The organism is Streptomyces yaizuensis (genome assembly GCF_034961445.1).
Classification (GTDB): Bacteria; Actinomycetota; Actinomycetes; order Streptomycetales; family Streptomycetaceae; genus Streptomyces; species Streptomyces yaizuensis.
This window is the reverse complement of the sequence record NZ_BSBI01000001.1, coordinates 173,015-288,357: the sequence shown is the minus strand read 5'-3', so window position 1 is coordinate 288,357 and position 115,343 is coordinate 173,015. Positions and strand designations below refer to the sequence as shown.

General features: G+C 73.4%; 76 protein-coding genes (1 of these 76 cut by a window edge). 28 read left to right on the top strand and 48 right to left on the bottom strand.

Annotated elements, in window-relative coordinates; genetic code table 11:
* Window positions 1-566 precede the first annotated feature (566 nt).
* Window positions 567-1,076 carry a hypothetical protein gene (locus SYYSPA8_RS01005; protein ID WP_323444941.1) on the bottom strand — a complete coding sequence of 170 codons (510 nt, stop codon included), beginning with the start codon at window positions 1,074-1,076 and terminating at the stop codon, window positions 567-569.
* A gap of 625 nt (window positions 1,077-1,701) precedes the next feature.
* Here SYYSPA8_RS01005 and SYYSPA8_RS01000 point away from each other — a divergent pair.
* The 3 genes from SYYSPA8_RS01000 (at window position 1,702) to SYYSPA8_RS00990 (ending at window position 8,866) form a co-directional block, all read left to right on the top strand.
* Window positions 1,702-3,060 (top strand): hypothetical protein, encoded by a 1,359-nt coding sequence (locus SYYSPA8_RS01000; protein WP_323444940.1) that lies wholly within the window; start codon window positions 1,702-1,704, stop codon window positions 3,058-3,060.
* Window positions 3,061-3,308: 248 nt separating this feature from the next.
* Window positions 3,309-7,955 (top strand): AAA domain-containing protein, encoded by a 4,647-nt coding sequence (locus tag SYYSPA8_RS00995; protein ID WP_323444939.1) that lies wholly within the window; start codon window positions 3,309-3,311, stop codon window positions 7,953-7,955.
* Window positions 7,952-8,866 carry a hypothetical protein gene (locus SYYSPA8_RS00990; protein ID WP_323444938.1) on the top strand — a complete coding sequence of 305 codons (915 nt, stop codon included), beginning with the start codon at window positions 7,952-7,954 and terminating at the stop codon, window positions 8,864-8,866. The genes SYYSPA8_RS00995 and SYYSPA8_RS00990 overlap by 4 nt, the downstream gene beginning before the upstream one ends.
* Before the next feature lie 175 nt (window positions 8,867-9,041).
* Here the strand turns inward: SYYSPA8_RS00990 and SYYSPA8_RS00985 are convergent, their stop codons facing one another.
* Window positions 9,042-10,475: a dihydrolipoyl dehydrogenase family protein gene (locus SYYSPA8_RS00985; protein ID WP_323444937.1), complete on the bottom strand. Its 1,434-nt coding sequence runs from the start codon at window positions 10,473-10,475 to the stop codon at window positions 9,042-9,044.
* A gap of 118 nt (window positions 10,476-10,593) precedes the next feature.
* On the opposite strand from SYYSPA8_RS00985, the gene trxA reads away from it, so the two are divergent.
* A complete protein-coding gene (trxA, locus tag SYYSPA8_RS00980) occupies window positions 10,594-10,986 on the top strand; it encodes a thioredoxin (RefSeq protein WP_323444936.1) in 393 nt (130 codons plus the stop codon).
* A gap of 16 nt (window positions 10,987-11,002) precedes the next feature.
* Here trxA and SYYSPA8_RS00975 read toward each other — a convergent pair whose 3' ends face one another.
* Together SYYSPA8_RS00975 and SYYSPA8_RS00970 are read right to left on the bottom strand one after the other, a co-directional pair.
* Window positions 11,003-11,278 (bottom strand): hypothetical protein, encoded by a 276-nt coding sequence (locus SYYSPA8_RS00975; protein ID WP_323444935.1) that lies wholly within the window; start codon window positions 11,276-11,278, stop codon window positions 11,003-11,005.
* A 217-nt stretch (window positions 11,279-11,495) separates the two neighbouring features.
* Window positions 11,496-12,518 (bottom strand): LacI family DNA-binding transcriptional regulator, encoded by a 1,023-nt coding sequence (locus SYYSPA8_RS00970; RefSeq protein WP_323444934.1) that lies wholly within the window; start codon window positions 12,516-12,518, stop codon window positions 11,496-11,498.
* Between the two features lie 132 nt (window positions 12,519-12,650).
* Between SYYSPA8_RS00970 and SYYSPA8_RS00965 the strand changes: the two genes are divergently transcribed.
* Window positions 12,651-13,349, top strand: coding sequence for an alpha/beta fold hydrolase (locus SYYSPA8_RS00965; protein WP_323444933.1), 699 nt, complete (start codon window positions 12,651-12,653; stop codon window positions 13,347-13,349).
* Between the two features lie 65 nt (window positions 13,350-13,414).
* Window positions 13,415-13,873 carry a type II toxin-antitoxin system PemK/MazF family toxin gene (locus tag SYYSPA8_RS00960; RefSeq protein ID WP_323444932.1) on the top strand — a complete coding sequence of 153 codons (459 nt, stop codon included), beginning with the start codon at window positions 13,415-13,417 and terminating at the stop codon, window positions 13,871-13,873.
* Window positions 13,874-13,901: 28 nt separating this feature from the next.
* On the opposite strand, the gene SYYSPA8_RS00955 is transcribed toward SYYSPA8_RS00960, so the two are convergent.
* Window positions 13,902-14,789 carry a TIGR02452 family protein gene (locus SYYSPA8_RS00955; RefSeq protein WP_323444931.1) on the bottom strand — a complete coding sequence of 296 codons (888 nt, stop codon included), beginning with the start codon at window positions 14,787-14,789 and terminating at the stop codon, window positions 13,902-13,904.
* A 174-nt stretch (window positions 14,790-14,963) separates the two neighbouring features.
* On the opposite strand from SYYSPA8_RS00955, the gene egtA reads away from it, so the two are divergent.
* Genes egtA through egtD form a run of 4 tightly spaced genes read left to right on the top strand, consistent with a single transcriptional unit; the run spans window position 14,964 to window position 19,265 of the window.
* A complete protein-coding gene (gene egtA, locus SYYSPA8_RS00950; protein ID WP_323444930.1) occupies window positions 14,964-16,238 on the top strand; it encodes an ergothioneine biosynthesis glutamate--cysteine ligase EgtA in 1,275 nt (424 codons plus the stop codon).
* Window positions 16,235-17,548 (top strand): ergothioneine biosynthesis protein EgtB, encoded by a 1,314-nt coding sequence (egtB, locus tag SYYSPA8_RS00945; protein ID WP_323444929.1) that lies wholly within the window; start codon window positions 16,235-16,237, stop codon window positions 17,546-17,548. Before egtA ends, egtB begins: the two co-directional genes overlap by 4 nt.
* Window positions 17,548-18,303 carry an ergothioneine biosynthesis protein EgtC gene (gene egtC / locus SYYSPA8_RS00940; RefSeq protein WP_323444928.1) on the top strand — a complete coding sequence of 252 codons (756 nt, stop codon included), beginning with the start codon at window positions 17,548-17,550 and terminating at the stop codon, window positions 18,301-18,303. The genes egtB and egtC overlap by 1 nt, the downstream gene beginning before the upstream one ends.
* Complete coding sequence (gene egtD / locus SYYSPA8_RS00935; RefSeq protein ID WP_323444927.1) at window positions 18,300-19,265, top strand: L-histidine N(alpha)-methyltransferase; 966 nt, start codon at window positions 18,300-18,302, stop codon at window positions 19,263-19,265. The genes egtC and egtD overlap by 4 nt, the downstream gene beginning before the upstream one ends.
* 92 nt (window positions 19,266-19,357) lie before the next feature.
* Here the strand turns inward: egtD and SYYSPA8_RS00930 are convergent, their stop codons facing one another.
* On the bottom strand, window positions 19,358-20,620 hold the full coding sequence (locus SYYSPA8_RS00930) for an extracellular solute-binding protein (protein WP_323444926.1): 1,263 nt from the start codon (window positions 20,618-20,620) through the stop codon (window positions 19,358-19,360).
* A 192-nt stretch (window positions 20,621-20,812) separates the two neighbouring features.
* On the opposite strand from SYYSPA8_RS00930, the gene SYYSPA8_RS00925 reads away from it, so the two are divergent.
* Both SYYSPA8_RS00925 and SYYSPA8_RS00920 read left to right on the top strand, forming a co-directional pair.
* The gene (locus SYYSPA8_RS00925; RefSeq protein ID WP_323444925.1) at window positions 20,813-21,028 is read left to right on the top strand and encodes a dodecin; all 216 of its coding nucleotides are present in this window, start codon (window positions 20,813-20,815) and stop codon (window positions 21,026-21,028) included.
* A 441-nt stretch (window positions 21,029-21,469) separates the two neighbouring features.
* A complete protein-coding gene (locus SYYSPA8_RS00920) occupies window positions 21,470-23,872 on the top strand; it encodes an excinuclease ABC subunit UvrA (RefSeq protein ID WP_323444924.1) in 2,403 nt (800 codons plus the stop codon).
* Window positions 23,873-23,930: 58 nt separating this feature from the next.
* Here the strand turns inward: SYYSPA8_RS00920 and SYYSPA8_RS00915 are convergent, their stop codons facing one another.
* The 3 genes from SYYSPA8_RS00915 to SYYSPA8_RS00905 are packed head-to-tail and all read right to left on the bottom strand — an operon-like array spanning window position 23,931 to window position 27,345.
* Window positions 23,931-24,677, bottom strand: a complete 747-nt coding sequence (locus SYYSPA8_RS00915) for a succinate dehydrogenase/fumarate reductase iron-sulfur subunit (protein WP_323444923.1) — start codon at window positions 24,675-24,677, stop codon at window positions 23,931-23,933.
* Window positions 24,674-26,626 (bottom strand): fumarate reductase/succinate dehydrogenase flavoprotein subunit, encoded by a 1,953-nt coding sequence (locus tag SYYSPA8_RS00910; protein ID WP_323444922.1) that lies wholly within the window; start codon window positions 26,624-26,626, stop codon window positions 24,674-24,676. The genes SYYSPA8_RS00915 and SYYSPA8_RS00910 overlap by 4 nt, the downstream gene beginning before the upstream one ends.
* On the bottom strand, window positions 26,626-27,345 hold the full coding sequence (locus SYYSPA8_RS00905; protein WP_323444921.1) for a succinate dehydrogenase cytochrome b subunit: 720 nt from the start codon (window positions 27,343-27,345) through the stop codon (window positions 26,626-26,628). The genes SYYSPA8_RS00910 and SYYSPA8_RS00905 overlap by 1 nt, the downstream gene beginning before the upstream one ends.
* A gap of 300 nt (window positions 27,346-27,645) precedes the next feature.
* Here SYYSPA8_RS00905 and SYYSPA8_RS00900 point away from each other — a divergent pair, with 300 nt between their 5' ends.
* Window positions 27,646-28,581 (top strand): LysR family transcriptional regulator, encoded by a 936-nt coding sequence (locus SYYSPA8_RS00900; RefSeq protein ID WP_323444920.1) that lies wholly within the window; start codon window positions 27,646-27,648, stop codon window positions 28,579-28,581.
* Window positions 28,582-28,653: 72 nt separating this feature from the next.
* Here the strand turns inward: SYYSPA8_RS00900 and SYYSPA8_RS00895 are convergent, their stop codons facing one another.
* The 3 genes from SYYSPA8_RS00895 to SYYSPA8_RS00885 all read right to left on the bottom strand — a co-directional run bounded on the left by SYYSPA8_RS00895 (window position 28,654) and on the right by SYYSPA8_RS00885 (window position 32,910).
* Window positions 28,654-30,840, bottom strand: a complete 2,187-nt coding sequence (locus SYYSPA8_RS00895) for a putative bifunctional diguanylate cyclase/phosphodiesterase (RefSeq protein WP_407705879.1) — start codon at window positions 30,838-30,840, stop codon at window positions 28,654-28,656.
* On the bottom strand, window positions 30,840-31,652 hold the full coding sequence (locus tag SYYSPA8_RS00890) for an SAM-dependent methyltransferase (protein ID WP_323444918.1): 813 nt from the start codon (window positions 31,650-31,652) through the stop codon (window positions 30,840-30,842). The genes SYYSPA8_RS00895 and SYYSPA8_RS00890 overlap by 1 nt, the downstream gene beginning before the upstream one ends.
* A 214-nt stretch (window positions 31,653-31,866) precedes the next feature.
* Entirely contained in the window at window positions 31,867-32,910 is a 1,044-nt protein-coding gene (locus SYYSPA8_RS00885; RefSeq protein WP_323444917.1) for an SCO0930 family lipoprotein, read from the bottom strand.
* 309 nt (window positions 32,911-33,219) lie between these two features.
* Here SYYSPA8_RS00885 and SYYSPA8_RS00880 point away from each other — a divergent pair, with 309 nt between their 5' ends.
* The gene (locus SYYSPA8_RS00880) at window positions 33,220-33,771 is read left to right on the top strand and encodes a hypothetical protein (protein ID WP_323444916.1); all 552 of its coding nucleotides are present in this window, start codon (window positions 33,220-33,222) and stop codon (window positions 33,769-33,771) included.
* 141 nt (window positions 33,772-33,912) lie between these two features.
* On the opposite strand, the gene SYYSPA8_RS00875 is transcribed toward SYYSPA8_RS00880, so the two are convergent.
* Window positions 33,913-34,572, bottom strand: a complete 660-nt coding sequence (locus SYYSPA8_RS00875) for a hypothetical protein (protein WP_323444915.1) — start codon at window positions 34,570-34,572, stop codon at window positions 33,913-33,915.
* A 340-nt stretch (window positions 34,573-34,912) separates the two neighbouring features.
* Between SYYSPA8_RS00875 and SYYSPA8_RS00870 the strand changes: the two genes are divergently transcribed.
* The gene (locus SYYSPA8_RS00870) at window positions 34,913-35,569 is read left to right on the top strand and encodes a class F sortase (RefSeq protein WP_323445493.1); all 657 of its coding nucleotides are present in this window, start codon (window positions 34,913-34,915) and stop codon (window positions 35,567-35,569) included.
* 108 nt (window positions 35,570-35,677) lie between these two features.
* Here the strand turns inward: SYYSPA8_RS00870 and SYYSPA8_RS00865 are convergent, their stop codons facing one another.
* Both SYYSPA8_RS00865 and SYYSPA8_RS00860 read right to left on the bottom strand, forming a co-directional pair.
* Window positions 35,678-36,568 (bottom strand): polysaccharide deacetylase family protein, encoded by an 891-nt coding sequence (locus SYYSPA8_RS00865; RefSeq protein ID WP_323444914.1) that lies wholly within the window; start codon window positions 36,566-36,568, stop codon window positions 35,678-35,680.
* Between the two features lie 120 nt (window positions 36,569-36,688).
* On the bottom strand, window positions 36,689-37,858 hold the full coding sequence (locus SYYSPA8_RS00860; RefSeq protein ID WP_407705891.1) for a CapA family protein: 1,170 nt from the start codon (window positions 37,856-37,858) through the stop codon (window positions 36,689-36,691).
* A 401-nt stretch (window positions 37,859-38,259) separates the two neighbouring features.
* On the opposite strand from SYYSPA8_RS00860, the gene SYYSPA8_RS00855 reads away from it, so the two are divergent.
* Window positions 38,260-38,826 carry a sigma-70 family RNA polymerase sigma factor gene (locus SYYSPA8_RS00855; RefSeq protein ID WP_323444912.1) on the top strand — a complete coding sequence of 189 codons (567 nt, stop codon included), beginning with the start codon at window positions 38,260-38,262 and terminating at the stop codon, window positions 38,824-38,826.
* A gap of 261 nt (window positions 38,827-39,087) precedes the next feature.
* A complete protein-coding gene (locus tag SYYSPA8_RS00850) occupies window positions 39,088-39,609 on the top strand; it encodes a hypothetical protein (RefSeq protein WP_323444911.1) in 522 nt (173 codons plus the stop codon).
* Between the two features lie 72 nt (window positions 39,610-39,681).
* Here the strand turns inward: SYYSPA8_RS00850 and SYYSPA8_RS00845 are convergent, their stop codons facing one another.
* The 5 genes from SYYSPA8_RS00845 to SYYSPA8_RS00825 all read right to left on the bottom strand — a co-directional run bounded on the left by SYYSPA8_RS00845 (window position 39,682) and on the right by SYYSPA8_RS00825 (window position 44,529).
* Window positions 39,682-40,911, bottom strand: a complete 1,230-nt coding sequence (locus SYYSPA8_RS00845; protein ID WP_323444910.1) for a sensor histidine kinase — start codon at window positions 40,909-40,911, stop codon at window positions 39,682-39,684.
* Complete coding sequence (locus SYYSPA8_RS00840) at window positions 40,908-42,641, bottom strand: sodium/solute symporter (protein ID WP_323444909.1); 1,734 nt, start codon at window positions 42,639-42,641, stop codon at window positions 40,908-40,910. The genes SYYSPA8_RS00845 and SYYSPA8_RS00840 overlap by 4 nt, the downstream gene beginning before the upstream one ends.
* Window positions 42,642-42,673: 32 nt before the next feature.
* Window positions 42,674-43,054 carry a DUF485 domain-containing protein gene (locus SYYSPA8_RS00835; RefSeq protein ID WP_323444908.1) on the bottom strand — a complete coding sequence of 127 codons (381 nt, stop codon included), beginning with the start codon at window positions 43,052-43,054 and terminating at the stop codon, window positions 42,674-42,676.
* 206 nt (window positions 43,055-43,260) lie between these two features.
* Entirely contained in the window at window positions 43,261-43,533 is a 273-nt protein-coding gene (locus SYYSPA8_RS00830) for a hypothetical protein (RefSeq protein WP_323444907.1), read from the bottom strand.
* A 186-nt stretch (window positions 43,534-43,719) separates the two neighbouring features.
* On the bottom strand, window positions 43,720-44,529 hold the full coding sequence (locus SYYSPA8_RS00825) for a LytR/AlgR family response regulator transcription factor (protein WP_323444906.1): 810 nt from the start codon (window positions 44,527-44,529) through the stop codon (window positions 43,720-43,722).
* A gap of 259 nt (window positions 44,530-44,788) precedes the next feature.
* Here SYYSPA8_RS00825 and SYYSPA8_RS00820 point away from each other — a divergent pair, with 259 nt between their 5' ends.
* Together SYYSPA8_RS00820 and SYYSPA8_RS00815 are read left to right on the top strand one after the other, a co-directional pair.
* A complete protein-coding gene (locus SYYSPA8_RS00820) occupies window positions 44,789-44,971 on the top strand; it encodes a zf-HC2 domain-containing protein (protein ID WP_323444905.1) in 183 nt (60 codons plus the stop codon).
* A 218-nt stretch (window positions 44,972-45,189) separates the two neighbouring features.
* Complete coding sequence (locus SYYSPA8_RS00815; RefSeq protein ID WP_323444904.1) at window positions 45,190-45,876, top strand: HAD family hydrolase; 687 nt, start codon at window positions 45,190-45,192, stop codon at window positions 45,874-45,876.
* A gap of 27 nt (window positions 45,877-45,903) precedes the next feature.
* Here SYYSPA8_RS00815 and SYYSPA8_RS00810 read toward each other — a convergent pair whose 3' ends face one another.
* From SYYSPA8_RS00810 to SYYSPA8_RS00775, 8 genes are all read right to left on the bottom strand, one after another.
* Entirely contained in the window at window positions 45,904-46,776 is an 873-nt protein-coding gene (locus tag SYYSPA8_RS00810; protein WP_323444903.1) for an Fpg/Nei family DNA glycosylase, read from the bottom strand.
* Window positions 46,777-46,850: 74 nt separating this feature from the next.
* Complete coding sequence (locus SYYSPA8_RS00805; RefSeq protein WP_323444902.1) at window positions 46,851-47,705, bottom strand: amidohydrolase family protein; 855 nt, start codon at window positions 47,703-47,705, stop codon at window positions 46,851-46,853.
* Between the two features lie 7 nt (window positions 47,706-47,712).
* Window positions 47,713-48,024, bottom strand: coding sequence for an L-rhamnose mutarotase (locus SYYSPA8_RS00800; RefSeq protein ID WP_323444901.1), 312 nt, complete (start codon window positions 48,022-48,024; stop codon window positions 47,713-47,715).
* Window positions 48,021-49,046, bottom strand: a complete 1,026-nt coding sequence (locus SYYSPA8_RS00795; RefSeq protein ID WP_323444900.1) for an aldo/keto reductase — start codon at window positions 49,044-49,046, stop codon at window positions 48,021-48,023. The genes SYYSPA8_RS00800 and SYYSPA8_RS00795 overlap by 4 nt, the downstream gene beginning before the upstream one ends.
* 184 nt (window positions 49,047-49,230) lie before the next feature.
* Window positions 49,231-50,595, bottom strand: coding sequence for a wax ester/triacylglycerol synthase family O-acyltransferase (locus SYYSPA8_RS00790; RefSeq protein WP_323444899.1), 1,365 nt, complete (start codon window positions 50,593-50,595; stop codon window positions 49,231-49,233).
* A 350-nt stretch (window positions 50,596-50,945) separates the two neighbouring features.
* Window positions 50,946-51,335 (bottom strand): SH3 domain-containing protein, encoded by a 390-nt coding sequence (locus SYYSPA8_RS00785; protein ID WP_323444898.1) that lies wholly within the window; start codon window positions 51,333-51,335, stop codon window positions 50,946-50,948.
* Between the two features lie 553 nt (window positions 51,336-51,888).
* On the bottom strand, window positions 51,889-53,985 hold the full coding sequence (locus SYYSPA8_RS00780) for a SpoIIE family protein phosphatase (RefSeq protein WP_323444897.1): 2,097 nt from the start codon (window positions 53,983-53,985) through the stop codon (window positions 51,889-51,891).
* Window positions 53,986-54,072: 87 nt separating this feature from the next.
* Window positions 54,073-55,362, bottom strand: a complete 1,290-nt coding sequence (locus SYYSPA8_RS00775) for a DUF6777 domain-containing protein (RefSeq protein WP_323444896.1) — start codon at window positions 55,360-55,362, stop codon at window positions 54,073-54,075.
* A 230-nt stretch (window positions 55,363-55,592) separates the two neighbouring features.
* Here SYYSPA8_RS00775 and SYYSPA8_RS00770 point away from each other — a divergent pair, with 230 nt between their 5' ends.
* Both SYYSPA8_RS00770 and SYYSPA8_RS00765 read left to right on the top strand, forming a co-directional pair.
* A complete protein-coding gene (locus tag SYYSPA8_RS00770; protein WP_323444895.1) occupies window positions 55,593-57,005 on the top strand; it encodes a lipase maturation factor family protein in 1,413 nt (470 codons plus the stop codon).
* 91 nt (window positions 57,006-57,096) lie between these two features.
* The gene (locus SYYSPA8_RS00765) at window positions 57,097-57,354 is read left to right on the top strand and encodes a DUF6087 family protein (protein ID WP_323444894.1); all 258 of its coding nucleotides are present in this window, start codon (window positions 57,097-57,099) and stop codon (window positions 57,352-57,354) included.
* Between the two features lie 30 nt (window positions 57,355-57,384).
* Here SYYSPA8_RS00765 and SYYSPA8_RS00760 read toward each other — a convergent pair whose 3' ends face one another.
* The 4 genes from SYYSPA8_RS00760 to SYYSPA8_RS00745 all read right to left on the bottom strand — a co-directional run bounded on the left by SYYSPA8_RS00760 (window position 57,385) and on the right by SYYSPA8_RS00745 (window position 61,824).
* Entirely contained in the window at window positions 57,385-57,558 is a 174-nt protein-coding gene (locus tag SYYSPA8_RS00760) for a hypothetical protein (RefSeq protein WP_323444893.1), read from the bottom strand.
* A gap of 503 nt (window positions 57,559-58,061) precedes the next feature.
* The gene (locus SYYSPA8_RS00755; RefSeq protein WP_323444892.1) at window positions 58,062-59,522 is read right to left on the bottom strand and encodes an SDR family NAD(P)-dependent oxidoreductase; all 1,461 of its coding nucleotides are present in this window, start codon (window positions 59,520-59,522) and stop codon (window positions 58,062-58,064) included.
* A 193-nt stretch (window positions 59,523-59,715) separates the two neighbouring features.
* The gene (gene glgA, locus SYYSPA8_RS00750) at window positions 59,716-60,903 is read right to left on the bottom strand and encodes a glycogen synthase (RefSeq protein ID WP_323444891.1); all 1,188 of its coding nucleotides are present in this window, start codon (window positions 60,901-60,903) and stop codon (window positions 59,716-59,718) included.
* Window positions 60,904-61,011: 108 nt separating this feature from the next.
* The gene (locus SYYSPA8_RS00745; RefSeq protein ID WP_323444890.1) at window positions 61,012-61,824 is read right to left on the bottom strand and encodes an IucA/IucC family C-terminal-domain containing protein; all 813 of its coding nucleotides are present in this window, start codon (window positions 61,822-61,824) and stop codon (window positions 61,012-61,014) included.
* A 254-nt stretch (window positions 61,825-62,078) separates the two neighbouring features.
* Between SYYSPA8_RS00745 and SYYSPA8_RS00740 the strand changes: the two genes are divergently transcribed.
* Complete coding sequence (locus SYYSPA8_RS00740; RefSeq protein ID WP_323444889.1) at window positions 62,079-63,350, top strand: DMT family transporter; 1,272 nt, start codon at window positions 62,079-62,081, stop codon at window positions 63,348-63,350.
* Here SYYSPA8_RS00740 and SYYSPA8_RS00735 read toward each other — a convergent pair.
* Window positions 63,320-64,711, bottom strand: coding sequence for a transglycosylase family protein (locus SYYSPA8_RS00735; RefSeq protein WP_323444888.1), 1,392 nt, complete (start codon window positions 64,709-64,711; stop codon window positions 63,320-63,322). The two genes, SYYSPA8_RS00740 and SYYSPA8_RS00735, sit on opposite strands and share 31 nt — an antisense overlap.
* A 370-nt stretch (window positions 64,712-65,081) precedes the next feature.
* Here SYYSPA8_RS00735 and gndA point away from each other — a divergent pair, with 370 nt between their 5' ends.
* Window positions 65,082-66,524 (top strand): NADP-dependent phosphogluconate dehydrogenase, encoded by a 1,443-nt coding sequence (gndA, locus tag SYYSPA8_RS00730; RefSeq protein WP_323444887.1) that lies wholly within the window; start codon window positions 65,082-65,084, stop codon window positions 66,522-66,524.
* Between the two features lie 32 nt (window positions 66,525-66,556).
* Here gndA and SYYSPA8_RS00725 read toward each other — a convergent pair whose 3' ends face one another.
* The 6 genes from SYYSPA8_RS00725 to SYYSPA8_RS00700 all read right to left on the bottom strand — a co-directional run bounded on the left by SYYSPA8_RS00725 (window position 66,557) and on the right by SYYSPA8_RS00700 (window position 72,545).
* Window positions 66,557-66,751: a hypothetical protein gene (locus SYYSPA8_RS00725; protein ID WP_323444886.1), complete on the bottom strand. Its 195-nt coding sequence runs from the start codon at window positions 66,749-66,751 to the stop codon at window positions 66,557-66,559.
* Between the two features lie 157 nt (window positions 66,752-66,908).
* A complete protein-coding gene (locus tag SYYSPA8_RS00720) occupies window positions 66,909-67,580 on the bottom strand; it encodes an aspartate/glutamate racemase family protein (protein WP_323444885.1) in 672 nt (223 codons plus the stop codon).
* 67 nt (window positions 67,581-67,647) lie between these two features.
* Window positions 67,648-68,028 (bottom strand): GNAT family N-acetyltransferase, encoded by a 381-nt coding sequence (locus tag SYYSPA8_RS00715; protein ID WP_323444884.1) that lies wholly within the window; start codon window positions 68,026-68,028, stop codon window positions 67,648-67,650.
* Between the two features lie 37 nt (window positions 68,029-68,065).
* The gene (gene panD / locus SYYSPA8_RS00710) at window positions 68,066-68,482 is read right to left on the bottom strand and encodes an aspartate 1-decarboxylase (RefSeq protein WP_323444883.1); all 417 of its coding nucleotides are present in this window, start codon (window positions 68,480-68,482) and stop codon (window positions 68,066-68,068) included.
* Window positions 68,483-68,596: 114 nt separating this feature from the next.
* Window positions 68,597-70,624 (bottom strand): S8 family serine peptidase, encoded by a 2,028-nt coding sequence (locus SYYSPA8_RS00705; RefSeq protein WP_323444882.1) that lies wholly within the window; start codon window positions 70,622-70,624, stop codon window positions 68,597-68,599.
* A 283-nt stretch (window positions 70,625-70,907) separates the two neighbouring features.
* Entirely contained in the window at window positions 70,908-72,545 is a 1,638-nt protein-coding gene (locus SYYSPA8_RS00700; RefSeq protein WP_323444881.1) for a phospholipase A2, read from the bottom strand.
* Window positions 72,546-72,880: 335 nt separating this feature from the next.
* On the opposite strand from SYYSPA8_RS00700, the gene SYYSPA8_RS00695 reads away from it, so the two are divergent.
* The gene (locus SYYSPA8_RS00695) at window positions 72,881-73,621 is read left to right on the top strand and encodes an alpha/beta hydrolase (protein ID WP_323444880.1); all 741 of its coding nucleotides are present in this window, start codon (window positions 72,881-72,883) and stop codon (window positions 73,619-73,621) included.
* A gap of 72 nt (window positions 73,622-73,693) precedes the next feature.
* On the opposite strand, the gene SYYSPA8_RS00690 is transcribed toward SYYSPA8_RS00695, so the two are convergent.
* From SYYSPA8_RS00690 to SYYSPA8_RS00680, 3 genes are all read right to left on the bottom strand, one after another.
* Window positions 73,694-79,723, bottom strand: a complete 6,030-nt coding sequence (locus SYYSPA8_RS00690; RefSeq protein ID WP_323444879.1) for a non-ribosomal peptide synthetase/MFS transporter — start codon at window positions 79,721-79,723, stop codon at window positions 73,694-73,696.
* Window positions 79,723-82,818: a non-ribosomal peptide synthetase gene (locus SYYSPA8_RS00685; RefSeq protein WP_323444878.1), complete on the bottom strand. Its 3,096-nt coding sequence runs from the start codon at window positions 82,816-82,818 to the stop codon at window positions 79,723-79,725. Before SYYSPA8_RS00685 ends, SYYSPA8_RS00690 begins: the two co-directional genes overlap by 1 nt.
* A gap of 583 nt (window positions 82,819-83,401) precedes the next feature.
* Complete coding sequence (locus SYYSPA8_RS00680) at window positions 83,402-86,701, bottom strand: AMP-binding protein (protein WP_323444877.1); 3,300 nt, start codon at window positions 86,699-86,701, stop codon at window positions 83,402-83,404.
* Between the two features lie 487 nt (window positions 86,702-87,188).
* Here SYYSPA8_RS00680 and SYYSPA8_RS00675 point away from each other — a divergent pair, with 487 nt between their 5' ends.
* From SYYSPA8_RS00675 to SYYSPA8_RS00660, 4 genes are all read left to right on the top strand, one after another.
* On the top strand, window positions 87,189-88,232 hold the full coding sequence (locus SYYSPA8_RS00675) for a polysaccharide deacetylase family protein (protein WP_323444876.1): 1,044 nt from the start codon (window positions 87,189-87,191) through the stop codon (window positions 88,230-88,232).
* A gap of 204 nt (window positions 88,233-88,436) precedes the next feature.
* Window positions 88,437-89,876, top strand: coding sequence for a WGR domain-containing protein (locus tag SYYSPA8_RS00670; RefSeq protein ID WP_323444875.1), 1,440 nt, complete (start codon window positions 88,437-88,439; stop codon window positions 89,874-89,876).
* A gap of 635 nt (window positions 89,877-90,511) precedes the next feature.
* On the top strand, window positions 90,512-91,000 hold the full coding sequence (locus SYYSPA8_RS00665) for a YbaK/EbsC family protein (RefSeq protein WP_323444874.1): 489 nt from the start codon (window positions 90,512-90,514) through the stop codon (window positions 90,998-91,000).
* Window positions 90,997-91,848, top strand: coding sequence for a DMT family transporter (locus tag SYYSPA8_RS00660; RefSeq protein ID WP_323444873.1), 852 nt, complete (start codon window positions 90,997-90,999; stop codon window positions 91,846-91,848). Before SYYSPA8_RS00665 ends, SYYSPA8_RS00660 begins: the two co-directional genes overlap by 4 nt.
* Before the next feature lie 56 nt (window positions 91,849-91,904).
* Here the strand turns inward: SYYSPA8_RS00660 and SYYSPA8_RS00655 are convergent, their stop codons facing one another.
* From SYYSPA8_RS00655 to SYYSPA8_RS00630, 6 genes are all read right to left on the bottom strand, one after another.
* Window positions 91,905-92,471: a TetR/AcrR family transcriptional regulator gene (locus SYYSPA8_RS00655; RefSeq protein WP_323444872.1), complete on the bottom strand. Its 567-nt coding sequence runs from the start codon at window positions 92,469-92,471 to the stop codon at window positions 91,905-91,907.
* Window positions 92,468-92,830 carry a DUF1304 domain-containing protein gene (locus SYYSPA8_RS00650; RefSeq protein WP_323444871.1) on the bottom strand — a complete coding sequence of 121 codons (363 nt, stop codon included), beginning with the start codon at window positions 92,828-92,830 and terminating at the stop codon, window positions 92,468-92,470. Before SYYSPA8_RS00650 ends, SYYSPA8_RS00655 begins: the two co-directional genes overlap by 4 nt.
* 342 nt (window positions 92,831-93,172) lie before the next feature.
* Window positions 93,173-94,114 carry a TauD/TfdA family dioxygenase gene (locus SYYSPA8_RS00645; protein ID WP_323444870.1) on the bottom strand — a complete coding sequence of 314 codons (942 nt, stop codon included), beginning with the start codon at window positions 94,112-94,114 and terminating at the stop codon, window positions 93,173-93,175.
* 106 nt (window positions 94,115-94,220) lie between these two features.
* A complete protein-coding gene (locus tag SYYSPA8_RS00640; RefSeq protein WP_323444869.1) occupies window positions 94,221-102,218 on the bottom strand; it encodes a non-ribosomal peptide synthetase in 7,998 nt (2,665 codons plus the stop codon).
* Between the two features lie 460 nt (window positions 102,219-102,678).
* Entirely contained in the window at window positions 102,679-110,946 is an 8,268-nt protein-coding gene (locus SYYSPA8_RS00635; protein WP_323444868.1) for a non-ribosomal peptide synthetase, read from the bottom strand.
* Window positions 110,943-115,343 carry the final stretch of a non-ribosomal peptide synthetase gene (locus SYYSPA8_RS00630; protein ID WP_323444867.1) on the bottom strand. 8,088 nt of this gene lie beyond the right edge of the window, so 4,401 of the gene's 12,489 nt are visible here — the last part of the coding sequence; the start codon falls outside the window, past its right edge; the stop codon is at window positions 110,943-110,945. Before SYYSPA8_RS00630 ends, SYYSPA8_RS00635 begins: the two co-directional genes overlap by 4 nt.

Sequence of the window (115,343 nt, the reverse complement as noted above, 5' to 3'; positions counted from 1 at the left end):
CTGTGGACGGTCACTACCACACTGATCGAAAGCGGCCCCTACATCGTGACCGGCAGGGACTGGACCGTATGGGTCTGGGGCTTGGCCAGCGAGCGGCAGGCCGACAAGCTGAGCGGCCACCACGGTCCGGTGCGTGCGGTAGTGAGCACAGTGGTCAAGGGGCGCCCCGGGCCATCACCCCTGCCTGTACGTCTCCAGCAGCCGCCGTAAAGGACACACCGTAGCTGCCACGCCACAGACATCGGCAGGACCCCGGGTGGGCAACACGGTGCCCACGACCGGCCGACGCGGGAACCTCGACGGCCGACCGGCGCGACGGAGCTCCCGCATCGGCAGCAGCGGCTCGATCACCGCCCACTGGACATCCGTCAATGACGAGTCACAGGAACCCTGGCGGCCTTCGCCGGGGCCGGCCACCGGGAGCGGCCCCACGGCCGTGGACGACACCGGGTGTCGGTACCGGCTGCGGTCAGGGCGCCGGCCCGGTGGGCCGCGGCGATTCCGGCGACAACGACCGCCGCACTCCAGTGGCGGTCGAGATCCGGCGGAGTTCCTGAGCCGGTGGTTCAGGAAGCGTGTCGCCCCGAGCCGTCGGTGTCGACGGCAGCGGCGTCACTCACGTCTTCCACCCTCAGAGGCCGTTGTCCGCTGAATGCGATCACGAGACCGTAGGGGTCGCAGACGGGTAAACGCCCCTCGGCGAAACGCAGGTGCCACTCGTCGGCGTAGAAGTTGAGTTGTGGAGAATCCAGGGGAAAATCCGCGTCCGGCACGCTGCGGTAGGACTCCGATTCCGCTTCGGTGAGACCAAAGAATTCCGGGTCTGCCTCCAACGCCTCCCGCACAAAGCGGAGCCCCGTCTCCAGGTAGTGATCGAGTCTGCCGAGTACCTCTCCGACCAGGACAAGATCGGCCGCGTCGATATCATCGGTGCCTTCGAGCAGAAGGTTGACCTCGACAAGGCCACCGTACAGCGCGCTCTCCGGCACCTGTTCCACGCTCCAGACCCTCAGTTCATCGGGTCCCCGTTCGAAGCGCAGCCGTCCGATGCCGCTACGGAAGACGGTCGAGGACACGGTTACCCCATCTCACGGAACTCAGGGCGCGGGCCGCCATGCCCAGCCTTCCGCCATACGGAGAAGGCACTGACCAGTGCGTGCAGCGGCCCTCACCCCTCGTCAAGAACCCCAGCACGCCGCAGCGGATGAACGCTCCGGACGGCACGGCACCTTTGCATGTCCGCAGAGTGCCACAGCGAGAGCCGCCCCCGCACAATCCTTCGTTCCCCGGGCCGCCAAGGGATCACCGCATCGCCTCGGCGGCGGAAGACTGAGAGCGACTACCCCTGCCTGTACGCCTCCAGCAGCCGCCGTAAAGGACACACCATAGCCACCCTCATGGGAAGCGTCGACGAGTCGTCGTCGCCCCTGGAGTAAGCCCGCTGCCGAGGGAACATGAACAGGCAACCGTCGCCGTAGTCATGGTGCTGCCAACCCGCTCCCTCCTCGTCCCCAAGCAGCAGTCCGGGCACGACGGCGAGCCTCGGCAAGAGCGCCGGTCGGCCATGGCGTGTTCCCCGCGCCTTCCCACGTGACCGCGGGGCTGCATCACTCTGTGCCCGCATACGCCCTGTGTGCGCCCCTCGTACACAACGTAGCTTGCGATGTCGGTCTGACCCGTGGAAGCAGCAGGGGGAGCAGGTTGAAGCCAGCCGCTGACGTACTCAGGGATCTCGTCCAGCCGTCGAACATCTCGGTCCATTCCAGTTCGGGACTGGTCGGCAGCGTCGTCGCAGCCGCCGCGGAGGATGACCAGACGCGCGAGAAGAAGGAACTCGACCAGCTCCGGCGCAAGCCCGGGCTGCTGCCCATACCTGTGACGGAGCTGGACCGGGTCGTCCGGCTGACGCCCTGGGACGCGCTGCACACTCTCGGTCGGGCCATAGTCCTCTCCCGGCGGGGCGCCGGCCGTGGACTGGCGGAGCACTGGGGTTCCCTCAAGTACAGCCAGGCTCTGACCGGCGGCGTCAACTCCTTCATGGCCCTCTCTGCGGAGGGACGGGAAACCGCCGACTACTACAAGGCAATCCAGTCCGGGGAACTCGGTACCGGCTTCGCCCTCGCCCTCGCTCGGAACCTCTTGCGCCGCCGCTACCCGAACCATTCGGTCTCGATCGTCCCCGCGGACACCGCGCTGCGAGCCGGGTGGGCCCTGACCAGCCGGGACTCGGGCCATCGATCCGGATACCGCTATCGGCCGCAGTTCTTCGCCGAGGTATGGAAGCCCGGAGAGTCGCCGAGAGTCGTTCCGATAGCGTGCAAGGGCAACCACAGCAACGCCGCCGTCTCGCATGCCCAGCTCGCCTCCGCTTCCGCACACGTCGAGGCGGTCCACATCGGCGCGTGGGACGAGACACCGGCCTTGGTGTTCAGCACGGAATTCGCCATCGAAGGCGCACTCACCGTGCACGCCTTGCAGGCCGACGGAACTGGGGGCCGACTGACCGGCCCGCTCGACGCCCCTGGCACCGGCCTCGACCACCGTATCGAGGACGCGAACATCTTCCCGGGCATCCAACCGCCGACCGAGAGCGAGCGGGGACAAGAGCCGGCGCCAGGCTTCCACATACAGCCGAAGCACTATGCCTGGTTCCGGCAGGTCCTCGCCCGAAGCGCTGCGGCCGGACTGACGGCCTTCGCTGGCGACGGCGCCGCCACGGCCCAGTATCTCACCCAAAGGCAGGGCAGGCGCCGCTTCACCGACCCCGCCCACGCCGCCACCGACAGCGTCCAGGACGCGCACCAAAGGCTCCTCGACATCGACTTCGTCGGCACCGACCATGTGTTCCGCCTCAACAGGACGCGGGTAGAGGCGTTCTCCGGGGTCGCAGACCACCTCTTCCACCACCTCGCGGAAGGCCGTGTCGAGACGTACCGCGCAGAGATCCACGCGCAGCGGAGAAGCTGGCCGCTCCTCGCCTGGGATTCGGAGTGGGACGGCCCCGTGTCCGTTCACCAGGACGGCTCCGTGCTCGCCATGCGGGTACTGCCACAGGCCTGACGCCCGCACAGCCAACTTCGCCCCCTGGGTGCAGGAAGAGGAAACGAAGAGGTCAGAGATCGCCGACGACCCCGTGCCGGGGGCAGCACAACATAGGTAACTGGGCCGAGCGAACCCATCGGCATGCCCGTCAAGACCAAGTCGATCCGGCCGCATGAAGTTCGTATCGCGCCATTCCCCAGATACAGGTTGCTCCAACTGTCCCTCATCCCGATTCTGGAACGTTCGCCACCAGCCGGGAGGAACAAGTGAACACACCGCGCCGTCACGCGAAGGACCTCGACGTCATCGGTCAGACTGTCAGTCTGATCGGCTTCCTCAAGGAGGTCGTTCAGAGTAGCAATCAACGGCTTCGTGATGACCGTCGCGCAAGGGAACGGTTGTGGCTGGGCGCCATGCCTCCCTCCGTGCGACGCCCATCCGACCGCCCTGACGGACTGCTGTTCACTCTGGACCACGTGCCGCAGACATCGCCACCTTCGCTCCCGAATCTGCTGGATGGTTGGGTATCCACGGAGCGCTGCCAGGACGAGGATGGCGGTGACCCACCGCTTGAGGCTGAGGGCCCAGGGCAGGAGCTTGTACGAGCCGCCGATGGCAAACAGTCGTGGGAACAGGCGACGGAGCAGACCGTCCGCCGAGAAGATGCCGACGAGGTCCTCCGAGCCTACGGCCCCTGGCTGACGCGCTGGCGGAGGTGGGCGGAGAGGGAGCGCACGGATCGCCCCCTTCGTGAGCTGTACGACCAGGTCTACGGCTGGCATCAAAGGCTGGCCCAGCAAGATGACCAACTAGAACTCGTGCTCGGTGTAGGACTCTTAACTTGGCATGATTCACACGGCGACGCCGTCCACCGTCACCTGCTCACCCATCGCGTGGAGACCCTGGTAGACCGTAAGACTGCCAGGCTCACCGTGCGGCTCATGGCCGAGGGCGCCATGCGGCTGGAAGATCAGTCATTCCTCGACACTGATGACGGCTGGGCGCCCGAACGCTCGGCCGCGCTCACCGAGGAAATCACAGCCCGGTCACTGCACCTGCTGGGTGCGGAGGCATTGGAGCAGTTGGCCCAGTGGCAGGAGCGGGTGTTGCAACGTCCCGTGTCCTTCAGCGCAGAGTGGCAGCCGCTCCGCGAGTCAGAGACAGGCGCACGCCTCACGTACGCTCCCGCACTGGTACTGCGCCCGCGGGACCGTAACGCTCTGCTGGGCTTCTACGACCGGATCGCGGACAGCGTGTCCTCCGAGGCACACGCACCTCTGGGTCTCGCCCAGCTAGTGCTGCCGCTGAACTCCGAAGAGCGCGTGGACTGGGACAGTAGTGGGATTCCGCCCCTCTTCGGGGACGACCCGCTCTTCCCAGGAAAGACCAACGAACGTCAACGTAGCGTTCTGCAGCGACTGGAACACGACACAGGCGTGGTGGTGCAAGGCCCACCGGGCACCGGCAAGACCCACACCATCGCCAATCTGGTCTCCGCACTACTGGCCCAAGGGCAGAGGGTCTTGGTGACAAGCGCCCGCGACCAAGCCCTGACAGTCCTGCGGGACAAGCTTCCTCCCACTGTCCGAGACCTTTGTGTCCTGCTTCTGAGCTCGGCACGCCAGGACGGGGCAGACGAGCTGGAACGCACGGTCAACGCTCTCACCGATCAGGTCGCTGCGAGTGACCCTGACCAACTGCAGGACGAGATCCGTCTACTTTCCGCTCGCCGGGAGGAAGTACAGGGAAGGATCAGCTCCCTCACCGGGCAAGTGATCGCGCTGCGGGAGGCCGAGATCTATCGACACCCGGAGATCGCACCGGGCTACGCTGGCACCCTGGCCGAGATCGTGCAGCGCGTGCGCGGAAACGCCGGACATCATTCCTGGATCGGCGCTGTTCCGGCGGATGGCACGAGTTCCTCGGTACCTCCGGTATCCCCCGCGCAATCGATGGAGCTGCTGAGCCTGCTGCGCGATGGTGCGGCCGAACCACGCGCGGGTGGCATGCTGCCGGAACCCGACAGCCTCCCCTCCCGCGAAGCGTTGGCTCAGGCATGCGCAGCCAGTCTCGTCACCGACCAGGGCCTGTCCTCCCGAGCGATCGACATCAGTGGCGACCTTGCCAGACTCGACAGCTCTGTCACCGATGAGCTGACCTCTCTCATGGATTCCTGCCGAACGGCCCTGCACCACCTGGGGCTGTCTCCACACGCGACGAAGTGGGATGAAAGCACGTGGTCAACCAAGGCCCTCACCGACCGACTCTCTCGTGAGAACCACGCGCTGTGGCGTCGCGTGTCCGGACTCGCCGACCAACTCGTCACCATCTCCGAACGACTGAACCAGCAGGGGATGACGCGCGTCACCATGCCTGGGCAGCTCTCCTCGGAGCAAGCGGATGCGATGCTCACGGCAGGTTCCGCGCTGCGTGAGCACCTCGCTTCGGGGGGCAAGCTTCGAGCCCGTGGCAGCTTCCGTGCCTCGCGGGCGCAGCAGGCCGCGCAGAACCTTCTGGACACGTGCACCGTGAACGGTAGCTCACCCGAAACTCTGGGAGACCTCGACGCCGCGCTTGCTCACCTCCAAGCTCGCTCAGCCGTTGCCCTGCTGGCGGAGCGGTGGAAACAGGTACGGGTTCCCGTACCCGAAGGACCGTTGGAAGTTCGGCTGGCGTCGCTGACAGAGGCGTACGAGCGCCTGAAGCATGTCGACGCGTTCGGCATCAGCCGCGAGCGCATCGACGAGCTACTCGTCCATCACGGAATGCATATCGCCCTCACTTCTCGGTCAACGTGGCAGGACTTCGTCTGTGCCCTCTCTACGGTCTCGGGCCGACGGGCGGCGGACGAGGCCAGGGCCCAGTTGATTGGCTGGGAGGAGCAACTGCGCGCACGGGTGGACGGTACCCACCCCACCACCGAGGCCGTGGCCGCCGCCCAAGCCATCCGGGATCGGGATCTCGATCGATATGCCAAGGAGCTTGAGGCCCTGCGCGAAGCTCATCGCCGTGAGCACCGCCAGCGTCGGTGCGCCGTGCTACTCGAAAGCCTTCGCCGAGCCCACCCGCTGCTCGCCGACCAGCTTTCGCACGATCCGGGAGATCCGGCATGGGAGGCCCGCCTGGACTCTCTGGCGGAGGCGTGGGCCTGGGCGCTGGCCGCTGCGTTCACCCGACGCCAGCGCACTCCGGGCCGCGAACGCGAGATTGAAGGAGAACTGGCGCAGTGTGAACGCCATCTGGAGGACATCACCGGTGAGCTTGCTGCCACCTGGGGGCGTTGGCACTGTCTCCGTCGTATGACGCAAGAGCAGAGGTCGGCGCTCCAGGCGTACCGCAACCACATGTCCTCGTACGGCAAGGGCAAGGGACGCAGTGCAGGCCGCTACCGTGCCGCGGCGCACGACGCCATGAAGACAGCGCAGGAAGCGGTGCCTGCGTGGGTCATGCCCATCTCTCAAGTCGCCGAGACGGTACAGGCACGACGGGACGCGTTCGATGTCGTCATCATCGATGAAGCGAGTCAGGCAGGCATGGACGCCCTGTTCCTGCTGTGGCTGGCGCCCCGCGTCATTGTTGTGGGGGACGATAAACAGTGCGCGCCCTCGCTCAGCGGTATGGGTCGGCACCAGGCCATCCATGACCGGCTCGTCTCCCATTTGCCTGACATGCCTCCCATGCTCCGCACGCTTTACGGGCCCTCCACAAACCTCTACCAGTTACTGTCCACTTTCTTCCCGAAGGTGGTCCGTTTGGAGGAGCACTTCCGTTGCATGCCGGAGATCATCGGCTGGTCCTCGCAGACCTTCTACAACAACAGGCTGCAGCCCCTGCGCCAGTACGGCGGTGAGCGCCTCGACCCCCTCGTGACCCACTTCGTTGAAGGGGCTGTTACCCAGGGGCGCGACGGCAGGATCCGCAACCCGAAGGAAGCTGAGGCCATCGTCGACTGCTTGGCCAGGCTTGTGGCAGACGACAACTACCGGGACCGGACCATGGGCGTCATCACTCTTCAAGGGTCGATCGGTCAGGTCAAGCTCCTGGAGAAACTCATCCAGGAGCGGATCCCCGCGCCGATGCGCGAGCGCCATCAGATCCGTGTGGGCAGCCCCGCCTCGTTCCAGGGAGACGAACGGCACGTCATCCTGCTGTCAATGGTCGTCACCGATCCGCCGCGCATCACGGGAGGCGCCCGCAGCGAACGGCAAGCCTACAACGTCGCCGCATCACGGGCGCAGGATCAGATGTGGCTCTTCTACTCGGTACCGCCGGATCGGCTGAAGCGGGAGGACTTGCGCCTTAATCTCCTGTCTTACATGGAGGACCCGCCGTCCGCGCTGGCCAGCTACGAGGACATCGGAGAGGTATCGGACGATGTGCAACAGAAGCCTTTCGAATCACTCTTCGAGCAGCACGTCTACCTGCGCCTGAAGGCCCGGGGATATCACGTCGTCCCGCAGCTTCAGGCCGGGCACAAGCGTCTCGACCTCGTGATCGTAGGGACACGTGGGCGCCTGGCCGTGGAGTGCGACGGTGACCGATACCACTCGACGCCCGAACAGATCCGGAACGACCAACGCCGTGATCGTGAACTCCAGCGCGTCGGCTGGACGATCTGGCGCATTCGCGAGAGCGAGTTCCGATTCGACCCCGCAGAAGCACTCTCTGGCCTGTGGGACGAGCTCGAACGGCTTGGCATTCGTCCAGCCACGTTCGAGGAAAACAGCGTTCTCGCCCGGTCGTCCGCGTCATCCCCCAACAAGCACTGGACGCCGTTCGACCTCTCCTCCGACGAGGGCCTGGCCGATGACACCACGGAATCAGTCGATGAGCCGAGTGCGGATGATCTGGCCGAAACCCTCGACGAAACCGAAAGTAACGTAACCGAAGACGGCACGGAAGGCTCCGCATGACCGCGCAGTCCCCACTCGGCATCCTGGACACCAACACTCTGGAGGAGCTCGCACGCGTCATCTGCGGTGACGATCATCTCTACTACCGCAAGGGCTACGAGATCGCTCGTTTCCTGGAACACGCTGGCTGGCAGCGGGTACCAGAATACAACGGCGAGTACAGGATGGACTGGACACTCGCCCGGCTCACCGAGCGCCGGGAAGAGCCCACCGAGCTGGAACGGGTCCTGCTTCGGCTGGCCGACCCTCGCGAGTACCTTGACGAGCTGGAACAACTGCCTGCCGTCGTCACCGCTGTCAATGCCTTTCTCGTCTACGAGGGGGCACGCCTAGAAAGCCAGGGCGGCCGGCCGCGTCTGGTGGCCTGCGACCCCTCTCTTGCCCACCCAAGTAGCCAGGGACCTTCCGAACTCAGCGCAGCCATGACCGATCTCATCAGTGACCGGAAGATGGCGGCCCTCCTCCAACACCGCTTGGACGAGGCACGCACCTGCTATGCCAATGGTGCTCACGTGGCCGCCATCATCATGCTTGGCAGCCTACTTGAAGGCGTGATGGTCCATGTGGTCTGCGAACGCGATGCCTCACTACTCGGCAGTACATCAGCGGACAAAGTAACCCTGGATTCATTGATCAAAATTTGCCACAAAGCGCGGTGGATCGATGCCGATGTCGAGCGCTTCTGTCACGAGCTTCGCAAGTACCGCAACTTCGTGCACCCGCGAGCAGAGATCCGCGAGGCCCACACTCCAGACCGATACACCTTGGACATGTGCTGGCCCGTGGTCAACGCAGTTCTGAACGATCTCGCCACCTCCCAACCGAAGACAAACACACCAACTCCTGCTATCGCGTCTATCCGGCCGGTACCCCGACCACCATCAGCAGCACGTCCGGCACACAGGCAGTGACACCAGGAATCAAGCCCATATTTTGGCCGCCGCCCCGCGCTCTACAAGCGTCTCAGTGGCCGAACCTTAAGACCGTGTCCTGAAGGCAGGCGAGCAGCTTGTAGCAGCTCAGGGCGACGACGGTGACCTCCCTCGCAGCACCGCCCTACCCATCGCAGTATGGCTTTAGCGGCGGCTACCCCTGCCTGTACGCCTCCAACAGCCGCAGCCACACCTCGCTGATCGTCGGATACGCCGGGACCGCGTGCCAGAGGCGTTCGATGGGGACCTCGCCCACCACGGCCACCGTGGCCGAGTGGAGGAGTTCGCCGACGCCGGGGCCGACGAAGGTCACGCCGAGGAGGATGTCGCGGTCGAGGTCCACGATCATCCGGGCGCGGCCCCGGTAGCCGTCGACGTAGAGCGAGGCTCCTGCCACCGAGGCGAGGTCGTAGTCCACGGCGCGGACGCGGTGGCCCGCGGCTTCGGCCTCGGTGAGGGAGAGGCCCACCGCCGCCGCTTCCGGGTCGGTGAAGACGACCTGGGGGACGGCCGCGTGGTCGGCGGTGGCCGTGTGGGCGCCCCAGCGGTCCGTTTCAAGGAGGGGGACGCCCTGGGCGCGGGCGGCGATCGCGGCGGCGGCGATGCGGGCCTGGTATTTGCCCTGGTGGGTGAGGAGGGCGCGGTGGTTGACGTCGCCGACGCCGTAGAGCCAGTCGTGGCCCTGGACGCGGCAGCTGTCGTCGACGGCGAGCCAGGAGCCCGGTTCCAGGCCCACGCTCTCCAGGCCGATGCCGTCGGTGCGCGGGGCGCGGCCCGTGGCGAAGAGGACCTCGTCGGCCTCGATCCGGTCGCCGCCCGCCAGGACGAGGGTGACGGGGCCGGTGCCGCCGGGGCGTTCCACCGCGGTGACGGAGGTGTTCAGCCGGATGTCCGCGCCCGCCTCGGTGAGGGCGTCGGTGATGTGTTCGCCGACGAAGGGCTCCATCCGGGGCAGCAGGCGATCGCCCCGGACCAGGAGGGTGACCTCAGAGCCGAGGGCCTGCCAGGCGGTGGCCATCTCGACGCCGACCACTCCCCCGCCGACGACGGCGAGCCGCCCCGGCACGGCGTGGGCGCTGGTGGCCTCCCGGCTGGCCCAGGGCTTGGCGCCGGCCACTCCCGGCAGGTCGGGCAGGACCGCGCGGCTGCCGGTGCAGACGGCCACCGCGTGCCTGGCGGTCAGGACCTGGCGCTCGCCGTCGGGGCCGTCCACGACGACCCGTCGGCGGCCGTCGAGCCGGCCCCGGCCGCGGTAGAGCCGGGCGCCGGTGGAGTCCAGCCAGGTCACCTGGCCGTCGTCCTTCCAGTGGGAGGTGAACGCGTCCCGGTGGGCCAGGACCTCGTCCGCGTCCAGCGGGCCCGCGGCCGCCCCGCGCAGGCCGGGGGTGCGGCGCGCGTCCGCGCGGGCGAGCGCCGGGCGCAGGAGGGCCTTGCTGGGCATGCAGGCCCAGTACGAGCACTCCCCGCCGACCAGTTCGCTCTCCACCACCGCCGTGCTCAGGCCGGCGGCGCGGGCCCGGTCGGCCACGTTCTCCCCGGTGGGGCCCGCGCCCAGGACCACCACGTCGTACTCCACAGCATCCGTCATAGGGACAGTCTGGTACCCGGTGTGGCTCCCGGCCACATGGGCAGGAGGAATAGCGTCGTCCCGGCCGTGGTTGTGCCGGGCGAATGAGTACACCACCGTCACAGGAGAGGTATCGGGCATGGCCACCATAGAGCTGACCAAGGAGAACTTCGATCAGGTCGTCTCGGAGAACGATTTCATCCTGATCGATTTCTGGGCGTCGTGGTGCGGGCCCTGTCGCCAGTTCGCGCCCGTCTTCGAAGCCTCCTCCGAGCGCCACCCCGACCTCGTCTTCGCCAAGGTGGACACGGAGGCCCAGCAGGAGCTGGCGGCCGCGTTCGACATCCGTTCCATTCCGACGCTGATGATCGTGCGGGAGAACGTCGCGGTGTTCGCGCAGCCCGGCGCGCTGCCCGAGGCCGCGCTGGAGGACGTGATCGGCCAGGCGCGCGGGCTCGACATGGACGAGGTGCGCAAGTCGGTCGAGGAGGCGCAGGCGGCGGAGGCAGCGGAGGGGGCTCAGAAGGCCTGAGTCCCGCGCGCGGAGGTCAGCGGGTCGGGTCCACGACCCGCGCCGACAGGCCGTAGTCGATCTCGGCGCCGTCCACGAGCAGTGCCTCGACGGTACGGGTCGCCGGGTCGATGTCGGCCTCCATGCCTTCGCCGGTGTACCGGGGGTAGCCGGATGCCCCCGTCTCGCCGGTGGGGGTGACGACGGCCGAGCGGATCGCGGCGGCGATCAGGGAGGCGCCGTCGTGGTCGGGGTGGCCCTCGACGTGTTCGGGCACCAGGAGGATCTCCAGGCGCCGGGGGTCGTTACTCACGGTTACGTCCTTCCGCCGGGCGGCACCGGTGCGCGGGGCGCCGGGGCGGCCGGTGGATTCCTTCCCTCCCCGTGACGCTAGGCACCCCGGGGGCCATCCGCATCCCGGGACCGGGCACAGGACGGGGCACAGGGCAGGCGCGGGCCTGGCACAGGACAGGGCACAAGGCAGGCGCGGGCCTGGCACAGGACGGGCAGGGCGCGGGGCACAGGCGCCCTCAGGTGGACTCGCGGTGCACAGCCCTCGCCCCCATCAGCTCGTGGTCCCGCGGCCGGTCGTCCGGCGTGCGCACCGCCTGGTCCACCAGCTCCGCCAGAAGCCGCCCGGTCACCATGTCGATGTGGACCGTGGAGAGCCGGGGCCGCAACAGTCTTCCCAGGAGCAGGTCGTCGGCGCCGATCACCGCGGTCTGCCCGGGGATGTCGATCCGCTCGTCCTGGAGCGCCCGCATCAGCAGCATGGCGTAGTCGTCGTTGAACGCGTACACGGCGTCCAGCCCCAGCCCGTGCCAGCGGGCGGCGAGAGCGGCGGCGGACTCCTCGTCGTACGCCAGCGGCAGCGGCTCCACCCGGGCGCCCGTGTCGGCCGCCGCGCGGACCGCGCCCTCGTAGCGCGGCTGGGCGAAGTGCTCCAGGCCCGGTTCCCTGGGCATGACGACGCCGATGGCCCGCCGCCCGCGTTGCACCAGATGGGTGACGGCGCAGCCGCCGACCTCGCGCTGGTCCATCACCAGGCAGTGGGCGCCCTCCACCCGCCGGGGGGCGAGCGAGATCACGGCCTTCGCGCCGGAGCGCTTGAGGATGTCGACGCCGTGGGGGGTGAGTCCGACCTCGCCGAGGGAGACGACGGCGACGGGCCTCAGTTCGGCCCAGGCGCGGGCGGCGTCGTCGCCGTCGAGCCCGACACTGCCGTACTGCACCACGGTGTAGTCCAGCCGGCGCAGGGCCCACTGGAGTTCGTGGAAGAAGCGGTGGAACTGCGGGCCGTGGGGGACGGAGGTCGCGGGCAGCAGGACCATCCGGGTGTGTCCGGCGCGCAGGCTGCGGGCCGCGGCGTGGGGCACGTACCCCAGTTCCTCGGCGGCTTCCCGGACCCGGCGGCGCGTGGGCTCGCTGATGCGCACCGACGCCGTGTTGTTCAGGACGTACGAGACGGTGGCCCGGGAAACCCCGGCTAAGCGGGCGACATCGGCGCTGGTGGGAACGGAGCGTTCGGCAAACTGCTTGGGTGTCTGGCTCATCGCCCTGGGCATCTTTCCAGAACACGGCCCCGTCCCGCCGGGGGGTTGGCCGGAATCGGGCACTCTGTGCCGCGGCGCCCCGGTCCCGCATGATGATCGGGCCCGTCCACGACACCGAAAGGCCAGAGCGCCATGCGACTGCGTACGACCGGCTGGGGCGAGGGTGATCGGCTCGCGCTCCTGATCCACGGCATCATGGCCGACCATCGCACCTGGCGCCGGGTGGCGCCCGCGCTCGCCCGGCGCGGCTACCGGGTCCTCGCGGTGGATCTGCGCGGCCACGGCGCCAGCGGCCGTGCGGATTCCTACACCGTGGACGACCACGCGGCGGATCTGGTGGAGACGCTGCCGGCGGGGGCGGACCTGGCGATCGGGCATTCGCTGGGCGCTCTGGCGCTGTCGCTGGCCGTGGCGGAGCTGGCCCCCGCGCGGGCGGTGTACTCGGATCCGGCGTGGCGGCTCCCCAGCGGGCCGGAAGGGTTCCGTCCGGAACTGCTCACCGTCGCGAAGGGGTTGACGCGCGAGGAGATACGGGCCATGAATCCGCGCTGGGAGGAGGCCGACGTCGACATCGAGACACAGACCCTGGCCGTGTGGGACGAGGCGACCGCGCACGGTCTCGGGGGTGTCGTCGGACGGGATCGGATGCCCGCGCGGCCGGTGGTGCCCTCGCTGGTGACGCTCGCCGACCCCAGTGCGCTGGTGCCGCCGGAGCGGGCGGAGCTGCTGCGGCGGCGCGGTTTCGCGGTGCGGACGGTCGCGGACACCGGCCACACCATCCACCGGGACGACCACGACGGCTTCCTCGCGGCGCTGGAGGGGTGGGCGTGAGGCCGGCGGAGGACGGGAACGGAGGACAGGGCCGCGGAGCCGGTCCGGGCACTATCGTGGGCGCTGTGACGCTCTTCTCCGGCGCCCCGGGCGCCTTCGACTCCCCCGGCCGCAGCGGCGCGACCGCCACCACCGAGGCCGATCCCGCCGCCGTCGGCCCGGTCCGTACCGCGTACGAGCCCGACCAGGACGGCGATCCCGACCCCGGGGAGATCGTCTGGACCTTCGTGCCGTTCGAGGAGGCCGACGGACGGGGCAAGGACCGGCCGGTGCTGATCGTGGCGCGGGAGCGGGCCGGGACCCTGCTGGCCGTGCAGCTGTCCAGCAAGCGCCACGACCGGGACCGCGAGTGGGTGGCGATCGGGGTGGGGCCCTGGGACCGCGAGGGCCGGGAGTCCTGGGTGGACCTGGACCGTGTGCTGCGCGTGCACGAGCGGGGCATGCGGCGGGAGGCCTGCGCCCTGGACCGGGACCGCTTCGACGCCGTGGCGGAGCGGCTGCGCGGGCGCTACGGCTGGAGTTAGGCCGTCTCTTACGGATCTTGCTAACGACCTAGCCGGCCCGTACCGGACCGGGTACGTCCCCCGCGCCGGCCGTCACTCCCCCGCTGTGCCCGGCGCCGGCCCGGAACGCCCGCTCGAACGCCGTCAGCGTGCCCTGTCCCTTCGTACGGTCCAGTACCGCGAAGGTGATCTCGTCGAAGTGGCCCGCGAACGGCCCCTCCCCCGTGAGCAGGGCCCGGAACGCCCCAGCGACCTGCGCCGGGTCGTTGCGGAAGACCCCGCATCCCCAGGCGCCGAGCACGAGCCGGCGGTAGCCGGCGGCGACGGCCGTCTGGAGCACCCGTTCGGCGCGGGCGGTGAGCGCGGCCGGGATCAGGGGGACGTCCTGGGGTGCCGTACGGGCGATCACTCCGGCGTTCGGTGCGGGCGAGGTGAGGAAGCCGACGGTGAAGGGGGTGTCCAGCAGCGTGCCCCGGTCGTCGCGGAAGACGGGGACGGCGGGCGAGTGGATGACCCGGTCCGAGTAGAAGGGGCTGCGGTCCGCCCGGTGGTGGGCGTAGTACTCCGGGATTTCCAGCAGGGTGGCGTGGAGGGCCGAGGCGCGGCACAGTGCCTCCTCCTGGGCCTGCGCGCCGTTGAGGAAGCCGCCGCCGGGGTTGCGGGCGGAGGCGAAGCTGAGGACGGCCACCGGCGCCGGGTCCCGCGTGGTGAGCCGGCGGGCGGCGGCGGTGGTGGACTCGCCGGTGACCTCGAAGGCCGTGACGCGTCCGGTACCGGGGGTGACGGGCAGCGGCTCCGGGCCGTGGAGCCGGGCCGCCGCGCGGGCGGCGGCGACCTCCTCCGCGATGGTCACCGTGCGTCCCCCGGCGGAGACATACCGTCCGATGGCCGTGATGTCCTGGGTCTGCCGGGCGATCCCCCGCAGTCGTGCACTCATGGCACATGAGTTAAGCGATCATCACACTTCAGGACCATTCATTTTCCACCGGCACCCGCGCGGGCGGGTAACCGGAAGCACCGGTTCAGGGGGCGCTCTTGTGCGAACCCGCGGCCCTGGCCTTAGGTTAACTGTGTGCGTGCCCCATGATGCCTTCCATTCGAGGAGTCGATCATGTGTACAGCGGACGCCGGTGACTTCGGCCGGCCCCTGTCCGAGGACGAAGCGGAGCACATGCTGCGCTGTATCTGTTTCAAGAACGGACCACCCCGGAACGTGGGTGTGGAACTGGAATGGCTCGTGCACCACCGTGAGACCCCCCGGCGCCCCGTCCCGGCGGACCGCCTGACCGCCGCCCACGACCGGGTGCGCGCCCTGGCTCTCGACTCGGCCCTGACCTTCGAACCGGGCGGCCAGGTGGAGCTGAGTTCCCGCCCCGCCGGCTCGCTGATGGAGTGCGTGGACTCCGTCGCCGGCGATCTGCGCGCCGTGCGCGCCGCCCTCGCCCCGGACGGTCTGGTCCTCGCCGGTATCGGCCTCGACCCCTGGCAGTCGCCCCGCCGGATGCGCCACGACCCCCGCTACGACGCCATGGAGGCGTATCTGGACCGTACGGGTCCGGGCGGGCGGGCCATGATGTGCACCTCCGCGTCGATACAGGTCTGCCTGGACGCCGGCGAGGAGGAGCCGGGCCCCCTCGGTCACGGCCGTCGCTGGCGGCTGGCGCATCTGCTCGGCGCGGTGCTGAGCGCCGCGTTCGCCAACTCGCCCGCGCGGGCGGGCCGGCGCACCGGCTGGCGCTCCACCCGGCAGGCCATCTGGGCCGGTCTGGACGGGACCCGGACGGTGGCGCCGCCCCTGGACCGGGAGCCCCGCGGCGCCTGGACGGACCACGCGCTGGACATACCCGTGATGTTCGTGCGGATGCCGGACGGGCCCTGGCAGCAGCCCCGGGGGCTGAGCTTCCGGAGCTGGCTGCGCACGGGCGGCCCGCGCCCGCCGACCCGGCAGGACCTGGAGCACCATCTGTCCACGCTCTTCCCGCCGGTGCGGCCGCGCGGCCATCTGGAACTGCGGATGATCGACGCGCAGCCCGGTGACGACGGCTGGCAGGTGCCGCTCGCGGTGACCACGGCCCTCTTCGACGACCCGGAGGCCGCCGAGACCGTCCACCGGGCGGTGAAACCACTGGCCGAGTGGGCGGGTCCGCTGCCCGCTCCGCGCAATCCGCTCTGGGTGGGAGCGGCCCGGCACGGACTGGCCCATCCGGAGCTGCGGGCCGCCGCCCGGGTCTGTTTCACCGCCGCGCGGGAGGCCCTGCCCCGGATGGGTGCCTCGACGGCGCTGAGGGACGCGGTCGCCGCGTTCGACGAGCGCCATGTGGCCCGGGGCCGATGTCCCGCCGACGACCTGCTCGACACCGCGCCGGAATGGAGGGCCGAGCGATGACCGGGGACCCGCGCGGGCGTGCGCTCGCCGCCCTGACGACGGCCCGCGAACGGACGGCGCTGCTCACCGGCTGCGTCGACGACGGCGAGCTGACCGCCCAGCACTCCCCGCTGATGTCGCCGCTGGTGTGGGACCTGGCGCACATCGGCAACCAGGAGGAGCAGTGGCTGCTGCGGACCGTCGGCGGCGGGCCGGCGCTGCGGCCGGAGATCGACTCGGTGTACGACGCGTTCGAGCATCCCCGGGCGAGCCGGCCGTCGCTGCCGCTGCTGCCCCCGGCCGAGGCCCGCGCGTACGCCCTGGAGGTACGCGGCCGGGTGCTCGACGTCCTGGACCGGACCGCGCTGGAGGGCGGTCCGCTGACCGCGTCCGGGTTCGCCTTCGGGATGATCGCCCAGCATGAGCAGCAGCACGACGAGACCATGCTGATCACCCATCAGCTGCGCCGGGGGCCGGTCGCGCTGACCGCGCCCGAGCCGCCCCGGGGCTCCACGGCCGGGCTGCCGGCCGAGGTGCTGGTCCCCGGCGGCCCGTTCACCATGGGGACGTCGGCGGAGCCCTGGGCGCTGGACAACGAGCGGCCCGCGCACCACCGGACGGTGGCCGCGTTCCATCTCGACACCACCCCGGTGACCTGCGGCGCGTATCTGGCGTTCCTCGCGGACGGCGGCTACCGCGACCCCCGCTGGTGGGCGCCGGAGGGCTTCGCGCAGATCCAGCGGCACTCCATCACCGCCCCCCTGTTCTGGCGGCACGAGGGCGGCCAGTGGCTGCGCCGGCGCTTCGGGGTGACCGAACCGGTGCCGCTCGACGAGCCGGTCCTCCATGTCAGCTGGTACGAGGCCGACGCGTACGCCCGCTGGGCGGGACGGCGGCTGCCGACCGAACAGGAGTGGGAGAAGGCCGCCCGCTTCGATCCCGCGTCGGGCCGCTCCCGCCGCTATCCGTGGGGCGACGCGGACCCCACGCCCGACCACGCCAATCTGGGCCAGCGCCATCTGCGGCCCGCGCCCGCCGGGAGCTATCCCGCCGGGGCCTCCCCGCTGGGGGTGCGGCAGCTGATCGGGGACGTGTGGGAGTGGACGGCGAGTGACTTCCTGCCCTATCCGGGGTTCGCCGCCTTCCCCTACCGCGAGTACTCGGAGGTGTTCTTCGGGAGCGCGCACAAGGTGCTGCGCGGCGGCTCGTTCGGGGTCGACCCGGTGGCCTGCCGGGGCACCTTCCGCAACTGGGACCTGCCCGTACGGCGGCAGATCTTCAGCGGATTCAGGACCGCGCGCGACGCGGCCCCGGACGAGGGGACGGGCTGATGTGCCGCCATGTCGCCCGGGTCGGGCCGCCGCTGGCGCTCGGCGCGGTGCTCACCGTCCCGCCGCACGGTCTGCTGCGCCAGTCCTGGGCGCCGCGCCGGCAGCGCCACGGCACGGTCAACGCCGACGGCTTCGGCGTGGGCTGGTACGCCGACGGCGACCCCGTACCGGCCCGCTACCGGCGCTCCGGCCCCGTCTGGGGTGACCAGTCCTTCGCCGACCTGGTCCGGGTGGTCCGCAGCACCACGCTGCTCGCCGCCGTGCGCGACGCCACGGAGCCGGGCGCCGACGACGAGGCCGCCGCCGCCCCCTTCGCCTCGGGGCCGTGGCTCTTCAGTCACAACGGCGCGGTCCGGGGCTGGCCCGCCTCGCTCGCCCCGCTGGCGCGGGAACTGCCCGTGGAGGAGTTGCTGCGGCTGGAGGCGCGCTGCGACGCGGCGCTGCTGTGGGCGCTGGTCCTGCGCCGGCTGCGCGACGGCGACCCCCCGGGCCAGGCGCTGGCGGACACCGTGCTGGAAGTGGCCGGTGCCGCGCCGGGGTCCCGGTTGAATCTGCTGGTCACCGATGGCACGACGATCGCCGCGACCGCCTGGGGCGACTCCCTGTGGTCGCTCGTCGACGAGGTCGCGGGGACCGTGGTGGCGTCGGAGCCCTACGACGACGATCCGCGCTGGCGCGAGGTGCCCGATCGGACGCTGCTGGTCGCCGATCGCGCCGGTGTTCTGCTCTCCCCGCTCAAGGAGCCCTCTCGGTGAGCCCGTTTCTGCTGACCCGTACCCTGCCCGAGAACGCCACGGCGGCGGCTTTGCGCGCCGATGTGCTGGACGGGCTGACCCGCACCCCGAAGGAGCTGCCGCCGCGCTGGTTCTACGACGCCCGGGGCAGCGAGCTGTTCGAGGAGATCACCCGGCTGCCGGAGTACTATCCGACGCGTGCCGAGCGGGAGATCCTGGTCCGTGAGGCGCCCCGGATCGCGGCGCTTGCGGGGGCCCGCACCCTGGTGGAGCTGGGGTCGGGCTCCTCGGAGAAGACCCGGCACCTCCTGGACGCCCTGCCCGCTCTGCACAGTTATGTACCGGTCGATGTGAGCGAGAGCGCCCTGCGGGGCGCGGCCGACGCGCTGCTCGCGGAGCGGCCGGAGCTGCGGATCCACGCCCTGATCGCCGATTTCACCGGGCTGACGGAGCTGCCGGCGGCCCCGGGGCCCCGGCTGCTCGTCTTCCTCGGCGGCACGATCGGCAATCTCCTGCCCGAGGAGCGGGCGCGCTTCCTCCGCTCGACGCGGGCGCTGCTGGAGCCCGGGGACACGCTGCTGCTCGGCACGGATCTGGTGAAGGACGAGGAGACGTTGGTGCGCGCCTATGACGACACGGCGGGCATCACGGCCGATTTCAACCGTAACGTCCTGAATGTTCTGGCTCGGGAGCTGGGCGCGGACGTCGACCCCGCCGACTTTGACCATGTGGCGCTCTGGGACCGGGACCGGGAGTGGATCGAGATGCGGCTGCGGGCGCGCTCGGCGCTGACGGTGAAGATCCCGGAGCTGAATCTGCTGGTGCCCTTCGCCGAGGGCGAGGAGCTGCGTACGGAGGTGTCGGCGAAGTTCCGCCGGGAGGGGGTGCACCGGGAACTGGCGGAGAGCGGCTGGGAGCCGGTGGAGTGGTGGACGGACGCGGCCGGGCGCTTCGCCCTCTCCCTGGCGCGGGCCGTGGACTGACCCGGTCCCCCGGCCGGTCCCCGTGGGGAAACGGACCGGCGATCCCCCGGTGATGACCCGGGGATCGCCGGCCGGGGCCGGGGCGGCGGGGATCAGCCCGGCGCGAGGATCGCGGTGATCTTCTCCGACGCCTGCTTCGCCGCCCGCCCGGGGTCGCCGCCTTCGAGGACCTTCGTCATGAAGGGCTTGATGGGGTTGTCGACCTCGACATCGGCCCACTTGGGCGAGGTCGGCGTGGCCTGGCTGCCGTCGGCGTTGGCGCCGGCCGCCATCGCGGCGGTGGACTCCTGGCCCTGGATGACGCTCGCCAGCGCCTGCTTGTTGGGCACGTAGTTCATCGTGCGGGCGAGGTCGGTCTGCCAGCGCTCGCTCGCCAGGGCCTTGACGACCTCGACGGCGGCGGCGCGCTCGCCGGCGCGCTCCGGGATGATGAGGTCGGACCCGCCGGTGAAGACCGCGCCGGGCTTGTCCTCGGTCAGGCCGGGGATGCTGAAGTACCCCAGCTTCCCCTTCAGTGCCGGGTTCGCCTTCTCGATGGCCGGGGTCGCGCTGGGCGGGGCGATCAGCTGGGCGACATCGCCCCGGGCGAAGACATCGGTCTGCGGCGGCTTCTGCTCGTCCGCGTTCTTGGGGCCCTTGCCGTGGGACTGGAGCTGCTTGTAGAACTCCATGCCGCGCAGGGCCTTCTCGGTGTGGAGGGCACCGTCCCAGGCGCCGCCGCGCTCGACGGCGAGGTCGCCGCCCTCGTCCCAGATGAACCCGGCCAGCGTGTACCAGTCCTGTCCGGCGAGGTAGATGCCCTGGTCGCCGCCGGTGTTGAGCTGCTCCGAGATCTCCAGCCACTCGTCCCGCGTGCGGGGCGGCTTGGTGATGCCGGCCTTCTCGAAGAGGTCCTTGTTGTAGATGACGACCCGGTTGGCCGCGTACCAGGGGATGCCGTACTGCGAGCCGTTGATGTTGCCGGGCTCCTTGAGGCCGGGCAGCCAGTCCTCGCTGCCGAGGTCGCGCACCGACTCCAGGGTGAGGTCCATCAGGGCGTCGGTCTCCGCGTACTGGGCGACCTGGGTGTTGCCGACCTCGATGACGTCGGGGGTGTCCGTCCCCTCCAGCGCGGCGTTGACCTTCTTGCCGATGCCGGTCCAGGGCTGGAAGGTGACCTTCAGGTCCACCGAGGGGTGGTCCTTCTCGTACTCCTTCACGAAGCGGTCCAGGAAGTCGTCGGAGACGCTGTCCTGCATCAGCCATATCTCCACGGTGCGCTTGTCCGAACCGGTACCCGGTATGAGTCCGCATCCGGCGGTGAGGGCGAGCGCTGCGGCGAGGGCGAGAGACGACGGGAGGGGGCGGATTTTCACAACGTTCACCTTCAGGGGGCATGGAGACGTGAGCCCGTTGGGGGAGCGCGCTCCAGGCTCGCACGGGTGTGGCTGGATTTTGGTATGTACCAAAGTGCCGGTCAAGCCCTGTACCGACGCCTCGCGCACCACCTTTCGGTGAGGCACGGTGGAGAGCGTGTGGAGAGAGTGTAGCGAGAGGAGTACGAAGGTATGTCCCATCACACGTATCGCGTGACTGAGATTGTCGGCACATCTCCCGAGGGAGTGGATCAGGCCATTCGCAATGGCATCGAGCGGGCCGGCCAGACGTTGCGCGGACTCGACTGGTTCGAGGTCACCGAGGTCCGGGGCCATATCGCCGACGGACGGATCGATCACTTCCAGGTGGGACTGAAGGTCGGCTTCCGGCTGGAGGGCAGCGCCTGACCCGCGCCCGGACCCCCGGCCCCCGGCGCCGGGGGCGCGGGCCGCGCGCCGTCCCGCCGCAACGATTGCCTTGGCGAACACGCCACCCCCCAAGGCGCTCGATCCGGCCATCACGCGCCGACCGGCGGTCCGTCGGGCGGAAATCGGCCCGGACCCCCGGCGAGCGGGGCCGAAAACGAGGGCATGACGGTGCCGTGGCGCTCCGTCAAGGCGAAAAACAGCCATGTCATCGAGGCCGTGATGGCGCCCTGACTCACTCCCCCGGTCCACAGGCATCCCCGTACGGCCCAGAGGGGCGCATCGTCATGATGGCAGGGCGGGTTCCCCGCGCCGCCATCGACCCGCCGCCATCGACCCGCCGCCCGCGCGCCGCCGGCCCCCGGCCACAGGGTGCCGGCCCGGGCGCGGACGGTCCGGACCCGACGTCTAGGATTGTCCGATATGCACAGTGGTCACCCCGATTCCTTCGTCCGCGTCCGGGGTGCCCGGGAGCACAATCTCCGCGGTGTCGACGTGGACATCCCCCGGGACGCGCTGGTCGTCTTCACCGGCGTCTCCGGGTCGGGCAAGTCCTCGCTCGCCTTCGGCACCCTGTTCGCGGAGGCCCAGCGGCGCTACGTCGAGTCCGTCGCCCCCTACGCACGCCGGCTCATCCACCAGGTGGGGATCCCCGCCGTGGACGACATCACGGGCCTGCCGCCCGCCGTCTCGCTGGAGCAGCGGCGGTCCGTCCCGTCCTCGCGTTCGTCGGTGGGCACGGTCACCGCGCTCTCCAATTCGCTGCGGATGCTGTTCTCCCGCGCGGGCGACTATCCGGCGGGGGCCCCGCCGCTGGACTCGGACGCCTTCTCCCCGAACACGGCCGCCGGCGCCTGTCCCGGCTGTCACGGTCTCGGCCTGGTCCACCGCACCAGCGAGGAGCTGCTCGTCCCCGATCCCTCGCTGTCGATCCGGGAGGGCGCCATCGCCTCCTGGCCGGGGGCGTGGCAGGGCAAGAACCTGCGCGACGTCCTCGACGCGCTGGGCCACGACGTCGACCGGCCGTGGCGGGAGCTGCCGGCCCGGGACCGCGAGTGGATCCTCTTCACGGACGAGCAGCCGGTGGTGACCGTGGACCCGGTGCGCGAGGCGGGCCGGATCCAACGGCCCTATCAGGGCACGTACAGCAGTGCCCGGCGGCTGGTCCTGCACACCTTCGCGGATTCGAAGAGTCCGGCGCTGCGGGCGCGGGCCGAGCGCTTCCTCACCAGTACGCCGTGTCCCGCGTGCGGCGGCGGGCGGCTGCGGGCGGAGGCACTGGCGGTCACCTTCGGCGGCAGGACCATCGCGGAGCTGGCCGCCCTGCCGCTGACCGAGCTGGCCGCGCTGCTGACGGGCGACGGCGGCCCGCGCCCGGCCGGTGGCCCCGGCGGGGCGGGCCCCGTCCACGACGGCGGGGAGAGCGCCCGGGTCCTGACGGCCGATCTGCTCTCCCGGATCGGGCCGGTCACCGAACTGGGGCTCGGCTATCTCAGCGTGGACCGGCCCACGCCCACCCTCTCCAGCGGGGAGTTGCAGCGGCTGCGGCTGGCGACCCAGCTGCGCTCCGGCCTCTTCGGTGTGGTGTACGTCCTGGACGAGCCGTCGGCCGGGCTGCACCCGGCGGACACGGAGGCGCTGCTCGGGGTGGTGGGCCGGCTGCGGTCCGCGGGCAACTCGGTCTTCGTGGTCGAGCACCATCTCGACGTGGTGCGCGGCGCCGACTGGATCGTCGACGTGGGCCCGGGGGCGGGCGACCACGGCGGGCGGGTGCTCCACAGCGGCCCGGTGGACGCGCTCGCCGGGGTGGCCGAGTCGGTGACCCGCCGGTTCCTCTTCGGCCGCTCCCCGGCGGGGGAACGGCCCGCCAGGACGCCGGCGGGCTGGCTCACGATCGGCCCGGTGACCCGGCACAATCTGCGGGACGTCTCCGTACGGGTGCCGCTGGGCGCGCTGACGGCGGTCACGGGGGTGTCGGGGTCGGGGAAGTCGACCCTGGCCGGGGCCGTCACCGCCGATCTGCCCGGGGTCGGCCGGCTGGTCACGGTGGACCAGAAGCCGATCGGCCGGACCCCCCGGTCCAACCTCGCCACGTACACGGGGCTCTTCGACGCCGTACGCAAGCTCTTCGCGGGCACCGACGAGGCGCGGGCGCGCGGCTACCGGGCTGGGCGGTTCTCGTTCAATGTGGCGGGCGGGCGGTGCGAGACCTGTCAGGGCGAGGGGTTCGTCTCGGTGGAGCTGCTGTTCCTGCCGCGTACCTACGCGCCCTGCCCCGACTGCGCGGGCGCCCGCTACCGGCCCGAGACGCTGGAGGTGCGGTACCGGGGGCTGAACATCGCCGAGGTGCTGGATCTGCCGGTGGAGGCGGCGGCGGAGTTCTTCGCGGACGTCCCCGCGGCGGCGCGCGGGCTCGGCGCCCTGCTCGACGTGGGCCTGGGCCATCTGCGGCTGGGCCAACCGGCGACGGAGCTGTCGGGCGGCGAGGCCCAGCGGATCAAACTGGCGGCGGAGTTGCAGCGGGCGGGCGGCGCGCACACGCTCTATGTGCTGGACGAGCCGACCACCGGGCTGCACCCGGCCGATGTGGAGGTCCTGACGCGCCGGCTGGACGGTCTGGTCGACGCCGGCCACTCGGTCCTGGTCGTGGAGCACGACATGGACGTGGTGGCGGGCGCCGACTGGGTGGTCGACCTGGGGCCCGGCGGTGGCGACGAGGGCGGACGGGTCGTCGCGGCGGGCACCCCCGCCGAGGTGGCGTCGGCGGGGGACAGCCGTACCGCGCCGTTCCTGGCGGCCGCGCTCCGGGGCCGGTGTCAGAGGTAGGCCGTGTCCCCTGGATCCTGCCGGGCCTTCATCGGCCGGCCCGGCCGGGCGCGGAGGACTATCGCCCTGCCTTGCGCCGTGCGCGCAGCCACTCCCGGTTCATCGCGGCGATCGACGGCAGCGGGATGCCCTTGGGGCAGGCGGTGGCGCACTCGCCGGTGAGGGTGCAGCCGCCGAACCCCTCGTCGTCCATCGCGGACACCATGTCGAGCACCCGGGTCTCCCGCTCCGGACCGCCCTGGGGCAGGACGTTGAGATGGTTCACCTTGGCCGAGGTGAAGAGCATCGCCGAGCCGTTGGGGCAGGCCGCCACGCAGGCCCCGCAGCCGATGCACTCGGCGTGCTCGAAGGCGGAGTCCGCGTCGGGCTTGGGCACCGGGGTGGCGTGCGCCTCCGGGGCGGAGCCGGTGGGCGCGGTCACATAGCCGCCCGCCTGGATGATCCGGTCGAAGGCGGAACGGTCCACGACCAGGTCCCGGACGACGGGGAAGGCGGCCGCGCGCCAGGGCTCCACGTCGATGGTGTCGCCGTCCCGGAAGGAGCGCATGTGGAGCTGGCAGGTGGTGGTGCGCTCGGGGCCGTGGGCGTCGCCGTTGATGACGAGGCTGCACGCGCCGCAGATGCCCTCGCGGCAGTCGTGGTCGAAGGCGACGGGGTCCTCGCCCCGCAGGATCAGCTCCTCGTTGAGGGTGTCCAGCATCTCCAGGAAGGACATGTCCGGGGAGATGCCGTCGACCTGGTAGGTGGCCATGGCGCCGGGTGCGCTCGCGTCGCGCTGACGCCAGACGCGCAGGGTGAGCCTCATGCGTAGCTCCGCTGGGTGGGGTGGACGTACTCGAAGACCAGGTCTTCCCGGTGGAGCACCGGGGCCTCGCCGGTGGCGGTGAACTCCCAGGCGGCGGCGTAGGAGAACGTCTCGTCCCGGCGCTCCGCCTCCCCTTCGGGGGTGCGGTGCTCCTCCCGGAAGTGGCCGCCGCAGGACTCCTCGCGGTGGAGGGCGTCCAGGCACATCAGCTCGGCGAGTTCCAGGTAGTCGACGATGCGGTTGGCCTTCTCCAGCGACTGGTTGAACTCGGCGCCGGTCCCGGGCACGGTGATCCGCCGCCAGAACTCCTCCCGGATCTGCGGGATCCGCTCCAGGGCCGTGCGCAGCCCCTCCTCGCTGCGGGCCATGCCGCAGTACTCCCACATCAGTGCGCCGAGTTCGCGGTGGAAGGAGTCGGGTGTGCGGTCGCCGCGGACGGAGAGCAGCAGGTTGAGCCGGTCCTCGGTCTCGGCGACGGCTTCGGCGGCGGCCGGGTGGGAGGCGTCGGGGCACTCCCCGAGCGGGGCGCGGGCGAGATAGTCGTTGAGGGTGGCCGGCAGGACGAAGTAGCCGTCGCCGAGTCCTTGCATCAGCGCGGACGCGCCCAGCCGGTTGGCCCCGTGGTCGGAGAAGTTGGCCTCGCCGATGGCGAAGAGCCCGGGAACGGTGGTCGCCAGGTCGTAGTCGACCCAGAGTCCGCCCATCGTGTAGTGCACGGCGGGGTAGATCCGCATCGGGACCTCGTAGGGGTTCTCCGCGGTGATCCGCTCGTACATGTCGAAGAGGTTGCCGTACTTCTCCTCGACCTTGTCGCGGCCCATCCGGGCGATGGCGTCGGCGAAGTCGAGGTAGACGCCCTCGCCGCCGGGGCCGACTCCGCGTCCCTCGTCGCAGACGTTCTTCGCGGCGCGGGACGCGATGTCCCGGGGCACCAGGTTGCCGAAGGAGGGGTAGACGCGTTCCAGGTAGTAGTCGCGTTCGTCCTCGGGGATCTCGCGGGCCGGCCGTGTGTCGCCCTGGGCCTTGGGCACCCAGATGCGGCCGTCGTTGCGCAGGGACTCGCTCATCAGGGTCAGCTTGGACTGGTGGTCCCCGGTGCGCGGGATGCAGGTGGGGTGGATCTGGGTGAAGCAGGGGTTGGCGAAGAGGGCTCCGCGCCGGTGGGCCCGCCAGATCGCGGTGGCGTTGGAGTTCATGGCGTTGGTCGACAGATAGAAGACGTTGCCGTAGCCGCCACTCGCCAGCACCACCGCGTCGGCGAAGTGGGTGGAGATCTCGCCGGTGACGAGGTCCCTGGCGACGATGCCGCGGGCCCGTCCGTCGACGACGATCAGGTCCAGCATCTCGGTGCGGGCGTGCAGGGTGACGGTGCCGGCGGCGATCTGCCGGGAGAGTGCCTGGTAGGCGCCGAGGAGCAGTTGCTGTCCGGTCTGGCCCCGGGCGTAGAAGGTACGGGAGACCTGGACGCCGCCGAAGGAGCGGGTGTCGAGGAGGCCGCCGTACTCGCGGGCGAAGGGGACGCCCTGGGCCACGCACTGGTCGATGATCTCGACGGATATCTGGGCCAGCCGGTGCACGTTGGACTCGCGGGCGCGGAAGTCGCCGCCCTTGACGGTGTCGTAGAAGAGCCGGTGCACGGAGTCGCCGTCGTTGCGGTAGTTCTTGGCGGCGTTGATCCCGCCCTGGGCGGCGATCGAGTGGGCGCGGCGGGGCGAGTCCTGGTAGCAGAACTGCTCGACGTGGTAGCCCTGCTCGCCGAGGGTGGCTCCGGCGGCGCCGCCGGCCAGGCCGGTGCCGACGACGATGACGGTGTGCTTGCGCCGGTTGGCCGGGTTGACCAGCTTCGCCTCGAAGCGGCGGCGGTCCCAGCGCTCGTGGACGGGTCCGGCCGGCGCCGTGGTGTCGGCGATCGGGTCGCCGGTCCGGTACTGCGGGTAGTCGCTGCTCATCAGTTCACCAATCCGGTCATGACGGCGACGGGTACGGCGCAGAAGCCGGCGGTCAGCACCAGGGCGAGCCCGTTGGCGGTGGCCCGCAGCGCGCGGTCGCGGCGGGCGCTGCCCGCGCCGAGGGTCTGGGCGGCGCTCCAGAAGCCGTGGCGGACATGGAGGCCGACGGCGATCATCGCGGTCAGGTAGATGACGTTGCCGTACCAGGTGGAGAAGGTGGCGACGATGTTCTCGTAGGGGCGTCCGTGCTCGGCGTTCTCGTTGACGGTCAGGGTGGTCAGGTCGAGGATGTGCCAGACGATGAAGAGCGCGATGATCACGCCGCCCCAGCGCATGGTGCGGGTGGCGTAGCTCGCGCGCCGGCGCCGGTGGACGTAGGCGGTGGGGCGGGCCCGCCGGTCGAGCCTGCTGAGCTGGTACGCGGAGACGGCGTGCGCGACGACGGCGGCGACCAGCAGGAGGCGGACGCCCCACAGGGCCCACTCCCGGTGCAGGACGGGGGCGCCCATCGTGCGCAGCCAGTGGCCGTACGCGTTGAACTCCTCGGGGCCGAAGAAGACCTTCAGGTTGCCCACCACATGGGCGACGAGATAGCCGAGCATGATCAGGCCGCTGACGGCCATGACCGTCTTCTTGCCGACGGTGGATCCCCAGAAGGTGCGTCGCGGCGGCGGTTTTCGGCCCGCCGGCCGCTGTTCGGTACGCGATGCCAGTCCCATGGGGGACACGGTAGGCAGGAAGGCTTCAAGAGTTCCAAGACATGGTCCCGCTGATCTCCATAGTCAGTGGCTATGGAGTACTAGGGAGTGTCTTCACAGTAGCGTCGTCCGCCCGGAGGGCGGGCCCGGCGGGGTCTGGTGCGGTGCATCGCAAGGCGGAGGAGGGAGTCCATGCGGTGGGGGTACCTCCCGGGCCGCCAGGCCCAGGGGGCCATCGGCGACCGACGACAACGCAGCGAGGTGCCGTGCCAGGGCACGCCGGGCAGACGGGACTGTGAAGACACGACCTAGGGTGGGGGCATGCAGTTCCAGCAGCTCGTGTATTTCGTCGCCGTCGCCGAGACCCTCCACTTCACGCGGGCCGCCGAGCGGGTCCATGTGGCGCAGCCCTCGCTCTCGCAGCAGATCCGGGCGCTGGAGAAGGAGCTGGGGGCGGAGCTGTTCAGCCGGGCCCGGGGGAACATCGCGCTCACCGAGGCGGGGGAGGCGCTGCTGCCGCTGGCCCGGCGGATCCTCGCGGACACGGACACCGCCCGGCACGAGGTGCAGGAGCTGGCGCAGCTGCGGCGGGGGCGGGTCCGGCTGGGGGCGACGCCGAGTCTGTGCACCGGGCTGCTGCCGGAGCTGCTGAAGGTCTTCCACGACCGGCATCCGGGGATCCGGCTGCTGATCGAGGAGGGGGGTTCGCACGATCTGGTGCGGCAGCTGGCGCGGGGCGCGCTGGACCTGGCGTTGATCGTGCTGCCGCTGCCGCCCGGTTCGCCGGTCCTGACCACGGTGGAGCTGCTGCGCGAGGATCTGGTGGTGGTGTCGGCCGCGTCGGCGGCGGCGCCCGCGGGGCCGGTGCGGATCGCCGATCTGCGGCAGGAGCCGCTGGTGATGTTCCGGCACGGGTACGACCTGCGGGAGCTGACGGTGGCGGCGTGCCGGGCGGCGGGGTTCGAGCCGGCGTTCACGGTGGAGGGCGGCGAGATGGACGCGGTGCTCGGGTTCGTCCGCGCGGGCCTGGGGAGCGCGGTGGTCCCGAGCATGGTGGCGGGGCGGGCGGGGCCCGGGATCCGGGTGACGCCGCTGGCCCGGCCGCTGCGGCGGACGATCGCGCTGGCGCACCGGAGCGATGTGGCCCCGCCCCGGGCGGCGCGGGAGTTGCAGCGGCTGCTGCTCGACTCGCGGGACGCGGGGGTGTTCCCGGGGACGTTCTCCGACGAGCGCGGGGCCCGGGATACGGGGCGCTGACCGGGTGCGGTACGCCGCGGGGGGCCGGTCCCGTCCGCACCGGGCTCCCCTGCGGCGTACCGCACTCTCGTCTCAGGTCGCGTCGGCCAGGGCGAGGGTGTGCAGCCGCTCCGGCGGGCCGGGGCGGGCGTAGTACCAGCCCTGCGCGGTGTCGCAGCCCAGTTCCCGCAGCTGGTCGGCCTGGGCCCCGGTCTCGACGCCCTCGACCGTGACGGCCAGCTCCAGGCTGTGCGCCAGCGAGACGATGCCTTCCACGATCTTCACATCGACGGGGTCCACCGGGAGCCGCTGCATGCCCTGGGTGAAGGAGCGGTCGAGCTTGAGGACGCTCACGGGCAGCCGGCGCAGGTTGGCGAGGTTGGAGTAGCCGGTGCCGAAGTCGTCGAGGGCGATGTCGACGCCCAGTTCGGCGAGTTGCCGCAGCGGGCGCAGCAGCCCCTCGTCGGCGCCGATCAGCGCGGACTCGGTGACCTCCAGGCAGAGCGTGCCGGGTGCCAGGCCCGAGCCTTCCAGGACCGCCACCGTGTCGGTGACCAGACCGGGGTGGTGGAGCTGGGTGGGCGAGAGGTTGACGTTGATCCGCAGCGGCACGTCGGCGGCGCGGTGCTCCTGCCAGAACCGGGCCTGGCGGACCGCTTCCTGGAGCACCCAGCGGCCCAGCGGGACGATGAGTCCGGTGTGCTCGGCCAGCGGGATGAACTGGTCGGGACCGAGTACCCCATGGATGGGGTGGGACCAGCGGACCAAGGCCTCCGCGCCGTGCACCCGGCCGTCGCCGAGGTGCACGAGCGGCTGGTACTCGATGAAGAATTCGCCGCGTTCCAGCGCGGCGGGCAGTGCGGTGGTCAGCCCGTGCCGGGTGATGGCGCGTGCGTCCAGCTCGGGGTCGGCCGTCTCGCAGCGGTTGCCGCCCGCCGACTTGGCCCGGTACATGGTGATGTCGGCGCTGCGCAGCACTTCGGCGGTGGTGCGTTCGCCGGCGGGTCCCTCGACGATGCCGATGGAGCCGCGTACGGAGAACTCACGTCCGTCGACCCGGATCGGGGAGCCGAGGGCGGCGAGGATCCGGGCGGCGAGTTCGTGCACCTCGTGCTGGGTGTCGGGGCCGGTGGTGAGGGCGACGAACTCGTCGCCGCCGAGGCGGGCCACCATCTCGCCGGGTGCGGTGGCGCAGCTCTGGAGCCGGTCGGCGACCTCGACCAGGAGCCGGTCGCCGGTGGCGTGGCCGAGGCTGTCGTTGATGGCCTTGAAGCCGTCGAGGTCGAGATAGCAGAGGCCGAAGCGGTTCTGCCCGCCGGCGGCGAGGGCCTTCTCCAGCCGTTCGAAGAAGAGCGTCCGGTTGGGCAGTCCGGTCAGGGCGTCGTGCGTGGCCTCGTAGCGGAGCCTCAGATGGAGCAGCCGGCGCTCGGTGGTGTCCTCCAGGAGGGCGAGCTGGTACTGGGGCCGGCCCTCGGGGTCCCGCAGCAGGGAGAGCGTCAGATTGGTCCACAGCACGGTGCCGTCGTTACGGAAGAACGGTTTCTCCACCCGGAAGTGCTCGCGTTCGCCGCGGATCAGCTCCCGGTGGAGCTGCCAGATGTGCGGCCGGTCCTCGGGGTGGGCCCACTCGGTGACCTTCTTGCCCCGGACGTGGTTCTCCAGGCCGCCGAACATCCGGGTCAGGGTCTCGTTGACCTCCAGGACATTGCCGTCGAGGTCGGCGATCCCGATGCCGATGGCGGCGCCCTCGAAGACGGCCCGCAGCCGGGTCTCGGTGGCGTGCAGGGCGTTGACCGCGTCGGCGCGCGCCTGGAGCGTGGAGCGCGCGATGGACTCCTGCTCGGCGAGGGTGCGCTCGCGCAGGGCCTGGGCGTATCCGGCGGCCAGGGCGTGCTGGAGGCGGGCGCAGCGGGCCCGGCTCTCCTCGGCGGCCGGTTCGGCGGCGCCGGACGTTCCGGTGCGGGGGGCCGCGCCGCAGTAGAGCACCAGATAGGCGTCGATGACGCCGAGGGTCCGGGTCAGGGCCTCCGGGTCGGTGCAGTGGGCGTCGATCAGCGCGGCCCCGATCCGCTGGGCCGACCGGGGGTCGAAGACGCGGGCGTGCAGGGACTCGCTCAGCATCCGGGCCAGCGGCAGCAGATGCTCCTCGATCTCGGCGCGGGTGAGCGAGGTCGCCGTGACCGGGAAGACCGCGCGGCTCCAGATGGTCGCGAATCTGCGCAGTCTGTCCTCGGGGTCGTCCGGGTCGGCGAGGGACCCCGTCGCGTGCGAAGGCGCCATCACGCCGAGCGCCCCACCCCTGCGTAACCGGTGAAGGCATATGGGTCCTCCGGCTCGGCGGGGGCGTCGGGCCGCCAGTGGGGCGGGGACACCAGTCCGGGCTCGACCATCTCGTACCCCTCGAAGAACCGGGCTATCCGGTCCTGTGTGCGCATGATCAATGGATGGCGGATGTCACGGTACACCTCGGTCAGCCGGGCCGCCCGGTCCTCGGGGACGGGCATGCCGTCGTACGCCGTATGGCCGATGACGAGGAGACTGCCGGGAGCAAGGGCATCGCGCAGGGTGGCCACCGCGCTGTACGGGTCGTCCACGTCCTCGATGAAGTCGAGTACGCCGATCAGCAGCAGCGCCGTGGGCAGGCGAAGATCGAGCAGTTCGCGGACCTCGGGAGCTTCCAGGATCTGCCGGGGTCTTCGGAGGTCGGCGGCGATGACGGCGGCCCGGGGTTCGCCGTCGAGCAGCCGGCGGCCGTGGGCGACGGCGACCGGGTCGTGGTCGGCGTGGACGACCCGGGCCGTGGGGCTGAGCTTGAACACGGCCTCGTGGACGCCGCCGCAGGCGGGGATGCCGGAGCCGACGTCGATGAACTGGGTGATGCCCGCGCCGACGGCGTAGCGCACGGCCCGGCGCATGAACGCGCGGCCCGCCTGGGCGACCTTCGGGAGGCCGGGCAGGTGCTCCATCGCCCGGCGGGCCGCGGCGCGGTCGGCCTCGAAGTTGTGCGAGCCGCCCAGGTAGTAGTCGTGCATACGGGACACGCTCGGCACCGAGATGTCGGTGCCGGGCGAGGCCCAGGCGGGACGCTCCATCGATGTCTCCAACAAGTCGCCACGGAGGAAGTCCGGCCATGCTCATGGCCAGTGTTCGAGCCGAGGCTACTGATCGCCCGCCAATTGAGCGAGTCCAAACGGAAATTCGCGGTCCGTTCTTGGTCACACGGACGCGCGGTGGCCGGCCCGCCGTCACACCGTGGTGTGCGGCGGGCCGGTAGCCGACGGGCCCCGGGCGCCCGGGGCCCGTCGGCTACCGGCCGGCGCCGACCAGCTTGCCGTCGGGGGACACCGCGTACCAAGTGCCGCCGACGCCCTGGCCCTTGGTGTCGCCGGGCCTGGCGTCCGCGGCGAAGGTGTAGAGGGGCCAGCAGTCGATGGTCTGCTGCTTGATGCCGTCGGGGCGGTTGAAGGTCACGTAGTTCTTCTTCAGGATGCCGCGGGTGTCGTTCTGGTCGACGGGGGCGACAACCGGCCATTTCTCCAGGCACGGGCCGGTGCACGCGGAGGACATCGGCCATGCGGTGTCCTTCTTGAACCGGTATACGGTCATCCCGTTCCCGTCCACGACGATCTCGCCCAGCTTCGGGTCCTTCCGGGTGGACAGACCGGGCAGGTCGGCGGGGTTCTGCCCCTGTTCCGCGCCGGAGCCCTGACCTGCGCCGGAGCCCTGGCCCGCGCCGGAGTCCTGACCTGTGCCGGAGCCCTCCGTGCCGGAGCCCTGGTCCGCTCCGGAACCGCCCGGGGCGGCCTTCTTCCCGTCGGGGGCGGACGCGAACCAGGTGCCGCCGACGCCCTGCCCCTTGGTGTCACGGGGCTTGGTGTCCTGCGCGAAGCGGTACATCGGCCAGCCGCCGATGGTGAGCTGCTGGGAGCCGTCGCCGCGGGTGACCTCGCCCACCAGGGCGGCGTCGATACCGGGGGCGGCGGTGGAGCCCCGCGCCGCGACCACGGGCCACGCCTTGGCGCACCCCCCCTCGCAGGTGGCCTTCGGCGGTGAGGCGCTGTCCTTGTCGAAGCGGTAGAGGGTGAAGCCCGCGCTGTCGGTGACCACCTTGCCCAGCTTCGGGCTCTCCCACACGGCCAGCTGCCCGGCGGGCTTCGCGGCCGTCGCGCCGGCGGCCCGGTCGCCGCCGGTGCCGGAGCCGTAGGCGCCGCCGCCGGGCTGTACGGCGTCGGCCGCGCCGACCTTCTCGCCCCGCGTGCTCTCCTCGCCCTTCTCCTGACCGCACGCCGTCGTCAGCACGAGCATCGCCGCCGCGGTCACCGCGATCGAGGCGTTCCGCCAGGTGTTCATGTCCACTCCCGTTGGTCCCTGGGTCCGTCGGTCCTGTGCCGCTTGTCGGCACGCCGTCGTCGGTACTGGGTACGGACGGGGGTGGTGGGCTGTTCACGGTTCACCGAGGAAATCCCGGGGCGGGACGCGCGCGGCACCTCCCGTGCGGGGAGCGGCGTCCTCCGCCCGGCCTACGCCGATGCCCCATTCGCCCGGCAGCAATCGCGGGGCCACCTGGCCGCTCCTAGCGTTTCGCTGGACGAGGGGCATCGATTCGCTCTGGTGTGGAAATCGGTTCCGCTGCTGCTCCTCGGGGACCCGGAGGATCACATGCGCGCGATATGTGCCACGTCCGCCGCCACCGCCCTGGCGGCCGCGGCTCTCGTCCTGTCCACTCCCACCGCCCCGGCGGCGCCCCGGCTGTCGGGGGCCGGCGGGCAGGCGTCGCCCCTCTTCACCGTCAGCCCGTCCACCGTCGCGCCGGGCGGGCGCGTGGCCCTGTCCGCGAGCGGCTGCGACACCACCGCCACCGCCTCCTCCGGTGTCTTCGACGCGGTGACCATCCGGCCCGGCACCTCGACCCGCGTCACGGTGGACGCGGCCGCCCGGCCGGGGGCGCAGTACTCGGTGCAGTTCACCTGCGGCAGCACCCGGGGGACCTTCAATCTGGGCATCGCGGGCGGCAGCTCGTCCCCCACCATCAGCTCGACCGCGGCGGTCAGTGCCCCGGCCACGCCGCTGGGGGTGCGCGGCGGCCTCGGGGGCAGTGTGGGGGAGGTCGACGCCGGGGAGGTCGCCATCGGTGCCGCGCTGGTGCTGAGCGCGCTCACCGCGGCCGCCGTCCTGGTGCGCCGCAGGACACCGGAGGACCGCCGCCACTGAATCCCGTCGCGGGGGACCACGGGGGCGGGTGCCCCGGCCGGGAGGCGGTCACCGGAAGGGGTCCCGTCGTCCCCGGGGCCCGGTCGGGGCCCCGGGGACGACGGGCGGGGACGCCCGTGCCCGGCCGGGAGGTTCGGCCGGTCAGGCCCGGGTGCCGACCGTACGGCGGCGGCGTGCGAGGAAGACGGTGCCGCCGATCGCCGCGGTGGCCACCAGGCCGGCGCCGACGGCCATCTCCGCGGAGCCCGGTCCCAGGGAGCCGCCGAGGCCGCCCCGGGTGCCCCGGCCGGAGAGCACGGTGAAGTGGGCCGTCGCCACGTTGGAGCCGTTGTCGCAGCGGACCACGAGGTTGTAGCGGCCCGGCGTGGCGTGGTCGTGGATCCGCGCGCCCACGGAGAGGACGTTCCGGCCGTCGCCGCCGTCGCCGCCTCTGCCGCCCTCGCCGTCCCGGCTGTCGCCGCCCCGGTTGTCCTGGCGGGCGTCTCCCCGGCCCTCGCCCCGGTTCTCGCCCCGGCCCTCGCCTCCCCCGTCGCCGCCGCGGCCGCCCTCGCCCCTGCCGTCGCCGCCGCGGTCGTCGCCCCGGTGCAGACTGATGTGCGGGAAGGCGTTGGACGAGATCGTGCCGCCGCCCCGGCCGCAGCCGTGCACGGTGATCGTCAGGGTGCCGCCCTGGTGGACGTGGTGCGGGCTGACCGAGACATGGACCCGGTCCTGTCTGTCGCCGCCCGCGACCGCGACCGGGGCGGTGAACCCGGTGACCGCCACGGCGGCGGCCACTGCGAGAGCGTGTGTAGCACGCATCCTGTGAACCTCCAGCGGAAGACGCACCGAAGCGGTGCTCCGGGGATCGACGAGTACGCCTTCCATGACGAACCATCACCGGACCCGTCATTTCCCGCATTTCGGCACTGATCCACCCCGGTGACGCGACACACCGGCGACACGCCGGGCGAGGACAACGGAGCCGCAGGTCACACCGGGCCGGGCCGAAGTTCGTACCGGATGACACGGACGGCGCACCCCGGGTGGCCGCCGCCACCCGTTCGCCCTTCCCTCCTCGCACCCCCCCGACCCGTCACTTAGCGTGTCCACCGACATGACAAAGCGTCAGAAAGTCGTGAGCGGGGACGAGAGGAGAGTCATGGGCGCGGAGTACCACGACCCGGAGCTGCGCCGCGGGCGCGCGCCCTGGGGCGTACTGGCCCTGGTGATGCTCACCGGGATCGCGCTGATGAAGAACGGCGCCGATGTCTCGCTGGGCCCGCCCCAGCCCGCCGCCGCGGCCTCGCTGGACCGCCGGCCCGGCGAGGTCTTCGCCCCGCTCCTCCCCCCGGACGCCCTGGGTGCCTCGGCCGCCGAGCGCATCCTCGTCCCCGCGCTGGACATCGACGCCCCGCTGATGAACGTGGGTCTGGACGCCACCGGCTGGATCGAGGCGCCGCCGCCCGAGGACCGCAACATCGCGGGCTGGTACCAGAACGGGATCTCCCCCGGCCAGCGCGGTACGGCGGTGATCGTCGGCCATGTCGACAACCGCACGGGGCCGGCCGTCTTCTACGGCCTCGGCACCGTCCGCCGGGGCGACCGGATCGAGGTGCCCCGCTTCGATGGGCGGACGGCCGTGTTCGAGGTGTACGGGGTGGAGGTCGTCGACAAGGACGACTTCCCGGCCGCCGAGGTGTACGGCGACACGGGCCATGCCGAGCTGCGGGTGATCACCTGCGGCGGCGGCTGGTCCCGGCGGGACGGGTACGACGGGAACGTCGTCGTCTTCGCCCGGCTGACCACCTCCCGCTGAGCCGCCCGGAGCGGTGCCACCCGACCGGACCGGCCCCGTACGGCCGGCGCCGGGAAGGACGGCGGCGGGAAGGGCGGCGGCTCCCCGGCCCCGGACCGGCCCCGGGGGTCAGCGGCGCGGCACGGTCAGGTGGTAGCCGTGGTCGAGCAGCCGGGGCAGATAGTTCCGCAGCGCCGCCACGCTCTGCGAACGGTCGCCGCCGGCGTCGTGGGAGAGCACCACCACCCCGGGCCCGGCCCCGTCCAGCACCCTGCTGACGATGGTGCCGGTGCCCGGCTCCGTCCAGTCCAGCGTGTCGACGGTCCAGGCCAGCGGCTCCATGCCCAGCTGGGCGGCGATCTCGAAGGAGTGCCGGTTCCAGGCCCCGAAGGGGGCCCGGTACCAGAGCGGCGCCGCCCCCGACACCTCCTCGATCACCTCGCTGGTACGGCCCAGCTCGCCCCGGATCGCGGACGGCGCGAGCCGGGGGATCAGCGGGTGCGACCAGGAGTGGTTGCCGATCACATGCCCGTCGTCGGCGATCTCGCGCAGCAGGTCGGGGTGGGCGTCGACCATCTCCCCGCAGACGAAGAACATGGCCCGGGTGCCGTAGCGGCGCAGGGTGCGCAGCACGTCGGGGGTGTACTGGGGGTCGGGGCCGTCGTCGAAGGTCAGGACCATGGTCCGGCCGCCGCTCTCGGGCAGGCGCACGAAGGGGCGGCTGCGCACCGGGGGCAGGGCGCGGCGGCGGGGCGGATACGCCGCCATGGGGTACAGGCGGTAGGTGGACGCGCGCAGCACCCGCCCGGAGGCGGAGAGCGGGCCCGGTGCGCCCGCCACGTCCCCGGCCGGTGCCCCGGCCGCGCCCGCGGCTCCCGCCGCCCCGCGCCCCGGGCGGGGGGCCCCGCCGGGGGGCGTGAGCGCCTCGGTGTACAGCAGCCCCACCGTGGCGGCGGCCCCGAGGTACGCGGTGACGCGGAGCGCCGAACGGCGGTCCGGTGACATCTGATCCTTCGTCATGACCAACTGCTCGCACGCCGGGCGCGCCGGACCGATGATCAACACGCGCCCCCGGCCGAAAGCACCCGATGGGAGCAGTCGTACGAAACACTGACTGATGTACGGGCGGGGCCGACCGGCTCAGCCTCCCATCGTGAGCCCGTCGGCGGCCGCTCCCCGGCTCAGGACGGCCTCCTTGACGGAGTCCCTGGCCTCGGCGCAGTCCTCGCGGCCGGCGTCCTCGGCGAGCGCGTCGGGGAGGTGGACGACGCGGCCCGCCCCGATGTCGTACCACTGGGGGATGAACTCGGCCCGGGTCACGCGCCAGCGCCCGCCGGCCGTCTTCGGCGGGGCGAAGGTGAAGCGGCCGATGGAGCCCTGGTTGCCCCGGCCGTCGAAGGCCCCGGTGTAGTCGAACATCGGCCCGGCGATCTGGTCGCCCATGCCGTAGACGACCCAGGTGCCGTTGACCTTCTCGTACGCCTGGGGCACATGGGCATGGGTGCCGACGACGAGATCCACGTCGGGGCGGCCGGCGGTGGTGGCCGATGTGAGGCTCTTCGCCAGGGCCAGCTGCTGTTCGTCGGGGTCGGTCTGCCACTCGGTCCCCCAGTGCACGCTGAGGACGACGACATCGGCGCCGGCCCTGCGGGCGGCGCGCGCGTCGGCGAGGATCCGCTCCTCGTCCAGGAGGGAGACGGCCCAGGGCTGCCCCTCGGGCATCGGATAGCCGTTGGTGCCGTAGGTGTACGCGAGGTGGGCCACCTTGGCGTCGCCGGCCCTCAGCCAGGCGGGGCGGGCCGCTTCGGCGGCGCTGCGGGCGGAGCCGTGGTGGGCGACCCCGGCGGCGTCCAGGGCGTCGAGGGTGCGCCGGATGCCGTCCGGGCCGTCGTCCAGGGAGTGGTTGGAGGCGGTGGAGCAGGAGTCGTAGCCGGTGGCGGCGAGTCCGGCGGCGACCTGCGGCGGGGAGGTGAAGGCGGGGTAGCCGCGGTAGTCGCCGTCCGCGCCGTAGACGGTCTCCATGTGGCAGATGGCCAGATCGGCGGTGGAGACCACGGAGGCGACGGCGGAGAGCATCGGCGCGAAGTCGTAGCCGTCGCCGCCGGCGTCCGTCCGTGCCTGGTGGATGACGGAGTCGTGGGGCAGGACGTCGCCGCTGGCGACGAGGGTGAAGCCGCGCGGGGGCGCGGGGGGCGCGGTCATGGGGGGCGGGTCGGGTCGGGGGGCGCCCGCACCGGGCACGGTGCAGCCCACGCTCAGCGCGAGGAGGGCTGCGGCGAGGGCGGCGGGTGGGCGGGGACGCGTGGGCATACGCCGGGTCATGGCGCGGCTCCCTGTCGTACGGAAAAGCGGGAATGAACAGCTCCATCGGGCAAGGAAAACCCATAAAACTAAGAAAATATGACAAAAGAGACTGCACAGGGTTGCCCATGCCGGAGTCAAGTGACACCGCCGGGGCGCTCACCGGAACGGCTGTTCACCTTCCGGCAAAACGGATGTTCAGCTTCCGCTCGATGCCGCTCACCGCTCCGCTTCCCCGGCCGTCAGCGCCCGGCCACCCGCTCACCGCACCACTCGCCGCTCACTGCGACCGCTCGCCGAAGACCGCGCGGACCCGTCTGTCACTGAGCCCCCGGATGCGTTCGGATACAGGCCATACCGGCCATACCGGTGACCCTGACGACAGCGACCGCACGCGAAAGGTGTTGGCCATGGCGACGGCGACCGTGACCGCTTCCGCGACCACCGACGAGCGGGCCATCGCGGACCTGCAACGCGAGCACGGGCCCGCGCTGCTCAGCTTTCTCCAGGGGCTGACCTACGGGGACCAGCAGCGGGCCGAGGACCTGCTCCAGGAGACCCTGGTCCGGGCGTGGCAGCACCCGGAGGCGTTCGACGGCCCCTACGAGTCGATGCGGCCCTGGCTGTTCACCGTCGGCCGCCGGCTGGCCATCGACGCCCGGCGCTCCCGGCTCGCCCGTCCCACCGAGATAGGCGACGGCGTCCTGGCCACCACCCCCGACCCCGCCGACATCACCGAGTCCGCCGTGGCCGCGCTCGATGTGCGCGCCGCCGTGGAATCCCTCACCCCGGAGCACCAGGCGGTGCTGATCCGGATCTACTTCCAGGGCCTCAGCGTCAACGAGGCCGCCGAGGCCCTGGGAATCCCCCCGGGAACCGTCAAGTCCCGGTCGTACTACGCGCTGCGCGCGCTCTCCCGGATCCTCCCGGGCTACGCGCGCCCGCGGAGCGCCGCGCGCCGCGGCGGCCGTGCCTGAGACGCGCCGCGGACCGTCCCCCGGGGCCGTCCGCTCCCCCGCCGGGACGGCCCGGCCGCCGGGGAACACCTGTTCGCCGCACGGTCACGCGCGCCCCGCGCTTCCCGCCCGTACCCCTGCCTCCCTCGCGCAACGGGGCACGGACGGATTTCTCCGAAACGACACGGTGAAGTTGGGCAAAGACCCGCCACAAGCCGTGCCCGTCGGTGGAGGCTCGTTCCTTGAGTCGGCGTCGGCACGGTCCGGAAGAGGGTGGGAAGGGTGCATCCCGAGAGCACGAACGGCACCAGCGGCGGAGCCCCCGCGATCCCCATGGCCTGGCTCTGCGCCGAGTACGTGGCGGACGAGCTGCTGCGCACCGGGGCACTGGTGGAAGGCGGCTCGCTGGAGTACCGGGCCGGGCGGGAGACCCTGGCCCTGACCATCTACCTCTGCGACGCCACCGAGGGGCTCGCCGGTGTCCGGACGATGTCCCGGATCGAGGAGTGGCTGGACCTGACGGCCTACGGCCACCCCTGGTCGGCGTGGGTGGTGGAGCGGCTGGCCGCCCGGGAGGAGCGGGAACGCGGGCCCGGCGGCGCCCCCGACCCGGATCTCGCGCTCGCCCGGGAGTCCTGGCGCTGGCTGTGGCGGACCGAACTGCTCGCCGCAGACCTCGGCGAGGACGAGCCCTGGTACCCGGTGGCGGGCGCCGGGACACCGGTGGACGAGGGCGAGCGGAAGTGGACGCCCGCCTGGCGGCTCGGGCTGCCGCTGAGCCATCTCGCCATCCATCTCTTCTGACCCCGCCGCCGTCAGCCCGCCGCCGTCGGCACGGCCGGCGGACTCCCGCAGGGCACGGAGCCGGCCGCCGGTTCAGCGCCGGCCGCCGCCCCGGCGGCCCGGTACCGACGAGTGCACGCCCGCGCGGTACTTGGGGATCCGGACCGTGATCTTCATCCCGGCTCCGACAGCCGTCTCGATGACGAGGCCGTGCCCGTCCCCGTAGACCTGGCGCAGCCGCTCGTCCACATTGGACAGGCCGATCCCCGTCGACGCCGTCCGCTCCCCCGCGAAGACGCGCCGCAGCACGTCCGGGTCCATGCCCACCCCGTCGTCCTCGATGGTCACCATCGCCTCCGCCCCGGCGTCCCGGGCCGCGATGACGATCCGGCAGCCGCTGGTGGAGTCCTCCAGGCCGTGCTTGACCGCGTTCTCCACCAGCGGCTGGAGACACAGGAACGGGAGGGTCACCGGCAGCACCTCCGGCGCGATCTGGAGCGTCACCTTCAGCCGGTCGCCGAAGCGGGCCCCCGCGAGCGCGAGGTACTGCTCGATCGAGCGCAGCTCGTCGGCGAGGGTGGTGAACTCGCCGTGGCGGCGGAACGAGTACCGGGTGAAGTCGGCGAACTCCAGCAGCAGCTCCCGCGCCCGCTCCGGGTCGGTGCGGACGAACGAGGCGATCGCCGCCAGCGAGTTGAAGATGAAGTGCGGTGAGATCTGGGCGCGCAGGGCCCGGATCTCGGCCTCGATCAGCCGGGTCCGGGAGCGGTCCAGCTCCGCCAGCTCCAGCTGGACCGAGACCCAGCGGGCGACCTCGGTGGCCGCGCGCACCAGCACCGCCGACTCCCGCGAGCCGTAGGCGACGAGCGCGCCGAGCACCCCCTCCTCCCCCGTGAGCGGGGCGATCACGGCCCAGCGCAGCGGGCACTCCAGCTGGTCGCACCGGGTCTGGATGCTCTGGCTGCGCCCGGAGTCGAGGATCTCGGCGACCCGGGCCATCACCCGGTGCTCGTGGTGGTCGCGGCCGGGCCCGTCCCAGGCGAGGACGGCGGAGCGGTCGGTCAGGCACAGGGCCTCGGTGCCGAGCAGCGAGCGCAGCCGGCGCGCGGCCTTGCGGGCGGTGTCCTCGGTGAGGCCCGCGCGCAGCGGCGGGGCGGCCAGGGAGGCGGTGTGCAGGGTGTGGAAGGTGGCACGCTCGACGGGGGTGCCGAGGTCGAGGTCGGGGCGGCTGCCCCGGCGTTCCGCGTACCGGCCGGTGGCGACGCCCACCAGCAGCAGCGACACGCCGCAGACGGCGAGCACCGCGATCGTCGTACCGCTCATCGCGCGGCTCCTTCCGGCCGGGCCCGTCCGACGAGGTCCTCGGGCAGGTGCAGCCGGGCGAGGATCGCGGTGGCGCCGGGCGGTATGTGACGGGGGGTGGCCAGCGAGACCAGGATCATGGTCAGCGAGCCGAGGGGCACGGACCAGACCGCCGGCCAGGCCATGAGGGTGTGGGCCCAGCCCTCGGGGGCGAGTCCGGCGCGGGTGGCCATCACGGCGGTGAGCGCGGAGCCGCCGCCCGCGAGCAGCCCGGCGACGGCGCCCGGCGGGGTGAGCCGCCGCCACCAGATGCCGAGGACGAGCAGCGGGCAGAACGACGAGGCGGAGACGGCGAAGGCGAGCCCGACGGCGTCGGCGACGGGCACATTGGTGGCGACGACGCTGAGGCCCAGGGGCACCGCCATGGCGAGCAGGGTGGCGAGCCGGAAGTAGCGCACCCCGCGCGGGGGCAGCACGTCCTGGGTGAGGACCCCGGCGACGGCCATGGTCAGCCCGGAGGCGGTGGAGACGAAGGCGGCGAAGGCCCCGCCGGCGAGCAGCGCGCCCAGCAGATCGCCGGCGAGGCCGCCGATCATCCGCTCGGGCAGGACCAGGACGGCGGCGTCGGCATCGCCGGTGAGGGAGAGTTCGGGGGCGTAGATCCGGCCGAGTGCCCCGTACACGGGGGGCAGCAGATAGAAGACGCCGACCAGGCCGAGGACGACCAGGGTGGTGCGGCGGGCCGCGCGCCCGTTGGGGCTGGTGTAGAAGCGGACGGCGACGTGCGGCAGCCCCATCGTGCCGAGGAAGGTCGCGAGGACCAGGCCGTAGGTGGCGTACAGATGGTTGCCGTCCCGGCCGCCGGAGAGCGGCTGGGACCAGCTCGCGGGGTCGTCCACGGCACTGACCCGGGCGGGGACCGGGGAGCCCGCGGGCAGCCCGAGGACCGTACCGCCGCCGATCCGGTACCGGCCCTCACCGAGGGTGAGGGTGTGGTCGGTGTACGGCTTGTCGTCGACGGTGCCGGTGACGGTGACGGTCAGCGGGCGTTCCAGATAGATACGGACGGTGTCGTCCACCCGTACGACGGTGTGCTCGCGGAGCAGGGCGGGCGCGTCGAAGCGGGCACGGGGGGCCTCGTCGCCCCACCAGGCGGCGAGCAGGAAGACGGCGGGGACCAGCAGCGCGGTGAGTTTGAGCCAGTACTGGAAGGCCTGGACGAAGGTGATGCTGCGCATGCCGCCGGCGGCGACCGCGCCGGTGACGACGACGGCGACGACGACCCCGCCGACCCAGCCGGGGGCGCCGGTGAGGATCTCCAGGGTCAGCCCGGCGCCCTGGAGCTGGGGCAGCAGATAGAGCCAGCCGATCCCGACGACGAAGAGGCTCGCGACCCGGCGGGCGGCGGTGGATTCGAGCCGGGCCTCGGCGAAGTCGGAGAGGGTGTACGCGCCCGAGCGGCGCAGCGGGGCGGCGACGAGGACGAGGAGGACGAGATAGCCGGCGGTGTAGCCGACGGGGTACCAGAGCATGTCCGGGCCCTGGACCAGGAGCAGTCCGGCGATGCCGAGGAAGGAGGCGGCGGAGAGGTACTCGCCGCTGATGGCGGCGGCGTTGAGGCCGGGTTTGACGGTGCGGGAGGCGACGTAGAAGTCGGAGGTGGTCCGGGATATCCGCAGGCCGAGTCCGCCGATGAGGACGGTGGCGAGGACGACGACGGTGACGGCGGTCATGGCGTACGCCTGGTTCACCGGGCGGCACCGCTCTCGGGGGAGGTCACCGGTCAGCGCCCTTCGAGGAGCCTGAGGAAGTCCCGTTCGTTGCGTTCGGCCCGGTGGACGTACCAGCGGGCGATGAGCCACATCACCGGGTAGACCGCGATCCCGAGGGCGGCCCACACGATCCGGCCGGGGGTGGCTGCGCCGCCGCCGAGGGCGGTGGGGAGGGCGAAGAGCAGCGGCAGGGAGCCGACGAGGAGACAGAGGCCGGCGAGCGCGGTGAGCGCGGCGCGCAGCTGGCTGCGCATCAGGGAGCGCACGTAGGTGGTGCCCAGCGTGGTCTGCTCGCTGATCTCGGACCGGGCATGGGCGTGGCCCGGGGCCCGGCGGGCACCGCGGGGCACACCGGTGACCACCTCACGGCGGGGCCGCTGCTCTGCGGGCATCGTTGTCCGCTCCACGTCTGTCGGAGTGCCTGTCGAACGACTTCTCGGGGAGTGCGGAGTCTACGCAGGAGCGATTACCGACGGTAGATGCGTGGTCGGGCTGCGTGGGCACGGGGGCGGTGGTGCGGGGGGCTTGTCCCGGTGCGTCCGGCACGGAAGGGGTGTGCCGCCGTCCCCGCCGCCAGAGCCTCTCGTCTGGATCCCGGTCAGCGGGGGCCGGGGCGTCCCACGTAGTCGCTCAGGGCGATCTCCAGCTCGACATAGGACTCCTCGGCCCGCCGGAAGGCGACTTCGAGCGCGGCTCCGGCACGCGGCCCGACGAGCCCCTGGGCCGACTCCTGGATGTCGTAGAGCACGTCGGCCCAGCGGCCCGCCGCGCTCTTGACCCGTTCGAGCAGTGCCTCGATGTCTTGGGCGCCGGCGGCCCGGGTGGCCGGCAGGCTCCGCAATTCCTCCAGCAACGCTTCGATGTCGGACATCAGACCCCTTTGCTCCCCGATCAAGGTTAGGTCCCGGGAAGAGGACCGGCAGGTCGATTCCGCGCGTGGCTCGGTCAGCGGGTGACGTGGGTCGCCGGACGGATGTACGGGGCGACGAACGGGCGGTCGCCGCCGCCGAACGGTCGCCGCGTCACGCCGAACGGCGGTCCCGCCACCGCGGGCCGGTCAGCCCCGGGCATGCCGCATCAGCAGTTCCCGCAGTTGGCGGGCGTGCCGCCGGCTGACGGCCAGCTCCGCCGAGCCGACCCGTACCGTCGTCGCCCCCGCGTCCAGGCGGAGTTCGTCGATCCGGGCTATCGCGACGAGATGGCTGCGGTGGATCCGGACGAATCCGCGGGCCGCCCAGCGCTCCTCCAGGGTGGACAGCGGTATGCGCACCAGATGGCTGCCGTCGTCGGTGTGCAGCCGGGCGTAGTCGCCCTGGGCCTCGACGTAGGTGATGGCGTCGATCGGGACGAACCGGGTTATTCCGCCCAGCTCCACGGGGATCTGCTCGGAGCCGCTGTGCACCGGTCCCGGGGTGGCCGCGGGCGTGGCGTGGGCGAGGGTGGCGTGGGCGGCCGGCGGCCTGGGTTCGCGGGCCGCGCGCGCGAGGTCGACCACCCGCCGGACGGCTTCGGCGAGCCGTTCCCTGCGGACCGGTTTGAGGATGTAGTCCACGGCCTTGAGGTCGAACGCCTGGACGGCGAAGCCCTCGTGCGCCGTGACGAAGACGATCAGCGGGGGGTGGGCGAAACGAGCCAGCAGCCGGGCGACGTCCAGCCCGGTCAGACCGGCCATGTGGATGTCGAGGAAGACCACGTCGATGCCGTCGTCGCCGTCGGCCTGGGCGTCCAGGGCACGGGTGATCCGGCGCAGGGCGTCGGTGGCGTCGGTGGCGCCCTCCGCGCTGGTGATCCGTGGGTCCGAACGCAGCAGGTAGAGCAGTTCCTCCAGCGCCGGTTTCTCGTCGTCGACAGCGAGTGCTCGCAGCATGCGGGGAAGTGTAGGCGTGGCCGGAACGGCGGACCACGGCCGTGTGGACCCGGCCGCCGGGGCGTCCGGCGTGATGGCCGAATCCACCGCCCGGACCACGGCGGGCATCACGACCGGCATCACGGCGGGCATCACGGCCCGGGATCGAGCACCGCGATGGAGCACGGGGATGGAGCACCGGGGATTGAGCACCGGGAGGCCGTGGTCCGTATGCACCGGTGACCGCCGCTTTGCCCCCGGAACCCGAAGCGAGGCCCCCATGAGCACGGAGCAGCGCCATCAGGACGTGGCGGCCTACGCGCTGGGGGTCCTGGAACCGGATCGGGCGCGGCTCTTCGAACGGCACCTGGCGGGCTGTGCGCTCTGCGCCGTCCGCCTCGTCGACCTCGGCGGCACGGTGCTCGCGCTGGCCGAACTGGCCGAGTCCTGGCGACGGCCCTAGCGGTGCATTTCCTTCGTGAATTCAACGACATATAACCGTATACGTCATTCAGGCATCTCATACCTCTTTATCCTCATTCATTGACACTACTTGGCAGAGGAAATTACCGTGGGCTCCACTGATTTCCGTCCCCCTCGGCCCGGGTCGCGACCGCGTGTCGCCTCGTTCTGTGAGCCGTTCGGTGCGGACGCCCCCCATCGCCTGAGAAGGGCACCACCATGTCCGAAATCTTTCCCTGGACCCCCGCCGCCGTGGTCTTCGACTGCGACGGAACCCTGATGGACAGCGAACGCCACTGGGTGGAGGCGAGATCCCTCGTCCTCCGCGCCCATGGCGTGGAACCCGACGAGGAATTCACCGAACTGGCGAAAGGAATCCACTACACCGAATGCGGCCGCCTCATGGCCGTGACGGCGGGACGGCCGGAACTGGCCGACGAGATGACCGCCGGGCTGCTGCACGCCTTCAGGACCCTGGTCGCCGAGGACCCCGTCACCACGGCGGGCGCGGCGGAGCTGGTGGAGCGGGCCGCCCAGTTCGCCCCGCTCGCGGTCGCCAGCAACTGCCCCCGTGACGTGGTGGAACACTGCCTGGACACCGCCGGGCTGCTGGAGCACTTCCTCCATGTGATCGTGCCGGCGGGGACGACACGCCCGAAGCCACACCCGGACGTCTATCTCACCGCGGCGGCCGAGTTCGGCGCGGATCCCGGGGACTGCCTCGCGGTCGAGGACTCGCTCTGCGGTATCCGCGCGGCCGTCCGCGCCGGTCTGCGGGTGCTGGGCGTCGGCCCGCGGCCCGACCGGGAGAGCTTCGCCATGGCGGACCACTGGGTGCGTTCCCTCGCGGACCCCGCGCTCCAGGTGTGGGCCCGCAGCAGGGCGCTCTGCGGCGTGGCCCGGTAGAGGGCCGCGTAAGGGGGCCGCCCGCCGCTACTTCAGCAGCCGGGACAGCCGCCGGTCGGCCAGGATCCTGCCACCGGTCTGGCAGGTGGGGCAGTACTGGAGCGAGGAGTCGCTGAACGACACCTCGCGAATGGTGTCCCCGCACACCGGACAGGGCTCACCGGTGCGGCCGTGCACCCGCAGCCCGCTCTTCTTCTCGGCCTTCAACCGCCCCGCCGCCACACCCCGCGCGCGGTCGACGGCGTCGGCGAGGGTGGTGCGCAGCGCGGTGTACAGCCGGGTGGTGCCGTCCTCGCCGAGCGAGCGCACGGGCTGGAACGGCGACATCTTCGCGGCGTGCAGGATCTCGTCGCTGTAGGCGTTGCCGATGCCCGCGATCAGGCTCTGGTCGCGCAGTGCCCCCTTGACCTGCCGCCGCTCCCCCGCGAGCAGCGCGGCGAAGGTGTCCCGGTCGAAGTCGTCGGCGAGCGGGTCGGGGCCCAGCCGGGCCACGCCGGGGACCTGAAGGACGTCGTGGACGAGGTGGACCGCGAGCCGTTTGGTGGTGCCCGCCTCGGTGAGGTCGAAGCCGGCGCCGGAGGCGAGGACGGTCCGCAGCGCCAGAGGTCCGCGGCCGGGGCGCGGCGGGGCGTCGGGAAAGCTGTCCCGCCACCGCAGCCAGCCGGCGCGGGCCAGATGCAGGACGAGATGGAGCGCTTCCGGGCCGTCGCCGACGGTGAGGTCGAGCCATTTGCCGTGCCGGGCCACGGCGGTGATCCCGCGGCCCTCCACGGCACTGATCGGAGGGTCGTAGGTCTTCAGGACGCTGATCGCCAGGGGCAGCACCCGGGCGACCGTCTCACCGGTGACACGGTCGTCCAGGAACTCCCGCAGGGACTCCACCTCGGGCAGTTCCGGCATGGGTCCAGAGTGCCGCAGGGCGGGCGGGGCCGCAGATCCGCGTACGCGTCCCAGGGCTCCGGCGCAGCCGGGGGTCAGCGCGGCGACGGCAGACCGTACACCCGGCGGGCGACCGCTCCGAAGACGTCGGCCCGTTCCGGCGCGGACAGCCCGCCGGTGAGGTCGCGGGCCGCCGCCAGCACCCCTCCGTAGTCGGCGGCGAGCAGGCAGACCGGCCAGTCGGAGCCGAACATCAGCCGGGACGGCCCGAAGGCGTCCAGCGCGACCCGGGCGTACGGACGCAGGTCGTCCGTGGTCCAGGAGTCCCACGTGGCCTCGGTGACCAGGCCGGAGAGCTTTCCCACGGTGTTGGGACGGGCGGCGAGCGCGCGCAGCAGGCCCGCCCAGGGCTCCGGCTCGCGCGCGGCCACCGGGGGCTTGCCCAGATGGTCGAGGACGAAGGTCAGCTCCGGCCGCCGCCCGGCCGCCTCGGTCGCCGCCGGCAGCTGGTGCGGGAGGACGACCAGGTCGTAGACGAGTCCGGCGGCGGCGACGGCCGCCAGCCCGCGCTGGACGTCGGGCCGCAGCAGCCAGCGGGGGTCGGCCTCGCCCTGGACCTGGTGGCGGATGCCGGACAGACACTCCCCGCCGGGGAGTTCCCGCAGCCCGGCGAGGCGGTCGGCGACATCGGGCGCGGTGAGGTCGACCCAGCCGACGACCCCCGCGACCAGGTCGTCGGCGGCGGCGAGGGCGAGCAGTTCGGGGGTCTCCCCGGCGACGGTGACGGTCTGGACGACGACGGTGGCCGCGACCCCGGCGGGGCGGGCCCCGGCCGCGAGGTCGGCGGCGGAGAAGTCCCGCCGGATCGGCGCCAGGGCGGGCCCGGTGATCCAGTCCTGGTCCCGTACGGCGAGGTCCCACACATGGTGGTGGGCGTCGACGAGGTCCACGGCCGGCTCACAGTTCCCACACGACGGGGAGCGGCGCGGACGCGCCCTCCGGGGAGTAGTCGTGGGCGACGTCGAGGAACCGGGCCATCCGGGCCTGCCAGGCGATGTTGGCGGGCAGCTGTTCCAGCGCGGTCAGCAGGGCCCCGTAGTCGGCGCAGTCGAGGAGGTGGAAGAGTTCCGTACCGCTGCGCCAGATGGTCCACGAGGTGACACCGGCGGCGCGGATCGCGACGGTCAGTTCCTCGGGGACCTCGCGGTGCGCCGCCTCGTACGCGGCCACGCGGTCGGCACGGACCCGGGTGTGCAGGGCCACCCTCATGGGACATCTCCTTCCGCTGCGGGGCGGGCCGCCGGGGCGGGGGTGCGGCCCACCGGGTCGTCCCCGGGGAGCAGCCCTTCGGCGCGCAGCTCGTCCCAGAGCGCGGCGGGTACGGGGGCCGCCAGCCGGTCGGCGGCGTCCCGCATGGTGGTGGCGGAGCGCACGCCGACGAGGGCGCAGGCGACCGCCGGGTGGGAGCGTGCGTAGTGGAGCGCGGCGGCCCGCAGCGGTACGCCGTGGCGTGCCGCCGTCCGCTCGATCCTGCGGGCCCGGGTGATCAGCCGTTCGGGTGCGGGGAGGTAGTCGTAGGTCGCGCCGGGGCCGGGGGCGGCCAGGAGGCCGGAGTTGAAGACGCCGCCGACCACGACGCTGCGGCCCCGGGCGGCGGCCTCGGGCAGCAGTTCGGCGCGGGCGCTGTGGTCGAGGAGGGTGTGACGGCCGGCGCAGAGCACCACGTCCGCGTCGGTGTCGCGGAGGAAGCGGGTGAGCATGACGGTCTGGTTCATTCCCGCGCCGATCGCCCGGACGACCCCTTCGGAGCGCAGCCGTTCCAGTGCCGGGTAGCCCTCACGGAACGCCTGCTCGGCGTGGTCGTCGGGGTCGTGGAGATAGACGACGTCGATCCGGTCGAGCCCGAGGCGGGTCAGGCTCTCCTCGATGCTGCGTTTCACGCCGTCGGCGCTGAAGTCCCAGATCCGGCGGTGGTCGGCCGGTACGTCGAAGCCCTGGGCCAGGTCGGTGCCGTCGGTGGCGCAGGGTTCGAGGACGCGGCCGACCTTGGTGGAGAGGATGTAGGCGTCCCGGGGGCGGCCGCGCAGGGCGCTGCCGAGGCGGCGTTCGGAGAGCCCGAGTCCGTAGTGGGGGGCGGTGTCGAAGGCGCGGACCCCGCACTCCCAGGCGGTGTCCACGGCGGCGGCCGCGTCCCCGGGGTCGACGGGGGTGTAGAGGTTGCCGATCCCCGCTCCGCCGAAGCCGAGTTCGGTGGTCTCGACCGTCGTGCGGCCGAGGGTGTTCCGTCGCATCCCGGACGGCCTCCCTGCTTCTCGTCGGCGGATCAGGACGTATGGTCATCGGATCGCTGGGGGCCGTCAACACCGGCGGGGGCCAAAAGAGCTGTCGACGGCCCCGATCCGTCCGACCTCTGCGGGGGCACCGGTGTCCTCGGGGCACGTACGGGGAGGCCAGGGCGGTTCAGCGGGGCCGGCGTCAGGCGAGGGTCCGGTCCAGCAGTTCCACCAGTTCCTCACCGAGGCTCCAGGCGAGCCGGTCCAGATCGGGCACCGCCTCGCCGTCGGCGACCAGCCCCGCGTACACCTGTCCGTCGTACGGGGTCATCGCGACGGCGAGCGACTGGCCCCGGGCGAGCGGGGCCAGGGGGTGGAGCGCGGTGAGCGGGTGGCCGCCGAGGGAGAGGGTGCCGCGCGGCAGCGGGACGGTGGTGACGAGGACGTCGAACAGGAGCCGGGCGGCGGCACCGGCGAACGGCGTGCCGTAGCGGTGGGCGAGGGGCGGGATCCGGTCGGCGAGGAGGGCCACCGCTCCCGCGCCGCGCAGGGGTCCGGCGGCGCGGTTGCGGTCCATGGTCCGCCGGACGGCGGCCAGGCGCGCCCCCGGGTCGTCCTCCCCGGTGGGCAGCTCCAGCAGATATCCGGAGAGGCTGTTGCCGGAGCCGGGCGGATCGCCGGGGCGGTGCCGGGAGACGGGGACCAGGGCCCGCGGGTCCCCGGCGGCGGGCAGCGGTTCGCCGCGCTCACGGGCCCACCGGCGCAACGCCCCGGCCACGACCGTGAGCAGGATGTCGTTGGCGGTGCCACCGGCGGCCTTGCGGACCCGCCGCACGTCCTCCAGGTCGAGCACGGCGGTGGCGATCCGCCGGGTGCCGCTGGGCGCGGCGGTGAGCGCGCGGTGGGCGGGCGGTCCGAGCCGCCCGGCACGCAGCACGGCGGTCCCGACGAGGGCGGCCCGGCCGAGGGCGGCGGCGTGGTCCCGGGCCCGGCCGGCGAGCCGGAGGGGTGCGGTGAGCGGGTCGGGCGGCGCGGGCGGGTCGGTGCGCGGGCGCGGCCCGGCGGGGGCGGTCCCGTCGAGGAGCCCGGCGCCGAGGGCGGTGGCGCGCATGCCGTCGGCGAGGGCGTGGTGGAACTTGGCGAGTACCGCGAAGGAGCCGTCGGCGGGGCCGTCGCCGCCCTGGGTGAGCAGATGGGTCTCCCACAGCGGGCGGGACCGTTCGAGGGGGCGTTCCATCAGGTGCCCGGCGAGGGCGACGGCACGGGCGGTGAAGTCGGTTCCGGCCAGGGGGACATGGCGGACGTGGTGCCGGACGTCGAAGTCCGGGTCGGGCGCCCAGGCGGCGCCGCCGACGGGCAGCAGGACGTCCCGGACGCGGGCCCGCAGCCGGGGGATCGCCGCCGCGCGCCCGGCGATCAGTTCCAGCAGCTCGGGGCCGGTGGCGGGGGTCGCCGGGGCGCCTTCGCCGGGCGAGAAGAAGGCGAGGGCCCCGAGGTGCATCGGGTGCCCGGCGGACTCCAGATGCCAGAACGCCAGGTCGAGTGGGGCGAGACGGTCGCTGCTCACGGTGGACTTCCTGTCCCGGCGCCCGGGGCGGCGCACCGGACGGCCCGGAATACCGCCTGAAAGAAGGCGGCGGGCGGCGCGGTCGGACGCAGGGGGCCGTTTCCGGCCCGGGGTACGGGCGGGGGTGGAGCCGCGGGCCGGGCCCGTCCTCCCCGGCGGGACGGCCCGGCGCATGGAGAACGACCCGGACGACCCCGAGTGGTGGTGAATTGCAGGGCCCCGCACCAGGTTGAGTCGGTCCCGGTGCGGGGTTTCCTGCTTTGTCACTCAGCGCGTGGGGTGAACCGGGACGGGCTTCCTCCTGAAGCGGCCGGCTCTGCCGGACAACCGGTTTTGTGCTGGACGCTTGGCTAGCGGCAGCGAACCTCGCTGCCACTCCCCGTCAGGTTCCCGTTGTAGACCCAGCCGAAGATGTTCGTGTTGTGGATGCCGAGGAAGGTCCACTCGTTGCCGACCTCATTCACGGTGAAGCAGTGCCAGTTCAGCCTTGAGCTCCGATCGACGGTACCGACGATCGGGCAGTTGCTGTGAGGTCCGCTGCGGAGGTGCAGCTCAGGGACGGTCGAGTTGCCATACGCACCATCCCCGTTGTTATGCGCATGGTTCGTGCAGCCCAAGGCGACGGACGGTGTTTGCGGCAGGGACGAGTCCGGCGCGGCGCTGGCCGAGGCGGCGGTGGAGCCCGCCACCAGTGCCGTGATGACCGCGCAGATTCCCCAAGCGCGTCGAGTGCGAGTCATATCAACCTCCTGTCTCTGCTCACTCCTCGATTTCTGGAGCGAGTCACGAAATCCATATGCGAGCGAAATATCAGTGAAAGTTGGAGATCGATTTCGTTCGACAATGGGTTACGAATGCTCGTCACCGTGAAGCAGGAGTGAACCTTCGGAGTGAGCTACCTTAGTGAGCAGCCCTGAGGCGCAGCTAGCTGAAAACACGCCATTGGCCCCCGCTATTTTCTGCTTGAGTTCCATTGACATTCCTATGGCCCGTTACGGGAACGTGTAGAGCACCGGCGGGATTTCCAGAAGCACTGCATTCAGGATGCACTGGCTGATTCTCGATCGGTAGAAATATGCCTGAAGGGGCGCCGAGAACGGCTCGAAAGCGCATGTGCGCCCATGGACGGCCTAGGTCGTTTCTTACGGATCAGGCTGGGTCAGGGAGCGGGGTCTGGTGCCGTGCATCGCAAGGCGGAGGAATGAGTCCCTGCGGAGCATCGGCGATTGACGACAACGCGGCGAGGCGCGGTGCCAGGGCACGCGAGCCCCAGCAAGATCCGTAAGAGAGGGCCTAGGGGCCCGCCCGGCCGGGGCGACGCTGGGCGCGGGCCGGGACCCCGAATTCGCACCAGACGCATTTGCCGCTGCCCCGCGACTCCACGCCCCAGACGTCGGCCAGCCGGTCCACCAGCAGCAGGCCCCGGCCCGATACGCCCGACTCGCCCGCGTCGCGCCGCCGGGGCAGTGCGCTGGAGCGGTCCTCCACCTCGACGCGCAGCCGGCGCGGGGGCCCGGTGAGGACCCGGACCGTCACCGTGGCGCCGCCGTCGGTGTGGGTGAGGGCGTTGACCATCAGTTCGTCGGCGGCCAGTTCGATGTCGTCGGTCCGCTCCCCCGCGCCCCAGGCCCGTGCGGCCGAGCGGACCATGTGCCGGGCGGAGCTGAGCCCGTCGGGGTCGTTCTGGTCGAGGTGCTGCTGGAGCCGGCCGCCGGCGCCGCGGGCGTGGGCCCCCTGGCGGCGCAGCAGCAGGAGGGCGACGTCGTCCTCGCCGCCGCGCTCGTCGACGACGTCGCACAGGCGGTCCGCGAGCCGCTGGAGGTCGCGCGGGCCGCCCCGGACCAGGTCGGTCAGCTGCTGCATGCCTTCGTCCAGGTCGTAGCCGGGGAGTTCGACGAGGCCGTCGGTGTAGAGCAGCAGGGTCTGTCCGGGGTCCAGTTCCACGGTGCTGACGGGGTATTCCAGCCGGCCGAACTCGGCCGAGAGGCCGAGTGGCAGCCCTCCGTCGACGGGGATTCTGCGGCAGCTGCCGTCGGTGTCGCGGAGCAGGGGGTCGACATGGCCGGCGCGGACCACCTGCACCACGCCGGTGGACAGGTCGGCCTCGGCGTACAGGCAGGTCGCGAACCGGTCGGTGTCCAGTTCGTGCAGGAAGACGGAGGCGCGCGCCATCACCGTCGCGGGGGTGTGGCCCTCGGCGGCGTAGGCCCGGAGCACGATGCGCAGCTGGCCCATGACCGCCGCCGCGTCCGTGTCGTGGCCCTGGACGTCGCCGATGACGGCGCCCACCCGGCCGCCGGGCAGCGCGATGATGTCGTACCAGTCGCCGCCGATGTCCCGGCCCATCCGGGCGGCACGGTAGCGGACGGCGATCTGCGCGCCGGGGATGTCGGGGATCCGGCGGGGCAGCATCGCCTGCTGGAGCCCTTCGGCCAGGTCGTGTTCCTGGTCGTAGAGGACGGCCCGCTGGACGCTCTGCGCGATGCTGCTGCCGAGGGCGACCAGGACGTCGCGTTCCTCCCCGGTGAAGCCGGTCCGGTCGTCGTAGAGCAGTCCGAACGCGCCGATGGGGCGGGCCTGGGCGATCAGCGGCAGATAGACCGCGGCCCGGATGCCGAGCCCCTGGAGATGCGGCCAGAGCAGCGGGTACGAGGTGGCGAAGTCCTCCCGGGACTCGATGAACCGGGGGGCGAGGGTCCGTATCACCTCGCTCATGGGGTACTGGTCGTCCACGTGCGTGTAGCGGGTGCCGGGGACGAACGCCTCCTGGGGCCCTTCCGCGACCAGATGGATCCGGCCACCTGCTTCCAGCAGTCCCATGACCAGGCTGGTGGCGCCGAAGTGTTCGAGGCCGTGGGAGTCGCGGAGCACGTCGATGACGTCCTGGACGGTACGGGCGTGGGCGAGGGCCGCCGTGGTGGACTCGACGACGCCGGCCCGGCGGGTGCGGGCGGCGTCGGTTTCCAGCCGGGCGGCAGAGTCGGCGAGTTCTTCGGTGGCGTCGCGGACGATCCCGATGATGCGGCGGGGGAGGCCGGAGTCGTCCCGGTGCACCCGGCCCTGGGTGTGGGTCCAGCGCAGGGTGCCGTCGGAGCGGCGGATGCGGAAGTAGACGCCGTAGTGTTCGCTGCCGTCCTTGAGGACGCGGGCCACCAGGGAGTCGAGCCGGACGGCCTCCTCCGGCGGCATCCGGGCGATCAGGCTCTCGCGGCGGCCGTCGTACTCCCCGGGCTCCAGTCCGAGCACGGTCAGGGCGGTCGGATCCAGGTGGCAGAGCCCGCTGGCCAGGTCCCAGTCGAAGCTGCCCATGCGGTTGAGGGAGAGACTGACGTCCGGGGGCACCGGCCAGTCGTCGGGTGGCGGCAGGGCCCCTGCTACCCGGTCAACCATGGGCCCACTCTGTCATCATTTGTCGTTTTCTTCGACTGTCGGTCCGTCGTCCCGGACCGACAGGGGTCTCCGGGGTCTCAGGGGGGCTCAGGGACGCGGCGCGGACTCCGCCGCCTCCTCCCCCACGGTCCCGTCCGGTTCCTCTTCCCCGACGGGCAGCAGCAGCTCGGTCTCCGCCGCGCCGGCACCGCCGTCGAGCAGCGGTTCGGTGGCCGGGTCCGCGGCGTCGCCGTCCGCGGCGGTGGCCGGGTCCGGGGGCGCCGGTACGGCCGGGGCCGCCTGCTCGCTCCCCGCCGTCGGCGCGGGGACGGTCCCGGGGACCGTGTCCCCGCCGCCCGCAGGAGCCGGTTCGGCGGCGGCGGGCTCCTCCGGCGCCGCGGGCCCGGCGGGCGGATAGCTGTAGAGGTCGTCCTCGGTGACCGGCGGCAGCGGGTCGGGGCGGCTGTCCCGCTCCCCGTCGGTGCCCACCCGCCGCTCGATCCAGGAGCCGTCCACCACGTCCAGGAGGACCAGCCGGTCGAGGGCGCGGTCGGCGGGCCTGACCACGAGGGCCCGCTCGGGCCGGTGGCCGGCCCAGGGGGCGCCCCGGTGGACCACGGGCCCCCGGGCGGCGACGGGCGGGCTCAGCGGGTTCCCGCCGGCGCAGCGGACCCGTGGCATGCCGTGCGCGTCGACCAGGACGGGGGTGCCCGCCTGGAGGACCGCCTGGCGGGTCACGTCCGCGCCGTCCCGGTAGTGGTGGGCTCCGACCCGGGTGTCCGCGCGCAGGACCACCGGGGTCAGCCCGTCCAGCAGGCCGGGCAGGCGGGCCTCGGCGACCCCGGCGCCCCGGGCGAAGGCGCGGGCCGCCACCGGCTGCGCGCGCAGCAGGTCGAGCAGGCGGCCGGTGTCACAGCTGCCGACGGCCTCGACCCCGCCGTACAGCCCGGGGGTGCCTCCCGAGACGGTACGGAGGGTCTGGCCGCGCAGCGGGGCGCCGTGCGCGGGGGCCCCGGCGGCGACGGCCCGGGGCTCGGGCACGGCGAGCACCCGGGCCGTGGAGGGTGTGTAGGGGCCCGGACCGGGGGTGTCCGCCGGCTGGAGCAGTACCTCGGTGGTGGCCTCGGGGGCCTGGTCCGCCCCGCAGCCCGCGAGCAGGGGCGCCAGACAGAGCCCGGTGGCGAGGGCGGCGGCGACCCAGACGCCGCGCAGGGAGGGCCGCGGCTCCGGGGCGGGGGGACGGGTCGCGGGCCGCCGCGTACGGGTCCCGGGCCTGCGGGTACGGGTCCCGGCGGTGCGGCCCTCCCGGCCCTCCCGGCCCTCCCGCCCGGGGGCCGCCCCGGGCGGCCCCGGCCGCCGCCGCCCTGACGAGGACCATCCCTGCCGCTTGGGACCCACGTCCGTGCTCCCGCCTCTTGATCGCGATCGATTCCTCCAGTGATGCCGGAGCCGGGGCCGCCCCGCCACTTGAACGCGTTCCATCGGGTGTGTCGGCGCCTTTTCCCCCGGCGCCCCCGCCGCCGGCCGCTCCCCCTGCCGTCCGCGCCGCCCGCGGAGAAGGGCGCCGACACGCCCAGAATCGGTCACCGTGTGCGACGAGTCGCCGCCCTCGGTGATACTGGAGGGCGATGGAGTGGTTCGGCGACAGCGGCTACTGGCTGAGCCGGCTGGTCTTCCAGCGGGCCCTGGCCGCCGTCTACGTGGTCGCCTTCCTGACGGCCGCCCTCCAGTTCCGGGCGCTCATCGGCGAGCGGGGCATGCTCCCCGTCCCGGCCTTCGTCCGCCGGGTGCCGTTCCGGGACGCGCCGAGCCTGTTCCACTGGCGCTACTCGGACCGGCTCTTCGCGGGCTGCGCCTGGACGGGCGTGGCCCTCTCCGCCGTCCTGGTCGCGGGCGCGGCGGACCGGCTGCCGCTCGCGGTGGCCATGGCCTGGTGGGCGGTGCTGTGGGCGCTGTATCTGTCGATCGTGAACGTCGGGCAGACCTGGTACGCGTTCGGCTGGGAGTCCCTGCTGCTTGAGGCCGGTTTCCTCGCGGTCTTCCTCGGCAACGAGCGCACCGCGCCGCCGGTGCTGGTCCTCCTGCTGCTGCGCTGGGTGCTGTTCCGGGTGGAGCTGGGCGCGGGGCTGATCAAGATCCGGGGCGACTCCTGCTGGCGCGATCTGACCTGTCTCCAGTACCACCACGAGACGCAGCCGATGCCGGGCCCGCTGAGCTGGTTCTTCCACCGGCTGCCCCGGCCGGTGCACCGCGCGGAGGTGGCGGCGAGCCATGTCACCCAGCTGGTGCTGCCCTTCTTCCTCTTCGCTCCGCAGCCCGTCGCCACCGTGGCGGCGGGGGCGATGGTGGTGACCCAGCTGTGGCTGGTGCTCTCCGGCAACTTCGCCTGGCTGAACTGGCTGACGATCGCGCTCGCCCTCTCCGTGGTGGACGGCTCGCTCCTCGCGCGGGGGCCAAAGCCGCCGGCCGCGCCGCTCTGGTACGTGGTGACGGTGTCGGTCGTCGCCGCCGGGCTGCTGGTGCTGAGCCTGCGCCCGGCACGCAATCTGTTCTCACGGCGGCAGGCGATGAACCGTTCGTACGATCCGCTCCACCTGGTCAACGCGTACGGGGCGTTCGGGACGGTGAGCCGGATCCGCTTCGAGGTCGTGGTGGAGGGCACCGACGAGACGCGGCTGCACCCGGGGACGGTGTGGCGGGAGTACGGCTTCCGGGGCAAGCCCACCGATGTGCGGCGGCTGCCGCGCCAGTTCGCCCCGTACCATCTGCGGCTCGACTGGCTGATGTGGTTCGCGGCGCTGTCCCCCGCGTACGCCCGTTCCTGGTTCGGGCCGTTCGTGGAACGGCTGCTGACGGGCGACCGGGACACCCTGCGGCTGCTGGCCCGGAACCCGTTTCCCGGTGCGCCGCCGGTGTACGTCCGGGCCCGGCTCTACCGCTACCGCTTCACCACCTGGGGGGAGTTGCGGGCCACCGGGGCGATCTGGGAGCGGACCTTCGTCCGGGACTTCCTCCGGCCGACACGGCTAGGGCCTGTCTGACGGATCTTGGGCCCATGAGGGCTCTGCCGGGGGGCGCCGGCCGCTACCCTCCTGTGCACAGAGCCGCATCGCAACGCTTGGGGACCGCACCATGGACGACGAACCGCTGTCAGTGTGGGCGGAACGCCGTGACGCGAAGATCGGGCGGCTGCGTGCCGTGCCGGTCGTGGAGGGGCCGGGGCCGCGGGGGGCGCATCTGAGGCCGGAGGCGCCCCGGGTCATCGAGCGCTGGAACGGGCACATCTGGGAGCCCTATGCGCTGGTCCCGTCGCTGGCCGAGGCGCAGCGGCTGCTGTATCCGGAGGACGACGCGGGCAGCTCCGTACCCGGACGTGCCCCCCGTCGGTGACGGAGGGCACGGGGAGGCGATCGTACGTTCTCAGTCGATGCCTTGGAGAATATGCGGCTCGGCCAGGTCTTCCTCGTACCCCGCGAGCCGGATGGGCGCGGACCGGGCCCACACTTCCAGGCTGCCCAGGGTGTCGGGCCGGCGGGTTCTCTCGCCGTAGCGTTCGGGCGGGAGTTGGTCGTACTTCTTTGGTTCAGTTGTCACCGCGCACTCCTCTGTGTCGCGTACCTGGGACGGAGACGTTTCGGTCGCGGTGGCGCCGGCTTTCTGGCGGGACCGCGGCCCGGTTGCGGACCTGTCCCAGAACGGCCCCAGGGGTGTTGTGGCCCCTTTGGGTGCGTCCGTGCCCACCAGACTAACCACATGAGCAAAGCCCCGCTCGATGGGAACTTGCATTCTGCTAAATCACGCACAACCGGCGGTGCGGAAAGGGGCGTTGGGGACGCGGTACTCCAGTGCGGATCCACCCGGATGGAGTAACGGCCGCCGGAGTCCGTACGGCTGAGGGGCGGGCAGCCGACCGGGTGGTTTCCCCTCGTTCCGGTGGCGGGCGCCATCACGGCGGGATGACCCTCCGTGCCGGATGTCACGGAGGGTCGCGATATACGGGGGTCCGGGGGCACGGGGTGCCAGGACGACGGACGGGGCACGGGCGACCCGCGCCCGTGCCCCGTGGGGACCGCTGGCCTTCTCCGGCCCGCCGGTGTCTACCAGTTGGCCGGGCGGTAGTCCTTGAGGAAGCAGCCGTACAGGTCCTCGCCCGCCTCGCCGCGCACGATGGGGTCGTAGACGCGGGCGGCGCCGTCCACGAGGTCGAGCGGGGCGTGGAAGCCCTCGTCGGCGAGGCGCATCTTGTCCGGGTGCGGCCGCTCGTCGGTGATCCAGCCGGTGTCGACGGCGGTCATGAGGATGCCGTCGCTCTCGAACATCTCCTGGGCGCTGGTGCGGGTGAGCATGTTCAGCGCGGCCTTGGCCATGTTGGTGTGCGGGTGGCCCGCGCCCTTGTAGCCGCGGCTGAAGACGCCCTCCATCGCGGAGACGTTCACCACGTAGGAGCGGCGGCCGGCCGCGGCCATCGCCGGGCGGAGCCGGCTGATCAGGATGAAGGGCGCGGTGGAGTTGCAGAGCTGCACTTCGAGGAGTTCGACCGGGTCCACCTCGGAGACCGTCTGCACCCAGCTGTTGGTGTCGTGCAGGTCGGGCACCAGGCCGCCGGCGTCGATGGCGGTGCCCGCCTCGATCCGGGCCGGGGTGGCGGAGCCGGAGACCAGCGCGAGTCCGGTGACGTCCTGGGCGGTCAGCCCCTCGCGCCGGGCGGCGGGCAGCGCGGCGACGGAGTCCACGGAGCCGCTGCCGAAGCCGCCGATGACGTGGGCGGCCGGCAGCTCGCCGGCGGGCAGCGGGGCGGACTCGGCCGCGACCAGCTCCCGGTAGGCGCCGGGCGAGCGGCGGACCGTCTGCGCGGCGTTGTTGATCAGGATGTCGAGCGGGCCCTCGGCCGCGACCGCGTCGGTGAGCGCGACGACCTGCGCCGGGTCGCGGAGGTCGATACCGACGATCTTGAGCCGGTGGATCCACTCGTCGCTGTCCGGCATCGCCTTGAAGCGGCGGATGGCGTCGTTCGGGAAGCGGGTCGTGATGGTGGTGTGGGCGCCGTCCCGCAGCAGCCGCAGCGCGATGTACATGCCGATCTTGGCCCGGCCGCCGGTGAGCAGCGCGCGCCGCCCGGTGAGGTCGGTACGGGCGTCCCGGCGGGCGCGGTTCTCGATGGCGCAGTCCGGGCAGAGCTGGTGGTAGAAGGCGTCGACCTCGACATAGCGGGTCTTGCAGACATAGCAGGACCGGGGGCGCTGGAGTATGCCCGCGATCTCCCCCTGGGCGGAGGAGGAGGGCAGCAGCCCCTCGGTCTCGTCGTCGATCCGCTCGGCGGAGCCGGTCGCGGTGGCCTCGGTGACCGCCCGGTCGTGGGCGGTCTTGGCGGCGCGGCGCTCCTGGCGGCGGCGCTGCTTCACGGTGCGGTAGATCCCGGCGGTGGCACGGCGCACGGTGATGGCGTCCGGGTGGTCGACGTCCAGCTCGTCCAGCTCGTCGAGCACGCTCAGGCAGATGGCCAGCCGCTCCGGGTCGATGCCGGGGCCGTACGTGGGGCTGTCCTCTGTCACCGTCATGGCGCTGTGTTCCTCGATCACTCACGAGCCGTCCACCAGCCCGGACCTGGCGTTCGGCTGGGGTTTTCAAAAGCGCGACTTTACTTCAGGGCGGGAGGGAGGGCCAAATACGGCGGGTGGGGGCCCTGCTCCCGGGCGGCCGGACCGGGTCGGGCAGGGGTGCTCGGGCGCGGGAGCGCACGGGGCACGGTGCTCAGGCGCGGCCGCGGCGCGGCCGGGTCAGCAGCTCCTCGTACAGCTCGAAGGTCCGCTTGCCCACCTGGTCCCAGCCGAACTCCCGGACCGCGCGCTGGCGGCCCGCCGCGCCCATCCTGACCGCCTGTACGGGGTCGTCGAGCACCCGGTTCACCGCCTGGGTGAGCGCCGCCTCGAAGGCTTCCGGGCGGTCCGGCGCCCAGGGCACGAGCAGGCCCGTGGTGCCGTCGTCGACCACCTCGGGCAGCCCGCCGACGGCGGCGGCCACGACCGCCGTACCGCAGGCCATCGCCTCCAGTGCCACCGTGCCCAGCGGCTCGTACCGCGAGGGGCAGACCACCACGGCGGCATGGGTGAGGAGCTGGATCAGCCGGGGCCTGGGCAGCGGCCGGGTCACCCAGTGCACCCCGTCCCGCTCCTGCCGCAGCGCGTCGAAAAGCTCCCGGACCCCGGCGTCCGGCCCGGGGTCGCCGGCCGCCGTCCGCTCGCTCCCGCAGAGCACGAGCTGCGCCTCCGGGTCGAACATCCGGGCCGCGCGCAGCAGGTGCGCCACCCCCTTCTCGCGGGCGATCCGCCCGACGAAGAGCGCGAAGGGGCGCTCCGGGTCGAGGCCTATCCGGTCCAGGGCCTCGGTGTCGTGGTCGGGCCGGTAGAGCAGGGTGTCGATGCCGCCGGGGATGGTCCGGACGGTGGCCGGGTCGAGCGCCGGATAGGCGGTGAGGATGTCCTCGCGCATCCGGCGTGAGAGGGCGACGACCGCGTCCGCCCCCTCCATCGCGACGCGCTCGGCCCAGCGGGAGAGGGCGTACCCGCCGCCGCGCTCCCCGGCCGGCCAGGGGCGCAGCGGCTCCAGGGAGTGGGCGGTCATGATGTGCGGGATGCCGTAGAGGAGCTTGGCGAGGTGGCCGGCGAGCCCCGCGTACCAGGTGTGGGAGTGGACCAGCTCGCGGCCCGCCAGCTCGGCGGCCATCGCCAGGTCGACGGAGAGGGCGCGCAGCGCGTCGTCGGCTCCGGCGAGCACGGTGGCGGGCTGGTGGCGCAGCAGGCCCTCGGCCTCGCCCTCCCCCCAGCAGTGGACCTCCAGGTCCATGCGCGGACGCAGCTCCCTGGCCAGGAACTCCACATGTGCTCCGGCGCTCCCGCGCACATCCGGAGGGTATTCGCGAGTGAGCAGTCCCACCTTCACCCCCCGATGGTCACCCACCGGGGGGCGCCGGGGGAAGACCGCGTTCGCGGGTCTGCGGCGGCCGTTCGCGCGGGGGCGCCCCTGGCCCGCCGCCCGGTGTGCGGCGGGTCAGGGGCGGCCGTGCGCCGGGGGCCGGTCGAAGACGCAGTCGCCGCAGAGGCCGCCGCGCGGGGCCCGGTAGTAGAGGCAGCAGGTGGTGCGCCGCAGCGCGGGGCCCCGGACCGTGCCGACGAGGCCGGGGCCGGTGAACAGACCGGCGGCGAGGGCGGCGGCGCGCCCGGCGACCTCGGGGCGCCGGTGCTCCCGGGCCCAGGTGTCGAGCTGGCGCACGGCCCCGGCGAGGGCGGAGCCGGCGTTGCCCCACAGGAGCCGTTCGGCGATCCGGGTGTCCTGGCGCAGGGCGGCGGCGAGCGGGACGAGATGGGTGTCCTGGACGGTCGCGCGGAGGGTGTCGACGGTGGCGGGCAGGGTGCGCGGGCCGCCGCCGGAACAGTCCAGCCACAGGTCGTCGGGGGTGCTCGCCAGGGGCGACCAGTACAGGCGGGCCGGATCCAGCTCCGGGACGCGGCCGTGGAGCGCGGCGCAGCCGAGGGCGATCGACCAGAGGCGGGCGGCGAGGCCGAGCTGGGCGATGGAGGCGGCGACCCGGCGTTCGCGGGGTTCGTGACGGGCGGCGACGAGGTCGACCCGGCGGGTGAGGGGGGTGAGGTCACCGGCGTGGAGGAGGGCGAGCGGGGCGGACCCGGCGGGGGGTCGTGGGGTGCCGTCGCCGTCGCCGGCGGGGGGTCGCGGGGTGTCATCCCTGTCGTCGGCGGGGGGTCGCGGCGTGCCGTCGCCGGCGCCGCCCGGCTCCGGGGGCGCGTCCGCCGACGTCCGCAGGGCGAAGAAGCCGCCCATCGAGCACAGCTCCCGCAGATCCACCGGTCCGGTCCCTCTCCGTCGTGTCCGTTGTGCGTCCGTCACCCGTCCCCCTGCCGCTTATCACGTATCACTTATCACTCGAAGGTGGCACTCCGGAATCACCCCGATCCGTTACGGCTTTCTTCTCCCCCCTCTGACCTGGTCGAACGTCGCGCGTGAGACTTCTGGCCTACCCTCGTACTCCGTCGGCAGTACGTCCAATTGCCTGCTCAAGGACGACGACGTGACGGCCGAACGAGGAGATCGTGGTTCCTATGAGTTCCCTAGTGTCGGCCCTGCTGCTGTCCCTGGTCTCCGCGGTCGCCTACGCGGCCGGGGCCATCGTGCAGGAGCGTGTCGCCGCAGCCGTGCCCGCCCGTCCGTACGCCCCCTTGCAGCACGCCGGATGGTGGTGCGCGGTCCTGCTGAACGGGGTGGGCGCGGTCCTGCACGTGGTGGCGCTGGCCTATGGGCCGCTGAGCGTGGTGCAGCCGCTCGGCGCGCTGACCATCGTCTTCGCGCTGCCGATGGCCGCGCTCTTCGTGGGGCGCCGGGCGGGGTCGACGGCCTGGCGCGGCGCGCTCATGGCGACGGTCGGTCTCGCGGGGCTGCTCGCGGTCTCTGGGGACACCGGGTCGCACACGCTGGGCAACGGTCCGCGCGGGGTGCTCACGGCGGTGACCCTCGGCGCGGTGGCCCTGCTCTTCCTGGTCGCGCAGACCGTCGCCCGGCCGGTCCTGCGCAGTGTGCTGCTGGCGACGGCGGCGGGTACGGCCTTCGGTATCGCCTCCGTGGTCACCAAGACGGTCGCGGTGGACTGGGAGTGGTCCCGGCCGGTGGCCCAGTGGACCAGCCTGGTCGTGATCGCGGTGCTCGCGGTCGCCGGTCTGCTGCTCTCGCAGGCGTCCTACCGGGGCGCGGGCCTCGCGGCCCCGCTGGCCACCGTCACGGTGTCAAACCCGGTCGTCTCGGCCGTGGTCGGCATCACGATGTTCGGCGAGAGCTTCCGCTTCGGTGTCCTCGGCGCGGTGGTGGCGGTGGCCTTCGGCGCGGTGACCGCGTACGGCCTGGTCCTGCTCACCCGGGAACGCCTTGAGGCGTCGGAGGAGGAAGCCCGCGAGGAGGACGGGCACGAGGAGGACGGCTCCCCCGCGGGGATCCGGGTCCCCGCGCCGGCCGGCGGATCCGTCCCCGGGGCCGGTGGGGCTCCCGGGGCGGACGGGATTCCCGGGGTGCCCGCCACGCAGGGCGTCCTCGTCCGGGAGTCCGTCTCCGGTCCCGGTCCCGGTCCTGGTCCTGGGGCCGCAGCGCCCGCCCGGCCCGCCGATGCCGTCCCGGCCCCCTCCGCGCCGGCCCTGCCCGGCCCGGCTCCGTGGCATCGGCCCGGGGCCCGGCACACGGCCGGGACCGTGCGGCCGGAACGGGTGTTCCGGCTGGTCATCGGCTCCACCGCGGCAACGTCCCTGGCCGCTCTGCCGGGGCTGCCCGTCCTGCTGCCCGCCCCGGCCGCGCCGGTTCAGAGCGAGACGCCTCCCGCGCGGAGGTAGGCGAGCGGGTCGATGTCGGAGCCGTAGCCGGGTCCGGTCCTGATCTCGAAGTGGAGATGCGGGCCCGAGCTGTTGCCCGTGGAGCCCGACCGCGCGATCCGCTGACCGGAGGCGACCTCCTGCCCGGAGCGGACCGCGAGCGCGGAGAGGTGCGCGTACTGGCTGTACCGCCCGTCCAGGTGCCGGATGATCACCTGATAGCCGTACGAGCCGGCCCAGCCCGCCGAGACCACCCGGCCGGTGGCCACCGACCGGACCGGGGTACCGGTGGGCACCGGGAAGTCGACGCCGGTGTGATAGCCGCTGGACCAGGCGGATCCCGCCTTGCGGTACGGGGTGCCGGTGCCCGCGGCCACGGGCGCGCTCAGCCCGCCGGCGCGCGCCGGGCGCTCGGCGCTGACCTGCTGGGTGCCCGGCTTGGACTGCGGCTTGCGCGCCTTGGGGGTCTGCTGCTGGGGCACCCGCTTCTTCGGCGCGGCCTTCTCCGGGGACGCCTTCTTCTGCTGGGGAGCCGTCTGCGGGGCCTTCTGCTGCCCGCGCTGCGGAGCCTGCCGGTCCGGTGTGGCCCGGGGGGCCTGCTTCTTCCCGCCGGCCTGCGGGGCCTGCCGTTTCGGCTCGGTCGTGCGGGGGGCGTCCGCCGGGGCCGGCGCCTTGGCCGCCATCCGGATCACCAGCCGCTGGCCGGGGTGGATCAGATCCGGGTCGGAGCCGACCTCTGTCCTGTTCTGCGCCCACAGCTGCTGCCAGCCGCCTCTGACCTGCTTGTCCTGGGCGATCCCGGAGAGCGAGTCGCCGCGGGCGACGGTATAGCCCTCACGCTGGGTGGGGACCGTGGTCGGCGACACCCGTTGCTGCGGGGCCTTCCGCTGCTGTACGGCGCCACGCTGGTCGCCCGTGCCCTGACCGGTCCGGCGGTCGGCGCGGTCGCCCCGCTCGTCCTGGGCGGCCCGGGTCCCCTGCGGCGTGATGTCGGGCGAGTCGCCGCCGCGGGTCAGCCCCGCCTTGGTGGAGCAGCTCGGCCAGGCCGCCGGGCCCTGCGCCCGCAGCACCCGCTCGGCGACGGCGATCTGCTGGTCCCTGCTGGCGAGGTCGGCACGGGGGGCGTACTCCCGGCCGCCGTACGCCTCCCAGGTGGACTGGGTGAACTGGAGGCCGCCGAAATACCCGTTCCCCGTATTGATCTTCCACTGGTTGGTGGACTCACAGGCCGCCACCTTCTCCCAGGTGTCCACCGAGGCGGCGTGCGCGCTGCCCGCGCCGATGAGCGGCAGCGCCATTCCCGCGCCGCCCGCGGTGATGGTGAGAGAGGCACGATTGAATCGGCTCGGCTGGTATTTACGGTGCCGACCGGTTGCGGTCATGTGAGACTCCCCCACTGAACAGGTATGTCACATTGCGAGCAGGTCACGTCCAGCGGTCAACTTAAATGCTCGAATTGGACGGTGACAAGGGCTCAATGGAGGCGCACCGATGCAGACGGGAAGAACGGGCCCGGCGGTTCCGGGCCGGACGGGGTCACCGCCGCGGGGCGCGCGGCGGGCTCCAGCGGGGCCCGGGCCGGGGCGGGTAGCGTGCGCCGGGGGCCGCCGGACGGCCGGGACCACCCGTCTCCCGGAATGCGCGGGGCCCCGGCGGACTTGAGGATCGGTACGAGGACCAGTACGGGGCGCCCTCCCCCGGGGGAGGTGCCGCGACGCAGCCACGACAGCCAGGACAGCCAGGAGCGTACGCATGAGCGGAACAGCCCAGATCGGTGTCACAGGACTCGCGGTGATGGGCCGCAACCTGGCCCGGAACTTCGCCCGCAACGGCTTCACGGTCGCCGTGCACAACCGGACCGGGGCTCGGACACGGGCGCTGGTCGAGGAGTTCGGCGACGAGGGCGACTTCGTCCCGGCGGGCACGGCGGAGGAGTTCGTGGCCGCCCTGGAGCGCCCCCGGCGGCTGGTGATCATGGTCAAGGCGGGTGAGCCGACGGACGCGGTGATCGAGGAGTTCGCGCCGTTGCTCGACGAGGGCGATGTCGTCATCGACGGCGGCAACGCCCATTTCGCGGACACCCGCCGACGCGAGAAGGAACTCCGGAAGCGCGGAATCCACTTTGTTGGGGTGGGTATCTCCGGTGGCGAGGAGGGCGCGCTGCACGGGCCCAGCATCATGCCCGGCGGCTCCGCCGAGTCGTACGTGTCCCTCGGACCGCTGCTGGAGAGAATCGCGGCCAAGGCGGACGACGGCGCACCCACCGTCGCGCATATCGGCCCCGACGGCGCCGGCCATTTCGTGAAAATGGTCCACAACGGCATTGAATACGCCGATATGCAGCTGATCGCCGAGGCCTACCATCTGCTGCGCTCGGTCGCGGGCTACTCCCCCGCCCGGATCGCGGAGACCTTCCGCACCTGGAACCGGGGCAGGCTCGACTCGTATCTCATCGAGATCACGGCGGAAGTCCTCGCGCACACGGACGCGGCGACCGGGAAACCCTTCGTCGACATCGTCGCCGACCAGGCGGAGCAGAAGGGCACGGGCCGCTGGACCGTGCAGATCGCGCTCGACCTCGGGGTCCCGGTCTCCGGCATCGCCGAGGCGGTCTTCGCCCGCTCGGTCTCGGGCCACGGCGCGCTGCGGGCCGCCTCCCGGGAGCTGCCGGGGCCGGTGCCCGAGCCGCTGGACGGCGCGGCGGCGGAGCGGTTCGCCGCCCGGGTCGAGCAGGCGCTGTACGCGTCCAAGATCGTCTCGTATACGCAGGGCTTCCACCAGATCCAGGCCGGCAGCGAGACCTACGACTGGGACATCGACCTGGGCTCGGTGGCGTCCATCTGGCGGGCGGGGTGCATCATCCGGGCGGCCTTCCTGGACCGGATCACCAGCGCGTACGCCCAGCGGAGCGATCTGCCGAGCCTGCTGTCGGACAAGGGGTTCGCCGAGGAGATCGGGGCGGCCCAGGACGACTGGCGCGAGGTGGTCGCGACGGCCGCGCGCCAGGGGGTGCCGACGCCGGGCTTCTCGGCGGCGCTCGCCTACTACGACGCCCTGCGCGCGCCCCGGCTGCCGGCGGCGCTCACCCAGGGGCAGCGGGACTTCTTCGGCGCGCACACCTATCGGCGCACCGACCGCGAGGGGTCGTTCCACACGCTGTGGGGCGGTGACCGCTCGGAGGTCTCCACCGGCTGACCGGCCTCCGGCCCGCCCGCCGCCCCCGGCCGTCAGGCGGGTCCGGGGGCGGGCTCGGGCTCCGGAGCGGGATCCCGGTCCGGCGACGGCGGCCGGGGCAGGGGGTCGGGCGTGGGCACCGGCGGCGGCGAGGGCGTCGGCACGGGACCGGGCAGCGGCCCCGGGTCGGGGATGGGCGGGTGCGTCGGCGGCGCGGGCGTGGGCGGTACGGGCGGCGGCTGGGTCATACGGGGCCTCCGGGCTCCGGGGACGTACGGTCCCACTCTGCCCCGGCCCGCCGGGCACCGCGCGCGGGAGGGGCGGACCGGAATGCCTGCCCGACGGCGGAGCGGCCGGGGCCCGCCCGGGGCGTACTCGCGTGTCATACCCGGGCCCGTACGCACATCACGCGCGCCGCGCCCGGGCCCGTACGCGCGTCTGACCGGCCGTCCCGGCCCGTACGGCGGCGGCCAGGCCGGTCCGGGGACTCGCGAGCACCGGCACGGCGGTCGTGGCCCGGTCGGCGGCGTCCGCCATGGACGCCTGGGCCAGGACGATCACATCGGCGTCCCGCACGGCGGTGACGGCGGCGGCCACCCGGTCGAGGTAGCCGTCCCGGTCGCCGGCCGCGAACAGCTCCCAGGCGCCGTCCACCAGGACGGTCCGCACGCGGGCGGCGGCCCGCCCGGCCCGGGCGGCCTCCTCGTGGATCAGCGCGGCCGTCGGCTCCAGGGTGCTCGCCAGCGCCGCGAGCACCACGATCCGCTCCTCCCGGGCCGCCCGCGCCGCCATCGGCCGGTCGACCCGCAGCACCGGGAGTCCGTGCGCGGCTCCCGCCGTCTCGGCCACCGCGCCCAGGGTGGAGCAGGTGCAGAGCACGCTCCCGGCCCCCGCGGCGGCGGCCTCGGCGATCAGCTCCGCCACCCGGGGCGCGACGGCCCCGGGCCCCTCGGCCACGGCCCGGTCGAGGAGTTCGGCGCCGACGACATGGCGCAGCTCCGTGCCGGGGTGGTACCGGTCGCGGAGAGCGTCGAACACGGGCACGTGGACGGGCGAGGTATGCAGCAGAACGATCATGCCGTCAGTGAACAGGCCCGGCCGGCCGTCGCGCCAGGCGGTCCACCGGCCGGTCACCAGCTTTCGGTCACCAGCGGTCCGGCCGCGCCGTCAGCTGCCGTACCGCCTCGGCCACCAGCTCCTTCGGCGGCACCGGGGCCTCGTCGGGGTGGCGCTGGGCCCACTTCACGGCGTACGGGCACAGCGGCACGACCGGGACGCCCTCGTCGGCGGCGATGGCGTAGAAGCGCCGGACCAGGGCCCCGGCGATGCCCTTGCCCTCGTGCGCCGGTTCCACGACCGTGTGCACGGGGACGAGGGCGGCCGGGTCCCCGTCGAGGACGAAGTAGGCGATGCGGCCGGTGACCGCGGTCCCGTCGTACGCCTCCAACAGCCCCTGCGGGCGGTTGTCACGGATGTCGGGAGCGGGGGCGGCGGAGGAGGTGGCGCCGGAAGGGGTCTCTGACATGACGCCATCCTCTCCCCGCCACCGGACGGCCGCGCCTTCAGGCCCTGGCGTGCGGGGGCCGTACCGTGTCGCTCCCCGGTACCGGGGCGGCCGGGTCGGCGCCCAGCTCCACGATCCGGTTGCCGGCGTCGACATGGACGACGGCGGGTACGAGGGCACGCGCCTCGGCGTCGTCGACCTGCGCGTAGCTGATCAGGATGACCAGGTCGCCGGGGTGCACCAGATGGGCGGCGGCTCCGTTGATCCCGATGACCCCGGAGCCCCGCTCGCCCTCGATGACGTAGGTCTCCAGCCGCGCGCCGTTGGTGATGTCCACGATGTGCACCAGCTCACCCGGGAGCAGGTCGGCCGCCTCCATCAGCTCCGCGTCGACGGTGACCGATCCCACGTAGTGCAGGTCGGCCTGGGTGACGGTGGCACGATGGATCTTGGACTTGAACATGGTGCGCAGCATGGAAAAACTCCCCAATCTCAGCTCCCTGCCTGCGTATGCACAGGTCAAGGGCGGTTTCCCCAGCCTACAACGCCACCCGGCCCCGGCGCCCGGAGGGCGCCGGGGCCGTCAGCGCTAGAAGGTGAGCGTCCAGCCGACGACATTGCCGGGGTTGCCCGCCGTGACGTCCTCGACGCGCAGCTTCCAGGTGCCGCTCGCGGGCGAGGCACTGGCGTCCACCGTGTAGGTCGCGTGGTAGTTGTCGGTGCCGTCCAGGGGCGCGGCCGCCTGGAGGGGGTACACCCTGCCGTCCGGGGCGATCAGGTCCAGCTTCAGCTCGCCGCGGTGGGCGTGGTGGATGTCGACGTAGACCTTCGTCGCGGCGGGCGCGTTGCCCGCGAGCGAGCCCACCGCGATGGGGGACTCCAGGACGCCCGGGTCGGGGACGTAGTGGCCGCTCCAGTTGTCGAACCAGGGGAACGTCAGCCGCCAGCCCTCGGACCTGCCGGTGGCACCGGCCACGGTGTCCTCGATCCGCAGTTTCCAGATGCCGTTGGCGTCGGAGGCGCCGGCGTCCACCGTGAACGTCTCGTGGAGGGTGTCCCTCAGGTCGGTCGGGGACGGCGCGCGGACGGGGTACGCGGTGCCGTCGGGGGCGATCAGGTCCAGCTTCAGATCACCGATCCGGGCGTGGTGGAGGTCGACGTAGACCTGGAGGGTGGACGGCGCCTTCTGGTTCGAGGCGATGGTGAGCGGCGCTTCCACGGAGCCCAGGTCGGGGATGTCGCGGTGGGTCCAGTCGTCGTAGAAGGTGAGGGGCTTGGGGGCCGGGCTCTCCGGTCCGAGCGCCGCGTCGCCGAGCCGCAGCCGGGGGGTGCTCCTGACGCCGGTGTACTCGATCGGCCTGCCGGTGGTCTTCAGGAGCGTCTCCAGCTCCGCGACGGACTTCGCCGGGAAGGCCTGGCGCAGGACCGCGAGGGCCCCGCTCACATGGGGAGCCGCCATCGAGGTGCCGTTCTTCGTCCCCCAGCCGCCACCGGGGACCGCGGAGACGATGGCCGAGCCGGGCGCGACCAGGTCGAGGAGCGGGCCGCGGTTGCTGAAGGCGGACATCTCGTCCTGGTCGGTGGTGCTGCCCACGGTGATGGCGGAGGAGATGCAGCTCGGGGCGTTCACCGCGTCGCCGAACGCGTTGTTCCCGGCCGCCGCCACGGTGGCCACCCCGGCCGCGAGGAGCCTGTCGATGACCGGCTTGCGGGGGTCGTGGTCGCACGCCGCCGTGTTCCTGCCACTGCCCAGGCTCAGATTGGCCGCCGCCACCGGCAGCCCCGACTCCTTGTACTGGAGGACCCGCTCCAGGGCCCCCAGCTGGGCGCTGGTGAAGCTCAGCACGCAGGGTGCGGCACCCACTCCGCAGAGCGACTCGGAGTTGATCCTGCTGAACACCTGCATGGCGATGATCTGGGCCGAGGGCGCGACGCCGCCCGGGGGCGCACCGGCCGTGGTCCCGCCATCGCCCGCCGCGATGCCGGCGACATGGGTTCCGTGCGAGCAGTCGAGAGCCGCGCAGGGTCCCTGTTCCGCGTCGGCCGCTCCCGGCCCTTCCTGCCGTTCGGTGCCGTTGGGGCAGAGGCTGGTGGCGGAGTAGTAGGGGTCGGCGGTGGAGAAGCAGTTCTGGGCGATCACCCGGCCGCCGAAGAAGGGGTGGTTGACGGCGACGCCGGTGTCCAGCACCGCCACCACGGTCCCCTGGCCGGTCCGGCCCGCCGCGCGGGTCCGGTCGGCGCCGACCAGGGGGACGCTCTCGGTCGCCACGGGCGGCACCGGCACGTCCTCGGTCACGCTCACCACACCCGGCTGGGCGGCCAGGCGGTCCAGCGCGGCCGCGTCGGCGCGCAGGGTGACCACGGGCAGCCGGGACAGCCTCTGGAGCACCCGGCCGGCGTTCGCCGCGTCCGGCAGGTCCGTACGGGACTTGGTGACGACGTTCACCCGGACCGTGCGGCCGGCGGTGGTCCGCTCACGCAGCTCCGGGTCGACCACCGGGTTGGCGGCCGGCGGGGCGGGCTCCTGGGAACTCACCGGCGCGGCGGGGGCCGGCGCGGCGCCGATGGCGACGGCGATCATCGCCATGGCCACGGTCGACCATATGGATCTCTTCATGTGACTTTCCGTCCGGAAACAATGAGGAATGACGTGCCCCGCGGCAGACGTGCGGGAATCACGGGTCGTGCGAGTGCGAGTGCGAGTGCGAGTGCGCTTGCGGGTGCGGCTCTCCGGCTCTGCGGCGGTCCGGCGGTCCGGCGGTCCGGAGCGGAACCGGTCCTTCGCCTACCGGCCCCTCGTCCGCGGGGGAGTACGCGGGGAACGGGAAAGGGCCGGACGGCGAGCGGATCCGCCGTCCGGCCCGCACGCCCGGGCATGCGCCGCCGGGTCGAGCCCCGGATCAGGTGGCGTTGGCGCCGTTCTTGGGGTTTCCGCCACGCACTCCCTGGCGGTATGTCCACGCGACGCTCTTGCAGGTGCTGGACCACCGGTACTTGGGACAGGTGGAATCGCGCAGCGTGGTGTAGAAGAGGTCGTCGACCTGGGTCTTGCGATTGCGGTCGAGATAGTACGTGTAGTTCTTGTAGGTGTTGCCGATGAGCCCGTACCCGTAGTCGTGCATGTCGCAGGCCGTGCGGAAGTCGAAGCCGCTGGGCTTGTCCGGGGAGCTGGTGCAGTGGTCGTGCTTGACCCCGACGACCGTGCGGCCGGTGGGCGTCTTCTTCCACTGCGGCGCGCGCCAGCCGTAGTGCGCGACCCAGGCCGAGCAGCCCTTCTTGGTGTACCAGAGCCAGTTCGCGGCGGTGGTGCAGCTGCGCGGAAAGGCCATCGGGCTCGCGACGCCGCCGGGCAGGAAGTCCGCGGGGGACGGCCCGGTGGCGGCGGGGTCGTTGATTCCCTCGGCGCCTTCGAGGACCATGCCGGGCACCGGCACCTCGCCGGTGGCGACGGCCTCGGGTGCCGCCGTGCCCGCCGGGAAGTCCAGGCCCCACGTGCCGCGTTCGGGCGATTCGACCGACGCCAGGCGTCCCAGCGGGTCGTAGGAGTAGGCGGCGTGCGGTGCGATGTCCTCGGTGGGGTCGGTGACGGTGCGCAGCCGCCCGGTGGGGTCGTACCCGTAGCGGGCGACCGTCTGCGGCTCCTCGGCTCCCGTGGTCAGGGTGATCTCCTTGACCTGGCCCGCGTAGTCGCCGAACGAGGCGGCGGAGGCCGTGGTCGCCGGGGCGTAGTGGACCGACAGCCGCTCCTTGGGCGCCTCCCCGACGGCCGGCTCCTCGACGGAGCTGATCCGTCCCTGTCCGTCGTAGGTCACCGACGACACGCCGAAGGCCCTGGTGCCGACGCCGGTGACCCGCCAGCCGTCGGTGCCCTGCGAGCCGCCCACGCGCTGCCACTGATAGGTGGGGTTGAGGTCGGCCGGGGGAAGGGGCGTGCCGCCGGCGTCCGTGAAGGTGTCGTCGCCCGCCTCCGGAGCGCCGCCCGTGTTCACCGCGACCGTCTCGGATATCGCGCTGCGCAGCACCGCGGCCGCCGCGTCCCAGTGGGTCGATTCGACCAGCCTGGAGCCGCCCGCAGCCTCGAAGCGCCGAACGCCGCCGCCCCCGGGGAGGGTGACGCCGCCGCGCAGTTCGTAGGTGGTCGACGTGCCGTCCGTGAGGTCGGTGACGACGACGGCGTCATTGCCCGTCGCCAGTTTCCGGGTCTCCAGCTTCCGGTTGATCGTCCCGCCGAGGAACTCGGCTTCCCAGCCCGGCCCGAACACCGACAGCTCGGGGCGGGAGGCCGGGACCGGCTCCGGTATCGCCGGGCCGCCGTCCGGGGCGACGACGGCGTGCCGGCGTCCGATCGAGCCGGCGGAGACATCCGTCTGCCCGACTTCAAAGGTGCGCGTGTCGGAAAAGTACTGCCCGGGGCCGATCTGCTGAATCCCGGCGGTCGACTCGGTCCCGTCCGGGATCGTGGTGGCCGCCCCTGCGGGCTGCGCGGGAAGCAGGGCGAAGGCGAGCATCGCGACGCCGGGAAGTGCTGCTCTACGCAAGATTCCCTCTCAAGATGATCAAGGTTTCGATCACGTGGACAGTAGAGCAGCGGGAACTGCGTTCACAAGAGATCCACAGCATCCAATTCAATGGACCAGTAACGGACTTGAAAATTCCGCTTATGGCATGCACTCCGGACCGCGGCGCCCAGGGATCCGGCGGAGTGCCGTCGGTGCGGGCGTGGACGACCGACCGCTCCGGGCGGCGGGCCGGCACGGGCGTGCGGTGCGGTGCTGTGTGGTGGTGCGGTGGTGCGGTGGCAGGCGGGGCATATCGGTCTTACCGTGGCGAAGTGCATGTTTAAGCTGACTTCGCAGAGAGCTGGTGTGCCGTCATGACCGACAAGCCCGCGATCCTCCTGGTCCACGGTTTCTGGGGCGGTGCCGCCCACTGGGGCAAGGTGATCACCGAGCTGCGCTCCCGGGGGTACCCGGATCTCCACGCGGTGGAGCTGCCGCTGACGTCGCTGGCCGAGGACGCGGAACGCACCCGGAAGATGATCGCGCAGATCGACGGACCGGTGATTCTCGTCGGGCACTCCTACGGCGGCGCCGTGATCACCGAGGCGGGGAACCACGACAACGTCCACGGCCTCGTCTACATCGCCGCGTTCGCCCCGGACGCGGGCGAGAGCCCCGGCGGGATCAGCCAGGAGAAGCCGCCGGCCGCGTTCGAGAATCTCGCCCCGGACTCCGACGGCTACCTGTGGATCAAGCAGGAGAAGTACCACTGGAGCTTCTGCCAGGATCTCTCCGAGGACGAGGGGCTGGTCATGGGGGTCACCCAGCGGGCTCCGCTCGCCTCCACCTTCGGGGACGCGATCACGGACCCGGCCTGGCGGAACAAGCCGGTCTGGTACCAGGTCTCGACCGACGACCGCATGATCCACCCGGACAACGAGCGGCGCATGGCCGGGCGCATGGACCCGCGCAAGACCATCGAACTCCCCGCCTCGCACGCCTCCCTGGCCTCGCAGCCGCAGGCCGTCACCGACCTCATCGAGGAAGCGGTCCACGGCACGAAGGAGAGCTGGGTGCACCGGCTGACCGACGCCCTGCGCGGCAAGCACGACTGAGCCGCGCTCCGGCACGACACAGCGGCAGGGGCCGTACGCCGTATACGCACGGCGTACGGCCCCCTATCGGGTTCAGCCGGAGCGGGCCGGCCGGACCGGGCCCTCCGTCACGGCGGCGGGTACCCGCTCGGACGTCAGCGCGGCGAGACCGACCAGGTCGTCCGCCTGCGCGTCCGGCATGTCCCGGTCGAAGCGGGACAGGACGCGGATCCGCAGCGACACCGCGCCCAGGATCAGGATCGCGACCCCGAGCAGCACGTACAGCAGCCCGATCCCCCGCCCCGAGCCCGTGCCGAGGACGGTGCCGAAGGTGTCGGCGAGGCCGCCGTCCCGGGCCATCAGCGGCTCCAGGTAGCGGCTGCCGAACGGCGCGATCAGCAGGAAGCCCACCGGCAGGGTCGACCAGGCGACGAGCTGGTTCAGGGCCATCACCCGGCCGTGGAACCGCTGCGGGACCTTCACCTGGACGATCGTCAGATAGATGCCGTTGAGCAGCGAGAGCGACACCGACATCCCGAACACCCCGGCGCAGACCACGAGCAGGTCGGGGCGCAGGCCGGTCAGGGCGCAGAAGAACGCCAGCACCGGCACCACCAGCAGCATCCCCCGCATCCGGCGGTGGCTCGGGCCGCCCCAGATGCCCATCGCCACTCCGCCGACGATCGCGCCGATGCCGCCCGCCAGGGAGACCGTGGCCACCGTGCCCAGGCTGGAGAAGCCCAGGACCAGCGGCGGGACCAGCTGGAAGAGGACCGGCAGGAAGAGGTTGAGCACGGCGAAGAAGATCAGCATCGCGCGGAATCCCGGCCGGTTCCAGACCAGCCGGAACCCGGCCGTGATCTCCTGCTTCAGCGTCTCGCGCCGCCGGGCCGCCAGGGTGCGCGGGAAGCGCACCGACAGCAGGACCAGCGCGGCCACGGCGTAGCTGACCACGTCGAGCAGCAGGACCCCGCCCAGGCCGATCGCGGCGAGCAGGCCGACCGCCGCCAGCGGGGCGACCACCTGGGCGATGCCGCCGGAGATCTGGACGAGACCGTTGGCGTGGCCGAGGTAGCGCTTGGGCACGAGCTGCGGGATCGCCGACTGGAAGGCGAGCCGCTGGCCGGTGAGGGAGACGGAGAGGATCGCCAGGAGCACCCCCACGTGCCAGGGCCGCAGGGCTCCGAACGCGTGGAGCAGGGCGAGTACCGCCTCGGCCGTGCCGCAGACCGCCGTCGACGTCAGCATCACCCGCCTGCGGTCGATCCGGTCGACCAGGCTGCCGAGGACCGGGGCAGCCAGTAGTCCCGGCACGATGCCGAGGACGGCGAAGAGGCCGAACCAGGCGACCGAGTCCGTCGCCAGGTAGATCCACAGCGGCAGGGCGAACTCGGTCAGCGCCGAACCGGTCTGCGAGATCATCTGGGACGCGGCGACGGCCAGGAACCGGCGGGTGTCGCGGCGGGTGGCGGGGGCGGCGGCCGTCTGCTCCCCGCCGGTCCCCCGGTGCACGCCGTCCAGCCACCAGGTCGCGCGCCCGGAGCGCCGCTCACGGGTGAGACCCGCCGCCGCCGGCGGGCTGTCGTCGCCCGGGGCGTCGGCGGTGACCGCCGGGTGGACGGTGGTGACGATCTCGGCGAGTTCGTCCGCGCGGTGCTTGAGGAAGTAGTGGCCGCCCTCGTCCAGCACGGCCACGGCGGTGGTGTCGCCGACGAAGCCCCACTCGCGGAACCGCTCGCGGTGGAACTCGGTCCCGGGGTCGGCCGAGCCGATCACCGAGACCACCGGCGACGCCAGCCCCATCGCGGGCTCCGCCAGCCGCTCCGTGAAGTAGGCCTCGGCGGCGCGAGAGTCCTCCCGGACGTTGTGGACGATCGTGGCCAGCTGCTCCGGCTCCAGGCCCTCCAGGTCGGCGCCCATGGAGCGGAGCCAGTTCAGATGGAGCCGTCCGCTGCGCCGCCGGTCCAGCACGGAGAAGCGGGAGACCAGGCCGAGCAGGCCCTCGGTGGGGCGGGCGAAGGGGAAGATCCCGCCCAGATAGACGGCGGCGGGCTCGCGTCCGGCGGCGGCCAGGCGGCGGGCCAGCTCGACGGCGAGCGCCGCGCCGACGCCGCAGTGCCCGTACACCGCGACCGGGCCCTCCACTCCGCTGAGCACCTCCTCCGCGCAGCGGCGGGCGACCTCCTCCAGCGGCAGTGACTCCTCGGACATGCCGAGGTCGTGCCCGGGGACGGCGACGGCGTGCAGCGCCACCCCGGCGGGCAGGGCGTCGGCGAGCGGCTGGTAGACGACCGCGCTGCCGCCGCCGTACGGGAGGCAGACCAGCGAGAGCGTGACCTGTCCGGCGGGCCGGCGCGGGGTCAGTTCGTGCAGCAGCCGGCGGGGACCGCGCTCCTCGTCGGTACGGTCGGCCAGGGCCGCGAGCGCGGCGACGGTGCGTTCCTGGAAGACGTCCATGAGGGTGATCCGCGCCTCGGCGCCGAGCAGCCGGCGCAGGGCGGCTACCATCCGCATGGCCAGCAGGGAGTGGCCGCCGAGGTCGAAGAAGTCGTCGTGGGCGCCGACGCGTTCCAGCTTGAGCAGGCCGGCCCAGCAGGCGGCGATCGTCTCCTCGGTGGCGGTGGCCGGGGCGACGTACACGGCGCTCTCGCCGGGGCCCGGGGCGCCCGGTTCGGGCAGGGCCCGGCGGTCGACCTTGCCGTGGGCCTGCCGGGGCAGGTCGGGCAGGACGACGAAGCGGGACGGGACGAGGTAGTCGGGCAGCTTCTCGGCGAGGAGCCGGCGTATCTCGGCGACCGGGGGCGGGGCCTCCTGGCCGGCGGGGACGAGATAGCCGACGAGGACGAGTTCGCCGGCCGGGCCACGGGCGGCGGCGACGGCCTGCGCGACACCGGGGAGCCGGGCGAGATGGGCCTCGACCTCGCCGAGTTCGACCCGGTAGCCACGGATCTTGACCTGGTTGTCGTCGCGGCCGAGGAACTCGACGGTGCCGTCGGGGCGGTGGCGGGCGAGGTCCCCGGTGCGGTACATCCGGGCCGGCTCGCCATCGCCGCTGCCGATGCCGGATCCGGTGCGGGATCCGGTGGCGGTGGCGGTGGCGTCGGCGGGGTCCGCGGTGACGAAGGGGTCGGGGCGGAAGCGTTCGGCCGTCAGCCCGGGCAGGCCCAGATAGCCGCGCGCCAGCCGGTCGCCGCCGATCCACAGCTCACCGGGGACCCCGGCGGGCACCGGCTGCCCCAGCGCGTCGAGCAGATAGACCCGGGCGCCCGGCAGCGGACGGCCGATGGGCGTGGTGGGTCCTTTCGCGGGCGCTTCGGGGTCGACGAGGTGGGTGGTGGCGCCGACGGTGGCCTCCGTCGGACCGTAGTGGTTGATCACCCGGCAGCCGGTACGGGCGCCCGTCGCCGCGAGAGCGCGGGCCCACTCCCAGCCGGACGCCTCACCGCCGAGGACGAGCAGCCGGCGCGGCAGCAGCTCCGCCGGGTCGTCCACCTCGGCGCTCAGCGCGGCCAGATGGGAGGGGGTGAGCTTGACGCAGTCGATGCGCTGCCCGGCCAGGTGGGCGGCGAGTTCGGGTCCGGGGGTGCGCGGCGGCAGGAGGTGCAGGCTTCCGCCGGTGGTGAGCGAGAGATAGAGCGTGGTGAGGCCGAAGTCGAAGGCGAGGGACTGGAGCAGGGCGTAGCGGGCGCCGTCCGGGAGCCCGGCCTCGGCGAACCGCCGCCGTACCCCGGCGAGGTAGGTGAGGACCTGACGGTGCTGCACCGCCACGCCCTTGGGGGTGCCGGTGGAGCCCGAGGTGTAGATCACGTACGCGAGGTGGCCGGGTCCCGCGCCGCTGTCGGGCGGGGTGTCGGGCGCGGCGGCGAGCCGGTCCGCGAGGCCGTCCAGGAGCAGGACGGGGGCGTTCGACCCGGTCAGGAGGGAGCGCCGGGGGCCGGTGGTGACCAGGGCGACCGGCGCGGAGTCGGTGAGCATGTGGGTCAGGCGTTCGCGCGGCTGCTCGGGGTCGAGCGGTACGTACGCCGCGCCGGACTTGAGCACCGCGAGCAGGCAGACGGCCTGGTCGAGGCCCTGGTCGAGACAGACGCCGACGAGCCTGTCGGGACCGGCGCCGGTGGCGCGCAGCAGGTGGGCCAGCCGGTTGGCCCGCCGGTCGAGTTCGGCGAAGGTGAGCGTACGGCTGTCGTGGACGAGGGCGACGGCGTCCGGGGTGCGGCCGGCCTGCGCGGTGACCGCGTCGGCGAGGGTCGCGGCGTCCGGCCGTGCGTTGCCGGAGTCGTTCCAGTCGTACAGGACCCGCCGGCGCTCGTCGGGCGACAGGAGGTCCAATGCGCCGACCGGGGTGTACGGGTCGGCGGCGGCCCCGGCGAGGACGCGCTGCCAGTGCCCGGCGAGGCGGGCGATGGTGTCCGCGTCCCACAGGTCGGTGCGGTAGGTGAGGAAGGCGTCGAGTCCTTCGTCGGTCTCGGTGCAGTAAAGACCGAGGTCGAGGTGGACGCCGCTGCCCTCGAAGGGGAAGGTGCGCCACTCCACATCGCGCGGCCGCACGGCCTGGGCGCGGTGGTTCTGGAGTGCGAAGGAGACCTGGTGGAGCGGTGGCCGGCCGAGGTCGCGCGGGAGTTCCAGCGCCTCGACCAGCCGCTCGAACGGTGTCTCCTGGTGCTGCTGGGCGCCGAGGGCGGCGGCGCGGACCCGGTCGAGCACGGTCGCGAAGTCGGGGGTCGCCGCATCACCGACCGTGTCCCGCCCGTCGGCCGCCGATGTGCCGGATGCACTGGACGGGTCACTGTCGGGGGCGGGGGCGGGGGCGCTGAGGTCGGCCCGGAGCGGAAGCATGGTGCTGAACAGGCCGATCAGGCCCTCGGTCGCCTCGGTCGGGCGGCCCGCGAACGGGGTGCCGACGGCGAAGTCCCGCTGCCCGGACCAGCGTCCGAGGACCACATGGAAGGCGGCGAGCAGGGTCATGAAGAGGGTGGCGCCCCGGGCGCGGGACAGCTCGCGGGCCGCCCGGTGGGTGTCCGGGTCGAGCCGGAAGGTGTGGGTCGCGCCGCCGGGGCCCGGCAGTGCGGGCCGGGGCCGGTCGGTGGGCAGGTCCAGCGGCGGCACCCCAGTCATGGCCTGGCGCCAGTACTCCAGGTCGGCGGCGGCCCTGGGGAGGGTCTGCCGCTCCCGCTGCCAGTGGGCGAAGTCGCCGTAGCCGATGGGCGGCGGGGCGGGTGCCGGGGTGCCTCCGGCGGCCAGTTCCTCGTAGCCGCCGAGGAGTTCGTCCAGGAGCACCCCGGCGGACCAGCCGTCGCCGACGAGGTGGTGCTGGCAGACGACGAGGACGTGGTCGTCGTCGGCGAGACGCAGCAGCAGGGCCCGCAGCAGGGGCCCCTCCGCGATGTCGAAGGGGCGGGCGACCTCGGCCTCGACGGCGGCGCGGGCGGCCGCTTCCCGCTCCTGGTGGGGCAGTGGGGCCAGGTCGCGCGTCTCCCAGGGCACGGTGAACGCGTCGGCGGGGACGACGTGCACCCGGGGGGCGCCCTCCTCGTCGGCGGGGAAGGAGCTGCGCAGGGTGGAGTGGCGGGCGGCGACCAGGCGCAGGGCCTCGGCGAGCGCGCCGGCCCTGAGCGGGCCGCGCAGCCGGCCGGCCGTGGGCAGGACGTAGGAGGCGGTGCCGGGGGTCAGCTGCTCGACGAACCAGAGCCGTTCCTCCGCGAGCGAGAGCGGCTGGGGTTCGCCGGCCGGGCGGGGAGGGATGGCCGGCGAACGGCCGGCGGCGGCCGGGCGCTCGCGCAGCCGGCGGGCGAGCAGGGCGCGTTGCTCGTCGGTGAGCGTGCGGCGGGCGGGGCGGGCGGGCCCCGGGCGTACCACCGTGGTGCCGGTGCTTCCCGTCATGCCGGTGCTTCCCGTCATGCCGATGCCGGTGCTTCCCGTGGTGCCGGTGCTTCCCGTCATGCCGATGCCGGTGCTCCCCGTGGTGCCGGTGCTTCCCGTCATGCCGATGCCGGTGCTCCCCGTGGTGCCGGTGCTTCCCAGCGTGCCGGTGACGGCGGTGGTGGTGCCGGTGGCGAGGGATCCTGCCGGTACGGGGCCGGGCTGCGCGGTTCCCGTCGGCGCGGCGTGGTCGACGCGTTCCATCACGCCTCCTCGGCCAGCAGTTCAAGGGCGACGGCGTCGGTCACGGTGGCCACGGTGGTGTGCTCCTCGTAGAACACGTCCAGCGGCACTTCGACCCCGAGGCGGTCCCGGATCCGCGCCGAGACCTGGGTGATGGTCAGCGAGTGGGCGCCGAGGTCGATCACGTCGTCGTGCCGGCCGATGGCGGGCAGGCCGAGCACCTCGCACCAGATGGCCGCGACCTCGGTGGTCAGCTCGTCCCAGGCGTCGTCCGCCGGAGCGCCGGCGGGGTCGGCGGTCGGTGCCACGGCCGGGGTCTCGCGGACCGGTTCGGGCAGGGCCCGCCGGTCGGTCTTGCCGTTGGGGGTCAGCGGGAGCGCCGGGAGCGGGTGGACGACGCCGGGGAGCATCACGTCCGGCAGGGTCAGGGCGAGGAAGGCGCGCAGTTCGGCGCTGGTGGGCACGGGTGCGCCGGCCCGCCAGACCGGGTACGCGGCGAGCGTCTGGCCGCCCGGGTCGGCGGCGTCGCCCCGGATGGCGACGGCGGCCGCCGCCACGGCGGGGTGTGCCATGAGCCGGGCCTCGATCTCGCCGGGTTCGATCCGGTGGCCCCGCAGCTTGACCTGGTCGTCCACGCGGCCGAGGCATTCCAGTGCGCCGTCGGGCCGCAGCCGGGCGAGGTCGCCGGTGCGGTAGTGGCGGGTGCCGGTCGCGGCGTCGGTGACGAAGCGTTCGGCGGTGCGTTCGGGGCTGTTGCGGTAGCCGCGCGCCAGGCCCGCGCCGCCCAGGGCCAGTTCACCCGTGACGCCGTGGGGTACGGGGTGGCCGGCCCGGTCCACGACGAGCGCGGTGGTGCCCGCGATCGGCCGGCCGATGGTCACCTCGTCCGGGGCGGGGGGCAGTTCGGCGGCGGTGGACCAGATGGTGGTCTCGGTCGGCCCGTAGACGTTCCAGAGCCGTCCGACACGTTCGCGGAGCCGGCGGGCGAGCGGCAGGGGCAGGGCCTCGCCGCCGCTGAGCGCGGTGAGGGCGGGGGCGGTGAGTCCGCCGTCGAGCATGAGCCGCCAGCCCGAGGGGGTGGCCTGCGCGTGGGTGACGCCGTGCCGCTCGACCAGGGCGGCCAGGGCGCGGCCGTCGCGGGTCTCGCTCTCCCGGGCGAGCACCACCCGACCGCCGGTGATCAGCGGCAGCAGCAGCTCCAGGGCGGAGATGTCGAAGGAGAGCGAGGTGACGGCCAGCCAGACGTCCCCGGGCCGGGCGGTCAGGCTGTCACGGAAGGCCAGCAGCAGATGGGCGAGGGCGCCGTGCGGCACCTCGACGCCCTTGGGGTGGCCGGTGGAGCCGGAGGTGTAGATCAGATAGGCGAGGTCGTCGGACGCGGTACGGGACGGCGGCGGCGCGCAGGGGACGGCGGCACCGGCGGGGGCGGGGGTGAAGAGGTCGTCCAGCAGCAGGGTGCGGCCGTGGCCCTCGACCCGGTGGGCGGTGCGGCGCTGGGCCAGCGCGATCGGCGCCCCGGCGTCGGTGAGCATGTGGGAGACGCGATCGGCCGGGTAGGAGGGGTCGACCGGCAGATAGGCGCCTCCGGCGAGGGTCACGGCGAGCACGGCGGCCACCATCTCCGCCGAGCGTTCCGCGCAGACGGCGACGACGGTGCCGGGGCCGACCCCGGCGGCGGTGAGCCGGCCGGCCAGCGCTCCGGCGGCGGCCGCCAGCTCCGCGTAGGTCAGGTTCTGCTCGCCGACGGTGACGGCGGGCCGTCCGCCGTGCGCGGCGAAGGCGTCGGCCAGCAGCGCGGGCAGGGTCGCGCCCCGCGCGTCGGCGGCGGGGGCGGGTCCCTCCAGCGGGGAGCGTTCCGTCTCGTCCAGGAGCGGCAGGTCGGCGAGGGCGGTGCCGGGCGCGGCGGCGATCGAGGCGAGCAGCCGGCGCAGATGGGCGCCGATCCGTTCGGCCCGCGCGGGGGACGGCAGGTCGGTGCGGTGCATCAGATGGACGCGGAGCCGGTCCGGGCCGTCGAGGAGATGGAGCCGCAGGGCGCCGCGCGCGGTGCCGGGGAAGAGCGTCCAGTCGATGGTGGCACGTACGCCCGGGAAGGCGACGGGGGCGATCCGGCGGCGGTAGGTGAGGATGACGGGCGCGACGGACAGGCCCGGCCGCAGGCTCCGGACGGCGCGGGACAGGGGTACGCGGCGGTGCGGGTAGCAGGCGCGCAGCTCGGCGCGGACCGCGCGGGCGAACTCGCCGAAGGGGGTGCCCGGTTCGGGGGTGGTGACCACGGGCAGCTCGTTGGCGTGCATGCCGATCCGGTCGGCGGTGGTGGGGGTGCGGGTGCCGAGGCCGACGGCGACGGCGGGGCGCTCGTTCCCGTACCGCAGCAGGAGGGTGTGCACGGCGGCGACGAGCAGTTCGAAGAAGGTGACGCCGAGTTTCGCGGCGGTGTCGGCGAGGTCGGCGCGGAGGGCGGGGTCGAGGTCGAAGGCGACGGCCGCGCCCGGTCCCGCGCCCTGGGAGCCGCCGGGGCCGGCGTCGAGGCCGGGCAGCAGCACGGTGGGGCCGGGGAGGGGGCGGTCGGCCCAGTGGGCGCCCGCCTCGGCGAGCGCGCGGGCGTCGGGCTCCGGCACGCCGGCGGTTCCGGCGGGAGCCTCGGGCGCTGGTCCGGCGCCGGTGCGGTGGGCGTAGCAGGCCGCCAGGTCGCTCAGGAACACGTCGGTGGAGGTGCCGTCGAAGGCGATGTGGTGCGCGACGACCAGCAGGGTGGCGTGGGTGGCGTCCGTCCGCAGCAGGGTGAACCGTACGGGGGGTCCCGCCGCGAGGTCGAACGGCTCCGCGCACGCGTCGGCCAGCTCGCCGGGGAGCCGCTCCGGGGTGGTGTCGCGGACGGCGAGCGCGGGGGCCGGGCCGGGGGTGAGCAGGGGTGTGCCGTCCTCCTCGCGCACGGCCAGGGTGAGGGCGGGGTGCCGGCCCGCGACATCGGCGCAGGCGGCGGCGAGGGCGGCGGGGTCCAGGGGGCCTTCGAAGCGGACGGCGAAGGGCAGGTGGTGGACGGAGCCGGGCGGCGAGAGCCGCTCGTTGATCCAGATGCCCTGCTGGGCGGCGCTGGCGGGGGTGCTGGTCACAGGTCTTCCTCGGTCTGTTCGGCGTCGGGACGCGTGGCGCGGGTGGAACGGGTGAACAGGTGACAGGTGCTGTTCCCGCCCTTGTCCCGGCCCGCCGGGCGCGGGGCAGGGCGGGGCAGGACAGAGCGGGGCAGGGCCGTGGGCCCGTGGTCGGCGGTGACGACGGGCGCTGGACGGCGGCGATCGGCGGTGGCGGGTGGTCGGTCGGTGGACGGCGGTCGTCGGTGACCGGAGGGGGTGGAACGCCGGCGGTGGTCGTGCCGGGCGGTCGGTGGCCGGCGGTGGCCGGTGACCGGAGGGGGTGGAACGCCGGCGGTGGTCGTGCCGGGGGAACGGGGAGCGGCGGTGGCCGGGTGCCGGTGACGGCCGGTGGTGGCGCGGGAGGGACCCGGCCGGGCAGGGGCCGTGGCCGGGCAGGGCGGTGGTCGGGCCGGTGCGGTGCGGGTCCTGTCGGGTCAGGACAGGGCCGGGCGGTCAGGAGTCACGGGTCGGGAGTCGGGCGTACGGGGGTACGGGCCGGCGGGCACGGGCGGGCGAGCGGGTCAGGGTGCGGCAGCGAGCGGCAGGGGGTGGCGGCAGGCGGTCAGGGTGCGGCAGCGGTCAGGGCGGCGTGGAAGTCGTCGGCGAGCGCGGTGATCACCGGCTTCTCGAAGGCGAGCGCGTTGTACTGGATCCAGCAGCTCAGGGACCCGTCCGGCTGCTCGACCACGGTCAGCTCGGGCACCCCGAGGTCCCCGCCGGGCAGCGGCCAGGGCACGGTGGTGCCGCGCGGCAGCTCCCACGGCTCGCAGCGCAGGCCGGGGAGATGGGCGTCGGCGGCCCAGCTCTCGTACCGCAGCCACGCCGGGAAGGCGACCACGGACGGCTTGAACTCGGCGTACGGGTACATCTGGTGGTCGAGCGCCCCGGTGGCGGCCCGTCTGACCCGCTCCGCGAGTTCGGCGAAGCCGGGGCCGCCCGAGCAGTCCACGCGGACCAGCAGGGACTGCACCAGACAGCCGACGGCCTGCTGGGCCTCGGGCCTCGGCCGGCCGGGGACCGGGGTCATGAGCACCAGGTCCGGGCTGCCGCTGCGGGCCGTGAGCAGCCCGCTCCACAGGGCGGCGACGGCCATGAACGGGGTGACGCCGAGGGCCGCCGCGCGCTCCCGCAGCCGTCCGGCGGGTCCGGAGGCGACGGTGAAGGGGTGGGCCACGGTGTGGACGTGGTCGACGGTGCGCCGCCCGGGGAAGGGGTCGAGCGCGGACGGTGCGCCCGCGAGCGCGGTGGCGAAGTGCCGCCGGCCGCTCTCCCACCGGTCGCCCGCCCAGCGCACCAGCTCCGGGTAGGACAGGGCGGGTTCGGGCAGCCGGGGGGTGCGGTCCCGGCGCAGGGCGTCGTAGGCGAGGCCGAGTTCGCGCAGCAGGACGCCGATCGACCAGCCGTCGGCGACCATGTGGTGCACGGCGAGCAGGACGATGTGGTCCTCCGGGCCCCGGGAGACGACCAGCAGGCGGGCCACCGGGTCGGCCGCCAGGTCCGTGAGGCGGTCGCGCTCGGCGATGAGCAGGGCGTTCACCTCCTCGTCGGTGGCGCCGGGGGCGTCCCGCAGGGTGATCCTGGCGCGGCCCTCCTCGTCGAGTACGGTGCGGGCCAGGCCGCGTACGCCGCCGGGGACGGGGACGAAGCGGGTCCGCAGGGCGGGATGGCGCGCCACGAGCGCGGACAGGGCCCGGCCGAGCGCGGGGCGGTCCAGCCGGTCGGCGACCCGGAAGAGGGCGGTGACGGCGCCGACGTCGCGGCCGTCCTCCTCGGCCATCCAGTCGAGGAAGTTCTCCTGCTGGCTGGTGAGCGGGATGTCGTGGCGCTGGGCCCGCAGGGCGCTCAGGTAGGGCGGGAGCACCGGTTCGGGTGCGGGGCCCGCCGGGGCGGTGCCCACGGGGGTCCCGGTCGTGGCGGCGGCCCCGGCCTCCTCGTCGAGCCAGGCGGCCTGGGCGCGCAGCGACGGGCGGCCGAAGACGAGGCCGGCCCCGGCCTCGACCCCGAACCGGGCGGCGACGGCGGTGGCGAGGTGCACGGCGCGGAAGGAGTCGCCCCCGAGGGCGAAGAACTCGTCGGACACGTCCCGCACCGGGCGGCCCAGCACCTCCTGCCAGATCGCGGCGAGGCGCAGCTCGGTGGCGGTGCGGGGCGGCCCGGCGGAGGACGGGGCGGTCACGGCGGCCTCGGTTACCGGTCCCGCCGCCCGGCCTTCGTCGGTGGGGAAGAGCGGGCGCAGCCGGCGCTTGACCACCTTGCCGGTGGCGTTGCGCGGCAGGTCGTCGGCGAGCAGGATGCGGACCGGGAGTTCGGCGCGGGCGAGGCGGGTGCTGAGGAAGAGCCGGAGCGCGTCGAGGTCCAGACCGGTGGCGGCGACGACGACGGCGACCGGCACGGACCCCATGACCGGATGCGGTACGCCCAGCGCCGCCGCGTCCGCGACGTCCGGGTGCTCGTGCAGCGCGTCCTCGATCCGGAGGGTGGAGACCTTGAGCGCGCCGGACTTGATGACGTCGCTCTCGCGGTCCACGAGGTGCAGATAGCCGTCCGCGTCGAGCCGTCCGAGGTCGCCCATGCGGACCCAGCCGTCGCGGAAGACGTCGGCGCCCGCGGCGGGGTCGCCGGCGTACGAGCGTGGGGGGCCGGGCTGGCGCAGCCAGATCTCGCCGGTCTCCCCGGGGGGTACGGGGGTGCCGTCCGGGCCGAGGATCCGCAGGTCCCCGGGGGTGGTGGGGCGGCCCACCGCACCGGGCGGGGCCTGGCCGACGACGGCGGAGAGCTGTGCGGGCGCGGCCTCGGAGGAGGTGTAGACGTTGACGACGGTGGCCTTCGGCAGCTTCTCGGCGAGGGCCCGGGCGACGGGGGCGGGGAGGGCCGCGGCGGAGGAGCCGAGCAGCAGGACGCTGGAGAGGTCGCGCCGGTCGGCCACGCCGGAGTTGAGCAGTTCGATCGCCATGGAGGGGACGAGGAAGACGGTGCCGGCGCCCAGTTCCTCGATGGCGCGGCCGAACTCGTCGGCGTCGAAGCGCGGGAGGACCACGACGGTGGGTGCGCCGACGAGGGCGCTGATGACCATCATCTGGCCGGCGTTGGTGCCGATGGGGAAGGAGTGCAGGGCATGGCGTGAGTGGGCGTGGGGCCTGGGGCGTGGGTCGAGGCGCTGGCCCGCCGTGAGGTTGGCGTGGGAGGCGAGTACGCCCTTGGGGTCGCCGGTGGTGCCGGAGGTGCCGATCACCTGGGCGAGGTCGCCGGGGGCGGGGCGGCAGGGGGGCGTGCCGCCGGGCGCGACGGGCCGCTCCCCGGCTCCGGCGGGGGCTCCGGCCGTGGCGGCCCGAGCGGCGGTGGCCGCTCCGGCGGCTTCGGGGACCCCGGCGGCTTCGGCGTCGGCCAGCAGCCGGTCCGTCGCCGGCCCGCCCAAGGGCCCTTCCAGGGGTGGCAGTTCGGCGCCGCGCAGGACGGAGGTCGCCCCGGAGATCGCCGCGAGCCGTGCGGCCTCCGGCTCGGTCAGGCCGGCCCGCAGCGGCAGGGCCGCCGCCCCGGCGTAGTGGACGGCGAGGAGGGCCACCGCGTACCGGTCCCACTCCTGGTCGGTGAAGCGCAGGGCGACCAGGTCACCGGGCCCGACTCCGGCGCCCGCCAGGGCCCGGGCGGCGCGGACGGCCCGCTCGCGCCAGGCGCCGTAGGTGAGCGCGCCACCGCCGCGTACCTCGATCGCGACCCGGTCGGGCTGTTTCGCGGCCCGGGAGTCGAGGAGGTCGGGGACGGTCAACGGTGGGGGCTGGGCGTTGATGGTGTCCTCCAGGAGCGTGGTCCCCAGGGGCGGTCGGCCCGGGGATGCGGTGGCACAGGAGACGTTCACGGGCATGGCGCACGCTTGTTGCCCTTGGATATGGTCTGGACCTTCGGCGGGGCATGCGAACAATAGCGTGCCGGTGTCGCACTTGTGTCGCAATGATGGAGAGTTCGTGGACATCGGTGGGGATCGGACGCGTTGGCCGAGCCCCGCCACCCTCCGAGCATAAAGACAAAACCCCTCGTCAGATGGGGTGCAAGCGTCCAACTCAGCAGAACACCGGAGCCGTTGTCCGACTCCGGCCACCGCTCGGCCCGCATCCCGCCCCGTAAGACAGCAGGGGCACCGGGATGCCCAACCGGGCCCGCTCGCAACGCCGTTACGCATCCGTCCGTTCCCGCGCGCAGCCGCGCCCGCCTCCGCCGCACTCCCCCGCACGGCGGGGTGGGCGGCCCGGCGGAACGGACGAGTCCGGACCGGCTTCCCGGCGGTGCCCGGCACAACCGTCCGGCCCCCGGGGCGCATCGCGCCGCCCGGGGCGAGCGAGTAGGAAGTACGCATGGTGTACGCGGGAATCGCCTGGTCCGCCGACGGATACGAGGTGGAAGTCATCGACGCGGAGGGGAACCGGGCGCTGGCTCCGACCCATTGGGGAGCGGAGCGGGTGCCGGAGCTGGCCGCATGGCTCCAGGCGCCGGGCGGGCGGTCCGGGCCGCCCCGGGCCGTGGTGATCGAGAGCACGGGCGGCCTGGTGGACGGGCTGCTGACGGCGGCCGGCCTCACGGTCTACCGCGCCGATCCCTGGGTGCTGCCCGAACGGCCCGACTTCGGCTCCGTGCCCGCGCGCGCCCTGGCGGAGCGGGCCAGGACCGATCTCGCGTCCCTCTCCCCGCTGACGGCGGAGGGCGGTGGGCAGACCGGGCGGGACGACGACTACCACGGTGACATCCGCCGCAGCGCCGCCCACGAGTCGGCGCTCGTCCGGGAGGGCCGCTGGTTCCGGCACGGCCCGCGCGACCGCCCCGAGATCGCCCTCACCTTCGACGACGGGCCCGACCCGGTCTACACCGGGCAGGTGCTCGACATCCTCGCCCGGTACGGGGTCCACGCCACCTTCTTCTGCGTGGGCCTGCATGTGAACGCGCTCCCCGACGAGGTGCGGCGGATCGTCGACGCGGGCCACAGCCTGGGCAATCACACCTGGTCGCACCCGTTCCTGCCGGACCTGACCGGACATCAGTTCCGGCTCCAGATCGAGCGGACCGACGAGGCGTTCGACCGCGCGGTCGGCCGGGTCCCGACGGTCTTCCGGCCGCCGTACGGGGCGCGCACCCCGCAGGCCCTGGGCGAGCTCCTCACCGGCGGGCCCGCCCTGGCGCTCTGGGACGTCGACTCCTGGGACTGGGCCCGCCCCGGCCCCGAGAAGATCGCGCGTACGGTGCTCGACCACGCCCGGCCGGGGTCCATGATCCTGATGCACGACGGCGGAGGGGACCGCCGCCAGAGCGTGGCGGCGCTGCCCGCCGTCCTCGAAGGGCTGCTCGAACAGGACCTGCGGTTCGTCCCGGCGGACACCCTGGCGGGCCGGGCGGAGGTGGGGTAGGGAAACGCGTCAGGAAGCCCGCCACGGCCCGGGTCCGGCGCGTGCCCCCGTTGCGCACCGGGCCCGGGCACCGGCGTGCCTCGCCACGGAACCCGCTGATCAGAGCCGGTCCGGGGGCGATTGTCAGTGGGGGGTCGTAGCGTTCTTTCCCACAAGCGGACCGGGCGGAAAAGCCTCGGTCCCCGTCCCGGGGAGGGGTGCGTCGTGTCCCGTACGACCACGTATCTGGAGCTGTCTCAGGATGACGGCAGCGCGCACAAGTTCTACGAGGTCGTCGTGGAGGGCACGGTGGTCAGCGTGCGGTACGGCCGGATCGGCGCGGACGGGCAGACGCAGATCACCGGCTTCCCGACCGAGGAGAAGGCGCGGGCGGCCGCCGCGAAGAAGGTCGGCGAGAAGGTGCGCAAGGGCTACGCCCCGGCGGTCCGGGGCGCGCGGGCGGCCCGGGCGGTGACCCGGCGCCAGGTGGCGTCGGCGCCTTCGACGGCGCGGGCGGTGGCGCCGGTGCTGTGGCGCTTCCGCACCGGTTCGGCGGCCTTCGGCATCCACATCGACGAGGACCGCTGCTGGGTCGGCAATCAGGCCGGCGATGTGCACACCCTCAGCCACAGCGGGGAGGTGCTGGCCCGCTACTCGCTGCCGGACGGGGTGAAGTGCCTGGTCGCGGACGAGTTCTGGATCTATGCCGGATGCGATGACGGCACGGTCTACGACCTGTCGTCGAAGGTCCCGTTCGGGGCGTACGACATCGCGGACGACGTGGACATCTTCTGGCTGGACATCCGGGAGGGAGTGCTGCACGTGTCCGACGCGCAGGGCGGTCTCACCGTGATCGACCACGAGGAGGAGCACCAGTGGGCCCGCCGCTCGGCCGGGTTGCACGCCTGGATGGTCCGTGCCGACACCCGGGCCGTCTACCACGGTCACGGCCGGGGTGTCACGGCGTACGCCACCGACGGCGGCCGGGAGCTGTGGCACACGCCGACGCAGGGGTCGGTGCTGTTCGGCTGGCAGGAGGACGCGTCGGTGTACGCGGGGACGGGCCGCCATGTGGTGCAGCGCCTGTCGAAGGCGACCGGCGCGGTGGAGGCCGTCTACCGCTGCGACACGGCGGTGTACTCGTGTGCGACCTCGCCCGACGGCGCCTATGTGTTCGCGGGCGACTCGTCCTCCTCGGTCTACTGCTTCGACGCGGCGGGCACCCGGCTGTGGAAGCTGGGCACGGGCGGCGGCTCGGCCCTGTCGATGCAGTATCTGGGCGAGAAGCTGTACATGGTGACCACCGACGGCTCCCTGGTCTGCGTGGACGCGAGCGAGGCCGCGATCGGCGCGGCGCAGCGGGGCACGGTGCCGGTGGCGCGGGACGTGAAGTCGGCGGAGGCGCTGCCGACCTACACCCCGGCGGTCTCGGCCGCGCAGCTGACGACCGTGCGCGGGTCGGCGGCGGGCGGGATCGTGGTGGAGTGCTTCCAGGAGAGCGGCAGGCTGCGGGTGCACGTGGTGTCCGAGGGCTACGACACCTCCTGGAAGGTGCAGTTCCCCCGGGGGATCCGGGAGCCGGGCGCGCGGTACGTGGTCGACGGGCTGCACGCGTCGCCGGGCGGCTTCTACCGGGTGCGGGGGGAGATACGCCGGCTGGCCTGATGCGGCAGGCCCGGGGCCACGGGGCTCCCGACCGCCGATACCCCGAAGTGCTGTGTCCCCGGCCCTTGGGGCTTCGGGCCCGCCTTCAGCGCCGGTTGGCCCTCCTCCGGTGGAACTCGCTCACGCTCATGAAGCGGCACACGCCGTCCGTCCTCCTGACCATGATCGGGGAATTGCCGCCGATCCTGGCCGGCCGCCCGTCGGGACCCCGGCGGGCGGAGTACACACAGACGACGTACGCGTCGCAGGACAGCTAGGCCGTTTCTTACGGATCAGGCTGGGTAAGTGAGCGGGGTCTGGTGCCGTGCATCGCAAGGCGGAGGAATGAGTCCCTGCGGAGCAGCGGCGATTGACGACAACGCGGCGAGGTGCGGTGCCAGGGCACGCGAGCCCCAGCAAGATCCGTAAGAGACGGCCTAAGGCCCTGACGCGCAGAGTGAAGCCCCAGGGGTCCCAGTCGGGCGAAGCGGCCCGTCCGAAGCTCTCCGCCAGGGCCAGTGCCTCGTGCTCCGTCACTCCGTACCGCCGCCTTTCCCGAGACCGCGGCAGTGCCGGGGCCGGGGCGGCCGCGCGGGCGGGGACCGGCGTGGATCTCTCTCGCGTGGAGCGTACCGGTACCACTAACCTGACCGGGCATGAGCACTGATGACTCCGCGGCCCACCCCCGTTTCGCCGAAGCCCTGCGCGCGCTGGGCCTGACCGTTCCCGTCCGCCGGTTCCCCGACGCGACCCGCACGGCGGCCGAGGCCGCGGCCGCGATCGGCTGCGATGCCGGCGAGATCGTCAAGTCCCTGATCTTCACCGCCGACGGGGTCCCGGTACTGGTGCTGATGGACGGGGCGTCCCGCGTCGACGTGGAGCGGGTACGGGAGGAGCTGGGCGCGGACAGGGTCGGGCGGGCCGACGCGGACCTGGTGCGGCGGACCACCGGCTACGCCATCGGCGGCGTACCGCCGTTCGGGCACGTCACCCGCACCCGGGTGCTCGCGGACCGGCGGCTGCTGGACCATCCGGTGGTCTGGGCGGCGGCCGGCACCCCCCACGCCGTCTTCCCCCTCGACACCGCCTCGCTGATCAAGTACGCCGGCGGCACCGTGGTGGACGTGCGGGAACGCTCCGAGTGACCTCTCTCGTCGTCGCGGCCGTCCTGGCGGCGGCTATCGTCCACGCGTCCTGGAACGCGCTCCTGCACACCATCGGCGACCGGCTCGCGGCCATGACCCTGATCACGGGCGGTTCGGCGGCGATGGGGGTGGTCCTCGCCTTCTTCGTCCCCTTCCCGCCGCCGGCGGCCCTGCCCTATCTCCTGGCCTCGGCGGTGCTGCACATCGGCTATCAGTGGCTGCTGACGAAGTCCTTCAGCCTCGGTGACTTCGGGCAGATGTACCCGGTGGCGAGGGGAACGGCGCCGCTGGTGGTCAGCGCCGTGGCGGCGCTGTTCATCGGCGAGTCGCTGAACGGGCCGCAGTTCGCGGGTGTGGCCGTCGTGTCGCTGGGGCTCGCGGGCGTGGCCCTGTGGGGGCTGCGGGGCACGGGGACCCGCCCGGACTGGCCCGCGCTGGGCGCGGCGGGGGCCACGGGTCTCGCGATAGCGGCGTACACGGTCGTGGACGGGCTCGGAGTACGGGAGTCCGGCTCACCGCTGGGCTTCCTCGCCTGGCTGCTGATCCTCCAGGGCGTGCCGATCGCCGGATATGCCTGGTACCGGCTGCGGTCCGGTCTGCTGCCGGCGCTGCGGCCGTACGCGGCCCGGGGGCTGGTGGGCGCGGCGATGGCCGTCGCCGGGTACGGGCTGGTGCTCTGGGCCCAGACCCGGGCTCCGCTGGCACCGGTGGCGGCGCTGCGGGAGTCGTCGATCGTGGTCGGCGCGGTGATAGGGGCGCTGTTCTTCGGCGAGCGGTTCGGTGTGCCCCGGGTCGCGGCGGCGGGGGTCATGGCGGTGGGCATCGGGCTGCTGCTGGGCGCGGGCTGACCGATCCGGGACCGCCTCCGGGGCTGCCCGGGGCGGTCCGGCACCGGCCGGGACCGTCAGGGCAGGCGGGCGCGGTGCAGGGTGACGAGCAGACACCAGATCCGGTGGGTGATCTGATCGGGGGTGGCTTCGATGAGCCCGTGCAGCCAGTCGGCGAGCACACCGGCGAACGTCGCGGCCACGGCCGAGGCGATCAGATCGGGCCGGTCCGCCCCGGCCAGGGCGCGCTCGGCACGGCTGCGGGCGCGCAGATCCCGATGGAGCACCTGGCCGAGGGGACCGCCACCGCCGGGCCTGAGCAGCGCCCGGTAGAGGGCGGCGTGCGGGGCCAGGGCGGTGAAGAAGGCGGCCAGGGCAGGCGGCGGACTCGCCGGGTCCGGGGTCCCGTGCCAGGCGTGGAGGGCGTCCACCGCATCGCGGACCACGTCGGCACAGGCGTCGACGGCCAGGGCGTCCAGGTCGCCGTAGTGGAGGTAGAACGTGGCGCGGCCGACCCCGGCCCTGCGGACCAGTACGGCGACGCTGACCTCGGCCAGTGGGCGCCGCGCGCACTCGTCCAACAGGGCCTGGCGCAGCCTGGCCCTGGTCCGGGCGGCCCGTGGGTCCGCCGGAGGGACCGTCACCCGGCGCCCAGGACGGCGGCCAGGGCCAGCGCGCCGGGCAGCGCCTGCGCGATGAGGATGCGCCGGTTCGCGGTGGCGCCGCCGTACACGCCCGCGACCAGCACGCAGGACAGGAAGAAGACCTTGACCTGGAATCCGGTCGGATCACCGGCGATCAGGCCCCAGATCAGTCCGGCCGCGAGAAACCCGTTGTAGAGACCCTGGTTCGCGGCCAGCGGCGCGGTGGCGCGGGCCAGGTCGGCGTCGAAACCGGAGAGCCTGAGGCCCGGCCCCTTCTCCCACAGGAACATCTCCAGGACCAGGATGTATATGTGCAAGGCGGCCACCAGGCCGACCAGGATGTTCGCCGTCGTCTCCATGGGTACTCCTGTCTGCTCCGGGTGTGTTGGACAGGTGTCCAGGATGCAGGGACGGATGTCCGGGAAGCCCGCCCGTCGGCTGGATCCGGGCGCGGGCCCTGGCAGCGGCTCGTGCGGTGGGCGTGGAGCGCGGACTGCTGGGACGCCCTGCCCGGGCGACGTACGCCGCTCGGGTCCGCAGGCCCGCTCCACGGTCCGCGGTGCGCGGTCCGGCCGAAAACGGCCCCTGGCGCCGGGGCGGTGCGTCGGATGCCCGTGACCCGACGGCGCATGCCGCACCGGACAGGGGCCGCACCCGTGCAGGGTGTGCCCCGGAGGCGAACCGAGCCTACAAAAGAGGCGTCACCCCGAGGGAGCCATCAGGCTGGCGACCACGCGCCGGGGCCCGGTGAAGGGGCGGCGGCCGTGGGCCATCCGCATGTTGTCGACAAGGAGGACGTCGCCCGTCTCCCAGGGGAAGGCGACGGCGGCGTCCGCGAAGGCCCGGCGGACCGCCGCCAGGTCTTCCGGGGCGAGGGGGGTGCCGTCGCCGTAGCTCGCGTTGCGGGGGAGTCGTTCCTCGCCGTAGAGGGAGAGCAGGCCCCGGGCGGTCTCCGGGGGCAGGTTGGAGACATGGAAGAGATGGGCCTGGTTGAAGAGGACGCGTTCGCCGGTGCGGGGGTGGGTGGCGACGCCCTGGCTGGTCTGGGCGGTGCGCAGGGTGGTGTCGTCGAGCCAGGTGTGGTCGATGTCGTGCTCGGCGCAGTACGCGGCGACGCCCTCACGGGTCTCGGTCTGGAAGACGACCTGCCAGGGGATGTCGATGTACGGCCGGTAGTGGCGGGTGTAGCGCACGCCCCGGGTGGCGAAGCGTTCCAGGAGGGCGGGGTCGAGGGCGGCGGTGACCGTGCGGAGGTCGGCGAGTGGGGTCTCGCCGCCGGTGGTCGCGGGCACCAGACAGCAGAAGGCCAGCTTCAGGGGCCAGGTGCGCTGGTAGGCGTTCTCGCAGTGCAGGGGGATCTCCTGCTCGGCGGGGTACTCGGTGGTGGTGAACACGCCGTCGGTGACGGCCGAGCGCGGGGTCGAGCGGTAGACGTAGTCGAGCTGTTGCGGGGAGACGGCCTCGCCGAAGCGGGCGAACTCCTCGGCCGATGCGACGTCGAAGCCCCGGAAGAGCACCGCTCCGTGCGCGGTCAGCCGCTCCTCGATCTCCGCGCGGCGGGCGGCGGCCACGGCGGGCAGATCGCGTGAGCCGTCCGGGGTGACGACCAGTGGGCCGCCCTCGACCACGAGCGTGTCCTTCATCGTGCGTCCTTCCGTGCTGTCCGTGCTGTCCTGGGAGTGCTGGGAGTGCTGGGTGTCCTGAGGGGTGCGTGGGTCTCCGGCCGCCCGGAGCACCGCCGGGGGCCACTCACGGCTCGCGCCCGGCCTCGGCGAGGAGGGCGGCCAGTTCGCCGGGGTCGAACGAGGCCAGTTCCAGGTCGACGACCCTGAGCGCCAGGGCGCGCAGAGTGGGGTGGGCGAAGACGTCGGCGAGGGTGAGGTCGGCGTCGAAGTGCCGCCGGATCGCGGCGGTGAGCCGTACGGCGGTCAGGGAGTGGCCGCCGAGGGCGAAGAAGTCGTCGTCGCGGCCGATCCGGGAGGTGGGGAGCAGCCCGGCCCAGAGCCGGGCGAGTTCCTGTTCGGTCTCCCCCTCGGGCGGGGCGAACGCGGCCTGGGCGTAGTCCCCTTCGGCGGGCTCGGGCAGTGCCGCGCGGTCCGGTTTGCCGCTGGGCAGCAGGGGCAGCGCGGGCAGCCGGACATAGGCGGCGGGTACCAGGGCGGCGGGCAGCCGGGCTGCCAGCCGGGTCCGCAGGAGCGCCGGTTCGACGTCGCCGACGCAGTAGGCGATGAGCGTCCCGTCGCGGGGTACGACCTGCGCGTCCACCACGCCGGGGCAGGCGCGGACCGCCGCCGCGATCTCGCCCGGTTCGACCCGGTGGCCGCGTATCTTGATCTGTTCGTCGCGGCGGCCCAGGAACTCCAGGGTGCCGTCGGCGTTCCGGCGCACCAGGTCGCCGGTGCGGTACAGGCGTCCGCCGGTGTACGGGTCGGTGGTGAAGGCGTCGTCGTCGCGGCCGAGGTAGCCGCGGGCGAGCCCGGCGCCCGCGAGGCACAGCTCGCCGGGGACCCCGACGGGCACCGGGCGGAGCCGGGTGTCGAGGACATAGCCGCGGGTGTTGGCGATGGGCCGGCCGATGGGGGCGGGCCGGTCGTGGTCGCCGGGGGTGTCGTGGAGGGTGCACAGGACGGTGGCCTCGGTGGGCCCGTAGCCGTTGACGATCCGCAGCCCGGGGGTGGCGGCGAGGATCCGGTGCAGGGACGCCTCGTGGAGCGGTTCGACGCCGACGAGGAGCAGCCGCAGGGGGAGCGGTTCGGCGTCCGGGAGGGCGCGGACCAGGAACGGTGGCAGGTAGGCGCGGTCGATCCGGTGGGTGCGGAGCCAGTCGACCATGGCCCCGGCGTCGGTGCGGACCTCGTCGGGGACGATGTGCAGGGTGCCGCCGCCCGCGAGGGCCGTGAACATCTCCAGGACCGAGACGTCGAAGCCGGGGCTGGTCCACAGCGATGTGGTGAAGCCCTCCGGGGGCGGGGCGTACCGGCTGAACCAGTCCGCGAGGAGATTGCTGACGGAGCGGTGTTCGACCAGGACGCCCTTGGGGACGCCGGTCGAGCCGGAGGTGTGGATGACGTAGGCGAGGTCGTCTGGGCGGGCGGCGGGCAGCGGACCGGGGTCCGGGCCGGGGTCCGGGTCCGTACCGGTGTCGCCGGGGTCGAGCACCGGTCCCGGCCAGTCGAGGGCGCCGGTGGCGGCCGGGGTGCCGACGAGGGCGACGGGGGCGCTGCCGTCGAGGAGCAGCCGCAGCCGGGCCGGCGGGTGCGCGGGGTCCAGGGGTACGTACGCGGCACCCGACTTGAGGACCGCGAGCACGGCGACGACCAGGTCGATTCCGCGTTCGGCGCAGATCGCGACCAGGTCGCCGGGGCCGGCGCCGTGGGCGCGCAGCCGGCGGGCGAGCCGGTCGGCGCGGCGGTCGAGCGCCGCGTAGCCGAGGGAGACGTCGCCGTGGCGGAGCGCGGTCCGGTCCGGGACGCGGGCGGCCTGCTCCTCGAACCAGGTGTGGACGCAGCGGTCGGGGAAGGGGGCCTCGGTGGCGTTCCAGCCGTTGATCTGCTGCTCGTACTCCTGCGGGGTCAGCAACGGCAGTTCGCCGATCCGCCGTTCGCCACCGGCACCTTCATTGCCGGCGGCGAGGAGGGCGTCGAGCAGGACGTGCCAGTGGCCGAGCCAGCGTTCGGCGGTCTCGGCGTCGAACAGGGCCGTCGCGTATTCGAGTTCGGCGTCGATCCGGTCGCCGAGGTCGGTCAGGTGCAGGGACAGGTCGAACTTGGCGGTGGTGTGGGTCTCCCGGGGCAGCGGTTCGGCGGTGACGCCGGGCAGGTCGGGTCCGGCGGGCCGGTCCTGCCAGGCGACGAACGCCTGGAAGAGGGGGCCGTGCGCCGGGCTGCGGACGGGGGCGGCCAGCTCCACCACGCGGTCGAAGGGCACGTCGGCGTGGGCGAGCGCGGCGCGGGTGCGGTCGCGGACGTGCGCGGCCCACTCCCCCACCGTCGGGTCGCCGGAGGTGTCGTACCGCAGGGCGAGCGTGTTGACGAGGAAGCCCACGGTGTCGTGGAGACCCGGGTGGTCGCGGTCGGCGACGGGCGTGCCGATGACGATGTCGTCCTGGCCGGAGAGCCGGGAGAGGAGGGCCGCCCAGGCCGCCGTCAGCGTCTCGAACGCGGTGGTGCCGTGGCGGGCGCCGAACGCGGCGATCCGCCGGGTGAGGTCGGGGCCGAGGGTGCGGGCGGTGAGCCCGCCCCGGTGGTCCTGGCGCGGGGGCCGGGGCCGGTCGGCGGGGAGTTCCAGGACGGTGGGCGCGTCCGCCAGCGTCTCCCGCCAGTACCGCTCCCCCGGGTACTCCCCCGAGTACTCCCCCTTCCCGGAGCGGGCGGCGGGCCTGGCCGGCGGGGGCAGCGGGTCGGGGGTGCCGTCCCGGTACGCGCGGTAGAGCGGGCCGAGTTCGCCCAGCAGGAGGTCGACGGACCAGCCGTCGGCGACCAGATGGTGCAGGGTGATCGTCAGCCGGTGGGAGCGGGGTGACTCGCGGGTGATCCCGGCCCGGATCAGCGGTCCGGCGGCGAGGTCGAAGGGGGTGCCGTCGTCGGCGCCGATCCGGGCGGGGCCGATCCGGGCGACGGGGGCGCCGTCGCGTTCGGGGAAGGTGGTGCGCAGGGCCTCGTGCCGTTCGACGAGCCGTTCCAGGGCCGCCCACAGGGCGGTGGTGTCGAGCGGGCCGGTGAGCCGCAGCCGTACCGGGATGTGGTACGCGGCGCTCACGCCGGGCGCCTGGCACATCGCCCAGAGCCGTTGCTGGGCGGACGACGGTGTCAGGTCACCGCCCCGCGACGGAGGTTCGGCCACCGCGACGGGCTCGGGGGCGGAGTAGGGGTCGGGTGCGGCGGCGGTCCGGGTGGCCAGCAGGGCGGCGAGGGCGGCGGGGGCGCCGCAGGCGCGCACCTCGGCCACGGTCAGCGCGACCCCGTACTCCCGGCGGCAGCGGGCGGCGAGCCGCATCAGGGCGAGGGAGTGGAGTCCCTGGGCGGTGAAGGGGGCCCCGGGGCGCGGGGTCCGGTCGGGGAGGAGTTCCCCGATCAGCCCGGCCAGCCGGGACCATGGGGTCCCCGTGTCGGACCCCGCGTCGGACCCGGCATCGGGTGCGGCATCGGGTGCGGTGTCCCGGGCGCCCGTCAGCAGGGCGTTGCGGTCCACCTTGCCGTTGGGTGTCAGCGGGAGGGCCGCGACCGGGTGGACCGACGCGGGCAGGAGGTGGGCGGGGAGCCGTTCGGCCAGCCGCTCGCGTACGGCCTCGGCCCGGCCGGTGACGAACGCGACGAGTTCGGCCTCGCCCAGCGGGGTGGTCCGGGCCAGGACCACGGCGTCGGTCACACCGGGCACGGCCCGCAGCGCGGCCTCGACCTCGCCCGGTTCCACCCGGTGCCCGCCGATCTTCACCTGGTCGTCGGCGCGCCCGGTGAACTCCAGTCCGTACGGGCCGCGCCGGGCCAGGTCGCCGGTGCGGTACATGGGTGCCGGCTGCGGGGCGTACGGGTCGGGCACGAACCGCTCTGCCGTCAGTCCTTCCTGGTGGAGATAGCCGAGGGCGACACCGGCACCGCCGATGTGGATCTCGCCGGTGGCGCCGTCGGGGACGGGCAGCCCCTCCGGGTCGAGGAGGTGGACGGCGGTGTGGGCGATGGGGGCGCCGATGGGTTCGTACGGGCCCGGGGCGCTCCCGTCGCAGCGGTGCCAGGTGGACCAGATGGTGGTCTCGGTGGGCCCGTAGACGTTCCAGAGTTCGCGGACGCGGGCGCGGACGGCGCGGGAGAGTCCGACGGGCAGGGCCTCGCCGCCGCAGAGGGCGAGGAGGCCGGGGTCGTTCCACCGGGTCCAGCGGTCGGCGGCGGTGATGAGCCGCCAGGTGGCGGGGGTGGCCTGGACGGCGGTCACCCGCTCGTCGGCGACGAGGCCGAGGAGCGCGTCGCCGTCGCGGGCCTGGTCGCGGTCGGCGATGACGACGGTGCCGCCGTGGCAGACCGGGAGAAGGAGTTCCAGGTTGGCGATGTCGAAGGTGGTGGGGGTGAGGGCGAGCGTCCGGGCGAAGCGGTCCGGGGCCAGGCCGTGGAAGAAGTCGAGGACGTTCTCCAGGGCGGCGTGCGGGACGACCACGCCCTTGGGGGCGCCGGTCGAGCCCGAGGTGAAGCTCACGTAGGCGGGGGTGTCCGGGCCGACGGGGGTACCGGCGTGAGCGGGGCTGTCGGCCGGGACGGAAGGGTCGGCCGGCGCGGGGGTGTCCACCAGCGCGGCCAGGCAGGCCCGCGCCACCAGGTCGGCCGTCCGGGCGGCGGGCTGGTCCGGGTCGAGCGGCACATAGGCGGCGCCGGTGCGCAGCACGCCGAGCGTGGCGGCCAGTACCTCGGGGCCGCGCGGCAGCCGGATCCCGACGCGGTCCCCGGGCCCCACCCCGGCCGCCGTCAGCCGGCCGGCGTACGCGTCGCCGCGGCGCAGGAGTTCGGCGTAGGTCCACCGGGCCGCTCCGGCGACGACGGCGGTGCGGTCGGGGTGGCGGGCGGCACGGGCAGCGAAGCGGGCGGCGGCCCCGCCGTGCCAGGGCCGTCCGTAGGTGTTGCCGGCGGCGCCGGGGCCGGGGGCGGGCACCAAGGCGTCGACCTCGGCGAGGGCCGTCCCGTCGTGGAGCGCGCCGAGCAGGTCCAGGTAGGCGGTGGTGAGCCGGTCCACGCGGGTGTCGTCGAACCGTGCGGGCGCGTACTCGACCAGGAGTTCGGTGCCCCGCGCGCGCGGGATCACCGTCACGTTGAGCGGGAACTTGGCGGTGTCGTTGGCGAGGGCTTCGTCCACCTCGGCGGCGAGCCCGGCGAACGGGACCTCGCCGGTGAGCGCGGAGTGCTCGCTGAAGAGGACGCGGGGCGCGGACGTGCCGGTGACCGCGACGATCCTGGAGAGCGGGAGTTCGGCGCCGCGCAGGGTGTCGAGGAGCCCGGCGCGGGCCGCGCGCAGCACGTCCCCGGCGGTGCGGGCGCCCTCGGCGCGGACCCGGACCGGGACCGCGTTGACGATCATGCCGATGACGCGTTCCCACTCGGCCGTGGTGCGGTTGGCGACCGTGGTGCCGAGCAGCAGGTCGTCGGCGCGGGTGTAGCGGGAGAGCAGCAGCGCGAACGCGCCGAACATCACCTGGAAGGGGGTGGCGCCCAGGCGGGCGGCGACCTCGGCGACCCGGGCGGTGGTCGCGGCGGGCAGGGTGCGGCGCAGCACGCGGCCCCGGCTCTCCCCGCTGCCGGGGCCCAGCGCGGCGAGCGCGGGCGGGGGTGGTGCGTCGCGCAGGACGGTACGCCAGCGTTCGTCCAGCTCCGCCGCCGCGGGGGATTCCAGCCAGGCGTGCTGGCGGCGGGCGAACTCGGCGAACTGCGTGGGCTGCGGCGGCCGGCCGCCCGCGTACAGGGTGGCCAGTTCGTCCAGGAACACCCGGTAGGACCAGCCGTCGTGGACGTAGTGGTGTTCGGCGTGGAGGAGGGCGTGTTCGCCGGGGGCGCGGCGGATCAGGGCCCAGCGGACCAGGGGCAGGGTGGTGGGGTCGACCACGTCGGCCACGAGCGACTCCCACACGGCGTCCTCGTCGACGCTCCCGTCGTGGGCGTCGTGGATCTCCACGCGGACGTCGGCGGTCTCCTCGATCCGCTGGGTGAGGACGCCGTCGACCGGTACGAACCGGGTACGGAAGATCTCGTGCCGCCGGGTGGTCTCCCGCAGGGCGGCGACGAGCGCGGGGACGTCGAGGGGGCCGCGCAGGGTCAGCCGGGCGCGGGCCACGTAGGCGCGGGCGCTGCCGTCGGCCTCGATGGCGTAGGCGACCTGCTGTTGCGCGGCGGAGGCGGGGACGGGCCCGCCGGGGGTGCGCGAGGGCCGGACGGGGTCGACGGGGACGGAAGGGAAAGCGGAAGTGGAGGCGGAAGCGGGGGCGGAGGCGGAAGCGGAGGCGGCGACCAGCCGGGCGAGTTCGGCGACCGTCCCCCGCTCCAGGACGTCGATCACGGTGACGGGCGCGTTCAGTTCCCGGGTGATGCGGTCGGCGAGCCGCACGGCGGCCAGCGAGTGTCCGCCGCAGGCGTGGAACGGGTCGTGGACCCCGCAGTCGGGCAGCGACAGGACGTCGCACCAGAGGCGGGCGACGGCGTGTTCGTGCGGGGTGCGCGGCGGCTGCGACCCAGGCGCGCGGGCGGTGGTCGCGGCGAGGGCGGCGAGCGCCGCCCGGTCGGGCTTGCCGCTGGGCGTCAGCGGGAAGGCGGGCAGGGCCCGTACCCGCGCCGGGACCATGAAGTCGGGCAGGACGCCGGCGATCCGGGCCCGCAGGTCGCCGACGGCCTCGGGGACCACGAACGCCAGCAGATGGTCCCCGGCGTCCCCCGCCGGCAGGGCGACGGCGTCGGTCACACCGGGCTGGGCGCGCAGGGCGGCCTCGATCTCGCCCAGCTCCACCCGGAAGCCGCGCACCTTGACCTGGTGGTCACGGCGGCCGAGGAACTCGATCGCCCCGTCCGCCCGCCGCCGGCCCAGATCGCCGGTGCGGTACGCGCGTACCCCGGCCGTCGCGGTGAACCGTTCGGCGGTCAGCTCCGGGCGGCCCAGATAGCCCCGGGCGAGGACGGGTCCGCTGAGCAGGATCTCACCGTCCACCAGATGGACGCCGACCCCGGGTACGGGGTGGCCGATCGGCACACTCTCCCCCGGGTCCGCCGGGTCGCAGACGTGGACGGTGGACCAGATGGTGGCCTCGGTGGGCCCGTAGAGGTTGAAGAGCCGGCCCGGGTGCGGCCAGGCCCGTACGGCGGCGGCCGGGAGCACGTCCCCGGCGGCGGCGACCGCGCGCAGACCGGGGACGGGGGCGGTGCGGCTCAGTCCGGTGACGACGGCCGGGGGCAGCACGGCGAAGGTGATCCGCTCCCGGTCGAGGAAGTCCCGCAGGGCGGCCGGGTCGGCACGGACCGGCCCGGGGACGAGGACCAGGGTGCCGCCGTGGGAGAGGGCCATGCTCAGCTCGAAGACGAAGGCGTCGAAGCCGGGCGAGGCGAACTGGGCCACCCGGTCCCCGGGCCGGGCACCGAGGACGGTGCGCTGCGCTGCGGCGACGACGCCCAGCCCCTCGTGGGTGAGCAGGGTGCCCTTGGGGGTTCCGGTGGATCCGGAGGTGTAGACGCAGTACGCGAGGGCTTCGTCGGGGACGCCTTCGGGGGCGGCGGGCGTGGCGGCGGGGGCGGTGGCCCCGGTCAGGACGGCGGCGGGCGCGGCGTCGGCGAGGATGGTGTCCTGCCGGGCGCGCGGGACCGTGAGGTCCATCGGCAGGAAGACGCAGCCCGCCTTGAGGACTCCGAGCACGGCGGCGACGTACGCGGCCGACCGGTCCAGGGCGACGGCGACGATCGAGCCGGGCGGGCAGTCCAGCGCGTGGGCGTAACCGTTGGCGAGGGCGTCGAGTTCGCCGTACGTGGTGACGCGGCCCCCGTGTTCCACGGCGGGGCGGCCGGGGTCCAGGGCGGCGGTCCGGGCGACGGTCTGATGCAGGGTCATCGCGGTCATCGAGTTCATCGGGGTCATCGGTGCCTTCGGCTGGTGCGGCGGCGGCCCGGCGGGGTGTGCGGCGGGCGGTGCCGGGATCGAAGCGGACGCCGGAACGGAGGCCGGAACGGAGGGCAGCACGGACGGCGAAGCGGACATCGGGGGCGTCCGGGGTGGGGTCGGGTTCGTGGTCATCGGGGGCTCCCTCCTGACAGGACAGCGACCGGAATACCGGCCGGCCCGCCCTCGCGGCCTGCGCCGAACACGTCTCGGTACGACGGCCCGGCGGGGCGCGGGGCGAAGAACGGCGGCGGTGTCCGTACCGTCGCCCGGGAGCGCCCACCGGGGCGGGCAGAACCGCTGCGCGCCAGGCGCCGGATGACGGCATGCGCCCCGCCGGTGACCGCCGGAGCAGCCGGAACACCGGGGCGAACGGGGACGGCCAGGTGGCCGGGCACCGTCCCCGCCAGGACACCTGCCGACGCGCGACTCGGGACCGGAGCCAGGACGAACAGCGCGGCCGACGCGCCCTCGCGGCCTGCGCCGAGCACCGTCGCGGGCATCGCGGGCGTCGCGGGCGCGGACTGCGTGGGCGCCGGTGCCGACGCGCCAGGCATCGACGGGGCGACCCAGGACCGCTGGTCCGGAGGCGTGGTCATCGGGGGCTCCCTCCCGCCGGGACGCCCGCCGGGACGCCCGCCGGGGCACCGGCCACCGGTGCCTGGCCCGGGGCCGCAGGCGCGAGGGCCGGCGCGAGGGCCGGGGCGAGGAGCGCCGCCAGCGCGCCCGCGTGGGCTTCGCCGAGCATCGTCATGTGCGTTCCCGGGCCGCGCCGCGCCACGGTCCCCGGCGCGTGCCGCCGCCACGCGTGCAGTACGTCCGCCTGCTGGGCCCGGTTGGCCGCCGCGTCCCGGTGCTGGTCGTCGACGAGGACGAGCGTCACCGGCCCGGCGTAGGTGCGCCGGGGCGTGTACGGCGTACGGACGCAGCGGGTGAAGGTGCGGACGGTCCCGGCGAGCACCTGCGGTGTCGACGCCCGGGGGACGAGGCCGGCTTCGGCGAGGCGGGTGTGGAGCAGCGCCCACCGTTCGCGCTCGCCGGCGGCGGCGAAGCGGTCGGCGGTCAGGCCCAGGGGCCGGCCCGCCAGGTCCTCGTACATCTCGGTCAGTTCCATCAGCGCGTCGGTGTCGCCGCGCTCGGGGATGGTGCCCGCCGGCAGTGGCGGTTCGCTGTCCAGCAGGGTCAGCGACGCGACGGTGCCGCCGCGCGCGGTCAGCGCGCACGCGGTCTCGAACGCGAGCCAGCCGCCGAAGGAGTGGCCGAGCAGATGGACCGGGCGGCCGGTGCGGGTCAGCGGTTCCAGTTCCGTCAGATGGGCGGCGACGGCGGACTCCACGCTCGTCGCGGCCTGCTCGTCGCCGTCGAGGCCGCGCGGCTGGAGTCCGTACACGGGTACGGCCGGGGGCAGCACGCCCGTCAGATGCTGGAACGCGACGACGGAGGCGCCCGCCCCCGGCACGCACACCAGCGGCGCCGCGCCCCGGGCGCCGGTGCGCAGGACGGTCAGGGCCCCGGCCGGCCGGGGGGCGGGCGCCGGACGGGGAGCGGTGAGGGCGGTGTCAAGACCGGCGGCGAGCTGCCGCAGCCCGGGGCCGCGCATCATCGACTGGTGCGTCCCCGGCACCGGCACCCGCCGCCACTCCACCTCGGGCAGGGCCCGGTCCCAGCCGCCCAGCGGCTCGGAGGGGTCGTGTTCCACGGCGCTGAAGTAGTGCACGGGCACGGGGACCGGCACGGGGAGGTAGCCGGTGCCCGCGACCTCCACGAGGTGCTTGCGCCGGACGGCGGACGCGATCGCGTCCGCGTCCGGGCCGATGTCGGCGACGGCGGTGGGCAGCGCGCCGGCGGCGGCCGCCCGGGCGACCAGCTCCGTCAGCGGCTCCCCCAGGTCGGGGGCGTCGAGCCAGCTCAGGACCTCGGCCCGGGGGTCGGCGTCGGGTATCCGCGGGGCCCGCTCCGGCGGCCAGTAGGTCGTGTTCAGCAGGCCGACGAAGGAGACCTCCTCGTCCGCGCCGGTCAGCTGGGCGGCGATCTCATAGGCGAGGGCGCCGCCGGTGCACCAGCCCGCGATCCGGTACGGGCCGTGCGGCCGCACCGCCCTGATCATCCGTACCATCCGGGTCGCCATGCCCTCGACGGTGGTGAGCTGCGGATCGCCCAGGGGCACCGGCGGCAGGCCGTACACCGGGATGTCCGGGTCGAGGGCTTCGGCGAGGGGCGCCGCGTACAGCAGGCTCGCCGCGCCGTCGTGCACCAGGAACAGCGGCGGCGCCGTCCCCGTCGTCCGCAGCGGCAGCGCGTCCCGCCCGGCGAGCCGGGGGATGCGGTCGACCAGCCGGCCGGCCAGTCCGGCGACGCTGTGGTCGGCGAAGAGTTCGGCCGCCGTGACCTCGATCCCGGCGGCACGCAGGGCGACCACGGCCCGCGCGGCCATCAGGGAGTGCCCGCCCAGGGCGAGGAACCGGTCGTGGCGCCCGACGCGTTCCAGGCCGAGGAGCCCGGCCCAGACGTCGGCGATGGCCCGTTCCACGGCGCCGGCGGGCTCCGTGTACTCCTCGGCGGCCACGGCGGCGGGGTCCGGCGCCCGCAGCGCGCCCGGGTCCAGCTTGCCGCTGGGTGTCCTGGGCAGCTCCGGCAGGTGGACGAAGGCGGCGGGGACCATGTGCTCGGGCAGGACGGCCCGCAGCCGCGCGCGCAGTTCCCTGGCGGGTACGGGCTCGTCGGCGGCGTAGTGGGCGACCAGCCGGTCGCCGTCGGGCCGGACCACGGCGTCACGGACCGTCTCGCGGAGCCTGGCCTCGATCTCGCCCGGCTCGATCCGAAAGCCCCGCAGCTTGAACTGGCGGTCGGCGCGGCCCTGGAGGGCGAGGGTGCCGTCGGCACGCCAGTGCGCCAGGTCGCCGGTCCGGTAGAGCCGCCCGCCGAAGGCGTCGGAGGCGGGGGCGGGGGCGGGGGCGGGGGCGAACGGGTCGTCGGAGAATCGTTCGGCCGTCAGCTCCGGGCGGCCGAGATAGCCCTCGGCCACCGGGGCGCCGCCGACGTGGATCTCTCCGGTGACCCCGATGGGCGCGGGCCGGCCGTGCGCGTCGAGGACGTACACCCGCGCGTTGTCGACCGGCCGGCCGACGGTCCCGGCCCCGTCGGTCCCCGACTGGACGGTCACATCGCCCGCGACCTCGGACGAACCGTAGAGATTGAGCAGTTCGGTATCGGGGCTGTGGGCCCGCAGCCGCGCGGCGAGACCGGGCGGCAGGGTCTCCCCCGAGCACACCACCAGGCCGGCGCCGAGGGGGTCGGGGGAAGCGTCGAGCAGCGCGGCGAGCAGCGACGGCACCAGGGTGATCCGGTCGACCGCGCGGTCCCGGAGATGGGCCGCGAGCCGTACCGGGTCGGCCGCGACGTCCGGCGGCACGATGTCGAGCACCGCGCCCGACACCAGCGGCGTCAGCGTCTCGGTGATCGCGTCGATGAACCCGATCGACGTCTTCTGCGCATGGACCGCCGACGCGGGGAGGGCGGTACGGGCCCAGTGCAGCCGGTTGACGAGGGCCCGGTGGCCGCCCGCGACGCCCTTGGACACGCCCGTGGAGCCCGAGGTGTGGACGATGTAGGCGAGCCGGTCCGGATCGGCCGGATCGGTCCTGGGCCCGGAGTCCACGACCGTCCCGGGGTCCACGACCGGCCCGGGGTCCTCGTCGCCGTCGGTGGCCAGCTCCAGCACGGGGACGGCGACGGTCCCGAGGGCGGCCCGACCCCGCTCGTCGGCGAGGACCAGCGCGGGGGTGCTGCCGTCGATGAGCAGCGCGAGCCGCTCCCGGGGGTGCGCCGGGTCCAGCGGTACGTACGCGCAGCCCGCCTTGAGGACCGCGAGCAGGCCGATCACCTGGTCGGGGCCGCGTTCGGCGCAGAGGCCGACCCGGTCGCCGGGCCCGTGCGGAAGCCGCCGCGCCAGTCGGCCGGCCAGCCGGTCCGCGAGGGCGTCGACCTCGGCGTACGTCCAGGTCCGGTCGAGATGGCGGAGCGCCGGGGCGCCGGGGGTGCGCCGCGCCTGCTCCTCGAACAGCTCATGGGCGCGGCGGTCCGCCGGGAACGGCCGTACCGGCCCAGCCCATTCGCCCAGCAGCGTCCCCCGCTCGCCGGCGGGCATCACGTCGAGTTCCCGCACCGGGCGGTCGGGCTCCCGCTCCAGCGCGTCGATCAGGGTCTCCAGCGCCCGGTGGACGTAGTCCACGACCCGGCCGGGGTCCACGGGACGCTGCGCGTGCCCGGTCAGGTCGAAGCCGTCGCCGAGGTCGTCCACGGCCAGCATCAGCGGGTAGTTGCTGCGTTCCCGCGCGTGGATCATCTCGATGCCGTCGTCGGCGCCGACGTACTCCGGGGGCCGGGTGCCGGGCAGGCTGACGCTGTAGCGGTAGTTGAGGAGCGCGGAGAACAGGGTCTCGTCCGGCGGCAGCGCGCTGCACCGCTGGGCGAGGGCGAGGGGCGCGTGCTCGTGCCGGAGGAGTTCCGTCAGGAGGGCGTAGGTGTCGCGGGCCCCGTCGGCCGCGCCCCGGCCGTCGACGCCGATGCGCACGGGGAGGGTGTTGATGAAGACGCCCATGGTGCGGTCGGCGCCGTCGCCTCCCGCCATGCGCCCGATGAGTACGGTGCAGAACACGACGTCGTCCCGGCCCGCGAACCGGGCCAGGACCTGCGCCCAGGCCAGGTGGAAGAGGGAGGCGGGGTTCACCTTCAGTCGGCGCGCCTGGGCCCGCAGCCGCCGGGCGAGGTCCGCGTCGACGGGCCGGTGGGCCACCTCGGTGTCACCGCCGTGGCCGCGTACCTCGCGCAGCCCGAACGGTGTGGTCGGCTCGGTGACGTCGCCGAGCATCCGGCGGAAGAACGCCTCGTGCTCCTCGGTGCTCACCGCGTCCCGGGACTGGGCGATGAAGGTGCGGAACGGCAGCGGGTCGGGGAGTTCGTCCTGACGACCCATCAGGTGGGCGGCGATCTCGCTGAGCATCAGGCGGTAGGAGGTGTAGTCGTCGGTGATGTGGTGGGCGATGGTGAGCATGACCCAGCGGCCGTTCGCCGGGTCGGGGGCGACCACGATCCGCATCAGGGGCGCGCGGGTCACATCCAGCCGGGTGTTGTCGGGCCGGTGGCGGGCCCGCAGCGCCTCGGCCACATCGCCGTCGGCGGGGTCGACGGTGACCTCCTCCACCAGCGGCGGGGCCTGCCGCCACACCACCTGCACGGGCGTGGACAAGCCCTCCCAGACGAACGCGGTCCGCAGCAGGTCGTGCCGGGCGGTCACGGCCCGTACCGCGTCGACATAGCGGTCGACATGTTCCCTGCTCTCCATCGCCACCACGCCGAAGAGCAGGAACGGATCCTGGTCGGTGTTGACCATGTGGTGGAAGAGGATGCCTTCCTGGAGCGGCGCCAGGGGGTAGATGTCCTGGATGTTGGGGGCGCCGCCGGCGACGGTGGCGACGATGCCGTCGATCTCGTCCTGGGTGAGTTCGACCAGGGGCAGCATGTCGGGGGTGATCCGGGCGCAGTCCGGCGGGATCGCCGGGGGCGGTACGGTCGCGAGTCCGGTGCCCCGGTGGACCTGGGCGGCGAGTTCGCTCAGGACGGGGGTGGTGAAGACGGCCCGTACGTCGGTGCGCAGATCGCGGCGGCGGAGGCGTTCCAGCAGGGAGACGGCGAGGAGGGAGTGGCCGCCGAGGGCGAAGAAGTCGTCGTGGCGGCCGACGCGGTCGACGCCGAGAAGGTCGGACCAGATCTCCGCGAGGGCCCTCTCGACCGGGCCGCGCGGCTCCTCGTACACCCCGCGTACGTAGGCGTCGCCATCGGGCGCGGGCAGCGCGGCCCGGTCCAGTTTCCCGTTCGACGTCAACGGCAGGGCGTCAAGACGGACATACGCCGACGGGACCATATGGGCGGGGAGCCGTCCGGCCAGGGACGTCCGCAGGGCGTCGGCGGAGGCATCGCCGGTGACGTAGGCGACGAGGGTGTCGTCACGCGCGACCACGACCGCCTCCCGCACACCTTCCTGACGCAACAGGACGCTCTCGACCTCACCGGGCTCGACCCGGTAGCCCCTGACCTTGATCTGCGCGTCGTTGCGGCCGACGTACTCCAGCTCACCGTCCTCGGCCCACCGCACCACATCACCCGTCCGGTACACCCGCTCACCCGGGACGAACGGATCGTCCAGGAAGCGTTCCCCGGTGAGGTCGGGACGGTTGAGGTAGCCCCGGGCCACACCGGCACCACCGACATACAACTCCCCCGCCACACCCACCGGCGTGGGACGGCCATGACCGTCGAGAACGTACGTCCGCAGGTCGGACAGCCTCACCCCGATCGGGCTGGAGGAATGCTCCAGATCGGCAGCGGTGATCTCCCGCGCGGTGACATGCACGGTGGTCTCCGTGATCCCGTACATGTTCACCAGGACCACATCCCGGTCCGCCTCCCGCGCGAACCACGGCCGCAACACCCCCACATCCAGGGCCTCACCACCGAAGACGACGTACCGCAGGCGGTGCTCACGCGGATCCGACTCCCGCGCCGCCAGGAAACGACCGAAAGCGCCCGGGGTCTGCGACAACACCGTCACTCCGGCATCACACACCAGCTCATGGAACTCCCCCGGCGAACGCGCGGTGTCACCCGGGACCACGACCACCGAACCACCCGACAGCAGCGCCCCGAACACCTCCCACACCGAGAAGTCGAACGCGAACGAATGGAAGAACGACCACACGTCATCAGGACCCACCTCGAACCAGCCGGCAGCCGCCGAGAACAACCGCACCACCTGACGGTGCTCGACCAGCACCCCCTTCGGCCGCCCCGACGAACCCGACGTATAAATCACGTACGCCAGATGACCGGGCTCCACACCGGTCCCGGTCGGATCGTGCTCAGGACCCTCGTCCGGTACGGATTCAATGACGGCGACGGGGCGGCAGTCCGCGAGCAGGAGTTCCTGCCGTTCCACCGGATACGCCGGATCCACCGGCACATACGCCGCACCCGCCTTCAGCACACCCAGCAGCGCCGCGATCAGATCGGCGCCACGCTCCATCCGCACCGCCACCAGATCATCCGGAACCACCCCCCGCGCCAACAGCCCATGCGCCACCCGGTTCGCCCGCGCGTTCAACTCCCCATAAGAGACCCGCACACCACCATCGACCACAGCCACCGCACCCGGAACCGAAGCCACCCGGGCCTCGAACACCTCATGCACACACGACTCCACCCGCGACGAGACCACATCGGTCGCCACCAGGGCCCGTGTCTCCTCCGTCGGCACCACCTCGACATCGGCCATCCCCGCCGGCCCGGCCCCCGACAGGGCCTGGGCGAGGCCGGTCAGGGCGGTGGAGAGGTAGCCGCAGATCCGTTCCGGGGCGACGGGGGCGACGGCCTGCACGGTGAGATAGAGATCGGTGCCGAGGTCGTCCACGGAGACGGTGAGCGGATAGCTGGTGCGTTCCTCGCCGCGCAGCGGCTCGATGCCCTGCCAGACCGGCTGGGCGGCCGGGCCCGTGGTGTCGCCGCTGTGGCGGAAGTTGAGGAGGGAGGTGAACAGCGGCGCGGGCGCCGGGACGGAGCTGCACCGCTGGGCGAGGACCAGCGAGGCGTGTTCGTGCCGCAGCAGTTCCGCCAGGGTGGCCTGGGTGTTCCGGACGGCGGTGGCCGCCGGGGTGCCGTCCACGGTCAGGCGGACCGGCAGGGTGTTGATGAACGGGCCGACCGCGAGGTCCGTTCCGGTGCCGCCCGCCATCCGGCCGAAGAGCACCGTGCCGAACACCACGTCGTCCCGGCCGGTGAGCCGGGCCAGGACCTGCGCCCACGCCAGATGGGCGACGGCGCCGAGACCCACGCCCAGCCGCCGCGCGGACGCGCGCAGCGAGGCGGAGGCCTCCGGGTCGAGACGGGTCCGGTGCTCGCCGACGCCGGTGCCGTCGCCCTGGGCGTCGAGCAGGCCCAGGGGCGCGGTCGGCTCGTCGATGTCCTTGAGCATCGCGGTGAAGAACGCCTCGTGCTGCTCGCGGGTCAGCCCCTGCCGCACCTCCGCCACGAAGGAGCGGAACGGGCGGGGCGCCGGCAGGGTGTCCTGTTCGCCCCGCAGATGGGCGGCGATCTCCCGGTTGATCACGTCGAAGGTGGTGTGGTCGCCGAGGAGGTGGTGGAGGAAGATGAGCATCACCCAGCGGCCGGCCGCCCGGTCGTGGGCGGTGAGGACCTGCAACAGGGGCGCCCTGCGGACGTCGATCCGGTGCCGGCGGGGGTCGAAGTGCTCGCGCAGCCGGGTCAGGGCGTCGTCCCCCGGTTCGAGGGCGACCTCGGTGACCGGCAGGGTGGCCTGCCGCCATACGACCTGCACCGGCTCCGGCACCCCTTCCCACACCACGGCCGTGCGCAGGATGGTGTGCCGGTCGACGACCCGCTGGTAGGCGTGGAGATAGGAGTCGAGCCGCTCCCTGCTGTCGAAGGTGTACCCGAGGGAGATGACGTACGGGTCGCCGTGCTCGGCAACGAGGTGGTGGAAGAGGACTCCTTCCTGGAGGGGGGCGAGCGGGTAGACGTCCTCCAGGTTGGCCGAGCCGCCGGTGACGGTGGCGGCCACGGCGGCCCTCTCGTCGTCGGTCAGCTCGATCAGGGGTGCCTCGTGCGCGGCCGGGGTCTCCTCCGGGCCGCCGGTCAGATGGTCGAGCAGGGCCGGCTTGTTGCTGCGGAGCAGGGCCACGAGTTCGGCGTCCAGCGCCTCTCTGCTGCCGCGTACCACCAGCTCGCCGCCGTCGGCACCGATCTCTACTCCGCGTTCGCCGCACAGGCGCAGGATGTCGTGGATCGTCACAGCCGAATCTCCTGGATGTCGTGGGTGACCTCGGCCAGCGCGGCGAGCGTGGACGCGGTGAAGAGGGCGCGTACGTCGGTTTCGAGGCCCTGTGCGCGCATACGGTCGAGCAGGGTGACGGCGAGGAGGGAATGGCCGCCGAGCTGGAAGAAGTTGTCGTGGCGGCCGGGACGTTCCACTCCGAGGAGGTCGGACCAGATCCCGGCGATCGCGGTCTCGGTCGCGCCGCGCGGCGGGTCGTAGGGGCGGTCGCCGTCGTCGCCACCGCCCTCGGGGGCGGGCAGGGCCCGCCGGTCCAGCTTGCCGTTGGCGGTCAGGGGCAGGGCGTCGAGCACGACATGGGCGGCGGGCCGCATGTAGTCGGGCAGTCCGGCGGCGAGATGGGCGCGCAGTTCCTCCGGCCCGGCGGGGCCGACCGTGTACGCGACCAGTCTGCGGTCCCCGGGGGTGTCCTCGCGGGCCAGGGCGACGGCCTCCCGGACCCCGGGGTGGCGCAGCAGCAGGCTCTCGATCTCGCCGAGTTCGATCCGGAAGCCGCGTATCTTGACCTGGAAGTCGCTGCGGCCGAGGAATTCCAGTACGCCGTCGGTCAGCCAGCGGACCCGGTCCCCGGTCAGGTACATCCGGCCGCCGGGGGCGAAGGGGTCGTCCAGGAAGCGTTCCGCCGTCAGGTCGGGGCGGCCGAGATAGCCCAGGGCGACTCCGGCGCCGCCGATGAAGAGGTCTCCGGCGACGCCCACCGGGCAGGGTTCGCCGTGCGGGTCGAGGACGTAGACGGTCTGGTTGGCGAGGGGGCCGCCGTAGGGGACGCTGCCCCGGTCGCGGTCGGCCGGGCCGGTGTCGCCTACGGGGTGGCTGACCGACCAGATCGCCGCCTCGGTGGCGCCGCCGTAGCTGTGGATCCCGGCGCGGGGGCAGCGGGCGCGGATCCGTCCGGGCAGGTCGACGGGGATCCAGTCGCCGCTCATCATGACCAGGCGCACCGACGGGAAGCGGGCCGGGTCGGGGGCCGAGTCCACGAAGAGCTGTGCGAGGGCGGGGACCGAGTCCCACAGCGTGATCCGGTGTTCGGTGACGAGTTCGTGCCAGCGGGCCGGGTCGGTGCCCCGGCCGGGCGGGAGGAGCACGACCCGGCCGCCGGCCGCGAGGACGCCGAAGAGGTCGTAGACGGAGAGGTCGAAGGTGAGCGACGAGACCGCGAGGACGGCGTCGTCGGGGCCGACCTGGTGGCGGGTGTTGATGTCGAGCAGGGTGTTGCAGGCGGCGGCGTGGCTGATCATCACGCCCTTGGGGGTGCCGGTGGAGCCGGAGGTGTAGATGACGTAGGCGAGGGAGTCGGGGGTGAGTCCGGGGGTCGGCGGCGCGGTGGCCGGGCCGTCCATGGCGGGGTGCAGGACCGGCCGGCCCGCCCAGGCGGATGGGTCGGGGCCGCCGTCCGGTGCGGTGACCACGGCGACGGCTTCGCAGGCGGTGACGACCGTACGCAGCCGGTCCGCCGGGTGGGCGGGGTCGAGCGGGACGTACGCGGCACCCGATTTGAGCACGCCGAGGACGGCGGCGACCTGGTCGGTCCCGCGTTCCAGCGCGACCGCGACCCGGTCGCCGGGGCGGACCCCGAGGGCGGCGAGCCGGTGGGCGAGGCCGTTGGCGCGGGCGTCGAGCCCGGCGTAGGTGAGCTGTTCGCCGGGCCGGTCCCGGTCGGTGCCGATGACGGCCACCGCGTCGGGGGTACGGGCCACCTGTGCCTCGACGAGCCGGTGCAGGCAGTCGGGGGGCAGGTCGGCGGCGGTGTCGTTCCACTCCCGTACGATCCGGTCCCGCTCGGCGCCGGTCAGCAGGGGCAGCCGGTCGACGGGGGTGGTGTCGTCGGCGTCGGCGAGGGCGGTCAGCAGGGTCCGCCAGTGGCCGAGGAGGCGTTCGACGGTCGTCCGGTCGAAGAGGGATGTCGCGTACTCGGCGCCGCCCCGGATCCCGTCGTCGGTCTCCGCGAGGGAGAGCGTCAGATCGAAGCGGGAGGTGGTGTGGGCGGGGCCGCCGAGGGGTTCGGCGGTGATGCCGGGCAGGTCGAGCCGGTCCCCGATGCCGTCGCCGCTCCCGGATCCGAAGCCTGTGCCGGTGCCGGTGCCGGTCTGCCAGGCGAGGGCCACCTGGAAGACCGCGTTGTGGGCGAGTGACCTGGTGGGCCGGACCAGGTCCACCACCTGCTCGAACGGCAGGTCCTGATGGTCCTGGGCGGCGAGGGTCACCGCCTTCACCCGGGCCAGCCAGGCGGCGACGGACGGGCTGTCCGACAGATCGAGCCGCAGGGGCAGCATATTGACGAAGAAGCCGATCAGGCCCTCGGTCTCGGGCCGGCCCCGGTTGGCGCTCGGGGTGCCGATCACCACCTCGTCCTGCCCGCTGACCCGGGTGATCAGCGCGGCCCAGGCCGCCAGGACGGTCATGTAGAGCGTCAGGCCGTGCCGGGCGGCGAGCGCGCGGAGCCGTTCCGTCAGCTCCGGTCCGACGGCGCAGGCGACGGCCCCGCCCGCGATGTCCTGGTGGGCCGGACGGGGGCGGTCGGTGGGCAGCTCGCACCGCTCGGGCGCGCCCGCGAGCGTCCGCTGCCAGAAGTCGGCCTGCCGCTTCAGCTCCTCCCCCGACACCCAGTCCCGTTGCCAGAGCGCGTAGTCGGCGTACTGGACGGTCAGCGGCGGCAGCGGATCGGGGCGGCCCGCGCGGTAGGCGGTGTAGAGGGCGCGGATCTCACCCGCGAGGATCCCGAGCGACCAGCCGTCCGAGACGATGTGGTGCATGGTGATGGTGAGCGCCCACTCGCGCTCGCCGGTGCGGGTGAGACCGCCCCTGATCAGGGGGCCGTTGACGAGGTCGAAGGGGCCTTCGTCCGCGCCCCAGGCGAAGGCGGCGCGGGGGGCGATCCGCTGCACCGGCTCGCCCTCCTGCGCGAACGTCGTCCGCAGGGCCTCGTGGCGGGAGACGACGGTGTCCAGGGCCCGCCGCAGGGCCTCCTCGTCCAGGTCTCCGGTGAGCCGCAGGCGCAGCGGGATGTGGTACGCCTCGCTCACACCGTCCAGCTGGGACAGGAACCAGAGGCGGCGCTGCGCGAACGACATGGGGAGCGGGCCGGTGCGGGGGACGGGCACGATCGGGGGGTGGGTGCTCGCGGTCGCCTCGGCCACGGTCCGGGCCCAGTCGGTGAGGGCGGGCGCGGTGAACAGCGTACCCAGGGAGATGTCGACGTCCCAGCGGGTCCGCAGCCGGGAGAGCGCCCGTACGGCGAGGAGGGAGTGGCCGCCGAGGGCGAAGAAGTCGTCGTGGCGGCCGACGCGGTCGACACCGAGGAGGTCGGACCAGATCTCCGCGAGCGCCCTCTCGACCGGGCCGCGCGGCTCCTCATACACCCCGCGTACGTAGGCGTCACCATCGGGCGCGGGCAGCGCGGCCCGGTCCAGTTTCCCGTTCGACGTCAACGGCAGCGATTCGAGGAGGACATACGCCGACGGGACCATGTGGGACGGCAGGCAGGACACGAGATGGGGACGCAGATCCTCCGTGGACGCGTCGCCGGTGACGTAGGCGACGAGGGTGTCGTCACGCGCGACCACGACCGCCTCCCGTACGCCGTCCTGACGCAGCAGGACGCTCTCGATCTCACCGGGCTCGACCCGGTAGCCCCTGACCTTGACCTGCGAGTCGTTACGGCCGACGTACTCCAGCTCACCGTCCTCGGACCACCGCACCACATCACCCGTCCGGTACACCCGCTCACCGGGGACGAAGGGGTCGTCCAGGAAGCGTTCCCCGGTGAGGTCGGGGCGGTTGAGGTAGCCCCGGGCCACACCGGCACCACCGACATACAACTCCCCCGCCACACCGACGGGAGAGGGACGGCCCTCATGGTCCAGGACATAGGTCCGCAGGTCGGGCAGCCTCACCCCGATGGGGCTCGATGAACGCTCCAGATCGGCAGGGGTGATCTCCCGCGCGGTGACATGCACGGTGGTCTCCGTGATCCCGTACATGTTCACCAGGACCACATCCCGGTCCGCCTCCCGCGCGAACCACGGCCGCAACACCCCCACATCCAGGGCCTCACCACCGAAGACCACATACCGCAGGCGGTGTTCACGCGGATCCGACTCCCGCGCCGCCAGGAAACGGCCGAACGCCCCCGGGGTCTGCGACAGCACCGTCACCCCCGCCGCGCACACCAGCTCATGGAACTCCTCCGGTGAGCGAGCGGTGTCACCCGGGACCACGACCACCGAACCACCCGACAGCAGCGCCCCGAACACCTCCCACACCGAGAAGTCGAACGCGAACGAATGGAAGAACGACCACACGTCATCCGGACCGACGTCGAACCAGCCGGCAGCAGCCGTGAACAGCCGCACCAC

Excerpts from the sequence above, each read along its gene's own strand:
- SYYSPA8_RS00640 (WP_323444869.1), bottom strand. The coding sequence starts at position 102,218 with ATGACCACGAACCCGACCCCACCCCGGACGCCCCCGATGTCCGCTTCG.
- SYYSPA8_RS00910 (WP_323444922.1), bottom strand. The coding sequence starts at position 26,626 with ATGAGCAGCGACTACCCGCAGTACCGGACCGGCGACCCGATCGCCGAC.
- SYYSPA8_RS00800 (WP_323444901.1), bottom strand. The coding sequence starts at position 48,024 with ATGAGGGTGGCCCTGCACACCCGGGTCCGTGCCGACCGCGTGGCCGCG.
- SYYSPA8_RS00915 (WP_323444923.1), bottom strand. The coding sequence starts at position 24,677 with ATGAGGCTCACCCTGCGCGTCTGGCGTCAGCGCGACGCGAGCGCACCC.
- trxA (WP_323444936.1), top strand. The coding sequence starts at position 10,594 with ATGGCCACCATAGAGCTGACCAAGGAGAACTTCGATCAGGTCGTCTCG.
- SYYSPA8_RS00895 (WP_407705879.1), bottom strand. The coding sequence starts at position 30,840 with ATGGCGCCTTCGCACGCGACGGGGTCCCTCGCCGACCCGGACGACCCC.
- SYYSPA8_RS00880 (WP_323444916.1), top strand. The coding sequence starts at position 33,220 with ATGCGCGCGATATGTGCCACGTCCGCCGCCACCGCCCTGGCGGCCGCG.
- SYYSPA8_RS00820 (WP_323444905.1), top strand. The coding sequence starts at position 44,789 with ATGAGCACGGAGCAGCGCCATCAGGACGTGGCGGCCTACGCGCTGGGG.
- SYYSPA8_RS00735 (WP_323444888.1), bottom strand. The coding sequence starts at position 64,711 with ATGACCGCAACCGGTCGGCACCGTAAATACCAGCCGAGCCGATTCAAT.
- SYYSPA8_RS00755 (WP_323444892.1), bottom strand. The coding sequence starts at position 59,522 with ATGACGGTGACAGAGGACAGCCCCACGTACGGCCCCGGCATCGACCCG.
- SYYSPA8_RS00855 (WP_323444912.1), top strand. The coding sequence starts at position 38,260 with ATGGCGACGGCGACCGTGACCGCTTCCGCGACCACCGACGAGCGGGCC.
- SYYSPA8_RS00955 (WP_323444931.1), bottom strand. The coding sequence starts at position 14,789 with ATGAGTGCACGACTGCGGGGGATCGCCCGGCAGACCCAGGACATCACG.
- egtA (WP_323444930.1), top strand. The coding sequence starts at position 14,964 with ATGTGTACAGCGGACGCCGGTGACTTCGGCCGGCCCCTGTCCGAGGAC.
- SYYSPA8_RS00680 (WP_323444877.1), bottom strand. The coding sequence starts at position 86,701 with ATGCCCGTGAACGTCTCCTGTGCCACCGCATCCCCGGGCCGACCGCCC.
- SYYSPA8_RS00990 (WP_323444938.1), top strand. The coding sequence starts at position 7,952 with ATGACCGCGCAGTCCCCACTCGGCATCCTGGACACCAACACTCTGGAG.
- SYYSPA8_RS00890 (WP_323444918.1), bottom strand. The coding sequence starts at position 31,652 with ATGGAGCGTCCCGCCTGGGCCTCGCCCGGCACCGACATCTCGGTGCCG.
- egtB (WP_323444929.1), top strand. The coding sequence starts at position 16,235 with ATGACCGGGGACCCGCGCGGGCGTGCGCTCGCCGCCCTGACGACGGCC.
- SYYSPA8_RS00665 (WP_323444874.1), top strand. The coding sequence starts at position 90,512 with ATGAGCACTGATGACTCCGCGGCCCACCCCCGTTTCGCCGAAGCCCTG.
- SYYSPA8_RS00920 (WP_323444924.1), top strand. The coding sequence starts at position 21,470 with ATGCACAGTGGTCACCCCGATTCCTTCGTCCGCGTCCGGGGTGCCCGG.
- SYYSPA8_RS00780 (WP_323444897.1), bottom strand. The coding sequence starts at position 53,985 with ATGGTTGACCGGGTAGCAGGGGCCCTGCCGCCACCCGACGACTGGCCG.
- SYYSPA8_RS00715 (WP_323444884.1), bottom strand. The coding sequence starts at position 68,028 with ATGTCAGAGACCCCTTCCGGCGCCACCTCCTCCGCCGCCCCCGCTCCC.
- SYYSPA8_RS00985 (WP_323444937.1), bottom strand. The coding sequence starts at position 10,475 with ATGACGGATGCTGTGGAGTACGACGTGGTGGTCCTGGGCGCGGGCCCC.
- SYYSPA8_RS00870 (WP_323445493.1), top strand. The coding sequence starts at position 34,913 with ATGGGCGCGGAGTACCACGACCCGGAGCTGCGCCGCGGGCGCGCGCCC.
- SYYSPA8_RS00795 (WP_323444900.1), bottom strand. The coding sequence starts at position 49,046 with ATGCGACGGAACACCCTCGGCCGCACGACGGTCGAGACCACCGAACTC.
- SYYSPA8_RS00875 (WP_323444915.1), bottom strand. The coding sequence starts at position 34,572 with ATGCGTGCTACACACGCTCTCGCAGTGGCCGCCGCCGTGGCGGTCACC.
- SYYSPA8_RS00815 (WP_323444904.1), top strand. The coding sequence starts at position 45,190 with ATGTCCGAAATCTTTCCCTGGACCCCCGCCGCCGTGGTCTTCGACTGC.
- SYYSPA8_RS00645 (WP_323444870.1), bottom strand. The coding sequence starts at position 94,114 with ATGAAGGACACGCTCGTGGTCGAGGGCGGCCCACTGGTCGTCACCCCG.
- SYYSPA8_RS00830 (WP_323444907.1), bottom strand. The coding sequence starts at position 43,533 with ATGTCCGACATCGAAGCGTTGCTGGAGGAATTGCGGAGCCTGCCGGCC.
- SYYSPA8_RS00785 (WP_323444898.1), bottom strand. The coding sequence starts at position 51,335 with ATGACTCGCACTCGACGCGCTTGGGGAATCTGCGCGGTCATCACGGCA.
- SYYSPA8_RS00695 (WP_323444880.1), top strand. The coding sequence starts at position 72,881 with ATGACCGACAAGCCCGCGATCCTCCTGGTCCACGGTTTCTGGGGCGGT.
- SYYSPA8_RS00725 (WP_323444886.1), bottom strand. The coding sequence starts at position 66,751 with ATGACCCAGCCGCCGCCCGTACCGCCCACGCCCGCGCCGCCGACGCAC.
- gndA (WP_323444887.1), top strand. The coding sequence starts at position 65,082 with ATGAGCGGAACAGCCCAGATCGGTGTCACAGGACTCGCGGTGATGGGC.
- SYYSPA8_RS00770 (WP_323444895.1), top strand. The coding sequence starts at position 55,593 with ATGGAGTGGTTCGGCGACAGCGGCTACTGGCTGAGCCGGCTGGTCTTC.
- panD (WP_323444883.1), bottom strand. The coding sequence starts at position 68,482 with ATGCTGCGCACCATGTTCAAGTCCAAGATCCATCGTGCCACCGTCACC.
- SYYSPA8_RS00885 (WP_323444917.1), bottom strand. The coding sequence starts at position 32,910 with ATGAACACCTGGCGGAACGCCTCGATCGCGGTGACCGCGGCGGCGATG.
- SYYSPA8_RS00965 (WP_323444933.1), top strand. The coding sequence starts at position 12,651 with ATGCGACTGCGTACGACCGGCTGGGGCGAGGGTGATCGGCTCGCGCTC.
- SYYSPA8_RS00690 (WP_323444879.1), bottom strand. The coding sequence starts at position 79,723 with ATGGAACGCGTCGACCACGCCGCGCCGACGGGAACCGCGCAGCCCGGC.
- SYYSPA8_RS00740 (WP_323444889.1), top strand. The coding sequence starts at position 62,079 with ATGAGTTCCCTAGTGTCGGCCCTGCTGCTGTCCCTGGTCTCCGCGGTC.
- SYYSPA8_RS00720 (WP_323444885.1), bottom strand. The coding sequence starts at position 67,580 with ATGATCGTTCTGCTGCATACCTCGCCCGTCCACGTGCCCGTGTTCGAC.
- SYYSPA8_RS00675 (WP_323444876.1), top strand. The coding sequence starts at position 87,189 with ATGGTGTACGCGGGAATCGCCTGGTCCGCCGACGGATACGAGGTGGAA.
- SYYSPA8_RS00845 (WP_323444910.1), bottom strand. The coding sequence starts at position 40,911 with ATGAGCGGTACGACGATCGCGGTGCTCGCCGTCTGCGGCGTGTCGCTG.
- SYYSPA8_RS00860 (WP_407705891.1), bottom strand. The coding sequence starts at position 37,858 with ATGCCCACGCGTCCCCGCCCACCCGCCGCCCTCGCCGCAGCCCTCCTC.
- SYYSPA8_RS00825 (WP_323444906.1), bottom strand. The coding sequence starts at position 44,529 with ATGCTGCGAGCACTCGCTGTCGACGACGAGAAACCGGCGCTGGAGGAA.
- SYYSPA8_RS00810 (WP_323444903.1), bottom strand. The coding sequence starts at position 46,776 with ATGCCGGAACTGCCCGAGGTGGAGTCCCTGCGGGAGTTCCTGGACGAC.
- SYYSPA8_RS00865 (WP_323444914.1), bottom strand. The coding sequence starts at position 36,568 with ATGACGAAGGATCAGATGTCACCGGACCGCCGTTCGGCGCTCCGCGTC.
- SYYSPA8_RS00970 (WP_323444934.1), bottom strand. The coding sequence starts at position 12,518 with ATGAGCCAGACACCCAAGCAGTTTGCCGAACGCTCCGTTCCCACCAGC.
- SYYSPA8_RS00925 (WP_323444925.1), top strand. The coding sequence starts at position 20,813 with ATGTCCCATCACACGTATCGCGTGACTGAGATTGTCGGCACATCTCCC.
- SYYSPA8_RS00905 (WP_323444921.1), bottom strand. The coding sequence starts at position 27,345 with ATGGGACTGGCATCGCGTACCGAACAGCGGCCGGCGGGCCGAAAACCG.
- SYYSPA8_RS00835 (WP_323444908.1), bottom strand. The coding sequence starts at position 43,054 with ATGCCCGCAGAGCAGCGGCCCCGCCGTGAGGTGGTCACCGGTGTGCCC.
- SYYSPA8_RS00705 (WP_323444882.1), bottom strand. The coding sequence starts at position 70,624 with ATGAAGAGATCCATATGGTCGACCGTGGCCATGGCGATGATCGCCGTC.
- egtC (WP_323444928.1), top strand. The coding sequence starts at position 17,548 with ATGTGCCGCCATGTCGCCCGGGTCGGGCCGCCGCTGGCGCTCGGCGCG.
- SYYSPA8_RS00900 (WP_323444920.1), top strand. The coding sequence starts at position 27,646 with ATGCAGTTCCAGCAGCTCGTGTATTTCGTCGCCGTCGCCGAGACCCTC.
- SYYSPA8_RS00650 (WP_323444871.1), bottom strand. The coding sequence starts at position 92,830 with ATGGAGACGACGGCGAACATCCTGGTCGGCCTGGTGGCCGCCTTGCAC.
- SYYSPA8_RS00765 (WP_323444894.1), top strand. The coding sequence starts at position 57,097 with ATGGACGACGAACCGCTGTCAGTGTGGGCGGAACGCCGTGACGCGAAG.